102 protein-coding genes and 1 tRNA gene (1 of these 103 cut by a window edge) are annotated in these 115343 nt (G+C 72.6%); 47 read left to right on the top strand and 56 right to left on the bottom strand.

All coding sequences use genetic code 11. From position 1 onward, the window contains the following. Window positions 1-31 carry the 3' portion of a prevent-host-death protein gene (locus OG871_RS20835; RefSeq protein ID WP_371498480.1) on the top strand. 386 nt of this gene lie to the left of the window's left edge, so the window shows 31 of its 417 coding nt (coding positions 387-417); its start codon lies beyond the left edge, outside the window; its stop codon occupies window positions 29-31. After that, complete coding sequence (locus OG871_RS20830) at window positions 28-453, top strand: cytotoxic translational repressor of toxin-antitoxin stability system (RefSeq protein WP_371498479.1); 426 nt, start codon at window positions 28-30, stop codon at window positions 451-453. Before OG871_RS20835 ends, OG871_RS20830 begins: the two co-directional genes overlap by 4 nt. Before the next feature lie 73 nt (window positions 454-526). Here the strand turns inward: OG871_RS20830 and OG871_RS20825 are convergent, their stop codons facing one another. Then, window positions 527-1660, bottom strand: coding sequence for a hypothetical protein (locus tag OG871_RS20825; RefSeq protein WP_371498478.1), 1134 nt, complete (start codon window positions 1658-1660; stop codon window positions 527-529). Between the two features lie 73 nt (window positions 1661-1733). Here OG871_RS20825 and OG871_RS20820 point away from each other — a divergent pair, with 73 nt between their 5' ends. The 4 genes from OG871_RS20820 to OG871_RS20805 all read left to right on the top strand — a co-directional run bounded on the left by OG871_RS20820 (window position 1734) and on the right by OG871_RS20805 (window position 5204). Then, window positions 1734-2972, top strand: a complete 1239-nt coding sequence (locus tag OG871_RS20820) for a plasmid pRiA4b ORF-3 family protein (RefSeq protein ID WP_371498477.1) — start codon at window positions 1734-1736, stop codon at window positions 2970-2972. Between the two features lie 299 nt (window positions 2973-3271). Beyond that, on the top strand, window positions 3272-3817 hold the full coding sequence (locus OG871_RS20815; RefSeq protein ID WP_371498476.1) for a Uma2 family endonuclease: 546 nt from the start codon (window positions 3272-3274) through the stop codon (window positions 3815-3817). 271 nt (window positions 3818-4088) lie between these two features. Beyond that, window positions 4089-4376 (top strand): hypothetical protein, encoded by a 288-nt coding sequence (locus tag OG871_RS20810; RefSeq protein WP_371498475.1) that lies wholly within the window; start codon window positions 4089-4091, stop codon window positions 4374-4376. A gap of 156 nt (window positions 4377-4532) precedes the next feature. Further along, a complete protein-coding gene (locus tag OG871_RS20805; protein WP_371498474.1) occupies window positions 4533-5204 on the top strand; it encodes a hypothetical protein in 672 nt (223 codons plus the stop codon). Between the two features lie 89 nt (window positions 5205-5293). Here OG871_RS20805 and OG871_RS20800 read toward each other — a convergent pair whose 3' ends face one another. The 4 genes from OG871_RS20800 to OG871_RS20785 all read right to left on the bottom strand — a co-directional run bounded on the left by OG871_RS20800 (window position 5294) and on the right by OG871_RS20785 (window position 8778). Then, entirely contained in the window at window positions 5294-6355 is a 1062-nt protein-coding gene (locus tag OG871_RS20800; protein ID WP_371498473.1) for a hypothetical protein, read from the bottom strand. A 92-nt stretch (window positions 6356-6447) separates the two neighbouring features. Then, the gene (locus tag OG871_RS20795) at window positions 6448-6804 is read right to left on the bottom strand and encodes a WXG100 family type VII secretion target (RefSeq protein WP_371498472.1); all 357 of its coding nucleotides are present in this window, start codon (window positions 6802-6804) and stop codon (window positions 6448-6450) included. Window positions 6805-6944: 140 nt separating this feature from the next. Continuing rightward, window positions 6945-8297 (bottom strand): FAD-binding oxidoreductase, encoded by a 1353-nt coding sequence (locus OG871_RS20790; protein WP_371498471.1) that lies wholly within the window; start codon window positions 8295-8297, stop codon window positions 6945-6947. 100 nt (window positions 8298-8397) lie between these two features. Continuing rightward, entirely contained in the window at window positions 8398-8778 is a 381-nt protein-coding gene (locus OG871_RS20785) for a VOC family protein (RefSeq protein WP_371498470.1), read from the bottom strand. A 136-nt stretch (window positions 8779-8914) separates the two neighbouring features. Here OG871_RS20785 and OG871_RS20780 point away from each other — a divergent pair, with 136 nt between their 5' ends. From OG871_RS20780 to OG871_RS20745, 8 genes are all read left to right on the top strand, one after another. Next, complete coding sequence (locus OG871_RS20780) at window positions 8915-9577, top strand: TetR/AcrR family transcriptional regulator (protein ID WP_371498469.1); 663 nt, start codon at window positions 8915-8917, stop codon at window positions 9575-9577. A gap of 13 nt (window positions 9578-9590) precedes the next feature. Next, window positions 9591-10028 carry a GNAT family N-acetyltransferase gene (locus OG871_RS20775; protein WP_371498468.1) on the top strand — a complete coding sequence of 146 codons (438 nt, stop codon included), beginning with the start codon at window positions 9591-9593 and terminating at the stop codon, window positions 10026-10028. A 120-nt stretch (window positions 10029-10148) separates the two neighbouring features. Further along, a complete protein-coding gene (locus tag OG871_RS20770; protein ID WP_371498467.1) occupies window positions 10149-10694 on the top strand; it encodes an SRPBCC family protein in 546 nt (181 codons plus the stop codon). A 33-nt stretch (window positions 10695-10727) separates the two neighbouring features. Next, the gene (locus OG871_RS20765; protein ID WP_371498466.1) at window positions 10728-12302 is read left to right on the top strand and encodes an AMP-binding protein; all 1575 of its coding nucleotides are present in this window, start codon (window positions 10728-10730) and stop codon (window positions 12300-12302) included. Window positions 12303-12319: 17 nt separating this feature from the next. Continuing rightward, window positions 12320-13513, top strand: coding sequence for an FAD-dependent oxidoreductase (locus OG871_RS20760; protein ID WP_371498465.1), 1194 nt, complete (start codon window positions 12320-12322; stop codon window positions 13511-13513). Beyond that, on the top strand, window positions 13510-15480 hold the full coding sequence (locus OG871_RS20755; RefSeq protein ID WP_371498464.1) for an FAD/NAD(P)-binding protein: 1971 nt from the start codon (window positions 13510-13512) through the stop codon (window positions 15478-15480). Before OG871_RS20760 ends, OG871_RS20755 begins: the two co-directional genes overlap by 4 nt. Continuing rightward, window positions 15477-16886: a 3-carboxy-cis,cis-muconate cycloisomerase gene (gene pcaB, locus OG871_RS20750; protein ID WP_371498463.1), complete on the top strand. Its 1410-nt coding sequence runs from the start codon at window positions 15477-15479 to the stop codon at window positions 16884-16886. Before OG871_RS20755 ends, pcaB begins: the two co-directional genes overlap by 4 nt. Before the next feature lie 200 nt (window positions 16887-17086). Then, the gene (locus tag OG871_RS20745; RefSeq protein WP_371498462.1) at window positions 17087-18037 is read left to right on the top strand and encodes a hypothetical protein; all 951 of its coding nucleotides are present in this window, start codon (window positions 17087-17089) and stop codon (window positions 18035-18037) included. 99 nt (window positions 18038-18136) lie between these two features. Here the strand turns inward: OG871_RS20745 and OG871_RS20740 are convergent, their stop codons facing one another. The 11 genes from OG871_RS20740 to OG871_RS20690 form a co-directional block, all read right to left on the bottom strand. Further along, entirely contained in the window at window positions 18137-19522 is a 1386-nt protein-coding gene (locus OG871_RS20740) for an aldehyde dehydrogenase family protein (protein WP_371498461.1), read from the bottom strand. After that, on the bottom strand, window positions 19523-20623 hold the full coding sequence (locus tag OG871_RS20735; RefSeq protein WP_371498460.1) for a phenazine antibiotic biosynthesis protein: 1101 nt from the start codon (window positions 20621-20623) through the stop codon (window positions 19523-19525). A 48-nt stretch (window positions 20624-20671) separates the two neighbouring features. Then, a complete protein-coding gene (locus OG871_RS20730) occupies window positions 20672-21064 on the bottom strand; it encodes a DUF4440 domain-containing protein (protein WP_371498459.1) in 393 nt (130 codons plus the stop codon). A 6-nt stretch (window positions 21065-21070) separates the two neighbouring features. Next, window positions 21071-21874: an arylamine N-acetyltransferase gene (locus tag OG871_RS20725; protein ID WP_371498458.1), complete on the bottom strand. Its 804-nt coding sequence runs from the start codon at window positions 21872-21874 to the stop codon at window positions 21071-21073. 75 nt (window positions 21875-21949) lie between these two features. Then, window positions 21950-22966, bottom strand: a complete 1017-nt coding sequence (locus OG871_RS20720; protein WP_371498457.1) for a 3-oxoacyl-ACP synthase III family protein — start codon at window positions 22964-22966, stop codon at window positions 21950-21952. A 171-nt stretch (window positions 22967-23137) separates the two neighbouring features. Continuing rightward, entirely contained in the window at window positions 23138-23467 is a 330-nt protein-coding gene (locus OG871_RS20715; RefSeq protein WP_371498456.1) for a hypothetical protein, read from the bottom strand. After that, window positions 23464-25344 carry an anthranilate synthase family protein gene (locus OG871_RS20710; RefSeq protein WP_371498455.1) on the bottom strand — a complete coding sequence of 627 codons (1881 nt, stop codon included), beginning with the start codon at window positions 25342-25344 and terminating at the stop codon, window positions 23464-23466. Before OG871_RS20710 ends, OG871_RS20715 begins: the two co-directional genes overlap by 4 nt. Further along, window positions 25341-25934, bottom strand: coding sequence for an isochorismatase family protein (locus OG871_RS20705; protein WP_371503368.1), 594 nt, complete (start codon window positions 25932-25934; stop codon window positions 25341-25343). The genes OG871_RS20710 and OG871_RS20705 overlap by 4 nt, the downstream gene beginning before the upstream one ends. 64 nt (window positions 25935-25998) lie before the next feature. Continuing rightward, window positions 25999-26769: a 2,3-dihydro-2,3-dihydroxybenzoate dehydrogenase gene (locus tag OG871_RS20700; protein WP_371498454.1), complete on the bottom strand. Its 771-nt coding sequence runs from the start codon at window positions 26767-26769 to the stop codon at window positions 25999-26001. 74 nt (window positions 26770-26843) lie between these two features. After that, entirely contained in the window at window positions 26844-28067 is a 1224-nt protein-coding gene (locus tag OG871_RS20695; RefSeq protein WP_371498453.1) for a 3-deoxy-7-phosphoheptulonate synthase, read from the bottom strand. 116 nt (window positions 28068-28183) lie between these two features. Next, window positions 28184-28801, bottom strand: a complete 618-nt coding sequence (locus tag OG871_RS20690) for a flavodoxin family protein (protein ID WP_371498452.1) — start codon at window positions 28799-28801, stop codon at window positions 28184-28186. A 266-nt stretch (window positions 28802-29067) separates the two neighbouring features. Here OG871_RS20690 and tal point away from each other — a divergent pair, with 266 nt between their 5' ends. Beyond that, a complete protein-coding gene (gene tal, locus OG871_RS20685; RefSeq protein WP_371498451.1) occupies window positions 29068-30267 on the top strand; it encodes a transaldolase in 1200 nt (399 codons plus the stop codon). Here tal and pabB read toward each other — a convergent pair. Then, window positions 30194-32341 (bottom strand): aminodeoxychorismate synthase component I, encoded by a 2148-nt coding sequence (pabB, locus tag OG871_RS20680; protein ID WP_371498450.1) that lies wholly within the window; start codon window positions 32339-32341, stop codon window positions 30194-30196. The genes tal and pabB overlap by 74 nt on opposite strands. 14 nt (window positions 32342-32355) lie before the next feature. Continuing rightward, on the bottom strand, window positions 32356-33123 hold the full coding sequence (locus OG871_RS20675) for a methyltransferase (RefSeq protein WP_371498449.1): 768 nt from the start codon (window positions 33121-33123) through the stop codon (window positions 32356-32358). Between the two features lie 264 nt (window positions 33124-33387). Between OG871_RS20675 and OG871_RS20670 the strand changes: the two genes are divergently transcribed. Then, window positions 33388-35340, top strand: coding sequence for a helix-turn-helix domain-containing protein (locus OG871_RS20670; protein ID WP_371498448.1), 1953 nt, complete (start codon window positions 33388-33390; stop codon window positions 35338-35340). 7 nt (window positions 35341-35347) lie between these two features. On the opposite strand, the gene OG871_RS20665 is transcribed toward OG871_RS20670, so the two are convergent. The 3 genes from OG871_RS20665 to OG871_RS20655 form a co-directional block, all read right to left on the bottom strand. After that, the gene (locus OG871_RS20665; RefSeq protein ID WP_371498447.1) at window positions 35348-36595 is read right to left on the bottom strand and encodes an IS701 family transposase; all 1248 of its coding nucleotides are present in this window, start codon (window positions 36593-36595) and stop codon (window positions 35348-35350) included. A 292-nt stretch (window positions 36596-36887) separates the two neighbouring features. Beyond that, the gene (locus tag OG871_RS20660; protein ID WP_371498446.1) at window positions 36888-37742 is read right to left on the bottom strand and encodes an NAD(P)H-binding protein; all 855 of its coding nucleotides are present in this window, start codon (window positions 37740-37742) and stop codon (window positions 36888-36890) included. 60 nt (window positions 37743-37802) lie between these two features. Further along, the gene (locus OG871_RS20655; protein WP_371498445.1) at window positions 37803-39002 is read right to left on the bottom strand and encodes an acyltransferase family protein; all 1200 of its coding nucleotides are present in this window, start codon (window positions 39000-39002) and stop codon (window positions 37803-37805) included. Window positions 39003-39295: 293 nt separating this feature from the next. Between OG871_RS20655 and OG871_RS20650 the strand changes: the two genes are divergently transcribed. The 5 genes from OG871_RS20650 to OG871_RS20630 all read left to right on the top strand — a co-directional run bounded on the left by OG871_RS20650 (window position 39296) and on the right by OG871_RS20630 (window position 47105). Then, a complete protein-coding gene (locus OG871_RS20650) occupies window positions 39296-40306 on the top strand; it encodes an NADPH:quinone reductase (RefSeq protein ID WP_371498444.1) in 1011 nt (336 codons plus the stop codon). Window positions 40307-40311: 5 nt separating this feature from the next. Beyond that, window positions 40312-41790, top strand: a complete 1479-nt coding sequence (locus tag OG871_RS20645; RefSeq protein ID WP_371498443.1) for an MFS transporter — start codon at window positions 40312-40314, stop codon at window positions 41788-41790. A 192-nt stretch (window positions 41791-41982) separates the two neighbouring features. Next, the gene (locus tag OG871_RS20640) at window positions 41983-42762 is read left to right on the top strand and encodes an alpha/beta fold hydrolase (RefSeq protein WP_371498442.1); all 780 of its coding nucleotides are present in this window, start codon (window positions 41983-41985) and stop codon (window positions 42760-42762) included. 194 nt (window positions 42763-42956) lie between these two features. Then, window positions 42957-46928 (top strand): ATP-dependent RNA helicase HrpA, encoded by a 3972-nt coding sequence (gene hrpA / locus OG871_RS20635; RefSeq protein WP_371498441.1) that lies wholly within the window; start codon window positions 42957-42959, stop codon window positions 46926-46928. 103 nt (window positions 46929-47031) lie between these two features. After that, window positions 47032-47105, top strand: a tRNA-Asp gene (locus OG871_RS20630). 353 nt (window positions 47106-47458) lie between these two features. On the opposite strand, the gene bldC is transcribed toward OG871_RS20630, so the two are convergent. Both bldC and OG871_RS20620 read right to left on the bottom strand, forming a co-directional pair. After that, window positions 47459-47665 carry a developmental transcriptional regulator BldC gene (gene bldC / locus OG871_RS20625; RefSeq protein WP_014137253.1) on the bottom strand — a complete coding sequence of 69 codons (207 nt, stop codon included), beginning with the start codon at window positions 47663-47665 and terminating at the stop codon, window positions 47459-47461. A gap of 535 nt (window positions 47666-48200) precedes the next feature. Further along, window positions 48201-49121 carry a hypothetical protein gene (locus OG871_RS20620; RefSeq protein ID WP_371498440.1) on the bottom strand — a complete coding sequence of 307 codons (921 nt, stop codon included), beginning with the start codon at window positions 49119-49121 and terminating at the stop codon, window positions 48201-48203. 163 nt (window positions 49122-49284) lie between these two features. Between OG871_RS20620 and OG871_RS20615 the strand changes: the two genes are divergently transcribed. Both OG871_RS20615 and OG871_RS20610 read left to right on the top strand, forming a co-directional pair. Further along, window positions 49285-50445, top strand: a complete 1161-nt coding sequence (locus OG871_RS20615) for a Glu/Leu/Phe/Val dehydrogenase dimerization domain-containing protein (RefSeq protein WP_371498439.1) — start codon at window positions 49285-49287, stop codon at window positions 50443-50445. Between the two features lie 365 nt (window positions 50446-50810). Then, the gene (locus OG871_RS20610; protein ID WP_371498438.1) at window positions 50811-51059 is read left to right on the top strand and encodes a DUF3073 domain-containing protein; all 249 of its coding nucleotides are present in this window, start codon (window positions 50811-50813) and stop codon (window positions 51057-51059) included. A 131-nt stretch (window positions 51060-51190) separates the two neighbouring features. On the opposite strand, the gene purM is transcribed toward OG871_RS20610, so the two are convergent. The 3 genes from purM to OG871_RS20595 form a co-directional block, all read right to left on the bottom strand. After that, window positions 51191-52276, bottom strand: coding sequence for a phosphoribosylformylglycinamidine cyclo-ligase (gene purM / locus OG871_RS20605; RefSeq protein ID WP_371498437.1), 1086 nt, complete (start codon window positions 52274-52276; stop codon window positions 51191-51193). Between the two features lie 152 nt (window positions 52277-52428). After that, the gene (gene purF / locus OG871_RS20600; RefSeq protein ID WP_371498436.1) at window positions 52429-54006 is read right to left on the bottom strand and encodes an amidophosphoribosyltransferase; all 1578 of its coding nucleotides are present in this window, start codon (window positions 54004-54006) and stop codon (window positions 52429-52431) included. A 219-nt stretch (window positions 54007-54225) separates the two neighbouring features. After that, window positions 54226-55047: a diacylglycerol kinase gene (locus OG871_RS20595; RefSeq protein WP_371498435.1), complete on the bottom strand. Its 822-nt coding sequence runs from the start codon at window positions 55045-55047 to the stop codon at window positions 54226-54228. A 126-nt stretch (window positions 55048-55173) separates the two neighbouring features. Here OG871_RS20595 and OG871_RS20590 point away from each other — a divergent pair, with 126 nt between their 5' ends. Beyond that, on the top strand, window positions 55174-56457 hold the full coding sequence (locus tag OG871_RS20590; protein WP_371498434.1) for an adenylosuccinate synthase: 1284 nt from the start codon (window positions 55174-55176) through the stop codon (window positions 56455-56457). 138 nt (window positions 56458-56595) lie between these two features. Continuing rightward, on the top strand, window positions 56596-57201 hold the full coding sequence (locus tag OG871_RS20585; protein WP_371498433.1) for a GNAT family N-acetyltransferase: 606 nt from the start codon (window positions 56596-56598) through the stop codon (window positions 57199-57201). A gap of 7 nt (window positions 57202-57208) precedes the next feature. On the opposite strand, the gene OG871_RS20580 is transcribed toward OG871_RS20585, so the two are convergent. Beyond that, entirely contained in the window at window positions 57209-57631 is a 423-nt protein-coding gene (locus OG871_RS20580; RefSeq protein ID WP_371498432.1) for a DUF350 domain-containing protein, read from the bottom strand. Between the two features lie 80 nt (window positions 57632-57711). Here OG871_RS20580 and OG871_RS20575 point away from each other — a divergent pair, with 80 nt between their 5' ends. Both OG871_RS20575 and OG871_RS20570 read left to right on the top strand, forming a co-directional pair. Then, complete coding sequence (locus OG871_RS20575) at window positions 57712-58023, top strand: hypothetical protein (RefSeq protein WP_371498431.1); 312 nt, start codon at window positions 57712-57714, stop codon at window positions 58021-58023. Window positions 58024-58029: 6 nt separating this feature from the next. Beyond that, window positions 58030-59253, top strand: coding sequence for a glutathionylspermidine synthase family protein (locus OG871_RS20570; RefSeq protein WP_371498430.1), 1224 nt, complete (start codon window positions 58030-58032; stop codon window positions 59251-59253). Between the two features lie 7 nt (window positions 59254-59260). Here the strand turns inward: OG871_RS20570 and OG871_RS20565 are convergent, their stop codons facing one another. Then, window positions 59261-59746 (bottom strand): LURP-one-related/scramblase family protein, encoded by a 486-nt coding sequence (locus tag OG871_RS20565; protein WP_371498429.1) that lies wholly within the window; start codon window positions 59744-59746, stop codon window positions 59261-59263. 133 nt (window positions 59747-59879) lie between these two features. Here OG871_RS20565 and OG871_RS20560 point away from each other — a divergent pair, with 133 nt between their 5' ends. Then, on the top strand, window positions 59880-61700 hold the full coding sequence (locus tag OG871_RS20560) for an NHL domain-containing thioredoxin family protein (RefSeq protein ID WP_371498428.1): 1821 nt from the start codon (window positions 59880-59882) through the stop codon (window positions 61698-61700). A 42-nt stretch (window positions 61701-61742) separates the two neighbouring features. Here OG871_RS20560 and OG871_RS20555 read toward each other — a convergent pair whose 3' ends face one another. Further along, a complete protein-coding gene (locus OG871_RS20555) occupies window positions 61743-63047 on the bottom strand; it encodes a M18 family aminopeptidase (RefSeq protein WP_371498427.1) in 1305 nt (434 codons plus the stop codon). Window positions 63048-63352: 305 nt separating this feature from the next. Next, on the bottom strand, window positions 63353-65182 hold the full coding sequence (locus OG871_RS20550) for an acyl-CoA dehydrogenase (RefSeq protein ID WP_371498426.1): 1830 nt from the start codon (window positions 65180-65182) through the stop codon (window positions 63353-63355). 214 nt (window positions 65183-65396) lie between these two features. On the opposite strand from OG871_RS20550, the gene OG871_RS20545 reads away from it, so the two are divergent. The 3 genes from OG871_RS20545 to OG871_RS20535 all read left to right on the top strand — a co-directional run bounded on the left by OG871_RS20545 (window position 65397) and on the right by OG871_RS20535 (window position 67788). Then, window positions 65397-65900 carry an SseB family protein gene (locus OG871_RS20545; protein ID WP_371498425.1) on the top strand — a complete coding sequence of 168 codons (504 nt, stop codon included), beginning with the start codon at window positions 65397-65399 and terminating at the stop codon, window positions 65898-65900. A 157-nt stretch (window positions 65901-66057) separates the two neighbouring features. Then, a complete protein-coding gene (locus OG871_RS20540) occupies window positions 66058-67008 on the top strand; it encodes a pirin family protein (protein ID WP_371498424.1) in 951 nt (316 codons plus the stop codon). A 558-nt stretch (window positions 67009-67566) separates the two neighbouring features. Then, window positions 67567-67788, top strand: coding sequence for a DUF5302 domain-containing protein (locus OG871_RS20535; protein ID WP_371498423.1), 222 nt, complete (start codon window positions 67567-67569; stop codon window positions 67786-67788). A gap of 136 nt (window positions 67789-67924) precedes the next feature. On the opposite strand, the gene OG871_RS20530 is transcribed toward OG871_RS20535, so the two are convergent. The 3 genes from OG871_RS20530 to OG871_RS20520 form a co-directional block, all read right to left on the bottom strand. Beyond that, complete coding sequence (locus tag OG871_RS20530; RefSeq protein ID WP_371498422.1) at window positions 67925-69217, bottom strand: amidase; 1293 nt, start codon at window positions 69215-69217, stop codon at window positions 67925-67927. 48 nt (window positions 69218-69265) lie between these two features. Then, a complete protein-coding gene (locus OG871_RS20525) occupies window positions 69266-69499 on the bottom strand; it encodes a hypothetical protein (protein ID WP_371498421.1) in 234 nt (77 codons plus the stop codon). Between the two features lie 68 nt (window positions 69500-69567). Continuing rightward, window positions 69568-70215, bottom strand: coding sequence for an ATP-binding protein (locus OG871_RS20520; RefSeq protein WP_371498420.1), 648 nt, complete (start codon window positions 70213-70215; stop codon window positions 69568-69570). 295 nt (window positions 70216-70510) lie between these two features. On the opposite strand from OG871_RS20520, the gene OG871_RS20515 reads away from it, so the two are divergent. From OG871_RS20515 to OG871_RS20475, 9 genes are all read left to right on the top strand, one after another. After that, the gene (locus OG871_RS20515; protein WP_371498419.1) at window positions 70511-71371 is read left to right on the top strand and encodes a hypothetical protein; all 861 of its coding nucleotides are present in this window, start codon (window positions 70511-70513) and stop codon (window positions 71369-71371) included. Window positions 71372-71535: 164 nt separating this feature from the next. Continuing rightward, complete coding sequence (locus tag OG871_RS20510) at window positions 71536-72297, top strand: YcnI family protein (protein WP_371498418.1); 762 nt, start codon at window positions 71536-71538, stop codon at window positions 72295-72297. 101 nt (window positions 72298-72398) lie between these two features. Then, a complete protein-coding gene (locus OG871_RS20505; RefSeq protein ID WP_371498417.1) occupies window positions 72399-73100 on the top strand; it encodes an SCO family protein in 702 nt (233 codons plus the stop codon). Next, window positions 73097-73621, top strand: coding sequence for a copper chaperone PCu(A)C (locus tag OG871_RS20500; RefSeq protein WP_371498416.1), 525 nt, complete (start codon window positions 73097-73099; stop codon window positions 73619-73621). Before OG871_RS20505 ends, OG871_RS20500 begins: the two co-directional genes overlap by 4 nt. A 3-nt stretch (window positions 73622-73624) precedes the next feature. Next, the gene (locus tag OG871_RS20495; protein ID WP_371498415.1) at window positions 73625-75844 is read left to right on the top strand and encodes a FixH family protein; all 2220 of its coding nucleotides are present in this window, start codon (window positions 73625-73627) and stop codon (window positions 75842-75844) included. Between the two features lie 165 nt (window positions 75845-76009). Then, on the top strand, window positions 76010-77302 hold the full coding sequence (efeB, locus tag OG871_RS20490; RefSeq protein ID WP_371498414.1) for an iron uptake transporter deferrochelatase/peroxidase subunit: 1293 nt from the start codon (window positions 76010-76012) through the stop codon (window positions 77300-77302). A gap of 203 nt (window positions 77303-77505) precedes the next feature. Continuing rightward, a complete protein-coding gene (pheA, locus tag OG871_RS20485; RefSeq protein ID WP_371498413.1) occupies window positions 77506-78441 on the top strand; it encodes a prephenate dehydratase in 936 nt (311 codons plus the stop codon). Window positions 78442-79209: 768 nt separating this feature from the next. Continuing rightward, window positions 79210-80484 (top strand): serine--tRNA ligase, encoded by a 1275-nt coding sequence (gene serS, locus OG871_RS20480; protein ID WP_371498412.1) that lies wholly within the window; start codon window positions 79210-79212, stop codon window positions 80482-80484. A gap of 59 nt (window positions 80485-80543) precedes the next feature. Further along, window positions 80544-81410 (top strand): Cof-type HAD-IIB family hydrolase, encoded by an 867-nt coding sequence (locus OG871_RS20475; protein ID WP_371498411.1) that lies wholly within the window; start codon window positions 80544-80546, stop codon window positions 81408-81410. A gap of 110 nt (window positions 81411-81520) precedes the next feature. Here the strand turns inward: OG871_RS20475 and OG871_RS20470 are convergent, their stop codons facing one another. Both OG871_RS20470 and OG871_RS20465 read right to left on the bottom strand, forming a co-directional pair. Beyond that, on the bottom strand, window positions 81521-83362 hold the full coding sequence (locus tag OG871_RS20470; protein WP_371498410.1) for an LCP family protein: 1842 nt from the start codon (window positions 83360-83362) through the stop codon (window positions 81521-81523). A 164-nt stretch (window positions 83363-83526) separates the two neighbouring features. Then, a complete protein-coding gene (locus OG871_RS20465; protein ID WP_371498409.1) occupies window positions 83527-84432 on the bottom strand; it encodes a sporulation protein in 906 nt (301 codons plus the stop codon). Window positions 84433-84906: 474 nt separating this feature from the next. Here OG871_RS20465 and OG871_RS20460 point away from each other — a divergent pair, with 474 nt between their 5' ends. Both OG871_RS20460 and OG871_RS20455 read left to right on the top strand, forming a co-directional pair. After that, window positions 84907-85638 carry a FadR/GntR family transcriptional regulator gene (locus tag OG871_RS20460; protein ID WP_371498408.1) on the top strand — a complete coding sequence of 244 codons (732 nt, stop codon included), beginning with the start codon at window positions 84907-84909 and terminating at the stop codon, window positions 85636-85638. Between the two features lie 74 nt (window positions 85639-85712). Then, entirely contained in the window at window positions 85713-86963 is a 1251-nt protein-coding gene (locus OG871_RS20455; RefSeq protein ID WP_371498407.1) for a CynX/NimT family MFS transporter, read from the top strand. Between the two features lie 30 nt (window positions 86964-86993). Here OG871_RS20455 and OG871_RS20450 read toward each other — a convergent pair whose 3' ends face one another. The 9 genes from OG871_RS20450 to OG871_RS20410 form a co-directional block, all read right to left on the bottom strand. Next, window positions 86994-87713, bottom strand: coding sequence for an ABC transporter permease (locus OG871_RS20450; RefSeq protein ID WP_371503367.1), 720 nt, complete (start codon window positions 87711-87713; stop codon window positions 86994-86996). 82 nt (window positions 87714-87795) lie between these two features. Then, complete coding sequence (locus OG871_RS20445; RefSeq protein WP_371498406.1) at window positions 87796-88713, bottom strand: ABC transporter ATP-binding protein; 918 nt, start codon at window positions 88711-88713, stop codon at window positions 87796-87798. A gap of 9 nt (window positions 88714-88722) precedes the next feature. Continuing rightward, window positions 88723-89622 (bottom strand): ABC transporter permease, encoded by a 900-nt coding sequence (locus tag OG871_RS20440; RefSeq protein ID WP_371498405.1) that lies wholly within the window; start codon window positions 89620-89622, stop codon window positions 88723-88725. Then, window positions 89606-90610 (bottom strand): ABC transporter ATP-binding protein, encoded by a 1005-nt coding sequence (locus OG871_RS20435; protein ID WP_371498404.1) that lies wholly within the window; start codon window positions 90608-90610, stop codon window positions 89606-89608. The genes OG871_RS20440 and OG871_RS20435 overlap by 17 nt, the downstream gene beginning before the upstream one ends. A gap of 148 nt (window positions 90611-90758) precedes the next feature. Beyond that, window positions 90759-91868, bottom strand: coding sequence for a hypothetical protein (locus tag OG871_RS20430; protein ID WP_371498403.1), 1110 nt, complete (start codon window positions 91866-91868; stop codon window positions 90759-90761). Further along, window positions 91865-92743: a hypothetical protein gene (locus OG871_RS20425; protein WP_371498402.1), complete on the bottom strand. Its 879-nt coding sequence runs from the start codon at window positions 92741-92743 to the stop codon at window positions 91865-91867. The genes OG871_RS20430 and OG871_RS20425 overlap by 4 nt, the downstream gene beginning before the upstream one ends. Next, complete coding sequence (locus OG871_RS20420; protein ID WP_371498401.1) at window positions 92740-93603, bottom strand: hypothetical protein; 864 nt, start codon at window positions 93601-93603, stop codon at window positions 92740-92742. Before OG871_RS20420 ends, OG871_RS20425 begins: the two co-directional genes overlap by 4 nt. A 64-nt stretch (window positions 93604-93667) precedes the next feature. Continuing rightward, window positions 93668-94591, bottom strand: coding sequence for a hypothetical protein (locus OG871_RS20415; protein WP_371498400.1), 924 nt, complete (start codon window positions 94589-94591; stop codon window positions 93668-93670). 252 nt (window positions 94592-94843) lie between these two features. Beyond that, window positions 94844-95731, bottom strand: a complete 888-nt coding sequence (locus OG871_RS20410; RefSeq protein WP_371498399.1) for an LLM class flavin-dependent oxidoreductase — start codon at window positions 95729-95731, stop codon at window positions 94844-94846. Between the two features lie 62 nt (window positions 95732-95793). Between OG871_RS20410 and OG871_RS20405 the strand changes: the two genes are divergently transcribed. Further along, window positions 95794-96042, top strand: a complete 249-nt coding sequence (locus tag OG871_RS20405) for a hypothetical protein (RefSeq protein WP_371498398.1) — start codon at window positions 95794-95796, stop codon at window positions 96040-96042. A gap of 125 nt (window positions 96043-96167) precedes the next feature. On the opposite strand, the gene OG871_RS20400 is transcribed toward OG871_RS20405, so the two are convergent. Together OG871_RS20400 and OG871_RS20395 are read right to left on the bottom strand one after the other, a co-directional pair. Beyond that, on the bottom strand, window positions 96168-96581 hold the full coding sequence (locus tag OG871_RS20400) for a VOC family protein (RefSeq protein WP_371498397.1): 414 nt from the start codon (window positions 96579-96581) through the stop codon (window positions 96168-96170). 39 nt (window positions 96582-96620) lie between these two features. After that, window positions 96621-97055: a helix-turn-helix domain-containing protein gene (locus tag OG871_RS20395; protein WP_371498396.1), complete on the bottom strand. Its 435-nt coding sequence runs from the start codon at window positions 97053-97055 to the stop codon at window positions 96621-96623. 93 nt (window positions 97056-97148) lie between these two features. On the opposite strand from OG871_RS20395, the gene OG871_RS20390 reads away from it, so the two are divergent. The 4 genes from OG871_RS20390 (at window position 97149) to OG871_RS20375 (ending at window position 100127) form a co-directional block, all read left to right on the top strand. Further along, window positions 97149-97601 (top strand): DUF6153 family protein, encoded by a 453-nt coding sequence (locus tag OG871_RS20390; protein ID WP_371498395.1) that lies wholly within the window; start codon window positions 97149-97151, stop codon window positions 97599-97601. Window positions 97602-97674: 73 nt separating this feature from the next. After that, the gene (locus tag OG871_RS20385) at window positions 97675-98517 is read left to right on the top strand and encodes a hypothetical protein (protein WP_371498394.1); all 843 of its coding nucleotides are present in this window, start codon (window positions 97675-97677) and stop codon (window positions 98515-98517) included. An 81-nt stretch (window positions 98518-98598) separates the two neighbouring features. Continuing rightward, the gene (locus tag OG871_RS20380) at window positions 98599-99411 is read left to right on the top strand and encodes an HAD family hydrolase (RefSeq protein ID WP_371498393.1); all 813 of its coding nucleotides are present in this window, start codon (window positions 98599-98601) and stop codon (window positions 99409-99411) included. Window positions 99412-99521: 110 nt separating this feature from the next. Further along, window positions 99522-100127, top strand: coding sequence for a hypothetical protein (locus tag OG871_RS20375; protein ID WP_371498392.1), 606 nt, complete (start codon window positions 99522-99524; stop codon window positions 100125-100127). Between the two features lie 48 nt (window positions 100128-100175). Here the strand turns inward: OG871_RS20375 and OG871_RS20370 are convergent, their stop codons facing one another. From OG871_RS20370 to OG871_RS20325, 10 genes are all read right to left on the bottom strand, one after another. Then, window positions 100176-102011 (bottom strand): GAF domain-containing sensor histidine kinase, encoded by a 1836-nt coding sequence (locus tag OG871_RS20370; protein ID WP_371498391.1) that lies wholly within the window; start codon window positions 102009-102011, stop codon window positions 100176-100178. A 35-nt stretch (window positions 102012-102046) separates the two neighbouring features. Then, window positions 102047-105532: a thiol reductant ABC exporter subunit CydD gene (gene cydD / locus OG871_RS20365; protein WP_371503366.1), complete on the bottom strand. Its 3486-nt coding sequence runs from the start codon at window positions 105530-105532 to the stop codon at window positions 102047-102049. A gap of 31 nt (window positions 105533-105563) precedes the next feature. Next, on the bottom strand, window positions 105564-106577 hold the full coding sequence (cydB, locus tag OG871_RS20360) for a cytochrome d ubiquinol oxidase subunit II (RefSeq protein WP_371498390.1): 1014 nt from the start codon (window positions 106575-106577) through the stop codon (window positions 105564-105566). Between the two features lie 13 nt (window positions 106578-106590). Next, window positions 106591-108132, bottom strand: a complete 1542-nt coding sequence (locus tag OG871_RS20355) for a cytochrome ubiquinol oxidase subunit I (RefSeq protein WP_371498389.1) — start codon at window positions 108130-108132, stop codon at window positions 106591-106593. Between the two features lie 376 nt (window positions 108133-108508). After that, window positions 108509-110083, bottom strand: a complete 1575-nt coding sequence (locus OG871_RS20350) for a sensor histidine kinase (protein ID WP_371498388.1) — start codon at window positions 110081-110083, stop codon at window positions 108509-108511. Between the two features lie 7 nt (window positions 110084-110090). After that, window positions 110091-110858, bottom strand: a complete 768-nt coding sequence (locus OG871_RS20345; protein WP_371498387.1) for a response regulator transcription factor — start codon at window positions 110856-110858, stop codon at window positions 110091-110093. 196 nt (window positions 110859-111054) lie between these two features. Next, complete coding sequence (locus OG871_RS20340) at window positions 111055-111687, bottom strand: hypothetical protein (protein WP_371498386.1); 633 nt, start codon at window positions 111685-111687, stop codon at window positions 111055-111057. A gap of 32 nt (window positions 111688-111719) precedes the next feature. Continuing rightward, window positions 111720-112919: an ABC transporter permease gene (locus tag OG871_RS20335; protein ID WP_371498385.1), complete on the bottom strand. Its 1200-nt coding sequence runs from the start codon at window positions 112917-112919 to the stop codon at window positions 111720-111722. Next, window positions 112919-113698: an ABC transporter ATP-binding protein gene (locus OG871_RS20330; RefSeq protein ID WP_371498384.1), complete on the bottom strand. Its 780-nt coding sequence runs from the start codon at window positions 113696-113698 to the stop codon at window positions 112919-112921. Before OG871_RS20330 ends, OG871_RS20335 begins: the two co-directional genes overlap by 1 nt. Then, window positions 113698-115128, bottom strand: a complete 1431-nt coding sequence (locus tag OG871_RS20325; RefSeq protein WP_371498383.1) for an efflux RND transporter periplasmic adaptor subunit — start codon at window positions 115126-115128, stop codon at window positions 113698-113700. The genes OG871_RS20330 and OG871_RS20325 overlap by 1 nt, the downstream gene beginning before the upstream one ends. Window positions 115129-115343 lie beyond the last annotated feature (215 nt).

Raw genomic sequence — 115343 nt, 5'->3', positions numbered from 1 at the left:
TCGCGATTGGCTGCTCGGAGTTGCGAAGTGACCTGGCCTCAGCCGACCCGCGAACGGCACGAGCAGTTCTGCAAGGTCGAAGGCTGGGACCGCGTACGTGACGCGCGCGGCCGCACCGGCACCCACCACGTCACCTATGAGCTCGGGCTCCCCGATGGGCGGATCCTGCGTACTCGGGTATCGCATCCGGTCGACCGCACCGCGTACGGCGCGAGCATGTGGGTGCACATCCTCCGCGATCAGCTGGACGTGACGGAGGATGTCTTCTGGCCGTGCGTCCTGGACGGCACGCCTCCCGATCGAGGCGCGCCTGAGCCACAACGCGAGGCGCTTCCAGTTGATCTGGTCTACATGTTGATCAACCGCGTCGGACTTACCGAGGACCAGGTCGCCGAGCTGGACAAGGCCCAGGCGATCGCGCGACTCCAGCAGTTCTGGACCGAGGGGCACTGATTCCGGCCGCTGGATCGCGGCCCGGGACCATCCGATCTCCGTAGGCGAGCCCTACGCGCGGGAAGGACAGGCGTCAGCCCCTCAGCGCCCGGTCGTCGAGACGGCGCAGCAGGCCGGGCAGGTGCCGATGCTCCTCGCGGAGCGCGGCCAGCCGCTGCCGGAACTGGAGGCCGCGTCCGACGTGGTCGCAGGCGTCACGGAGCTGGACCAGGAGTGCCACGGCGGTGTCGTAACGGGCCGCCTGCTTACGGGCGACGTGGTTCTCGACCTCGTGCCAGACCGCTTCCTCGTCGGCAGCCAGGGCGGTCAGCTTCTTCGCCCGCGCCTCGGCTCGAACCCCGTCTGCGCGCTGTCGGCGTTCGGTGGCCCGCGCATGCGCTGCGTCCAGCAGTTCTGCGGCCGAGCGCTGGCCCGGCACGGTCACCGCAGACGGCTCACCACGCAGGCGGCACAGGACTTCGGCACCCAGCTGAGGCTCATCACCCAGTGCCAGGCGCAGCAGGATCCCGTTCTTCTCGGTCTCGGGAAGCGCGGCGATCAGCGGCGCCAACTCCTTCTTCCCGGGCCGATTCCGAGAGGCGGGGGCGGGCGGGCTGGCCTGGGCGGCGACCGCCAGCAGGTCGGCGTCGACACGCAGGAAGTCCGCGAGCGCTCGCTGCGGTGCAGTGAGCCGGTCGAGCCCGGCCGGGACCGGAGGCTCGACCGCCTCCTGGTAAGCCTCCTCCTCGTCGTCCTGGAGCCCCCAAACGCCGATGGCGGACAGCCATGCGAGGTAGAGGGCACGATGATCCCCGGAGGCCAACTCGGCCCGAACCCCGGCGATGGCACCGAGCGAGTCCTCGGCGCCCTCCTCCCAGTCCCCAGCCTCGTCCTCACTGCACAGGTTCAGGACGAGGTGGGTCTCGGTCGTCCATGCCTCGACGCACTCGTCGAAGCAGTACGGCTCCAGCGCCCGCAGCGCGAGCTGCCCCTTGGGCACCCGCAGGATCACCTGGTGGGTGCCCCAGTTGGTCAAGTAGAGGTGAGCGTCGTAGTACCGCTCCACCATCCGCCTCGGATCACCGCGGAAGTTGCCCCAGTGGTACTCGTTGGTGAAACTGGTCGCCGTGATCCGGGCCCGGGTCGACAGTGATCGCAGCTGCTCCTGCTCATCGCTGGTCAGCGGCCGGTCGATCGCCAGGAACTCGTAGTACTGGTACTCACTCATCGCTGCGACCCTAGCGGGACCCCCGACCACCGATGATGGCATCGGTCATGCCCGAAGCAGACAGGAAGCGCTGATGGATCCCGAGCAGCCACGCACCGTCGAGCAGATCCGAGGTCTCGTCGGCTGGATCGGCGCGGGACGCAAGCTCACCCAGACGGGGAAGGTGGCCCTCGCGGATGGGCGGGCCCTGGTCACACTCCTGGAGACCGGCGACACCGTCGACCCGGCCATCGGTGACAGGACCTTCAAGACCAAGTCCACCCAGGAGCTCTACCACCTGAACCTGCTGGTGGAGTGGGCCAAGGCGGCCCGGCTGCTTCGGGTCGCCGGCGGGCGCCTGGTGCCCGTCAAGAAGAACGCGCGCGTGGTGGAAGACCCCGAGCGCCTCCTCGACGCACTGTTCGGGGCCCTGCCGCGCATCGGCGAGGCGGTGCTCCCCTCCGGATGGCTCGGCTCGATGCTCGCGGAGGAGTACCCGGCCGGGCTGCGGGCGGTACTGACGAGCCTCTACGCCACCGACCTTCCGGTGCCGGAGCAGAAACTGCGGGCTGCGGTGTGGGACACACTGTCCGGGTTCTTCGTCCTCGACAACCTTCCCGAGGACCGTCTTCGCCTCCTGCGCCAGAGCAACGACCGCGACGTGGACCGCCTCCTCACTGCGCTCAAGGGCCTCGGGGCCGCTCAGCAGACTGGCAAGTCCGTCACTCTCAGCTCGGTCGGCCGTCAAGCCATGGCCCGGCTTCGCGGGGAGCCGAGCCCTGGTGACCCGGTCCACGAACTCCGCATCCAGCTCTCCGACGTGGACCAGCCTTCGGTCTGGCGTCTCGTCCAGGTACCGGCAGGCATCCGCCTCGACAGGCTGCACCAGGTCATCCAGGCAGCCATGGGCTGGCGGAACTGTCACCTGCACGCCTTCAGCGCGAACGGCGTCCAGTACGGACGCCGCTCCGCCGAACTGGACTTCGTGGACGAGACCACCGCTGTCCTGGACAGCCTGGTCAAGGAGGATGGATGCCTCGATTACGACTACGATTTCGGCGACTCGTGGGAGCACCGGATCACCGTCGAACGCCGGATGACAGCCGAGGCCGGCCACCACTATCCCGCCTGCGTGGACGGCGCCGGAGCCTGCCCACCTGAGGACTGCGGCGGCCCGGGCGGGTACGAGGACCTCAAGCGGACCCTCCAGGAATCCGCCGACCCGGCGCACGAGGACCTGCTTCGCTGGCTCGGTCTCAAGACGGCAGCCGACTTCGACCCGGCCCACTTCGACCTGCGCGAGATCAACCGGCAACTGCGCACCCTCGACTGACGAGCACAGGCTGATCCCGAGGCTCCGGTTGACGCCACAGTTGACGCCGACCGCCGTGCACGATGACGTCCGAGGCCGCGCTTCTGCGGACCGCGGAAGCGCCCAAATCAGGGTGTTCCGGCGCCCCGGCTTGACCTGAAGAGCGGAAGGTCGCCGGTTCGACCCCGGCCCTGGCCACAGCTGCTGAACAGCACGAAGGCCCCACCGAGACTTCTCGGTGGGGCCTTTTGCGTGCCTCCGCATGCCCTGCGACGCAATACTTTGAGGTGCCGATCGGCGCACCTCAGGAGGCCCCGCACGTGAATCCGGAACACTTCGCACTGCTCGAGGAGGCCCGCCGGAGCCTGCCCGACGGGTTCAAGGTCGAGATCTCGGGCGACACCATCGTCATGATGGTCAGCCCCTCGGGTATCCACCAGCGGAACCTGCTGATGGTGCGCCGCCAGTTCGACGCTCACGCCCCGGCGGGGCTGCTGCCCAGCGAGAACACCGACCTCGTCTCCCCCAACGTCGGCAAGAGCCGCAACCCCGACCTGACCTACCTTCCCGACGAGGCCCTGGAGACGACCGACAACCAGGTCCCCGCCGAGGCCGCCGCCGTCGCGGTCGAGCTGGTCTCCCCGTCCAACCCGGAGAACGACTGGGTCGGGAAGGTCAGGGACTACCCGCTCATGGGGATCCCGCTGTATCTGCTGATCGACGCCGGACAGAAGACCGTCACGCTGTTCAGCCGACCCGACGGGACGAGGTACCACCGCCGCGAGGACGTCGACTTCGGCGAGCATCTGCACATCCCCGAGCCGTTCGGCTTCGACCTGGTCACGAGCGGGCTGCTGCCGTACTGACCGCCCCGGTCCGGCCGGCCCCCTGGGAGACGGGACCGGACGGGCCGGGGCGGTGTCGCCACCTTCACCCACTGTCGACCACAGGGGGTGAAGATTAATCACATCATGTGACATTAATCGATCTTTTACTCCTCCTCTCATCCGATCGGCCCTGCCCGCGACCGGGCCCGGGCCGCCCGCGCCGCCCGGGCCGGACATCCGTCGATCGGGCCGACGCCGTAGGCTGCCGACCATGAGTGCAGGGGGTGTGGACCCGTCCCGGGGGCAGAGGGTGGCTAGCATCGCGCTGGCCGCGGTACTGACGGTCGGAGTGGCCGGCCTGCTGGTGTGGCTGAGCGGACGGTTCGGCTGGCACTGGGGCTTCGGCTGGCTGGCCGCGCACGGCGTGGTCAAGGCCGCGATCGCGATCCCGGTCGGGGTGGCGGCGCTCGGCGCCTGGTGGCGGCGACGCCGGGCGGACGGTACGCCGGAGGACCTCGCGGGCGACGGCACGGACGGCGCCTCGGGCGCGGCCTCGGACGGCTCGACCGCGACTCCCCCGGCGGAGCCCGGCGCCTGACGGGGCGTCACAGCGTCACGAATCGGCCAACCGTGCCGAGGGGCACCGGCGACCGGCGTATGTTCTCGGCTCCCGGAGGGCGTCCGTCCGAGTCGCGCGCCGCGCGCTCCGCCGGCTCCGGGGCCCTGTCGGACACCACCGGAAGGCAGACCCCCGATGCCTCAGCCAAGCCGTGTCGTACTGACCAAGACCGCGCCCGCCGTCTCGCTCACCAGGCGCGGGGTGACCTCCGGACTGATCCGGGTCAATCTGAACTGGAACTCGCCACAGGCGGCCGCCCAGGCCCGGGTCAAGGCGGCGAAGGGGCTGTTCGCGACCGTCCGGGCCGGCCTGCTGGCCGGCTCCGCGAAGGACATCGACCTCGACCTCGGGTGCATGATCACGTTCGCCGACGGGCGCCGGACCGCGGTGCAGGCCCTCGGCAACTCCTTCGGCGCCGCCCACCGGTTCCCCTACGTGGAGCTGGACGCGGACGACCGGACGGGCGCCCGCGCGGCCGGCGAGAACATGACGATCAACCTGGACCACCAGGGCGAGTTCGCCACGCTGCTGCTGTTCGTCTACATCTACGAGGGGGCGGGCGACTTCCGCGGGCTGGACGCCGTGGTGACCCTCTCCTCCGACCGGGGCGACCGGTTCGAGGTGCGGCTGGACGACTGCCCGCCCCGGGCGCACGCCTGCGCCATCGCGCTGCTCCGCCGGCAGCAGGGCGAGCTGGTCGTCAACCGCGAGGTCCGCTGGTTCACGCCCGAAGACGGGGCGGGCGTCCAGGACGTGATCTCCCGGGCCTACCGGCTCGGGATGAAGTGGACGCCCGCCCACAAGTGACGCCCGGCGCCGGGCGGGACCCGGCCACCCCGGGTCGTCACCCCAGGCCGTCACCCCGGGTCGTCACCGCAGCCCGTCACTACATCCCGTCACTCCATCCCGTTGCGGCGGAACGGCAGGTACGGGGAGCCGTCACGGGCCTCCGAGCCGGCGCTGCCCGGGAAGTACGGGTACGGGATGACCTGGGAGACGGTGCCCTGCGAGCCGTTGTCCTCCAGCCCGATGTAGCGGGTGTGCGCCGCGTCCGCCCAGCCGCCGAACAGGACGGTGTGGCCGCCGGCGATCAGCGCGTCCCCGGGCTGGAGGTCGTCCTTGCCGATCCGGTGCGCCACGTTCTCCTTCATCAGGCCCCAGGTGTTCAGGCCCGGCCCGGGCAGGCCCCAGGCCGCGGACACGAAGCCGGAGCAGTCGTCGCGGTAGCCGTTGGTGAACGCGGACTGGCTGTAGCCGATCCGGTGGTTGATGCGCTCCAGGGCCCGGTCGACGGCGTCCTTGCGCTCCTTGGACAGGCCCTCGGTCTTGGGCTCGGCCTTCACCCCGGCGCCGGTGGTGGTGTGGTGCTTTCCGGGGGACCAGGCGTCCCAGTTGCCGGTGGTCTTCCAGTCGCCGGTGCCGGTGCCCTGCGGGTAGTCCTCCCGGGCACCACCGCCGCCCCCGCCCCCGCCCCGGGGGGACTTGGGCTGCTGCTGGTGGCCACCGCCACCGCCCTTGGAGCCGCCGGCGCCGTCGATACCGGTCTTCGGCCCACCGCCGCCGCCCGGGGACTTGGGCTGCCCGTGGTCGCCCTTGAGCTTCTTCTTGAGCTCTTCCTCGATCTTGTGCTCGATGTCCTGGTACTCGCCCATGACGGACTTGATCTTCTGGATGTCCTCGGCCAGCTCCTTGGTGAGCTTCTCCTTGGTCGCCTGAAGATGCTCGGCCCGGGCCTTGATGTCGCCGACGTCCCTCATCAGCTGGCCCGTCACCATGGCGAAGCCCGGGATGCCGGCGAACTGGCTCGCCGCCAGGTCGGTGGCGGCGGCCTTGGCGATGGTCGCCTTGATGTGCCCGAGCTTGCCGTTCAGCTCGGTCATCCGCTGCTGCAGCTTCTGCCAGTCCTGCTGGATCTTGGCGAGCTCGTGGATCTGGACCATGAACTGCTCGGTGCCCATACGGCAGGTACCCCCTGTACCGGTCGGAGACTGCGCTGGTCGGAGACTGTGCGTGTCTGTGAAGGAAGAAGACGGCGCTCGGTGCGCCGGGATCAGTAGATGTCGGCCAGTCGTTCGATCGACTTGCCCAGGCCGTCCAGCTCGTCGGCCACCGCCGACAGCTCCCGGACCCGGCCCTGCGCGTGCTGGACGAAGGCGTCGGCCGCCGCACCGTGCCAGGTGAGCTTGCCGAGGGCGGAGTTGACCTCCTGCCCCAGCTGGTCGACCTCCTTGCCGAGCGCCTCCAGCTCGGCGGCGATCTTCTTCAGCTCGGCGTCGGCGTCGCCGAACATCTTGCTCAGCGCCCAGTGCGCGATCTCGGCCGGCGCCATGACGATGTCCTTGCCGACTTCCAGGGCCGCGCCGCCGAGGTCCTTGACGTCGTCCCACAGCTCGCCCGCGAAGCTCACAGCCGTTCCCCCGTGGAATAAGTAGTACTGCCGGATGATCCGTCAGATGCTAGCCAAGCACCGAGCGACGACAACGGCCGCCCCCGTCCGCAGCTCGGACGGGGGCGGCCGGGGGTCCGACGGCACGGTCGGACGGCTGATCAGCGCAGCTCGGACGGGGGGATGTTGTAGTTCACCCGGAACAGGTTTCCGGGGTCGCGCTCGGCCTTCAGTGCGGCCAGCCGACGGTAGTCCCCGGGGGCGTAGCAGGCCCGGACCCGGTCGGCGCCGGTGTCGTCGATGCCGAGGAAGTTCACGAAGGAGCCGCCGGTGCCCCAGGGCGCGAGCCTGTCGTGCAGCAGTCCGTGCACCCGCCGGATCTCCTCCAGCCGCCCCGGCTCCACCAGGTAGGTGGAGAACAGCATGTAGGCCGCGTCCCGGCCGCCGGCCGCGTTCGGCACCCGGGGGGTGCGGGCGTACGCGCCGCCGTGGTGCCGGATCTCCAGGATGACCGGCGCCCCGGCCTCCGGGCCCGCCAGCGTGAGCAGGGTGTCGACGGCCGCGGCGTCCAGCTCCCGCAGGGCGGTGTTGCGGTCGTAGGCCGCCACCGGCATCGGCGGCTCGTGGTGGATCGAGCCGCACTCCGGGTACGGCAGCTCGCGCAGGCTGTCGACCAGGGCCGGGCCGAGCTCGCGCAGCGGCGCGACCAGGCGCTCACCCTCGGCGCGCCCGCCGCACCAGGCGATCCGCACATGCGCCACGAAGCGGCCCCGCAGCGGTTCGGGCAGCACGGGCAGGTCGGGGTAGTGGATCAGCTGGATCGAGGAGGACATCTCCTCGGGGACGGTCCTGGTCCACGCCGCCCAGCCGTGCAGCACCTGCGCCGCCGACTCGCCGGGGAAGTACAGCCCGCCGCCGAACAGCCGCTCCACCGGCACCAGGTCGATCTCCATCGAGACCACCACGCCGAAGTTGTCCTTGCCGCCGCGCAGCGCCCAGAACAGCTCCGGCTCGCTCTCGGCGGTGACCTCCAGCAGCCGGCCGTCGGCGGTGACCAGCTCGAACCGGCGGACGTGGTCGGCCGCGTAGCCGTACCGGCGGCCGAGCAGGCCGATGCCCCCGCCCAGGGTGTAGCCGACGGCGCCGACGTCCGGGTTGGATCCGCTGAGCGGGGCCAGTCCGTGCGGGGCGGCCGCGGCGATCACCTGGTGCCAGCGGGCGCCGGCCCCGACCTGCGCGGTGCGGGCCACCGGGTCGACCCGGACGCCGTCCATCCGGGCGGTGCTGACGACCAGCTGCCCGTCGGTCGGCACCGAGACGCCGTGGCCGGTGGCCTGGACGGCGACGCCCAGGCCGGCCTCGGCCGCGTGGCGGACGGCGGCGGCCACGTCCGCGGCGTCCACCGCCCCGACCACCAGCGCGGGGCGGTGGTCCAGCGCGAGGTTGTAGCCCCGCCGCTCGGCGTCGTAACCCTCGTCACCCGGCCGGAACACCGGCCCCGATATCCCGATCATGCCGTCGACGCTAGCCGCCGGGCGGTCCCACCGCGCCGCACCGCCGGACGGTGTGTCAGGTCGGCGGGCACCGCGGGGCGGCCGGGCCCTAGGGTCTGGCTCAACCGATCTCGTACGGCCTGGTCAGCACCTCCAGGCTGTGGCCGCTCGGATCCCGGAAGTAGACGCCGCGGCCACCGTGCCAGTGGTTGATCCGGCCGGGCTCCCGGTAGAAGGGGTCGGCGAAGATGGGCAGTCCGCGCTCCTGGACCCTGGCGAAGATCTCGTCGAACTCCTCCTCGGAGACCAGGAAGGCGTAGTGCTGCGCGGTGAACTCGCCGTCCTGGTGGAGCACGTCGAGGGAGACCTCGTTGCTCATCTGCACGACCAGGAAGGGCCCGTAGGGCCGCGGCTCGGGGAGTCCGAAGACGCCGGTCAGGAGCTCCGCCGTCGCGCGGGGGTCGTGCGCCAGCACGATGGTGTGGTTCAGCTGGATGGCCATGATGCCTCTTCCCTTTCGGTTGAACCGATCGTCCGAGCTTCCTGACCGACGGTAGAACTTCCACTCGGCTTTAAGTCAAGTGTGAAGTAAACTACACGATGCAGTGCAACCCGTCGGGATCGTGGAGAGGGACAGGATGGCCGCCGACAACAAGCCGATGGAGGCACCCGCGCGCCGGGGGCTGCCGGAGAAGCGCCAGGCCATCGTCCGGGCGGCCCGGACGGTCTTCGGCCGGGAGGGCTTCACCCGGACCAGTGTGGATGTGATCGCCGCCGAGGCCGGCGTCTCCAAGCGGACCATCTACAACCACTTCACCGACAAGGAGCAGCTGTTCCAGGAGGTGATCCTGGCCGGGGCCAGCGAGGTGACGACCGCCCAGGTCGAGATCGCCGACCGGCACCTGCGCAAGATCGTCGGCCTGGAGCAGGACCTGGTCGACTTCGCGCTCGACCGGGTGGCCTCGCTGACCGCCTTCGCCGACCACTGGGCGCTGGTCCGCACGATCGAGGCCGAGGCGCCCCGGATCCGGCCCGCCGTCCTGGAGGCCTGGCAGGAGGCCGGCCCGCGCGAGACGCACCGCGAACTGACCCGGCGCTTCGCCTCCTTCGCCGAGCGCGGGCTGCTCGACGTGGACGACCCGCACCAGGCCGCCGACCACTTCAACCTGCTCACCTTCATCAGCGTGACCCAGCCGTCGTTCTACGGCGCGATCCCGCTGCCGCCGACCCGGGTCACCGAGATCGTCACCCACGGCGTACGGACCTTCCTGCGCCTCTACCGACCGGCCGCGGCCGGCTGATCGGAGTCCCGCGATGGCACTGACGACGGTGGACGTCGGGCCCGGCGAGCGCGCCCTGGCGACCGACGTGGCGCCGCTGATCAGGGCGCTGCGGCCGGGCCTCGACGCGGCGGCCTTCGACGCCTTCGTCCACGAGGCGTCCCGGCAGGGCCTGGTGTTCACCGCGGCCTACGACGACGCGGGCCGGTGCCTGGCGGTGGCCGGGCACCGGGTGCTGGCCACCAGCCGGGGGCGGCTGCTGTTCGTCGAGGACCTCGTCACCGCCCCCGAGGCCCGTTCCACCGGTGTGGGCGGGCACCTGCTGGCCGTCCTGCGGGAGCGCGCGACGGCCGCCGGGTGCGTGCGGATCGAGCTCGACTCCGGGGTCGCCAACCACGGCGCGCACCGCTTCTACCACGCCCAGCGGATGGCGGTGAGCGCGTTCCACTTCGCGCTGGAGCTGCCCGCCTGAGCTCCTCCGGCCGGCCCGTCCGGCCGCCCCCGCGGGACTGTGTCAGTTCGGTTGTTCGACTTGACGGACCGTCCGGACCGCCTTTGACCCCCCTCCGCGGCGCTGGCCAGTATTCCGGCCATGGGCGAAAACACCAGCGGCATTGCGCCGCTTTTCCAGGTCCGGGCGGAGATTTCGGTGTCCGCGGAGCCGGCCGACGTCTATTCCGTGGTCAGTGATCTCGCTCGCAGTGGCGAGTGGAGCCCCGAATGCCTCGGCGGCGAATGGGTCGTCGGCGCTCCCGCCGAGGTGGGCTCGGTGTTCCGCGGCGAGAACCTCCGTTCCGAGGAGGTCGTCTCCTGGGCCCCGGTGGTCCGCGGCAAGTGGCACACCCACTCCGAGGTGGTCGCCGCCGAGCCCGGCCGCACCTTCCGCTGGGCGATGCACGACGGCGCCGGCAGCAAGCAGGACAGCGTATGGGCCTTCGACATCGAGGCCGCCGAGCCGGGCCGCAGCCTGCTCGTGCACCACTTCCGGATGGGCACCGCCACCGAGGGAATCCGCGGGATCACCGCCGAGATGGACCGCGACGAGAAGCGGAAGTTCTTCGCCGACTGGGCCGAGAAGCTGGAGCAGGACCTCGCGGAGACGCTCGGCCGGATCAAGCTCGTCATCGAAAAGAACTGATCGATCCATTCCTGTGGATGAGAGGGCGGAAAGGTGTTTCTGCAGCGCATAGGAAACCAGGGAATCCGGCTGGGGACGCTATTCGAGCGAGCGGCCTCCAAGCACGGTTCGAACGTCCTGATCCTGGACCACGACCTCGACATCGCGCCCGGGCTGGGCCGTCGGGCGACGGTGGCCGAGGTCGCCGACCTGATCGACGACTTCGCCGCCCGGCTGTGGGCCGCCAAGGTCCGCCCCGGACAGCGCGTGGTGGTCTACAAGTCGGACGGGTTCGACATCACCCTGCTCGCCTGCGCCGCGGTCCGGATCGGCGCCGTCCCGGTGCTGCTCTCGCCGAAGCTCGACGGCGAGACGGTCGCCGAGCTGGTGCGCCGGACCGACGAGCCGTTCCTGCTCACCGACCAGGCCAAGCTGGAGAACGAACTCCCCTCCTCGGTCTTCGAGTTCGCCGACAGGGTGCTGCTGACCTCGGGCAGCCACCGGGGTGCCACCGAGCTCGCCGCGCTGGCCGGCTCCCCCCGGGTCGCCCCGGTGACCATGCCCGCCGACCACCCGACGCTGATCACGCACACCTCCGGCACCACCGGCACCCCGAAGCTCGCGGTGCACACCGGCCGCACCCTGCAGGCCCGCTACCGCCCGCAGGCGACCGTGATGAGGCCGCTGGTCCCGGGCCGCGAGACCATCGCGATGCACGTCTCGTTCGTCCACTCCCGGCTGATCACCGCGCTGGCGATCTCGCTGTTCCGCGGCTTCCCGATCGTGGTGCTCCGCGAGTCGGACCCGAAGCACGTCGCCGACCTGTTCGCCCAGCTGCGCCCCGGGATCCTGGAGGCGCACCCCAACTCCTTCATGGAGTGGGAGGAGCTCGCGGACGACCCGCGCCGCCCGCTGGCCAACGTCCGGCTGTTCAGCAGCACCTTCGACGCGATCCACCCGCGCACCGTGCAGCGGATGCTGGGCGCCTCGGAGCGCCGGGCCCCGGTCTTCGGCCAGCTCTACGGGCAGAGCGAGATCGGCCCGGCCGTGGTGCGCTCGTTCTCCAGGCGGCGCGGCCAGGACGCCGACGGCCGCTGCGTGGGTGTGCCGTTCCCCGGCTTCACCGAGGTCCGGGTGGTCAGCCGGGACGGCAAGGAACCCTCCGAGACCAACCCCGGGTACATCGAGGTGCGCAGCGACGGCCGGATCGTCACCTACCTGGGTGAGCAGGCCCGTTACGACGCCCAGGTCAACGACGGCTGGTGGCGGATGGGTGACGTCGGCTACCGCACCAAGTGGGGCTGCGTGCACCTGCTGGACCGCGAGGTCGACCTGATCGAGGGCTTCGGCTCGACGCTGGCCGCCGAGGACACCCTGTTCGCCCGGCTGGAGCAGCTCGCCGAGGTCGTGATCATCCCGGGCGAGGACGGCCGGGCCGTCCCGGTGGTGTGCACCAAGGACGACGTACCGCTCGACCTGGCGGCCTGGAAGGCCGCCGCCGCCGCGCTGCCGCCGATGGCGGACCCGGTGCAGTGGCGCATCGGCGATCTGCCGCAGACCGCGACCACCAAGATCAAGCGCCTCGAACTGGCCCGGCTGCTCGCCTCCGGCAGCACCGTGGCCGGCTGACGGGCCGGGGAGAGACGATGTCCAAGGTAGTCATAGTCGGCGGCGGGATCGGCGGCCTCGCCGCCGCCCTGGCCGTCGCCCGGCGCGGTCACCGGGTCACGGTGCTGGAGCGCGCCCCCGAGTTCGCCGAGATCGGCGCCGGCATCCAGATCGCGCCCAACGGGATCCACGCCCTGGAGCAGCTGGGCCTCGGCGACGCCGTCCGCGAGTCGGCCGTGCACATGGCCGAGCTGCGCTTCATGGACGGTGTCACCGGCGAGCACGTGGTGAGCCTGCCGCTCACCGAGGAGTACCGGCGACGGTTCGGCAACCCGTACGTCGTCGTCCACCGGGCCGAGCTGCACAGCCTGCTGCTGGCCGCCTGCCTGGCCACCGACGGCATCGAGCTGCGCAGCAGTGCCACCGCCGTCGGCTACGAGCAGGACGGCCGCAGCGCCACCCTGCTCCTCGCGGACGGGCAGCGGGTGAGCGGGGACGCGCTGATCGGCGCCGACGGCATCAACTCGGCGATCCGGCGGCAGCTGGTCGGCGACGGCGGCCCCCGGATCTCCGGGATCACCGTCTACCGGGCGATCATCCCGATGGAGCAGGTGCCCGAGGAGCTCGGCGGCCGCACCTCGGTGACCTGGTGGACCGGCCCCGGCTGCCACTTCGTCCACTACCCGATCGCCGGCGGCAAGTACCTCAACCTGGCGGCCAGCAGCGACAACGGCGCCACCGAGGAACTGGCCGGCGTCCCGGTGGAGAAGGACTTCGTGCGGCAGCGGTTCGCGCCGCTCGGCGAGGCCGCGCACCGGCTGCTGGAGCTCGGCGAGGGCTGGAAGTCCTGGGTCCTGGTGGACCGCGACCCGGTGGCGAACTGGTGCGACGGACGGGTCACCCTGCTCGGCGACGCCGCCCACCCGATGCTGCACTACGCGGCGCAGGGCGCCTGCCAGGCCCTGGAGGACGCCGTGCTGCTGGGCGACCTGCTGGACTGCTCGGCGGACGAACTCCCGCAGCGCTTCGAGAAGTACAACGCCGACCGGCGCGAGCGGACCGCCAGGGTCCAGCTCACCTCCCGGGAGAGCATCCGGCTGTGGCACCCGGCCGGCGAGGCCGCCCGGGCCCGCAACGCCATGCTGCGCTCGCTCTCCCCCACCCAGCTGCACGACCAGGTCGCCTGGATGCACGGCGCCCGGAGCTTCGGCCAGAACGGAGAGCAGAAGTGACTGCCAGCCAGACCGAGATCTGCATCATCGGAGCCGGCCCGCGCGGCCTGTCCGTGCTGGAGCGGATCTGCGCCAACGAGCGCCGCACGCGCTCGCGCCGATCGGTGACGGTGCACGTGGTGGACCCGTCCGCGCCCGGCGCCGGGCAGGTCTGGCGCACCGACCAGTCCCGCCACCTGCTGATGAACACGGTGGCCTCGCAGATCACCGTCTACACCGACGACAGCGTGAACGTCGACGGCCCGATCGAGCCCGGACCGACCCTGTTCGAGTGGGCGAAGTCGCTGACCGCGGCCGGCGGCCACGACGCCGGCACCCTCGCCGAGGCCCGCGAGCTGGGCCCGAACACCTACCCGACCAGGGCGTTCTACGGCGCCTACCTGCACGACAGCTTCCAGCGCGTGGTGCGCGGCGCGCCCGGCCACGTCACCGTCGAGGTGCACACCTCGCGGGCCGTCGCGATGGCCGACACCCACGGGATCACCGGCGGCCCGCAGGGCGTCCGGCTGGAGGACGGCACCCGGCTGAACCGGCTGGACGCCATCGTGATGGCCCAGGGCCACGTGCCGGCCCGGCTCACCCCGCGCGAGGCCAAGACCGCCAGCCTGGCGCGGATCCACCACCTCACGTACGTCACCCCGGCCAACCCCGCGGACATCGACGCCGGTGTGGTCGCGCCGGGGCAGAACGTGCTGCTTCGCGGGCTCGGCCTCAACTTCTTCGACCACATGGCGCTGTTCACCCTCGGCCGCGGCGGCGAGTTCGTCCAGGACGGCGAGCGGCTGGTCTACCGGCCGTCCGGCCAGGAGCCCAAGCTGTACGCGAGTTCGCGGCGCGGCATCCCGTACCACGCCCGCGGCGAGAACGAGAAGGGCGCCCACGGCCGGTACTTCCCCCGGCTGCTCACCGCCGAGCTGATCACGGACCTGCGGCGGCGCTCCGAGGACGGGCAGCGGGTGCACTTCGGCACCGACCTGTGGCCGCTGATCGCCCGCGAGGTGGAGAGCGTCTACTACGGCACCCTGCTGGACTCGCTGGGCCGCGGCGCCGAGCGGGAGGCGTTCACCACCCGCTACCTGGCGGCCGAGCGCGGCGAGGACCGGGCCGAGGTGCTGGACGGCTTCGACCTGCCCGCCGCCGACCGCTGGGACTGGGAGCAGCTCTCGCGGCCGTACCAGGACCGGGAGTTCGCCGACCGCGCCGACTTCCACCGGTGGCTGCTGGCCCACCTCGCGCAGGACGTCCGGGACGCCAGGGCCGGCAACGTCAGCGGCCCGCTCAAGGCCGCCCTCGACGTGCTCCGCGACCTGCGCAACGAGATCCGGCTCGCGGTCGACCACGGCGGCCTGGAGGGCAACTCGCACCGCGACGACCTGGAGGGCTGGTACACCCCGCTCAACGCCTTCCTGTCGATCGGCCCGCCGGCCTCCCGGATCGAGCAGATGATCGCGCTGATCGAGGCCGGGGTGCTGGTGCTCACCGGGCCGGCCACCGAGATCCGGATCGACACCGAGCAGCCCGCCTACGTGGCGCACTCCCCGGTCGTCCCGGGCGAACCGGTCCGGGCCTCGGTCCTGATCGAGGCCCGGCTGCCCGAGCCCGACCTGCGCCGCACCGACGACCCGCTGCTGCGTCACCTGCTGGACACCGAGCAGTGCACCACCTACCGCATCTCCGGCTCCTGCGGGTCGAGTTACGAGACGGGCGGGCTGGCCGTCACCGAGCGGCCGTACCGGCTGCTGGACGCCCGCGGCCGCGCGCACCCCCGCCGGTTCGCCTACGGCATCCCGACCGAGTCGGTGCACTGGGTGACGGCGGCCGGCATCCGCCCGGGCGTGGACTCGGTGACCCTCGGCGACTCGGACGCCATCGCGCGGGCCGTCCTCGCCCTGCCCGAGACCGCCAGCGTGCCGGACGCCGTCCGCCCCACGCCGGCCGAGACCGACCTGCTGGGCATCCTGGTATGACCCCGGCGGACACCGACGCCGGCCTGCTCTCCCCCGTGCGGGCCGGCACCCCGGTCGAGGCGGCCGTCGGCGACCGGGCCTGGCTGCAGGCCATGCTGGACGCCGAGGCCGCCCTCGCCCGGGCCCAGGCCGCCCTCGGCACCCTGCCGAAGGCCGCCGCCGACCTCGTCACCGCGACCGCCCGGGCCGAGCGCTTCGACCTGCGGGCCCTGGCGCTCGCCTCCCGGGAGACCGCCAACCCGGTGGTCGGCCTGGTGGCCGCGCTCACCCGCGCCGTCGCCGGCACCGACCCGGCCGCCGCCGAGTACGTCCACCGCGGCTCCACCAGCCAGGACATCCTCGACACCGGCGCGATGCTGGTCGCGGCCCGGGCCCTGCGCCTGATCCGGGCCGACCTGGCCCGCACCGCCCGGGCCCTGGCCGCCCTGGCGGCCGAACACCGGGACACCCCGATGGCCGGCCGCACCCTGGCCCTGCAGGCGGTGCCGACCACCTTCGGCCTCAAGGCGGCCGGCTGGCGGCAGCTGGTGCTGGACGCCGACCGCCGGCTGGCCGACCTGCTGGACCACGGCCTGCCGGTCTCGCTCGGCGGCGCCGCCGGCACCCTGGCCGGCTACCTGGAGTACGCCAGGCTGGACGGGGCCGACGCCTCGTCCGAGGTCGCCGACTACCCCGAGCGGTTGGTGGCGGCCTACGCCGAGGAGACCGGCCTCGCCCGGCCGGCCCTGCCCTGGCACGCACTGCGCACCCCGCTCGCGGACCTGGCGGCCGCGCTGGCACTCACCACCGGCGCACTCGGCAAGATCGCGGTGGACGTGCAGTCCCTGACCCGGACGGAGGTCGGCGAGGTCACCGAGCCGACCGCCGCCGGGCGGGGCGGCTCCTCCGCCATGCCGCACAAGCGCAACCCGGTGCTGGCCACCCTGATCCGCTCGGCCGCCCTGCAGGTCCCGGCGATGGCCGGGGCGCTGACCCAGTGCCTGCTGTCCGAGGACGAACGCTCCGGCGGCGCCTGGCACGCCGAGTGGCTGCTGCTGCGCGAGTGCCTGCGGCTGGCCGGCGGCGCCGCGTACACCGCGGCGGAACTCGCCGAGGGCCTGCGGGTGCACCCGGAGCGGATGCGCGCCAACCTCGGGCTGACGGGCAGCCAGGTGGTGTCCGAGCGGATCGCCGCCGTCCTGGCCCCCCGGCTCGGCAAGGCGGCGGCGAAGGACCTGCTCAGCGACGCCTCCGACACCGCGCGGCGCAGCGGCCGCCCGCTCGCCGAGGTGCTGGCCGCCGCGCCGCAGCTCACCGGGCTGCTCGGGCCCGGGGAGCTCGCCGGGCTCTGCGACCCGACCGGGTACACCGGCGCCGCGGGCACACTGGTCGACGGCGCGCTGCTCGACGACCCGCCGGCCGGCTGAGCCGGCCCTCCGAACACCACGCCGATCCCCCGCGGCACCCGGTGCCCCCGGCCCTCCCCGGCCGGGGGCACGGTCGCGTTCCCGGCCGCCCGGCGCGCCGCCGCGTACGGCCGTCCTCGTGAAGCGGTGTGCCGGTACCGTCCGAGGGTGGGAGCGTGGTGCGACAACGCGCGCGCGGCGACAGGAACGGTGGGGAGCCCGTGGACGAGTGGGCACAGGCGATGCGGCGGCTGGTCCCCGGCTCGGAGTTGAGCACGCCGGACCGCCGGGCCTTCGAGGCACTGGACTCCGCCGCCGGTCGTCCGGCGGCCCCCGCGGGCCCGGTCCGCGGCCGGGCGGTCGACCAGGCCCGGCTGCCCCCGCTCGGGGCGAACCTGGACGAGCTGTCGCCGGCCGACCTGGGCATCGTCCCCGAGGTGGTCGACCGGGTCCGGCTGATCGCCCGGCTCTGCGGCCTGCCGTTCGCGCGGGTGGCGCGCGATCCGGGCCTGTCGCTGATGCCGGAGTTCGGGCTGCCCGGCACCGTGGCGTTCTCCTTCCACCCCTCGCGCCGGCTGGACGACGTCACGGGCAGCCTGGAGGGCGAGCTCGGTCCGGCGATGCCGCTGTGGGAGGCACTGATCGGCGGAATGGGCCTGCGGCTGCTCCCCGCCGTGCTGCGGGCCGGCGGCCTGGACGTACGGCCCGGCGGGCCCGGCGGCGAGGAGCTGATCTGGGGCGTGGCCCGGCCACTGGCGATCACCGTGCCGCCGTCGGGAGCGGTCCCCGCGCCGGTCACCGCCCGGCCCGGTGCCGAGCCGGGCGTCGACCCGCAGGTACTCGCCCGGGTGCGCCAGCTCGCCCGGCTGTGCACCCTGCCGTTCGCGCACACGGCCGGCGGTACGGGCCTGCGGCTCACCGCGGAGCCGGACCGGCAGGGCCGGCGTACCGGCCGCACCGTGGTCGGCTACCAGCCCCCGCAGCCGCTCGGCGACGCCGCGGCGCAGGACCCGGACGGGCCGGCGGGCCGGCTGCTGGGCGCGCTGGCCCAGACCACCGACGATCTGCTGCTGGCGCTGCTCCCGGCGGCCGGGCTGGACACCCGCCGTGACCCGAGGACGCTGCTGCTGGTGGTGCACGGCATCGTCGGCCCCCCGCCGCTGCGGCTGTGACCCGACGGGCGCCCGGGCAGCCGCAGGCCCCCGGCGCGGGGGCTGCGCCGGGGGCCTGCTGGGCCTGGGGCCTGGAGGGCCTGGGGGATCAGTCGCGGATCAGTCGCGGATCACCGTCTTGGTCCGCATCAGGAACTCGCCGAGGTAGCTGTCGTGCGGCACCCCCGGGCGGATCCAGTACGTCGGATGGTCGCCGCGGTAGACGTTGCTGATGCTCGGCTCGTCCAGCAGCCGGTCGACCAGACCGTCGTCCCCGCTGAGCACGGTGACCACCAGGCTGTCGCGCAGCGGGGCCGTGCCGGCCTCCGGCGTCCAGGGCCCCACCCACACGCAGGGGAAAGGCAGTTCGATGCCGGCCTGGGGCGCGTCCGGGCGGTCCAGCTGGTGCACCGCGGGGCGCAGGACGGCGCTGCCGTCGCCCAGTTCCCCCACCACGCCGTCGCCGCCGAGCCAGGCCCTGGTCCCCTTGGCGCGGGCGAGCAGGAAGCTCTCGATGCCGCGGGCGGCGGCCACCGGCTGGACGGCCAGCACGGCCTTCTCGTCCTCGGGCGGCAGGCTCGGGATGGTCTCCAGCCGCTCGGCGATCGCCTCGGCCAGCGGCCCGGGGTCGCCCTCGACCAGGACGGTGGTGGCGTTGATGCAGGCCACGCCGCCCTGGTGGCTGATCGAGTCGACGATGGTGTCGAGGTGCTCGCGCCAGTCGGTGTCGGCGGTGATCAGGATCTTCGAGCGGCCGGGGCCCTGCGGCAGCACGTTGCTGCCGGCGTACTTGCGCACCACCTCGTCGCCGCCGTAGACCAGCCCCAGGTCGGCGCCGCGCAGCACCTCGTCGGCCGCCGCGTGGTCGGTCGGCAGCAGCACCACCTGGTCGGGGCCGAAGCCGGCCAGCCGCAGCGCGGTGACCAGGCGGTGCGGGGTGAACGGCTCGCGGCGCGACGGCCGGACGGCGACCCGGTAGCCGAGCGCGAGGGCCTCCAGCCAGAGCGAGTGCGGGCCGGGGTGGTTGCCCGCCGCGTGCACCGCGAACACCTGCCCGCGGCGGGCCCAGACGGCGCTGCCGCGCAGCGTGGCGTCGGAGCGCCATTCGCTGACGGCCCCGGCGGGCTGGGCCTGGTAGGCGGCGAAGCCGGCCTGCTCGGCGGCGTCCACGATGGCCGCGGTGGCGTCCCGGACGACCGAGATCGGTACCCCGGAGACCCGGCTGACGGTGTACTCGTAGGTGGCGAAGTCCAGTCCGTCGATGGCCTCCTCGGCGAAGATCCGTCCGGCCCGGGCCAGCGCGGCGATCCGCTCCTCGGCCGGCAGGCTGGTCGCCCGGTGCAGGGCGGCCATCGTCCGGGTCACGAACAGCGCCGGGACCAGCCCGAGTTCGGCCACCGGCCGGCCGGTGACGTCCGGTACCACGATCCGGTTGCGGGCCCGGAAGGGCCCGTTCGGGCCGAGCGCGTCCAGCGCGATCAGGCCCTCGTTCTCCTGCCGGGCCATCTAGTAGACCCCCTCGATCACGGTCTCGTTGTCGAACTCCTGGACGGGCGCGATGTCGGCGACCGAGTCGCCGATCAGCCCGGGCAGCGGCTCGATCCGGATGCCGGTGTCGCGCTCCAGGTTGTTGGGCATCAGCAGGCTCTTGCTGAGGTGGTGCATGACCACCTGGCCGCGCTCGCCGTAACCGACCGTCCCACCGGTCGCCGGGTCGATCACACCGAAGCTCATGTACGGCGAGTACGGGTCGTAGATGCACGGGTCGTCGTCGGTCAGGCCGTGCCGCTCGCTGGCGTTGCCGAGGATCATGGTGCTGCCGTAGCCGCTGTACAGGACGGCGTTGGGGAACACCTCGGTGCGGTAGAGGTGGCGGGTGTCCGGGTCCATCTGGGTGCCGACCCAGTTGATCGCCTTCACCTTCTCGTCGACCAGCTTGGCCAGGTCGGGGCGGCGGGCGATCCGCTCCAGCACCGGCGGGGTGCACATCAGCACGCCGATGTCCTGGGTCTGGAGCAGGTAGCCGACCTGGTCGACGATGTGCTCGGCGTACGCGCCGGCCTCGGCGCCCTTGCCCTCGGAGATCAGCTTCTTGACCCAGCGCGGGTCGAGGTCGACCGTGAAGGACAGGCCGCCGCGGACGGCGGTCTGCTGCTTGATCACGTCACCGACCATGTGCGGGCCGTTGGGCGCGACGGTCAGCCAGTTGACGCCCTGCGGCACGCCGTGGCCGTCCAGTTGGGCGCTGCTCCAGGCGAGCAGCTTGTCCAGCCAGTCGCGCAGCAGCACGATCCGCTTGGGGGCGCCGGTGGTGCCGCCGCTCTCGTAGACGCCGACCACGTCGGGGCGGTCGCCGTAGCCGCGCGGGATGAGGTCCTCGGCACGGACGTGGCGCAGTTCGTTGGCGAGGTTGGGGAAGCGCGTCAGGTCCTGGTGGGTACGGATGTCGGTGAGCGGGTCGAAGCCCAGGTCCCCCGCCCGCTCCAGCCAGAACGGCGAGCCGGTCTCGGGCGAGAAGTGCCAGCGCATGGCGGCGCGGAGGAACTCCTCCGGGTCGGGCTGGGCGTCGAAGGGCAGGTCCAGCACCGGGTCAGCAGCGGGCGACACAACGGTTCCTTCCAACGGGGTCGAGGAGTGCGGGGCGGGGGCGGGGCGTCAGCGGTCGGTGCCCGCGGGGTTGTCGATGGCGTACCGCCAGATGCCGTCCGGGCCGCGGCGGGCCACGTCGGTGGCGGTGCCCCGGTCGTGCACCGGGGTGCCGTCGGGGGCGGTGCCCTCGATCAGGTAGTCGCCGATCAGCAGGGCGAGGTCGCCGTTGACGTAGGCGTGCCGCAGGGTGAGCCGGATCGGGACGCCGAGGGCGAGGAACTCGGCGTTGGCGGCCCGGCGTTCGTCGCCGGCGACGGTCCGCCCGGGGGTGGTGACGAAGAGCGCCCCCGGTTCGAAGAGCCGGTCGACGGCGGCGAGGTCGCCGGAGTTGAAGGCCGCCTGGAAGGCGTACGGCAGGTCGGCGGCCTCGGTCGGCAGCGGGTGGAGGACGGTGGTCACGGCCGCTCAGCCCGTCTGCACGCCGGCCGTGGCGCCGGCGGTCTGCGGCGGGCTCGGCAGCCGGTCGAGGCTGAAGCCGAAGTGCGTCTTGTAGGCGGCCAGCACGGCCGCGTCGTCGGGGAGTTCCTCGTTGGAGCGTTCGCGGCCGGCCGCGAAGGAGAGCTGGTTGCCCTTGAGGGTGATCCGGCCGTCCTCGGTCCGCAGCGAGCAGAACACGTCCTGCAGGAAGGGTGACTCGGGCGAGGTGCGCCACCACCACAGGGTGGGGGCGAAGTCGTCGAGGCGGGTCGGGCGGTCGTCGAGGCGGTACAGCGGCTTGCCGTTCAGGTGGATGTCGACGCCGCCGCCGGGGGCGTCGTGCAGCTGGTACGCGCCGTCCGGGTCCTGCTGGACCTCACGGGAGTCGAGCAGCAGCGGGTGGCGGCTGTTGCGGCCGAAGCCGACGTCCACCAGCCAGTCCACGCCGTCGAGTTCGACCTTGAGGGCGAGGTGGCAGAGCGCGGGCCCGTACACCCCGCCCGGGCGGAAGACCCGGCCGGGGAGGATCTCGACCCGGTAGCCGAGCGCCTCCAGCAGGAAGGAGAAGGCCGGGTTGACCTCGTAGCAGCCGCCGCCGCGGTGCTGGCGGACGATCTTGTCGAGCACCCGCTCGTCCATGTGGATCTGCTCGTCGAGGTGGTAGCCGAGGTTCTCGAACGGGACCGACAGGACGTGCCGCTCCTGCAGGTGCCGCAAGCCGTCGAGGTCGGGCCGCTCGGGCCGCCGGGCGCCGATCCGGCGCAGGTAGTCGTCCACCAGGGTGTCGTCCATCACCGTCTCCTTGGGTCAGTGGGGGTCTTCGGGGTGCCGGGCAGCCTGCCGCGGGCGTGGCGCCCGCGGCGGCCGCTACCAGCGGAGCAGCGCCAGTCCCATCGCCATCCCGCCGCCGAATCCGGCCAGCAGGACGAGGTCGCCGGGGGCGAGCTCGCCGGCCCGGGCGGCCTGGTCGAGGGTGATCGGGACGGACGCCGAACCGGTGTTGCCGAATTCCTCGAATGTGGTGCAGGTCCGCTCGGAGGGGATGCCCAGTTCGGCCGAGAGGCTTTCCAGCATCCGGCCGTTGGCCTGGTGCGGGACGAAACGGGCCAGGGCTGCGGGCGTGGTCCCGGCGTCGGCGAGGAATTCGCGGACCGCGCCCGGGACGTTGTCGGCCACGAAGTCGCGGACGCCGCGGCCGTTCATGGTGAAGTAGTGCAGACCCCGCTCGACGGTCTCGTGCGAGGCCGGCAGGCGGCTGCCGCCGGCCGGCACCTCGATCAGTTCGCGGTCGGCGCCGAAACTGGCGAGCCGGGTGGCCGCCACCTCACCGCCGCGGGACGGACCGAGCACGACCGCGCCGGCGCCGTCGCCGAACAGGATCGCGGTCCGCCGGTCGGCCGGGTCGAGGATCCGGGAGTACACGTCCGCGCCGATCACCAGGGCGTACCGGCCGTCGGAGCCGCTCAGGATCCGCTCGGCCGTGGTCAGGGCGAAGACGAAGCCGCTGCACACCGCGTTGACGTCGAAGGCCGCGGTGCCGGGCAGGGCGCCCAGTTCGTCGGCGACCACACAGGCGGTGGGCGGCTGCGGGGAGTCGGGGGTCGAGGTGGCGACCACGATCAACGAGATGTCGGCGGCCCGCAGTCCGGCGCTCTCCAGCGCCGCGCGGGCGGCGATGACGGCGAGGTCCGACGTGGCCTCGTCCGGTTTGGCCCGGCGCCGGTTGCGAATTCCGGTCTTTCCGTGAATCCATTCACCGGTGACGCCGGCGGGTTCTCCGACCTCGTCATTGGTGATCACATGAGCCGGAAGGTACGAGCCGGTGCCCAGGACGGCGATCGCGGAAGATGACCGGTCCGGCGGGATTGTGCCCGTCGTGATCATTGTTCTTTTCCCCTCGTTTTCCTCGGGCTCATCCGTATCTGATCGTCCCGCGCGGGGAACTCCCGGAGCAAAGCCCTCGATCCGACCTTGTCAGGTAAATCGGCGGTGTCGTCCTCGGTGTCCGGAATTCGGTGCGCCGGCCCCCGCCGGCGGCGGAGGGCCGACGCACCGTCAGGCCAGGGCGAGCCCGAGCCCGGCCAGGGCGGCCACGCCGTTCGGCCCCGAAGTGGTGGCCTCCAGGTCGAAGACCAGCCGCTCGGTGGGCGGGTACCCGATCAGCTCGGCGGCCCGGGTGGACAGCGGCTGCCGCAAGGCGTCCTCGGACTCCCACAGCTGGACGGCGCCCCACCGGTCGTTCGCCCGGTCGGCGACCCACGCCTTCAGCAGCAGCCCCTCGAAACCCGCCCAGCGGTCCACCGCCTCGTCCCGCAGGAAGGCCCGCAGCGAGTCGATGCTCTGCCCGGAGCCGGCCAGGTCCCACCACGCGACGACGACCTTCACCGGGCCGCCACCGCGCCCGCCCCGAGCACGTCGGCGATCATCGCGCCGACGATCCGCACGCCGTCCTGGGTGAGCACCGACTCCGCGTGGAACTGCATGGTGGCGAAGTGCGGGCCGCGCAGCGCGTGCACCTCGCCGGTCTCCCGGTCCCGGCTGACCTCCACGGTGCCGACGCCGGGGGCGTCGAAGCGGTCGGCCGGGCTGAGGGCGGAGAAGGTGTTGTAGTAGCCCACCCGCTCGCGGGCGCCGAACAGGTCGATCTCCCGCTGCACGCCCTGGTTGGGCACCTCCCGGCGGCGCAGCCGGAGCCCGAGCGTCAGGCTGAGCACCTGGTGGCTGAGGCAGACCGCGAGGAACGGGCGGCGTTCGGCCAGCAGCCGCCGCACGGCGGCGTGCAGGTGGGCCACCTTGGGGTGGTCCAGATCGCCCGGGTCGCCCGGCCCCGGGCCCATCAGCACCAGGTCGTAGCCGTCGAAGTCGTACGGCTCGTCGAAGCGGCGCACCGTGACGTCCAGGCCGAGCGAGCGCAGCTGGTGGTCGCTCATGGAGGTGAAGGTGTCCTCGGCGTCGACCACCAGGACGCGGCGCCCGGCCAGTTCCGGGTGCGGGCGCTCGCGCTCCGCGTCGTCGGCCAGCCAGAAGCCGGCGATGGTGCCGTTGCGCTCCTTCAGGGCCGCCCGGACGCTGGGGTGGGAGCCGAACCGGGCCGGTCCGTCGGCCTCCAGGGCGGCGAGCAGTCCGGCGGCCTTCGCCCGGGTCTCGGCGACCTCGGAGAGCGGGTCGGAGTGGCGTACCAGGGTGGCCCCGACCCCGATCCGCACCCGTCCGCCGGCGTCGATGTCGGCGGTCCGGATCAGGATCGCGGAGTCCAGACTGCGCCCGCCCCGCTCGTCGCGGCCGATCAGCGCGGCGATGCCGCTGTAGTAGCCGCGGCCCTCGGGCTCGTACTTGTTGATCACCCGGGCGGCGCTCTCCAGCGGGCTGCCGGTCACCGTGGGGGCGAACAGCGTCTCGCGCAGGATCTCGCGCGGGTCGCGGTCGGTGCGGCCCTCGATGAAGTACTCGGTGTGGGCGAGCCGGGCCATCTCCTTGAGGTACGGGCCGACCACCCGGCCGCCGGTGTCGCAGATCCGGGCCATCATCTTGAGCTCTTCGTCGACCACCATGTAGAGCTCGTCGGCCTCCTTGCGGTCGGCCAGGAAGTCCATCACCTCCGGCAGGCTGGGGCCGGCCGGCGGGTACCGGTAGGTGCCGCTGATCGGGTTCATGACGGCGGTGCCGCCCTGCACGCTGATGTGCCGCTCGGGGCCGGCGCCGACCAGGGTCCGGTCGCCGGTGTGGACCAGGAAGGTCCAGTAGGCACCGGACTCGCGCTGCATCAACCGGCGGAAGAAGGCCAGCGCGGCGCCGGTGCCGTAGTCGGTGATGTCGGCGACGAAGTCGCGCTTGATGACGAAGTTGGCGCCCGCGCCCTGGCCGATCTCCTCGGCGATCACCCGGCGCACGGTCTCGGCGTACTCCTCGTCGCCGATGTCGAAGTGACCGCCGGTGAGCTGGATCCGGACGTCCGGGATCCGGGCCAGCGCCTCGGCGACGGGCACGGTCTCCTGTTCGGTGACGGACATCGCGATCAGCGGCGCCCCGTCGTCGGCGGCCTCGAACCGGCGCTCGGCGAGCTGCCGGTACGGGACCAGCACCAGCACCTCGTGCCGGCCGGCCGGCCCGTCCTCGGCGAGCGGGATGTCGGCCAGGGTCGGCGGCAGCGAGACCTCGCCGGTCAGCACGTCGATCGCGCCGGCCGTACCGGTCTCCGGCCGGTGCAGCAGGGCGAACGCGGGCGGCAGCTCCGCCAGCACCCGGCCCAGCAGGTCTCTCATGGCAGGATCTCCTTCGCGGTGAGGACGACGGCGCAGCGCTGGGCGGCGTACTCCAGCGCCATCCGGTGGTGCGCCTGGGAGAAGTCGGCGACGGCGTCGGCGACCAGGAAGGGCTGGATGTCGTTGGTGAAGGCCTCCACCGCCGTCATCAGCACGCCGACGTGTGCGTAGACACCGCAGATGACCAGCTGGTCACGGCCCTCGCGGCGCATCCGCTCCAGCAGGTCGGAGCGGAAGAACGCGCTGTAGCGCCACTTGGTGAGCACCCAGTCGTCGGGCCGGGGTGCCAGTGGGTCGACGATCAGCCGGTCGGCCGGGTCGACCCGCATGCCCGGGCCCCAGAAGTCGGCGAGCAGGCCGCGCTCCTCGGGTGACATGCCGCCGGGCTGCGCGGTGTAGGCGACGGGTACGCCGAGCGCGGCGAGGCGCTCGCGGACCAGGGTCGCGTTGCGGACCAGTTCGTCGCCCGGTCCCTCGGCCGGCAGCGGCTGGAGGAAGTACCGCTGCATGTCGTGCACCAGCAGGACCGCGCGGTCGGGGTCGACCGTCCAGTCGGCGATGTTGGCGGGCAGTTCGCCCGCGGTCGGCATCGGGTACGGCGTGACGGCGGGGATGCCCGCCCTCGGCCGCTCGGTCGTCGGGGTGAGAGTGCTGCTAGGCACCGAGACTCGCGCCTCCGTCCACGGTCAGGTCGTGCAGGGTGATGTGGCCCGCCTCGTCCGAGAGCAGGAAGACGACGGCGTTGGCGACGTCCGCGGGCGCGGCCAGCTTGCGCAGCGGGATTCCGACCCGGTACGCGTCGGGCCGGCCCTCGATGGTGTTGGTGCGCCCGGTGTCGTCCTGCCACATCGAGCTGAGCATCGGGGTGTCGGTCGATCCGGGGGCGACCAGGTTGCAGCGGATGCCGTGCCGGGCGACCTCCAGGCCGAGGCTCTTGGTGAAGAGCGTGGCCGCGGCCTTGGAGGCCGCGTAGGCGGCCATCTCGCTGCGGGGGGTGACGGCGGCGTTGGAGGCGACCGTGACGATCGCTCCCCGCCCCCGCGGCACCATCCGGTTGACCACGGCGCGGGAGGTGTGGAAGACCCCGTTCGCGTTGACCGCGAAGGTGGTCCGCCAGTCCTCGTCGCTGAAGGTGCGCACCTCGCCGAGGCGCAGCACACCGGCCGCGTTGACCAGGTACTCGATCGGGCCGAGCCGCTGTTCGATCTGCTCGACCACCGCCTCGACCGAGGCGGAGTCGGTGACGTCGGCGGGGCAGGCCTCGGCGTGGATGCCGTCGGCGGCCAGCTTCTCGACGAGCTCGGCGAGCCGGTCGGCGTCCCGGTCCACGGCGGCCACCAGGACGCCGCGTCGGCCCAGGGCCCGGGCGACGGCGGCGCCTATGCCGCCGGCCGCCCCGGTCACCAGGGCTACCTTGTTCTCCATGGGTCGGACCTCCCTACGTGCCGGTCCCGTCTCGCGGGCCGGCTGGTGTGGTTGGGGATGTCCGCGATCCGTCGTCAGCCCTGCCAGGCCAGGACCACGGACATGGCCTGGACCGGATTGAGCCGCGGGTCGCAGAAACTCGTGTACCTCTCGCCGACCCCGCCGACCGCGCCGGCGTCGGCGACGCACTCGGTGACGTCGTCCGGGGTGGTCTCCAGGTGCAGACCGCCGGCGATGCCGCCGCCGGCGAGGACGGACTGCTGGAAGCCCTCGACCTCGCGGACCACGGTCTCCAGCAGGCGGGTCTTCAGACCGCCGGGCGCGGTGACGGTGTTGCCGTGCATCGGGTCGGTGAGCCAGATGACCGGGTGTCCGGCCGCCCGGACGGCGCGGACCAGGGCGGGCAGGCGGTCGGTGACGGCCTGCGCGCCCATCCGGGCGATCAGGGTGAGCCGGCCGGGCTCCCGGTCGGGGTCGAGGATCTGGCACAGGGTCAGCAGCTCGTCGGCGGACATGCCCGGGCCGACCTTGCAGGCGACCGGGTTGACCACCCGGGCGAGCAGGGCGACGTGCGCCCCGTCCACCTGACGGGTGCGCTCGCCGATCCACGGGAAGTGTGTGGAGGCGAGCAGCAGGCTGCCGTTCTCGTCGCGCCGGACCATCGGCAGCTCGTAGTCGAGCAGCAGGGCCTCGTGGCTGGTCCACACCGGCGGGCAGATGGTGGAGCGCTGGGCGGGGTCGAGCCAGCCGAGGTGGCCCATGGCGCGGGCGGCGGCCCGGTAGCCGGCCAGCAGGCGCTTCGGGTCGGGCCTGCGGGCGCCCGGCACGGGCTCCGGCCCGTTGACCATGTGCCCGCGGTAGACCGGGAGTTCGAGACCGTCGACCAGCTCGGTGTGACTGGAGCGGGGCTTGCCGAACTGGCCGGCCATCCGGCCGACCCGGACCACCGGCTTGTAGGTGGCCATCTTGAGCACCCCGGCCAGGGTGTCCAGCAGCCCGGCCTTGCGGGCGACGTAGTCCTCGCCGCACTCCGCCGGGTCCTCGGCGCAGTCGCCGGCCTGCACCAGGTGTGCCTCGCCGTCGGCCACCTGTGCGAGCAGCGAGCGCAGTCTGCGGACGTCGTCGGCCTTGACCAGGGGCGGGCCGGCGGCCAGCGCCTGCTTCACCCGGTCGAGTTCGTCGCGGTCCTCCCAGAGCGGCTGCTGGAGTGCGGTACGGGCGGCGGTGAGTTCGTGCAGGTCGTCGTCCAACTCCCGCAGTGCGGGGTGTGAACCGATGTCGAGCAGTGCGTTGTCCACTGGTATCTCCATGGTGAGGTCGCAGGCACGGCGGATCCGCGCCGCCGGCCCGGGTGGTACCGGAACAGAACGGAGTGCGGGGCGTGGGGGGTCGAGGTGGTCGGCGCCCGCGGCGGTCAGGCGGTCTTGAGACCGCGGACGACGCCCGCGACCTCGGTGACCCGGCGCGCCTGGTAGGCGATCGCGGCGAGGTTCTCCTCGTGCACCTGGCCCGGCTTGTTGCGCGAGACCGCGCTGCTGCCGTACGGGTTGCCGTTGTTGGGCTGGAACAGCACCGGGTCGGTCGAACCGTTGGCGACGATCAGCGAACCCCAGTGGCAGAAGGCGTTGTGCAGCGCGAGGATGGTCGTCTCGTGGCCGCCGTGCGGGGCCGAGCCCGACGTGAACGCGGACACCGCCTTGTTGGCGAGACGGCCGGGGATGGACAGCGGCGCGGTGGTGTCGATGAACCTGATCACCGCGGGCGCCGGCAGCCCGAACCGGACCGGGGACCCGAACAGGATCCCGTCGGCCCAGTCGAGGTCGTCCAGGGTGGCCTCCGGGATGTCGCCGGTCGCCTCCCGCAGGCCGGCCGCGGCCTCCTCGGTGCCGGGCACGAATGTCTCCTCGGCGGGCCGGGGGATCCTCCGCAGACGTACCTCGGCGCCGGCCGCCTCGGCCGCCTCGGCGGCGGCCCGGGCCAGCCGGTGGACATTTCCGGTGGACGAGTAATAGATGACAGCGACGTTTGTCATGACCGGTGTACTCCCTGACGCGGGTGGCTGCTCGTTTTGCCGATCCTGTTCCGGCCCGGCGGAAGCGGCCAACGCCGTACGGGTCACTTCGTCAGGTGACCGATACTCCATCAGGTCGAACTGGAACTATCGGCCCCGGTTAGAACATGACAAGGAATTCCGAAGCCCACCAAGGGACGGCAAATGGCCGCTTATCCTCGACCCGGGAGTACCGCATTACGGGACTGCGGGACCGGACTGGGAGCAGTGATCCAGCCTTGAAAGAATTGCCGCTGGCACCAGCGAATCACGGCCATCTGAGGCAGCTGGTCGCGGAGGGCGTCTCGCCCTGGCTGGACGGCATCCACCGCGGGCTGCTGGCCTCCGGCGCCCTGACCCGGCTGGTCGACGAGACCGGAGTCCGCGGCGCGACCTCGGACCCGGCGGCGCTGGCCGACGCCCTCGTCCACGGCACCGCCTACCGGGACCAGCTGCTGCGGCTCGCCCACCACCGGGTCTCCGTGGACGGCGCACTGTGGGCCGCCTCGGTCCAGGACCTCCGGCTGGCCTGCGAGGAGCTGCGCGAGGTCTTCGAGTCGACGCACGGCTACGACGGGCTGGTGTCGATGGACCTCGACCCGCGGCTGGCCCACGACGCGGCGGCCACCGTCACCGAGGCCGCCGAGCTCGCCCGGGCCGTCGGCCGTCCGAACGCCCTGGTGAAGATCCCGGCCACCGCGGCCGGGCTCGCCGCCATCCGCGACTGCATCGGCCTGGGGATCGGCGTGCACGCCACCGAGATCTACTCGGTGGCCCGCTACACCCAGGTGGTGGACGCCTACTTCGACGGCCTGGAGATCGCCCACGCGGCCGACCGCCGGCTGGCCGTCATCGCCTCGGTGGCCTCGCTCCCGGTCGGCCGGGTCGACCACGAGGTGGACGGCCTGCTCGGCGAGCTCGGCAGCGAGGACGCCCGCTCCCTGCTCGGACAGGCCGCCCTCGCCGCGGCCCGGCTGCTGTACCGGGTCTACGAGGAGCACCTGGGCGGCGAGCGCTGGCGCACCCTGCGCGCCGCCGGGGCCCGCCCGCAGCGGCTGATGTGGACCGACACCACCGCGGCCGCCGGCCGGGTCGGCCCCGGCACCGGCTACGTGGAGTCCCTGGTCTCCTGGGGCACCGTGAACGCGATGTCCCCGAGCACCCTGGACCAGGCCGCCCGGCACAGCCGGCTGCGCGGCGACACCCTGATGGGCCAGCACGAGGCGGCCCAGAAGGTCCTGGACCGCCTCGGCCGGCTCGGCATCTCCTACGACGCGGTGGTCCGCAGGCTGGAGACCGAGAGCGTCCCCCGCCTGGTCGACTCCTGGCTGCTGCTGCGCACCTCGATCGCCGAGCAGCTGCGGATGGTCTCGGTCAGTGCACCGGCTCCACGGCTGTGTCCCGGCGCTCCACCCGGGACGGGCTCCGCTGCGCACCGCGATCGGTGAACTGACGTCCGGTCGGGAACTCCGTCCCGGCCAGCGCGACCATCGGGACCGCCTTCACCGCGGTCTCCAGGAACTCCCCCTCGGGGTCGGACAGCGCGATGACCGCCCCGCCGACGCCGTACCGGACCCGGCCCGGGGTGGCCACCACCGTGCGGATCACCACGCTCAGGTCGGCCGCGCCGTTCAGCGAGAAGTAGCCGATCGCCCCGGAGTAGACGCCGCGAGGGCCCTGCTCCAGCCGGTCGATGATCTGCATGGTCCGCCGCTTGGGCGCACCGGTCATCGAACCGGGCGGGAACGCGGCCCGCACACAGCTCACCGCACTCTCCCGCGGCCGCAGTTGCGCCTGCACCACGCTGACCAGCTGGTGCGCCTTGGCGTAGGACTCGACCGTGAACAGCTCGGTGGCCCGGACGGACCCGATCTCGGCGCACCGGCCGAGGTCGTTGCGGACCAGGTCCACGATCATCAGGTTCTCGGCCCGGTCCTTCTCGCTGCTCAGCAGCTCGGCGACCAGCTCCCGGTCCTCCCGGTGGGTGGCGCCCCGCGGCCTGGTCCCCTTGATCGGGCGGGACTCGGCCAGGCCGTCCCGGTCCACCCGCAGGAAGCGCTCCGGCGAGGTGGACAGCACGGCGAGGTCCCCGAAGGAGAGCAGCGCGGCGTACGGCGCCGGGCTGATCCGGCGCAGGTAGCGGTAGCCCTCCCAGGGGTCCAGCGGCCCGGCCGCCTCCAGCATGTTGGTCAGGCAGACCTCGTAGCTCTCGCCGGCGTCGATCTCCCGCAGGCAGGCGTCGACCAGGCCGAGGTAGGCCGGCCGGTCGTGGCGCGCCCGCAGCGGCCCGAAGGGCAGCGGCGGGCCGGCCAGGTGCAGCCGGCGACCCTCGGTGAGGGCCAGCCGTTCGCCGGCCAGGTCGAGCCAGGCCTGCGCCCGCGCCTCGTCGCCCTCCTCGGCGAGGGCCAGCAGGTGGCTGGTGCCGGTGGCGTGGTCGAGCACCAGGGCCCGGCCGCTGAAGGCGAGCACGGCGTCGGGGGTGTCCGAGCGGTGCGCCCGGTCGCCGCCGCACTCGGCCTTGAGCTCGTAGCCGAGGTAGCCGACCCAGCCCAGGGCGAACTCGCAGGGGAGGTCCGGCAGTTCGGTCCGCAGGCTGCGCAGGTCGCGGTCCAGCCAGTCCAGGAAGGGGCCGGCGACCACCTCGGTGCCGGTCGGCGAGTGGACGGTGACGGTGCCGTGCTCGACGTCGGCCACGGCCACCCGGCCCAGCGGCCCGGAGGCGTCGCCCATCACGGAGAAGCGGCCCGCGCCCTCGTCCGGCCTGCTGCTGTCCAGCCAGTAGGCGTAGGGGCCGCCGCGGAACAGGCGGTCGAAGGCCACCTCGTCGTCCCAGCGGGTGGGCAGGGTGCGGCTGAGCACCTTCAGCGCGCGGCGCGGCAGGAAGCGGTCGTCCGGGACGGGCAGTTCGCGCTCGGCCGGGCGCGGCGCCCGGCCGTGCCGGCGGTTGTGGTCGGCGGCCATCCGCAGGAAGTTGGCGAGCAGGCGGCGGCCGTCGTCGCCGCCGATCGACTCGGGGTGGAACTGCACGCCCCAGAGCGGCAGGTCACGGTGGCGCAGGCCCATCAGCACGCCGTCCGCGGTCCAGGCGGTGGCCTCCAGCAGCGGGGACAGTTGGTCCACGGTCAAGGAGTGGTAGCGGACGGCGTCCAGCGGTGAGGGCAGGCCCTCGAACAGGCCGGTGCCGTCGTGGGTGACCGGCGAGACCCGGCCGTGGAAGGGCTCCGGGGCGCGTTCGACCCGGCCGCCGTGCAGGGCGGCGATCCCCTGGTGGCCGAGGCAGACCCCGAGGGTGGGCAGTTCCCCCTTGGCCAGGATCTCCGCGCAGATCCCGAAGTCGGCCTCCCGCTCGGGGCTGCCGGGGCCGGGGGAGATGACCACGGCGTCGAAGCCGTCGAGCTGCTCGTAGCGCCAGGTCGGGTCGTCGTTGACCACCACGACGGGCTCCTGGCCGTTCACCTCGGCCAGGTAATGAAAGAGGTTGAATGTGAAGGAATCGTAATTGTCTATCAGCAGAGTGCGCACGCTCTTCCCAGACTTCACAGCCGCTCACGCTCCCGCTCGGCCGAGCGCGGACGCGGCACGACGATCTCGCGCTGCGGCGGGGCGGTGACCTCCAGCAGCATGTGCTCGACCTCGCACGCGCCCTCCTGGATCGTCATCGTGCGCACCATCCGCAGACCACGGCCCGACTGGCCGGCGAGTCTCAGCAGGCTGAGCACGTCGCCTCTGGTGCTGAAGTGCAGCAGGACCCGGCCGCCCGGGCGCAGCCGGTTCGGCGCCTCGGCCAGGAACCGGCGGTGCGCGGCGTAGCCGGGGTCGACGTAGGCCCGCTCGTGCATGTGCTCGTAGCGGTAACCCTCCGGAGCCATGACGTAGTTGGAGCTCCAGAAGATGGTGTCGAAGCGTTCCTCCGGGTCGAGCGCCTCGAACAGGTCGCTGTGCACCGCGCGGACCCGGCCGGCCATGTCGTGCCGGGCGGCGTTCAGTTCGGTGTTGCGCACCGCCGCCGGGTTGATGTCGGAGGCGACCACGCGCTCGCAGCCCGCCAGCGCCGCGGCCACCGCGATCACGCCGGCGCCGCAGCCGATCTCCAGCAGGGAGTCGATCCGGCCGCCGGGCAGCCCGCAGGACAGGCCGAGGAGATCCAGGGCGATCCCGGTGGACGGCGAGTCGGCCGGGGCGAACACCCCTTCCAGCAGGTCCCACTCGCGCTGGTGGAGCAGGAACGTCGAGCGCCCGTCCTGTCGCATCCGCGACATCCGGCTCCGCTCCAACGAGCGCCTGTAGTCCGTGACCTCCAGCATCAGCTTCCCCTCATAAGCTCACCGGCCGATTCCCGCCCCACTGCTCTCGGGCGACTCAAGCCTCACTCAAGGGGCACTGACAGCGAAAGGTGATCCGGCAACACACCGGGTGACGAATGGCGGTGGCCGGGGCACCAGTGGGCGCGCCACATACCCCCTCCCAACTTGACCCACGGTTGACGAAGAGCTCGGCCTGCACATACCTTCCGGTATGCGGGCCGTCACACTGAATGACCGCAATTGGGGGAGAGGTGGGGAGGATCGGTGTTGCAGGGGCGTACCGAGGCGGCCGCATTCAGCGTCCTCGAATACCTGGCCAGCGAGGCGCCGGCCCAGCAGTTCGAGGACCTGGTGGAGGAGGCCCGGCTACGGGGCACCACCGGTGAGGAGCTGGAGCGGCTCGAACGGCTGAAACAGCTGGGTCTGAGCATACGTTCCCAGTCCAGACGCCGTCAGCAGCGCGAGGCGGGCCTGTCCGCCCTGGTCGACACGGCCCGGGACCTCGCCATGCCCTACGACCTGGACACCCTGCTGAAGGTGATCACCCGTCGGGCCCGGCTGCTGCTCGGTGTCGACATGTCGTACATCAGCTTTCCCGACGCCCAGCAGGGCTACATCTACGTCCGCACCTCCGACGGCCACACCTCGACGCTCAGCGTGGGCCTGCGCCTGCCCGACGGCGCCGGCCTCGGCAGCAGCGTGCTGGCCAACCCCGCACCGTTCTGGACTCCTGACTACCTGTCGGACGAGCGGATCGCCCACAACCAGGCGATCGACGAGACCGTCCGCGCCGAGGGCCTGCACGCCATCATGGGTGTGCCGCTGAGCCACCGCAACCACCCGTTCGGGGTGCTCTACGTCGCCGACCGCAACGTGCGCCACTTCACCACCGACGAGATCGCCCTGATGAGCTCGCTCGGCGACCTGGCCGGCGTGGCGATCGAGAAGGCCCAGCTGCTCGACCAGACCAGCGCGACCGTCACCGACCTCGAACAGCACAGCACCGAGGCCGAGGTCGGACTCCGGCTGGCCACCGAACTGAGCGAGCTGCACACCCGGCTGATCGACCTGGCACTGAGCGGCGGCGATCCGCACTCGCTGACCCGCGAGGTCTGCAAGCGCCTCGGCGGCGCGATCCGGGTCTACGCGGCCGACGGCACCGTGCTCACCTCCGCCTCCGACATGCCGGAGCGCGACGAGAACTCCGTGGTCCTGGCCGCGATGGACGCGCACGCCTCGCGCGGACCGGTCAGGCTCGCCGACGGTACCTGGGCGGCACCGGTCAGCGCCGGCACCGTCGGCCTCGGCACCCTCTTCCTGCGCACCGACTCGCCGCTGGCCGACCGCGGCGAAGAGCTCACCCGGGTGGTGGCCCAGGCCGTCGCGATACCGCTGCTGCTGGAGAACAGCCGCACGGCGATCGCCGTGGGCCACGTCCGTGACGAGCTGCTGGACGAGCTGCTCGCCAACCCCCAGCGCCCGCCGCAGCAGCTGATGCTGCGCGCCCGCCGGCTGGGCATCGACCTGGGCAAGCCGCACGTCGTGGTGGTGGCCCGGCCGGAGGGCGAGGCGCAGGGCAAGGTCGCCACCTGGGCCTCGCTGTACGCCCACCGGATGAGCGGACTCAAGCGCGTCCAGGACGGTCTGGCCGTCCTGCTGCTGCCGGGCACCGACCCGAGCGCCGCCGCCCGCGCGGTGACGGAGGAGCTCACGCCGCTGCTCGGCCACCCGGTGACGGTGAGCGCGGCCGGCCCGGCCCTGGACCCGACCTCGGTCTTCCACGGCCACCAGGAGGCGCTGCGCTGCCTGGACGCGATGACCGCGCTCGGCGCCACCGGCCGTTCCGCCTCGGCCCGCGAGCTCGGCTTCTTCGGCGTGCTGCTGGCCGACAACCACGACGTCGACGGCTTCGTCGACTCCACCATCGGGCCCGTGCTGGACTACGACCAGCAGCGGTTCACCGAGCTCGCCCGGACCCTCAACGCGTACTTCGAGACCGGCAACAGCCCGACCTACGCCGCCCAGAGGCTGCACGTCCACACCAACACGGTGGCCCGCCGGCTGGAGCGGATCAGCGAGCTGCTCGGCCCCGACTGGCAGAAGCCGGAGCGGGCCTTCGAGATCCAGCTGGCCCTTCGGCTGTCCCGGATCCGGCAGGTCCTGCTGGACCGCCGCGAGGCCCCGGACGACACCGCGCCGGGGGAGCACCGGGCCTGAGCCCGGGTCAGGACGCATACCGCAGACCGCCCTCGCCCGCGCCGCGGCCCAGCATGGCCACCGCGTGCGCGGTCGAGGCGAGGGTCACGTGCCGGTGCCAGCCGCCGAACGAGCGGCCCGCGAAGTCCCGGACACCGACCTGGTCGGCGACCTCGTTGAAGTCCCGGTCCACCCGGTCGAGCAGTCGGCCGAGCCGCAGCAGCGCGGCCGGCTGGGCCTCCACCAGGTCGGTGAGCCACAGCTCGGTCGGCCAGCGGCGGCCGGGAGCGCTCACGCCGAGCAGCAGCAGCTCGTCGCCGCGGATCCCGCGCACCGGCATGGCGGGCCGCACCGGCGGTCCGGGCAGCCGGACCTTGACCCCTGCGACCAGGCTGGTCCTGGGCGCTCCCTGGGCGGTGTGGTCGGACCACACCACCGGCCGGCGCAGATCCCGGGCGGCGCCCATCAGCTGCTGGGCGGGCCGGAGTTCGACCGTCCGGCCGGGCAGCGCGGCGCCGGCCGGGGCCAGCGGCAGGTTGCCGTTGATCCGCACCAGCAGCGGGGTGGGCAGCGCCCGCAGCCGCCGGACGATCCGGCCGGCGTCCGCGTCGCCCGCGTCCACCACCACCGGGCGCATCGGCAGACCCCAGCGGGAGGTCATCCCGCGGAACGCCTCGACCGCGCAGTCGCCCAGGCTCTCCGCGTCCACGCCGTCCGGGATGGACGCCTGGCTGCGCCGGGGGCCGTCCTCCAGCCAGGCCTGCGACAGGTGCAGCCGCCAGTTCACCGGGTAGCTGGACTCCGCCGACGCGGCCCAGACCCCGATCGCCTGCTGGGCGTTGAGCACCTGGCCGAGCGAGGGGATGAATCTGCGGTCCACGCCGACCGAGTGCTCGCCGGCCTTCGGGATGACCGTCGGCCGCAGCACCCAGGCCTGCGGCGGCGCGATCCGGGCCAGGTGCTGGGCGAGCGCCTGGCGGACCGGACCCCAGTCCCAGGTGGAGCTGGCGATGAAGTGGTGCAGGCTCTGCTCGGCCGCCGCTCCGCCCACCACCGTGGCGATGTTGCGGATCGACTTGCGCCCCTCGGCGCCCAGCAGGCCGCGCACGTACTGCACGCCCTTGCGCCGCTGGTCGCTTCTGGGCAGCGAGGCGAGGACCACGGAGCAGAGCTCCTGGAGCATCACATCGTGGTGCGGATCGAAGGCCGCGGACGGCGCGGGCTTCGACGCGCCGGACGACTTGGGCGTACCGGGGTACAGGGCAAGGCTGCTCATGGGATCCCCCTCAGCTGGACGATTGGCTGGACCGCGCCGCTTCTCAACGCTAGGTCGGCAGCCCGGTCCGGCTAAGGTGCGCTCGTCACCCGGTTCGCCGCCCGGATGGTGGCCGCACCACCACCCCGGCCGTCCGCCCTCCCGCGATCCCGGCTCTCCCGCCGGGGCCGGTGTGGTGCGCCCACCACACACGGCAGGGCCCCCGCGGGGAGGGCGGACCTGTGTCCGCGCTCCCCTCGGGGGCCCTGCCGTCCCTTCCCGTCCCTTCCCGTCCCTTCCCCGTCCCCTCCCGTCAGCCGGTGAACTCCGCTGCGTGGTCCGCCGCCCACTCGGCGAAGGTGCGGGCCGGGCGGCCGGTGATCCGCTCCACGGTGTCGCTCAGGTGGCTGGGCACACCGTCCGAGTGCTCCCAGTAGCCGACCACCGCGTCCATCACCCAGATCGGCACGATCGGCTCCAGCGCGCGGCGGGCCTCGGCGTCGGTCAGCTCCTCGAAGACCAGCTCCCGGCCGATCACCTCGCCGATGATCTCCAGCTGCCGGCGCTGGGTGACCGACTCCGGGCCGCTCAGGAAGTACGCCTGGCCCTCGTGTCCCGGCTCGGTGAGCGCCTTGACCGCCACCGCCGCGATGTCCTTCTCGTGGATCGCGTCGCTGTGCGACCCGGGGTACGGGAAGCGCACCCGGCCCTCGGTCCGGATCGACTCCGGCCAGCCCCACATCAGGATGTTGGTGGCGAAGTTGTGCGGCCGCAGGAAGGTGTACGCGATGCCGGAGCCGGCGATCGCCTCCTCCACGGCCCGGTGCATCTCGGTGATCGGCTTCTGCTCCGGGAAGGCGTCCACGACGGTCTGCGAGGAGAGCAGGACGATCTGCTCGACCCCGGCGGCCCGGGCCGCGTCCAGGAAGTCGGCGATCCCCTGCGGCAGGGCGTAGAGGAACACCTTGCGCACCCCGGCCAGCGCGGCCGGCAGCGTCTCGGGGCTGAGCACGTCCGCCCGGACCACCTCGACCCCGGCCGGTACCGACAGCTTCTCGGGGTTGCGGGCACTGGCCCGGACCTTGGCTCCCGCCGCGACCAGCTGCTCCACCACGGAAGCACCCACCTGGCCGCCGGCTCCGATGACGAGGATCGGCTCGGTGTTCATAACAGTCTCTCCTGGTTTCAGATCTGAAAGTCGGTCAGATGTCCTGCGAGCGGGCGCTGTTCAGCCGATCTGTGGCACGCTGCGCTTGCGGGGCTTGGAGAACCGCTTGGTGATGGGCCGCTCGACCAGGGCGTACAGGGCCCAGGAGAGCAGGACGGCCACGCCGGCCTCGGCCACCAGGACGGCGGCACCGACGGGGGCGGAGAACATCCGGTCGCCCAGCAGGGTCCGACCGTAGGTCAGGACCACGAAGTGCAGCAGGTAGAAGGCGAACGAGATCTCGCCGAGCCACAGCATCGTCCGGTTGCGGAAGATGGTGAAGCGGTTCTCGGCGTCTGCGACGGCGGCGGCAGCGATCAGCAGGACGATCGGGATAATACAGGCCGCGCGCTGGCCGTACAGGTAGGGCACGTAGTACGTCAGGACGTAGCCGGCGACCAGGAGCACGCTCGACCAGATCATCCCGATGTTGCGCCAGCGGCCGTTCATCACCGCGTGGGCGACCAGCATGCCGAGCGCGAAGTCGAGCAGCCGCACCGGCGGCAGGACGTAGCTGAACCAGTACTGCGAGACGGAGCTGAGCTCACCGCCGGGGATGCCGGGGCCGGAGGGCAGCAGCGCGTAGGCGAGGGCGGGGGTGGCGATGATGCCGGCGACCGCGCCGCCGATCCAGTACTTCAGGTGCTGCGGGCGGATGCGCAGGAAGAGGCGGTGCAGCAGCGGGAACGAGGCGTAGAAGACGGCCTCCGCGCCGAGCGACCAACTCGGCGGGTCGACGCTGAAGTTGAGGTTGAAGTCGGGCGCCCAGACCTGAAGCATGAACAGGTTGGCGACGGCGTCGCGGATCGGTGTGTAGGCGCTGGCGAACAGCGCCATCGCCAGGCCCCAGGCCACCAGGTAGTTCGGGTAGATCTTCACGAACCGCCGCCGCCAGAAGGCCTTGGCGGTGTCCTGCTTTCTCGCCGACCAGGTCAGCACGAAGCCGCTGAGCACGAAGAAGAACGAGACGCCGAGGCCGCCCATCTGCCCGACGACCTTGTACAGGTCGAACTCGGCGGCGTCGTCGGCCAGCACCCGCATCGACGGGATCGGCAGCCCGGCGTGGTAGGCGAACACCAGCAGCGCGGCGGGGAACCGCAGGCCGGTCAGCGAGGGCAGCCGGGTGGTGAACGAGCGGCGGGACTCCGGCGCCCCGGTGGCGGGCGCCGCGGTCGCGGCCTCCTTGCCGGGGCTCGTGACGACGAGCTGGTCGATGGCCATGGGTAACCGTCCTTGGGTGCGGGCCGCCGGGGCCGTCGAGGGCCGGGGCGGCGGGGCAGCGGGCGAAGCGGTCGCGAGAAGGGAGTTCGCGGGCTTTCCTGGTTCTTCCGGGACCGCCGGGGCGGCCCTGCCCCTCAATTGCACTACACGGTGTAGGTGAAGCTCTGCCCTGCACCGTGTAGTGTGTCAGGTGTTTCGGTGAACCCCCGCTGACCTGCCCCTTTCAAACGGAGTTGACGAACGATCCGCTCGGCACGGGCCTGATCGGCGCCCCGCTGCCAGGATCAGGGACCATGCGCGCAGCCTTTATCGAGCAGTTGGGTCCGCCGCAGAACATCCACTACGGCGAGGTGCCGGCCCCGGTCGCGGGCCCGACGGACGTCCTGGTCGACGTCCTGGCGGTCTCGGTCAACCCGGTGGACACCTTCGTGAGATCGGGTGTGTTCCGGACCCCCGTCCCCTTCCCCTTCGTGATCGGCCGCGACCTGGTCGGCCGGGTCGCCTCGGCCGGACCGGGCGCCGCCGGCTTCGCCGAGGGCGACCTGGTCTGGTGCAACAGCCTCGGCCACGGCGGCCGGCAGGGCGCCGCGGCCGAACAGGCCGTGGTCCCGGCCGACCGGCTCTACCACCTCCCCGCCGGGGTGGACCCGGTCGAGGCCGTCGCCGTGGTGCACCCGGCCGGTACCGCCCACCTGGGCCTGTTCACCCACGGACAGCTCCGGGCCGGCGAGACAGTCCTGGTGGGCGGCGCCGCGGGCAACGTCGGAAGTGCCCTGCTGGTGCTGGCCGCCGAGGCCGGCGCCCGGGTCGTCGCCACCGCGGCGGCCCGGGACGCCGAGTACTGCCGATCGCTCGGCGCCGCCGAGGTGTTCGACTACCGCGACCCCGAGCTCACCCGCCTGGTGCACGCCACCTGCCCGCAGGGCATCGACGTCCACCTGGACACCTCCGGTGCCAACGAGCTCGCCGGCACCGTCGAACTGCTCGCCCCGCGCGGCCGGGTCGTGCTGCTCGCCGGCGCCTCCTCCAGACCCGAACTCCCGGTCGGTCCGCTCTACATGAAGGACTGCTCGATCAGAGGCTTCGTCATCTCCCACGCCTCGACCGCCGAGCTGGCCGAGGCGGCCGTCACCGTCAACCGGCTGCTGGCCGCCGGACGGCTGAGCCCCCGCTCCGTCCGGCGACTGCCGCTCAGCGCCGCCGCCGAGGTCCACCACCGCCTCGAACAGGGCGAGCTGAACGGCAGACGCGTCGTCCTCGTCCCCGAAACCCCGCCCCTGAACCCGTCCACCACCGAAAGGTAGAAGCCATGTCCTCCGCAGCAGCCGACCTGGCCGCCAGGCAGCGCCGCTCGGGCCTCACCCTGGCCCTGCTGGCGTTCGCCCAGCTCATCGTCTCCATCGACTACAACATCGTCTACGTGGCGCTCCCCGAGATCGGCAGCGGCCTCGGCTTCTCCGCCCAGACCCTGCAGTGGGTGGTCAGCGCCTACGCGGTGGCCTTCGGCGGCTTCCTGCTCTTCGGCGGCCGCGCCTCCGACCTGTTCGGCCGCCGCCGGATGTTCGTCCTCGGCCTCTCGCTGTACGCCGTCTCCTCGCTGATCGGCGGCCTGGCGAACACCCCCGCCCTGCTGGTCGGCGCCCGCGCCGTCCAGGGCCTCGGCGGCGCCTTCCTGTTCCCCGCCACCCTCGCCCTCGTGGTCACCAGCTTCAGCGAGGGCAAGGAGCGCAACCGGGCGCTCTCGGTGTGGGCCGCGGCCGGCGCCAGCGGCATGGTGATCGGCTCACTGCTCGGCGGCGTCCTCACCCAGGCGTTCGGCTGGCAGGCCGTGTTCTACGTCAACGTGCCACTGGCCGGCGGCGCGGCGCTGCTCGCCCTCTCCCTGATCACCCCGGACGGCGCCCGCGAGAAGGGCCGCCGCTTCGACCTGCCGGGCGCGCTGACCGCCACCGTCGGCGCCACCCTGGTCGTCTTCACCCTGGTCCAGGCCCCCGAGTCCGGCTGGACCTCCCCGCTGATCCTCACCAGCGCCGTGGTCGGCCTGGCCCTGGTCGCCGCCTTCATCGCCATCGAGGCCCGCAGCTCGGACCCGCTGATGCCGCTGCGGCTGTTCCGCAACCCCAACCTCAGCACCGGCGTCGCCACCACCTTCCTGTTCATGGCGACCTTCGGCACCCTGCTGTACTTCCTGACCGTCTACTTCCAGACCGTGCACGGCTACAGCGCGCTGGAGACCGGCATCGCCTTCCTGATCCCGATGGTGGCCGGCTTCCTCGGCTCCATGCTCGGCGGCAGGCTGGCCACCCGCTTCGGCATCCGGCCCACCCTGATCGCCAGCTTCGTGATCGGCGGCGCCGGCACCCTGGCCATGGGCCTGGCGATGTCCCCCGACGGCTCCTACCTCGCGCTGCTGCCCGGCCTGGTCGTGCTCAGCGTCTGCCAGGGCGTCATCTTCACCACCATGTTCGCCGCCTCCTCCACCGGCGTGCACCCGTACGAGCAGGGCATCGCCTCCGGCATCGTCTCCACCGGCCAGCAGGTCGGCAGCGCGGTCGGCCTGGCCGTCCTGGTCGCCATCGCCAACTCCGGCACCGAGGGGCTGACCGGCGAGGCGCTGCGCACCGCCTCCAACGACGGCCTGCGCACCGCGGTGTTCGTCGCCACCGTGGGCATCGTCCTGCTGGTCCTGGTCGCGCTGAACTTCAAGCGGGCCCCGCAGGCCGGCGCGGAGCCGGACGCCGACCGGCAGGCGGCGTCGGCGCCGGTCGCCGAGGCCGTCGCCTCCTGAATCCGGCCGGCCGCTCACGGACCTGACACTCTGTCGGTCGTCCGCATGCGAGGCAACCCGGCGCCGGACTTGAATGGACCCCGGACACCACGCCGCAGCCGACTGCCCTACACGGAGTAGATCAACAGCAACACCCGGCGGTACCTCCGTCGTCCGTGTTGTCCCACCGACACCATGAGGAGAGAAACCACCATGCCTTCCGTCTCCGCAGGCACCGCCCAGGTCAGCTACCGGGCCGAGGGCTCCGGCCCGGGCCTGGTCCTCATCCACGGCACCGGCTTCGGCGCCGAGGGCACCTGGGGCCACCTGGTCGAGCACTTCCGCGACCGCCGCACCGTGATCCTGCCGGACTTCTCCGGCTGCGGTGAGACCACGGACGACGGCGGCGAGCTGACCGTCGAGATCCTCGCCGAGCAGATCATCGCCGTCATCGAGGAGGCCGGCGACGGCCCGGTCGACATCGCCGGCTTCTCGCTCGGCTCGGTGGTCGGCGCGGCCGTCGCGGCGACCCGCCCGGACCTGGTCCGCCGGCTGGTCCTCACCGCCGGCTGGACCCACCCCGGCGACGAGTACCTGCGCAACATGATGTCCGCCTGGCGCGCCATGGCCGGCAACGCCGAGGCCTTCGGCCGGTTCGGCACGCTGACCGCGTTCAGCCCGGGCTTCCTCAACATCCTGGGCAGGGAGACGATCGAGAACATCGTCGCCGGCAACCAGGCCACCGAGGGCGCCCTGCGCCACATCGATCTCAACCTGCGGCTCGACATCCGCGACCTGCTCCCGAAGATCGAGGCCGAGACCCTGGTGATCGGCTGCACCCAGGACATCACCGTCCCGGTCGCCCTCACCCGCGACCTGCACGCCCAGCTCCCGGGCAGCACCTACGCCGAGCTCGACAGCGGCCACGTCGCCGTCCTGGAGAAGTCCGCCGAGCTGGTCAAGCTCATCCAGGACTTCATCCACCAGGGCTGAGCCCCCTCGCAGGACCGGTCCCGGCGCCCCTCGGACACCTCCCGAGGGGCGCTCCGGGCGTCCGGGCCGCCCCCGCACGCCCCGCCGGACGATCCGCCAAGGCCGCCTCACCTCTCCCTCCGGTTGTTCTGTGACACTTGAAGGGTTGAAAAACCGAGGTGCGCCCTGCCCGTGCCTCCCTGCAACCTAGAGGGATGCCCCCAGTGAGTTCTCCCGTAGTCCAGCCCGCCGATGCAGCCACCATCGGAGCGCTGGCCGCCCGGCTGCCCGAGCTGATGCTCCGCGACCAGCAGCGGATCGGCCGACGGCTGGACGGCACCCGCCGGGTCCGCAGCCCCGAGGCCCGGCAGAAGATCGCCGACGAGCTGGCCGCCGACATCGCCAAGGCCGAGCTCCGGATGGAGCAGCGCCGCGCGGCCGTCCCCGCGATCAGCTATCCGCAAGAGCTTCCGGTCAGCCAGAAGAAGGACGACATCCTGGCCGCGATCCGCGACCACCAGGTGGTGATCGTCGCGGGTGAGACCGGCTCCGGCAAGACCACCCAGATCCCGAAGATCTGTCTGGAGCTGGGCCGCGGCGTCAAGGGCCTGATCGGCCACACCCAGCCCCGCCGGATCGCCGCCCGCACGGTCGCCGACCGGGTCGCCGAGGAGCTGGCCACCCCGCTCGGCGAGGCCGTGGGCTGGAAGGTCCGCTTCACCGACCAGGTCGGCCAGGACACCCTGGTCAAGCTGATGACCGACGGCATCCTGCTCGCCGAGATCCAGACCGACCGCGAGCTGCGCCAGTACGACACCCTGATCATCGACGAGGCCCACGAGCGCAGCCTCAACATCGACTTCCTGCTCGGCTACCTGAAACAGCTGCTCCCCCGCCGCCCCGACCTCAAGGTCGTGATCACCTCGGCGACCATCGACCCCGAGCGCTTCGCCGAGCACTTCGGCGACGCCCCCATCGTCGAGGTCTCCGGCCGCACCTACCCGGTCGAGGTCCGCTACCGCCCGCTCGTCGAGGAGGGCACGGACGAGGACGAGGCGGACCGCGACCGCGACCGCGACCAGGTCCAGGCGATCTGCGACGCGGTGGAGGAGCTCCAGGCCGAGGGCCAGGGCGACATCCTGGTCTTCCTGTCCGGCGAACGCGAGATCCGCGACACCGCGGACGCCCTCACCAAGCTGAGGCTGAAGTTCACCGAGATCCTCCCGCTCTACGCCCGGCTCTCCTCCGCCGAGCAGCACCGGGTCTTCCAGCGCTCCAACAGCCGCCGCGTGGTGCTCGCCACCAACGTCGCCGAGACCTCGCTGACCGTCCCGGGCATCAAGTACGTGATCGACCCCGGCACCGCCCGGATCTCCCGCTACAGCCACCGCACCAAGGTGCAGCGGCTGCCGATCGAGGCGGTCAGCCAGGCCAGCGCCAACCAGCGCAAGGGCCGCTGCGGCCGTACCTCGGACGGCATCTGCATCCGGCTCTACTCGGAGGAGGACTTCCTCTCCCGCCCCGAGTTCACCGACGCCGAGATCCTGCGCACCAACCTCGCCTCGGTCATCCTCCAGATGACGGCGGCCGGCCTGGGCGACATCGCCGCCTTCCCGTTCCTCGACCCGCCGGACTCGCGCAACATCAAGGACGGCATCAGCCTCCTGCACGAGCTCGGCGCCCTCGATCCGGAGGAGAAGGACCACCGCAAGCGCCTCACCCCGCTCGGCCGCAAGCTCGCCCAGCTGCCGGTGGACCCCCGGATGGCCCGGATGGTGCTGGCGGCCGACGAGCTCGGCTGCGTCCGCGACGTGATGGTGATCGCCGCCGCGCTCTCCATCCAGGACCCGCGCGAGCGCCCGGCCGAGAAGCGCCAGGCCGCCGACGACCGGCACCGCCGGTTCACCTCCGAGACCTCCGACTTCCTCTCCTACCTCGCCATGTGGCGTTACGTCAGGGAGCAGCAGCAGGAGCTCTCCTCCTCGGCCTTCCGCCGGATGTGCAAGACGGAGTTCCTGAACTACCTGCGGATACGCGAGTGGCAGGACGTCTACACCCAGCTGCGCACGGTCGCCAAGCAGCTCGGCGTCACGATCGACGAGCCGCACCCCGACGCCGAGCCGGACGCCGACCGGATCCACCAGGCGCTGCTGTCCGGCCTGCTCTCCCACATCGGCCTGTTCGACGTGGAGAAGCGCGAGTACGGCGGCGCCCGCGGCTCGCGCTTCGCGGTCTTCCCCGGTTCCGGCCTGTTCAAGAAGCCGCCGCGCTGGGTGATGTCCGCCGAGCTGGTGGAGACCTCCCGGCTGTGGGCCCGGGTCAACGCGAAGATCGAGCCGGAGTGGGTCGAGCCGCTGGCCGGCCATCTGATCAAGCGGACGTACAGCGAGCCGCACTGGGAGAAGAAGGCCGGTGCCGTCCTGGCCTTCGAGAAGGTGACGCTGTACGGCGTGCCGATCGTCGCCCAGCGCAAGGTCAACTACGGCCGGATCGACCAGGAGCTCTGCCGCGAGCTGTTCATCCGCAACGCGCTGGTCGAGGGCGACTGGGAGACGCACCACCGGTTCTTCGCGGAGAACCGCACACTGCTCTCCGAGGTCGAGGAACTGGAGAACCGGGCCCGCCGCCGCGACATCATGGTGGACGACCAGACCCTGTTCGACTTCTACGACGCCCGGCTGCCGGAGGAGATCGTCTCCACCCGGCACTTCGACTCCTGGTGGAAGAAGGCCCGGCACGAGCAGCCGGACCTGCTGAACTTCGAGAAGTCGATGCTGATGAACGAGTCGGCCGACGGGGTCACCGAGGCCGACTACCCGGACTACTGGCAGCAGGGCAAGCTCCGCTTCAAGCTGACCTACCAGTTCGAGCCGGGCAGCGATGCGGACGGCGTGACGGTGCACATCCCGCTGCCGGTGCTGAACCAGGTCACCTCCGAGGGCTTCGACTGGCAGATCCCGGGCCTGCGGGCCGAACTGGTCACCGCGTACATCCGGGCCCTGCCGAAGGCGATCCGGCGCAACTTCGTACCGGCCCCGGACTTCGCGGCCGCCGCGCTGCGCCAGGTACCAGGCCGTCAGGAGCCACTGCTGCCGACCCTGGAGCGGGTCCTGCAGCGGATGTCCGGGATCGTGATCCCGCCGGAGGCCTGGGACGACTCCCGGGTGCCGGACCACCTTCGGGTGACCTTCCGGGTGGTGGACGGCAAGCGGAAGCTGGCCGAGTCCAAGGACCTGGAGGACCTGCGGCTGAAGCTCAAGCCCAAGCTGAGCGAGACGCTCTCCTCCGCCGCCTCGGGCAAGGGCATCGAACAGCGCGGTCTGAGCGCCTGGCCGGACGGGCTGCCGACCCTGCAGCGCACCTTCGAGCAGCGCTCGCGCGGCCATTCGCTGCGGGCCTACCCGGCGCTGGTGGACGAGAGCGACTCGGTGGCGATCAAGCTCTACGACACCCCCGAGGACCAGCGGCAGGCGATGTGGGCGGGCACCCGGCGGCTGCTGATGCTCCGGATCAACTCCCCCGCCAAGTCGATCCAGGGCCGCCTGGGCAACCAGGCCAAGCTCGCCCTCTCGCACAACCCGCACGGCTCGGTGCCCGCGCTGTTCGAGGACATCGTGGCCGCCGCCACCGACCGGCTGATGGCCCTGCACGGCGGCCCGGCCTGGGACGAGGCGGCCTTCACCAAGCTGTACGACAAGGTGCGGGCCGACCTGTACGAACTGTCCGCGGACACCACGCTCAAGACGGCGACCGCGCTGATCGCCTTCCAGAAGGCCTCGAACCGGTTGAAGTCGGTGAGCAGCCCGGTCCTGCTGACCGCGGTCAACGACGTCCGGCTGCACCTGGCCTCCCTGGTGCACGCCGGCTTCGTCACCGAGACCGGCTGGCAGCGGCTGCCCGACCTGAAGCGCTATCTGATCGCGGTCGACCGCCGCCTGGAGGCGCTGCCGAACCACCCGCAGCGGGACCTGCAGCACCTGCAGAAGGTCCAGGACGTCCAGCGGGCCTACGGCGAGCTGCTGGCCCGGGTACCGGCCGGCCGGCAGCCGTCGGCGGAGATCCGGCAGATCCGCTGGATGATCGAGGAGCTCCGGGTGAGCTTCTTCGCGCAGGGCCTGGGCACCCCGACCCCGGTCTCCGAGAAGCGCATCCTCAAGGCGATGGAGGCCGCCGCGGGCACGCTCTGAGCTGCGGCGGGGGCCTCCGGCGGCCGGTTCGACCTGGGGGCCCCACATGCAGTACGATCTGTCTTGTTCGCAGCGAGAGCAGGCGGACAAGGATCAGATCTCTGGTCCCGTGGAGCAGTTGGTTAGCTCGCCACCCTGTCAAGGTGGAGGTCGCGGGTTCAAGTCCCGTCGGGATCGCAGTTGCGAGAGGCCCGGAACCGTAAGGTTCCGGGCCTCTCCGTTTTTCCCGACGCACCGTCAGGCCCGCCTACCGCAGCCTAGGTCTAGACCACAAGGTAACGGCTGCGTGACGGTCGTCACTTATCTTTTCCTGAGATCCGACATGACGCACCCCTCTCGGGGTCGCCATAATTTAATATATAAAATTGCACAGGTATTCACTGAATTCCCCCCACCCCCACCAGCCCCAATAGGAATGCCCGATTCCGGGCGCCTCCCGAGGGGATTTCCGGACATGCCGAAGGGGCCGCATCCCGGACCCGGCGGAGTCCAGGGATACAGCCCCTTCGGAAATGACGTCAGCGAGGCCCTCAGGCCTCGGTACGCTGCGCCGGAATCCCGGCCAGCAGAGCGCGCACCTCCGCCTCACGGTACCGGCGGTGGCCGCCGAGAGTGCGAATAGACGTGAGCTTGCCGGCCTTGGCCCAACGGGTAACCGTCTTGGGGTCAACGCGGAACATCGTGGCTACCTCTGCCGGCGTCAGCAGCGGCTCAGCGTCAGGGGTACGAGCGGTCATGAGCGGCCTCCTCGGGAGAACCGAACCAGGGCGGTTCTATCCTTCAAATTCTGCACCTTGGCCCGCGATGCCCGAAATGGCACAGACGGGCCGAGTCGGTTATAGGACGAACGGCTTGTCCTGGTGTCTACAACTACACCATCCGTCCAGCCCCATCGACCAAACCGCCAAAATTGACCCCTCACGGGCTCAAGAGCGACGGATGGCCATGGACCCTCCCATAGCGGACAGTCACCCCGCGGTGACGTCCGGTTACGGTAGGACCAGACCCGCTGTTTCTCCGCAAAGGACACACTGCCGTCAGATCCACCCAAAAGTGGACACACCTGAGTGAACTTGGGCTGGTTGTCCCATTTTTGCACATAGGGGTAAGTTCGCGTCAACGGTGAGTAGTGTCACGTTCGAGAGGTATTGACCCGAACCGGGACCATAGTCACGCACTCCGGGCCGAAGGTCCGTACCTTCCTCACCACATCCTCACCCGCCCCACTGACATCGGGCCAGAGCCCCCCACCACCCCCGGGGTGAGCGGACGTCAGCTGGTCTGCCGCAGCGCCAGCACCCGCCGCCAGCGCGCCGTCACCGACTCGTACGCCCGGGCCGCCGCCGCGCCGTCCCCGGCCCGCAGCGCGCCCAGCCCCGCCTCGATCTCCCCGACCGAGTGCTCCTCGGCCAGCCAGCCGGGCCCGAGCAGGTGCACCAGCCCCCCGTAGTCCAGCTCCACCAGGGAGCGCGGGTGGAACTCCTCCAGCCAGCGGCCGACCTGCTCCACCTCCTTCACCAGCCCGCGCGGCCGCCCCGCCTCCGCGGGGGTGCGCAGCCGCAGCGCCCGGTACCCCCGGGCCACCCGGCGGCGGGCCTGCACCATCGAGGTCAGGTAGAACAGCGCGGCCGGCTCCCCGCCGCCCTGCGCACCCCGGTCCGGCACCGCCGGCAGGTACCGCCGGTCCTCCTCCCCGAACGGCACGAACCAGCGCAGCGGCACCTCCCACCGGCTGGTCTGGATCCACGGCCGGGCGTCCGGGTGCGCCAGCCGCCAGCGCTCGCGGTCGGCCAGCGCGGCGGCCCGGACGGCCGGCGGCAGCACGGTGTCCAGCAGGGCCGTCGGCAGCGCCCCGGACAGCTCGTCCAGCGCCTGCCAGCTGCGCAGCCGGGTGGTCCACGGGCAGATGTAGGTGACCCCGTCCACCAGCCGCACGTAGGCCCGCCCGTCCTCGCGCTCGGGCAGCGGCCGCGGGGTGCGGGCCGCCAGCTCGGCCAGCGCCGCGCGCTGCTCGGCCAGCGCCGCCCCGGCCACCGGGCGGTGCGGGCCGGCCGCCTGCGGCCCGTGCGCGGCCGCCCAGGCCTGCCAGCGGGCCCGCTCCGGCTCCGGGTAGGCGGCGAGCGGCTCGTACACCCGCAGGTGCGCGGCGTACGGCGGCAGAACCGAGGTGTGCACAGCGGTCACAGAACGCATCGTCGCACGTACCCCGGGCCACCGGGGAGGGTGCCGACCGGGCGGTCGGCTCGTTATGTCTCAGGGACCGTCAGGGGGCAGCTCAGGGCCCACCTCCGGGGCTAGGCTTCGATACAGACGCCCGCACCACAGCCGCGGGCCCGCAAATACTGGAGTCACCACAGTGACCGACGTACACACCGCATCCGCCCCGCACACCGCACCGGGCGTGCTCGGCAGGATCTTCGGTACCGCTCAGGACGGCGCTCCCGGCGACGGCCACGAGCAGGTCGTCCTCTGCCACGACCGGTCCTCCGGTCTCAAGGCGATCATCGCCATCCACTCCACCGCGCTCGGCCCCGCCCTCGGCGGCACCCGCTTCCACCGGTACGACACCGAGGAGGAGGCGCTGGAGGACGCGCTGCGGCTGTCCCGCGGCATGAGCTACAAGAACGCGCTGGCCGGCCTCGACCTCGGCGGCGGCAAGGCCGTCATCATCGGCGACCCGAACGAGGTGAAGACCGAGGCGCTGCTGCGCGCCTACGGCCGCTTCGTGCAGTCCCTGCGCGGCCGCTACATCACCGCCTGCGACGTGGGCACCTACGTCCAGGACATGGACGTGGTGGCCCGGGAGACCGAGTTCGTCACCGGCCGCTCCCCGGAGAACGGCGGCGCCGGCGACTCCTCCATCCTCACCGCCTTCGGCGTCTTCCAGGGCATGCGCGCCTCCGCGCAGGCCCGCTGGGGCCAGCCCACCCTGCGCGGCAAGCGGGTCGGTGTGGCGGGCGTCGGCAAGGTCGGCCACTACCTGGTCGGCCACCTGGTCGCGGACGGCGCCGCCGTGGTCGTCACGGACGTCTCCGAGGCCGCCGTGAACCGGGTCCGGGCCGCCCACCCGGAGGTCGAGGTGGTCGCCGACACCGCCGCCCTGCTCCAGGCCAAGCTGGACGTCTACGCCCCCTGCGCGCTCGGCGGCGCGCTGGACGACCTCACGGTGGCTGCGCTGGGCGCGGAGGGCACCGCGGTGGTCTGCGGCGCGGCCAACAACCAGCTGGCCCACCCCGGCGTCGAGAAGGACCTGGCCGACCGCGGCATCCTCTACGCGCCGGACTACCTGGTGAACTCCGGCGGCGTGATCCAGGTCGCGGACGAGATCGAGGGCTTCAACTTCGAGCGCGCGAAGAACAAGGCCACCAAGATCTTCGACACCACCCTGGAGATCTTCACCCGGGCCTCGCTGGACGGCGTCCCGCCGGCGGTCGCCGCCGACCGCCTGGCCGAGAAGCGGATGCGTGAGATCAGCGCGCTGCGCTCGGTCCTGCTGCCCGGTGCACGCAGGGCCTGACCCTGAGTGAGGGGGGCGGATCCGATCCGCCCCCCTCGCATCACAATGTGGAACCGGATTCTCAGTTCGTAGCCCGATCGGGGGATCCTCAGGGCCCTGTCAGGGGATAATCTCTGCGGGTACGACGGGTCCGGCCAAGCTCCGGGCAGCCTGTAAAAGCCCTGAAACCCTCCTGTGACCTGGATCGACCCGGTCTCGGGGGGCGAGGGTGCGCGCCACGTCACACGCGTGACGTACCGTACGGCGGCGGAAACAGGTACCGTTAATGCTCCAAGGGACGGCTTTCCCACTTCGGGCAGGCCGGCCTGATGATCCACACGTGTCAGACTCGGGGCCGTGAGCCCCATCGTTGAGGGGGTCGACCCATGGGGCGCGGCCGGGCCAAGGCCAAGCAGACGAAGGTCGCCCGCGAGCTGAAGTACAACAGCGGCGGGTTCGATGCCAACCGTCTGTCCAGCGAGCTGGGCGTATCGCCCTCTACCGCTTCGATCGAGCCTGAGCCGATCGAGGACGAGGACGAGGACGATCCCTACGCGGCGTACGCGGATTACTACGCCGACGATGAGGACGACGACGCGGAGGCCGACAGCGGCCAGTCCCGCCGCCGGGCGTAACAGCTGACTCCGGGCCGGTCCAGGCGCTCACCGAGCGCCGGGCCGGTCTTCGGCGTACCCGCGTACGGCAGCGGCCGGACACGGCGGAGGGGCCCCCGATCCCGGGGGCCCCTCCGGTGTGCCGGCCGGACTCAGGCGAGCTCGAAGCCGTCGTACGCGTTGTAGAGCGCCGCGCCGCCGTCGTGCTCGGCGCCGCGGTCCACGATGTCGCCGAGCAGCCAGGCCTCGACCCCGCGGTCCTCCAGGATCGACAGCACCACGTCCACCGACTCCGGCGGGACGACGGCGACCATGCCGACGCCCATGTTCAGGGTCTTCTCGATCTCCAGGGCGGTCATCCGGCCGACCTGGGCGACGGTCTGGAACACCGGCAGCGGCGACCAGGTGCCGCGGTCCAGGCGGGCGTGCAGACCGTCCGGGATGACCCGGGCCAGGTTGGCGGCGAGGCCGCCGCCGGTGACGTGCGAGAAGGCGTGGATCTCGGTGGCCCGGGTGAGCGCGAGGCAGTCCAGCGAGTAGATCCGGGTCGGCTCCAGCAGCTCCTCGCCGAGGGTGCGGCCGAACTCCTCGACCTGGCGGTCGAGCTTCCAGCCGGCCTGGTTCAGCAGCACGTGGCGCACCAGCGAGTAGCCGTTGGAGTGCAGGCCGGAGGCGGCCATCGCGATCACCACGTCGCCCGCGCGGACCCGCTCTGCGCCCAGCAGCGCGTCGGCCTCGACCACACCGGTGCCGGCCCCGGCCACGTCGTAGTCGTCCGGGCCGAGCAGACCGGGGTGCTCGGCGGTCTCGCCGCCGATCAGCGAGCAGCCGGCCAGGGTGCAGCCCTCCGCGATGCCCTTGACGATGGCGGCGACCCGCTCGGGGTGCACCTTGCCGACGCAGATGTAGTCGGTCATGAAGAGCGGCTCGGCGCCGCAGACCACCAGATCGTCGACGACCATGCCGACCAGGTCGTGGCCGATGGTGTCGTGCTTGTCCATGGCCTGGGCGATGGCCACCTTGGTGCCCACGCCGTCGGTGGCGGAGGCCAGCAGCGGACGCTCGTAGCGCTTGAAGGCGGAGGCGTCGAAGAGGCCCGCGAAGCCGCCGAGGCCGCCGACCACCTCGGGGCGGTTGGTCTTGCGCACCCACTGCTTCATGAGCTCGACGGCGCGGTCGCCGGCCTCGATGTCGACGCCTGCGGCGGCGTAGGTGGCGCCGCTCTGGTTGCTGGTCACTGCGGTGGCCCTTTCGGGTCAGTGGGGGGTGGAAATCAGGGGGTGGTCAACCACAGGGGCGCGGGAGTCCGCGCGGCCGTGGCACGGGGTACGTGCGGGTGCGGCCGCGCGGTTCCCCGCGCCCCTGCTGTGGTTGCCCATCTGGACACGTTCTACGGTCGCCGCAGCGCGTCCGCCGCGCCGGCACCGCCGAGCAGCGACTGCACGCCGTCCAGGTCGCTGGTGGGCTTGCCGCGGACGGCGGGGGTCTTCTGGCCCCCGGCGATCTCGGCCTCCAGCAGCAGCTTGCCGAGCAGCGCCGGGTCCGGCAGCTCCATCGGGTACTCGCCGTCGAAGCAGGCCCGGCAGAGGTTGTCCTTGGGCTGCGCGGTGGCCTCGATCATGCCCTCGATCGAGATGTAGGCGAGCGAGTCCGCGCCGAGCGTGCGGCCGATCTCCTCGATGGTCATGCCGTTGGCGATCAGCTCCGCACGGGTGGCGAAGTCGATGCCGAAGAAGCACGGCCACTTGACCGGCGGCGAGGAGATCCGGATGTGCACCTCGGCGGCGCCCGCCTCGCGGAGCATCTTCACCAGCGCGCGCTGGGTGTTGCCGCGGACGATCGAGTCGTCGACGACCACCAGGCGCTTGCCCCGGATGACTTCCTTGAGCGGGTTGAGCTTGAGCCGGATGCCGAGCTGGCGGATGGTCTGGCTGGGCTGGATGAAGGTGCGGCCCACGTAGGCGTTCTTCACCAGGCCGGAGCCGTACGGGATGCCGCTGGCCTCGGCGTACCCGATCGCGGCGGGGGTGCCGGACTCGGGTGTCGCTATCACCAGGTCGGCCTCGACCGGGGCCTCCTTGGCCAGCTTGCGGCCCATCTCCACCCGGGAGAGGTGCACGTTGCGGCCGGCGATGGAGGTGTCGGGGCGGGCCAGGTAGACGTACTCGAAGACGCAGCCCTTGGGCTTGGCCTCGGCGAAGCGGGACGTCCGCATGCCGTTCTCGTCGATGGCGATCAGCTCGCCGGGCTCCACCTCGCGGATGAAGGAGGCGCCGCAGATGTCGAGCGCCGCCGTCTCGGAGGCGACCACCCAGCCGCGCTCCAGCCGGCCGAGCACCAGCGGGCGGATGCCCTGCGGGTCGCGGGCGGCGTAGAGGGTGTGCTCGTCCATGAAGACCAGCGAGAACGCGCCCTTGACCTTGGGCAGGATCTGCTTGGCGGTCTCCTCGATGGAGAGGTCCGGGTAGCCGGCCAGCAGGGCCGTCACCAGGTCGGTGTCGTTGGTCGCCGCGGACCGGCCGGAGCGGGAGACGTGCTCCTCGCCCGGCAGTTCGGCGACCATCGCCGCCAGTTCGGCGGTGTTCACCAGGTTTCCGTTGTGCCCGAGGGCAAGCGAACCGTGAACGGTCGCCCGGAAGGTCGGCTGGGCGTTCTCCCAGACCGAGGACCCGGTGGTCGAGTATCGGGCATGTCCGACGGCGATATGCCCGTGCAGGGATCCCAGCGAGGTCTCGTCGAAGACCTGGGAGACAAGCCCCATGTCCTTGAAGACCAGAATCTGGGAGCCGTTGCTCACTGCGATGCCCGCGGATTCCTGTCCGCGGTGCTGCAGGGCATAGAGGCCGAAGTACGTGAGCTTCGCGACCTCCTCACCGGGGGCCCAGACTCCGAAGACGCCGCAAGCGTCCTGGGGGCCTTTCTCGCCGGGAAGAAGATCGTGATTGAGTCGTCCGTCACCACGTGGCACGCCTTCGAGTCTAGGGCAGTTCCGTACGCCTTCCCGAACAGGGGAGCCCCCGGTTATTGGCCGATCGAATGGCGACGCGCGTAGACAAAACCCCTTACACGCCGGCGCATTTCTCGACTGACAATTCGTTGAAGCGGCGCACGCCCTTGTCACACGCGCCCGGCGCGCGGATCGGAAAGCTGACGCGCCGTCGTGTCGCACCCCCTGACGTGATGCTGCTCACCCGGCGGGAAGCATCAGTTCCCACGCCCCGGCGTGCACCGTCCAGGTGCGCGCTCGGACCGGCCCGACCCGTGCGCCGTCCGCCTCGTAGCCGAAATGCCGGCCCGCCACCCGCAACGCGGCCACCCGGTGCCGCTGCACGGCGCCCCCCAGGTCGAGGGTCAGCTCCAGGACCCCGTCCACCGGCACCACCCGGAGCAGCCGGACCGGCTGGTGGAGGTCGGCCAGCAGCCGGCCGTCCGCCTCGACCCTCAGTTCGGCCCCCGGCGCCTTCGCCTGCTCGGCCGCAGCGAATTTCGCCCATAGCGAACGCAGGCCGCGCGGCCGGCCCAGCGAGTCCCCCAGGTGCGGTGGCGCGATCCGCACCTCGGCGAGCACCACCCCGCCACCGTCGTCCACCACCAGGTCCAGTTTGCGCGGGGTGCCGCCCAGCACCACCCGGGCCGCCGCGACCGGCTCCACCGGGACGCCCAGCGCCCGCAGCGCCCCGGTGGCCGCAGGCCGGCCCACCGGGACCGCCCCGATCGGGTCGGCACCCAACTCGCGCTGGCGGTGCAGGGCCTGCAGCACCCGCTGGAGCGCCAGATCGGATCCGATCACGACCGGTCGACGGCGGCCCCGGTGCGACAGCACCCGGTCAAGTTCGGACGGGCTCTCGGGCAGCGCCACCTTGACGTCCGCGCCGCCGCACAGCACGTCCTTGGCGATCCGAACCGACTCGCCGTCGGTCTGCCTGGCCGCCGGGTCGAGGAGGACCAGCAGCGGGCCGGGGCCGCCGCGGTCCGCGGGGTGGGATGCGGGCGTGGACAGGGACGACACGACCGGTCCTTCCTCAGGTAATCTCTCGGTGCAAGAGCCCCTTGCGCTATTGCGCCAGGGGCTTCGTCTATCTCGGGTCAGACTGCGGCCTACGCAGGATGCCCCAACCGGAAGGGGTGTACGCCTGTGCCGGCACTCGTGCTCGTTGGCGCCCAGTGGGGGGACGAGGGCAAGGGGAAGGCGACCGACCTCCTCGGTGGCTCCGTCGACTACGTCGTTCGTTACCAGGGCGGCAACAACGCCGGCCACACGGTGGTCATCGGCGACCAGAAGTATGCACTGCACCTGCTGCCTTCCGGCATCCTCAGCTCGAATGTGGTCCCGGTGATCGGCAACGGCGTCGTCATCGACCCGGGCGTGCTGCTCTCGGAGCTCAGCGGGCTGAACGAGCGGGGCATCGACACCTCGAAGCTGCTGATCTCGGGCAACGCCCACCTGATCACCCCGTACCACCGCACCCTGGACAAGGTCACCGAGCGCTTCCTCGGCAAGCGCCGGATCGGCACCACCGGCCGCGGCATCGGCCCGACCTACGCGGACAAGATCAACCGCGTCGGCATCCGGGTCCAGGACCTCTTCGACGAATCGATCCTTCGCCAGAAGGTCGAGGCGGCGCTGCACGACAAGAACCAGCTGCTGGTCAAGCTCTACAACCGCCGCGCCATCCCGGCCGAGCTGGTGGTCGAGGAGTACCTCGGCTACGCCGACAAGATCCGCCCCTTCCTCGCCGACACCACGCTGGTGCTGGACGAGGCGCTGAAGGCGAACAAGGTCGTCCTGCTGGAGGGCGGCCAGGGCACCCTGCTGGACGTCGACCACGGCACGTACCCCTTCGTGACCTCGTCCAACCCGACTGCCGGCGGCGCCTGCACCGGCGCGGGCATCGGCCCGACCAAGATCGACCGGGTCATCGGCATCCTCAAGGCGTACACCACCCGCGTCGGCTCGGGCCCGTTCCCGACCGAGCTGCTGGACGCCGACGGCGACGCGCTGCGCCGGATCGGCGGCGAGCGCGGTGTCACCACCGGCCGCGACCGCCGCTGCGGCTGGTTCGACGCCGTGATCGCCCGCTACGCGACCCGGGTCAACGGCCTGACCGACTTCTTCCTCACCAAGCTCGACGTCCTCACCGGCTGGGAGCAGATCCCGGTCTGCGTCGCGTACGAGATCGACGGAAAGCGCGTCGAGGAGCTGCCGTACAACCAGTCCGACTTCCACCACGCCAAGCCGGTCTACGAGACGCTGCCGGGCTGGACCGAGGACATCAGCAAGGCCCAGACCTTCGCGGACCTGCCGAAGAACGCGCAGGCCTACGTGAAGGCGCTGGAGGAGATGTCGGGCGCCCCGATCTCCGCGATCGGCGTCGGCCCCGGCCGGACCGAGACGATCCAGATCAACTCGTTCATCTGACCGGCGACGCCCGCGCGTCCACCGGCCACTCGAAGGCCCCGCACTCCGGTGCGGGGCCTTCGGGCTTTCCCGCCGCCGCAATTGCACTAGTTCATAACTATATTGCATCTAGTTCAAAGTCGGGCTAGCTTCTGGCACATGACCGCGAAGACGCCCGTTCCCATCACCCTCACCGGCGCCCACGTCCGGCTGGAGCCGCTCACCCCCGCCCACGCGCCCGACCTGTTCGCGGCGGCCGGCGGCGACGAGGAGGTCTGGCGGTGGATTCCCGTGCCGGTCCCGCGGACCGAGCAGGAGCTGCGCCGGGTCAACGACGACCGGATCGCCGACCCGAACTGCCTGCCGTTCGCGGTGATCCAGCTCGCCACCGGCCGCGCGGTCGGCGTGACCTGCTACTTCGACTTCAGCGCGGAGGACGAGCTGCTGGAGATCGGCGGCACCTGGTACGGCCGCTCGGTGTGGCGCAGCGCGGTCAACACCGAGTCCAAGCTGCTGCTGCTCCGGCACGCGTTCGAGGAGCTCGGCGTGGGCCGGGTCTGCTGGAAGACCGACCACCTCAACGAGCGCTCGCAGAACGCCATCCGGCGGCTCGGCGCCAGCTACGAGGGCACCTTCCGGCGGGCCAGGCGGCGACCGGACGGGAGCTGGCGGGACAGCGTCTGGTTCTCGATGCTGAGCGACGAGTGGCCCGCCGCCAGGGCCCGGCTGAGCGGGCGTCTGGCAGCGGGCCACACGGCCGGCTGAACCGGGGTCAGGCGATCGAGGCGGCGACGATCGCGGCGACCGAGATGTTGCACGCGGCGGTGACCCACACCGCCGGGTGCGGCTCCGGGTCGACCAGGATCGCGCCCAGCTTGCCGGGGGTGAGCAGGTCGACCAGCCAGAACGCGACGGCCATCAGCACCAGCCCGAGCAGGCCGAACAGCGCGGTCGAGGCCAGGCCCTTCCCGAACTCGTCGTAGGTGTAGAGGATCGCGGTGAAGACGATGCCGCCGATCCCGAGCAGCGCCGAGCTGAGCACCAGGGCCGCGTTGCGGTTGCGCTCCTGCCAGATCTGCCGGCCGAGCTTGCCCGGGGTCAGCAGGTCGACCAGGCCGACGCCGAGCAGCAGCAGGCCGATGCCGACCGCGCCGAACACGGCGGCGTGTCTCAGGCCGTTGACGATGTCGTTCATGGCAGGTCCCCCATCGAGTCAAGGATCGGCAAAAGATATCCCATGGCAGCCGCCCGGAGGCCGCCGAGTACCATCCCCGCATGACCCAGCACCCCACCGAACCGGCCTCCCGCCGCCGCTCCGGCGCCGTGGCCCTGGGCATGGTCGGCACCCTCGCACTGGCCCTGACCGGCTGCGCGGGCGGCGACAGCCCGCCGCGCCGCTGGGTCGACCCCGGGACCCTCAAGGTGCTGGACGACCACTCCTGCGGCGACAGCCGCTCGGCCGGCCGCTGGTACTACTGCGGTTCCGGCTCGCTGACCGCAGCCGGCGGCACCTTCGAACAGGCCGCCACCAGGCGCGGCGGCTCCGGCTGCCCGAGCGGCGGCAGCTCCGGCTCGGGCGGGGGCTGAGCGGCGGTGCGCCGGCACACCGTCGAACCGCGCCCCGGCTGGCAGGCCACCGTCGAGGGCCAGGGCCTGATCTACGCGGTCTGCGAGGACCCCTGCAACCAGGGCGGACCGCACGCCTACTGGGACGAGAGCGCGTACTACGAGTTCTCCCTGCCCGAGGTCGAGGCGCTGGAGGAGGTGGTCGAGGAGCTGCACGAGCTGAGCCTGGCCGCCGCCGACCACGTGGTGCGCACCGGGCGCTTCGCCGACTACGGGATCACCGACCCGCGACTGGCGGAGGTGGTCGCGGAGTCCTGGCGGCGCAGGGCGGAGCAGCCCGCGGTCTACGGGCGGTTCGACCTCGCGTACGACGGTGTCGGGCCGGCCAAGCTGTTCGAGTACAACGCGGACACCCCGACCTCGCTGATCGAGGCGGCGAGCCCGCAGTGGTTCTGGATGGAGGAGCGCTTCCCCGGCGCCGACCAGTGGAACTCGCTGCACGAGCGGCTGGTCGCCTCCTGGGCCCGGCAGAGGCACCTGCTGCCGCCCGGCCCGGTGCACTTCGCGCACTCGCGCGGCGACACCGAGGGCGAGGACTGGATGACCACCCTCTACCTGCAGGAGACCGCCGAGCAGGCCGGGCTGGCGACGGCGTCGATCGCCATGGAGGACATCGGCTGGGACGGGCTGACCGGCCGCTTCGTCGACCTGGAGCAGCGTTTCATCCGCTCGGTCTTCAAGCTCTACCCGTGGGAGTGGCTGGTCGAGGACGAGTTCGGCCGGCAGCTGCTGGACGGGGTCGACCTCGGCGGCGCCACCGGCTCGACCCTGTGGATCGAGCCGGCCTGGAAGATGCTGCTCTCCAACAAGGCCCTGCTGGCCGTCCTGTGGGAACTCAACCCGGGCCATCCCAACCTGCTTCCCGCGTACCTGGACGGGCCGCGCGAGCTGGCCGGCACCACCGGGTACGCGGCCAAGCCGCTGCTCGGCCGGGAGGGAGCGGGCGTCCGGATCGTCGGGCCCGACGGATCGCAGACCCGCCTGGCGGACTGGGCCGGCGACCCGGACCGGTACGGCGCCGAGGGGCACTGCTACCAGCAGCTGCACCCGCTGCCCGACTTCGACGGCAACCGCCCGGTGCTCGGCACCTGGGTGGTCGACGGCGAGGCCGCCGGGCTCGGCATCCGCGAGACGGACGACAGCCCGATCACCCACCAGGGTGCCCGCTTCCTCCCGCACGTCATCCGCTGAACGCGGCTCAGTCGTTGTGCGAGACCAGCTGGTCGACGCAGACCGCCACCGCCAGCACCAGGCCGGCGTCGGCGCCGTCCGCGACGCTGACCCCGTAGGTGTCGCGGATCCGGAACCACTTGCGGGACACCTCGGCGATCTCGTCGCCGTCCTGCTCGACCCGGAAGTCCTTGTCGATGAGGTCGCCGTGGATCTCCCACTCGCGGCCGTCCTCGAACTCCACGTGGTACTTGTCGCGGAAGGGGGTGAAGAGCTTCTTGCGGACGGTGGCGACCACGTCCCCGTCGGCGTTCTCGATCTTCATGGCGTCCCGGACCGTGATCACCTTCTCCTTGATCACGGCGACCACCTGCCCAGCCGCGTCCTTCAGCTCGAAGGTGTCCCGCAGCCGCAGCACCTTGCCGTCGACCAGGAACGCCTTCTCGCCGTCCTCGCTCTCGATCCAGTAGTCGTCGCCCACCGCGAACAGCCGTTCCCTGACCACGTACTTCATCCCGCAACCCGCCTGTCGTCGCCGTCACTGCCCGGTCCGACCGCCCGGACACCCCGGCGGCCGCCGCCAGCGTAGACCCGCGGCCCGGCCACCGTCCGGAATGCCGGTGCCCGCGGTGGGGTTTGATTGGGGCATGGCTTATCGAGCACGCGTACGCGCCCCCGAGCTGGTGGGCAAGGGCGGATGGCTGAACACCGGCGGCAAGGACCTGTCGCTGGCGGACTTCCGCGGCAAGATCGTCGTACTGGACTTCTGGACGTTCTGCTGCATCAACTGCCTGCACGTCCTGGACGAACTCCGGGAGCTGGAGGAGAAGCACCGCGACACCGTGGTGATCGTCGGTGTCCACTCGCCCAAGTTCGTCCACGAGGCGGACCACCAGGCCGTCGTCGACGCCACCGCCCGGTACGAGGTGCACCACCCGGTGCTGGACGATCCGGAGCTGGTCACCTGGAAGCAGTACGCCGTGCGGGCCTGGCCGACCCTGGTGGTGATCGACCCCGAGGGGTACGTGGTCGCCCAGCACGCCGGTGAGGGGCACGCGCACGCGATCGCCCGGCTGGTCGAGGAGCTGGAGGCGGAGCACGCGGCCAAGGGCACCCTGCGCCGCGGCGACAGCCCCTACGTCCCGGCCGAGCCCGAGGCGGGCGACCTGCGCTTTCCGGGCAAGGCCGTCCGGCTGCCCGACGGCCACTACCTGGTGGCCGACTCCGGCCACCACTCGCTGGTCGAGCTGGCCGAGGACGGCGAGAGCGTGCTGCGCCGGATCGGCGACGGGGAGCGCGGGCTGGTGGACGGCGACGCGCCGCGGTTCAGCGAGCCGCAGGGCCTGGCGCTGGTGCCGGCCGGCCTCGACCTCGGCTACGACGTCGTGGTCGCCGACACCGTCAACCACGCGCTGCGCGGTGTCCGGCTGGCCGACGGCTCGGTGACCACCCTGGCCGGCACCGGCCGGCAGTGGTGGCAGGGCTCCGCCACCGAGGGCCCGGCCCGCGAGGTGGACCTCTCCTCGCCGTGGGACGTCGCCTGGTTCGACGGCCGGGTGTGGATCGCGATGGCCGGCGTGCACCAGCTCTGGGCCTTCGACCCGGCCGGCGGCACCATCGGCGTCACCGCCGGCACCACCAACGAGGGCCTGGTGGACGGCCCCGCGGGCGAGGCCTGGTTCGCCCAGCCGTCCGGACTGGCCGTCTCGCCGGACGGCGAGCGGCTCTGGGTCGCCGACTCCGAGACCTCCGCGGTGCGCTGGGTTTCACGTGAAACGCTCACGGTGCACACCGCCGTCGGCACCGGCCTGTTCGACTTCGGCCACCGCGACGGCGCGGCCGAGCAGGCGCTGCTGCAGCACCCGCTGGGCGTCACGGTGCTCCCCGACGGTTCGGTGGCGATCTCGGACACCTACAACCACGCGCTGCGCCGCTTCGACCCCGTGACCGGCGAGGTGACCACCCTGGCCACCGACCTGCGCGAGCCCTCCGGCGCGGTGGTGGTGGACGGCGACATCGTGGTGGTGGAGTCCGCTCGGCACCGGCTGACCAGGCTGCGGCTGCCCGAGGAGGCCGTGCGGGTCGAGTCGGTGGCGCACCGCACCCGGCGGGCGGCCACCGAGGTCGCCCCGGGCCGGCTGCTGCTGGACGTGGTGTTCTCCGCCCCGAGCGGCCAGAAGCTGGACGAGCGCTACGGGCCGTCGACCCGGCTGCTGGTCAGCTCCACCCCGCCCGAACTGCTGGTCTCCGGCGCGGGGGCGGACAGTGCGCTCTCCCGTGAGCTGGAGCTCTCCGCCGAGGTCACCGAGGGGGTGCTGCACGTCTCGGCGATGGCGGCGTCCTGCGACGACGACCCGGCGATCGAGTACCCGGCCTGCCATGTGCACCAGCAGGACTGGGGCGTACCGGTGAAGTTGACGCCGGGTGGGGCCGACCGGCTGCCGCTGGTGCTGGCCGGAATGGAGTGACGCCGCGTCGGTCGGGGCCCCGCCCGGGGCCCCGACGGGCCGTCAGCCCTCCAGGAACGCCTTGATCGCGCCGGCCAGCAGGTACGGGTCGTTCGCCCCGCACAGCTCGCGGGCGGAGTGCATGGACAGCGCGGCGATGCCGCAGTCCACCGTGGTGATGCCGAGTCGGGCCGCCGTGATCGGGCCGATCGTGGTGCCGCAGGGCATGGCGTTGTTGGAGACGAAGGTCTGCCACGGCACGCCGGCCTTCTCGCAGGCGGCGGCGAAGACCGCGCGGCCGATGCCGTCGGTGGCGTAGCGGTTGTTGACGTTGACCTTGAGGATCGGGCCGCCGTTCGGCATCGGGTGGTGGCCCGGCTCGTGGCGCTCGCTGTAGTTGGGGTGCACCGCGTGGCCCATGTCCGAGGAGAGGCAGATGGTGCCGGCCAGGGCGCGGGCCCGGTCCTCGGAGGTGCCTCCGCGCGCGTGGACCGTACGCTCCAGGACGTTGCCCAGGAGCGGGCCCTGCGCTCCGGTGTCGGACTCGCTGCCGGTCTCCTCGTGGTCGAAGGCGGCGATCACCGGGATGTAGGGCAGCTTGCCGCCGCCGTCGGCCACCACCGCGGCCAGCGCGGCGGTGGAGGCGTGCACGGAGAGCAGGTTGTCCAGCCGCGGCCCGGCCAGCATCTCGCGGTTGCGCCCGAGGTAGGAGGGCGGCTGGACGTCGTGCGTCATCAGGTCCCACCCGGCGATGTCGCCGGCCGGCACCCCCGCCCGCTCCGCGACGAACTCCATCAGCAGCCCCTCGGTCACGTCGCCGATTCCCCAGATCGGCGTGAGGTGACGCTGCTTGTCGAGCTTGAGCCCGTCGTTGACCTGGCGGTCGAGGTGGATGGCGAGCTGCGGGACGCGCAGCAGCGGCTCGTCGATCTGCACCAGCCGGGTGGTGCCGTCGCGCAGCGCCAGCCGGCCGGAGAGGCCGAGGTCGCGGTCGAGCCAGGTGTTCAGCGGCACGCCGCCGTAGATCTCCACGGCCACCTGCCGCCAGCCTGCCGACCCGGTGTCCGGCACCGGCTTGACCCGCAGGTTGGGCGAGTCGGTGTGCGAACCGACGACCCGGAACGGTGTCTGCGGGCCGACCCCCTCGGGGATGTACCAGGCGATCAGCGCGCCGCCGCGGATCACGTACCGGCCCCCGGTCGCCCCGTCCCACGCGTCGGTCTCGGAGATCCGCCGGAACCCGACCTTCTCCAGCCGCTCCGCGGCGCTCGCCACCGCGTGGAAGGGGGAGGGCGAGGTGGCGAGGTAGGCGATCAGGTCGTCGGTGTGCGTCCGGTCGAAGTAGGCCGGGCGGGCAGCGGTCGACATGTTGCTCCTGAGTTGAGGGAGTTCGGACGCCGGATGGGGGACCGGCTCCGCACCTGAGCATATGCCCGTACACGGACATGACACCGTGAACTCAAGAACGGTGACACAACGGTGAGCATTGATGCCCAGCTGCGACATCGGCCTCGGCCCCGACACCCGCGGATCGGCTTCCGGCGGGCCCTTCGGGGCGGCCTCGGCGACCCCGGGCGCCCCCGACGGCGACCGGCGGACGGAACACCGCGGGGCCCGGTGGTGTACCGGGCCCCGCGGTGTGAGGGTGGGTCAGGCGGTCGGAACGGCGAGGCCTAGAAGGCCTCCTCCGCGAGGTCCATGATCTCGTTGTCGACACCCTCGGCGATCAGGCGCTGCGGGGTGATGGTGGGCAGGATGTTGCGGGCGAAGAAGCGCGCCGCGGCGACCTTGCCCTGGTAGAACGGGACGTCCTTCTCGGAGGCGCCCGCCGCCAGCTTCGCCAGCGCCACGGAGGCCTGACGCAGCAGCAGCCAGCCGACCACGACGTCGCCGGAGACCATCAGCAGGCGGGTGGTGTTGAGGCCGACCTTGTACATGTTCTTGACGTCCTGCTCGACCGAGGAGAGGTCGGCCAGCAGCTTGCCGACGATCGCCTCCAGGTCGCCGGCGGCCTTGGCGAGCAGCTCGCGCTCGGTGGCCAGGGCGTCGCCGCCCTCGGCCGCGCCGAGGAACTTCTGGATCTGCTCGGAGACCGCGGTCAGCGCCTGGCCGCCGTCCTTGACGATCTTGCGGAAGAAGAAGTCCAGGCCCTGGATCGCGGTGGTGCCCTCGTAGAGGGTGTCGATCTTGGCGTCCCGGATGTACTGCTCGATCGGGTACTCCTGCAGGTACCCGGAGCCACCGAAGGTCTGCAGGGACTGGGCGAGCTGCTCGTAGGACTTCTCCGAGCCGTAGCCCTTGACGATCGGCAGCAGCAGGTCGTTCAGGCGCTCGGCGGCCTCGTCCTGCTCGCCGCGCAGGCGGGCGGCGAGGACGTCGTCCTGGGTGGAGGCGGTGAACAGGACCAGCGCGCGCATGCCCTCGGCGTACGCCTTCTGGGTCATCAGCGAGCGGCGGACGTCCGGGTGGTTGGTGATGGTGACCCGGGGGGCGGCCTTGTCCAGGAAGTTGGAGATGTCGGCGCCCTGCACGCGCTCCTTGGCGTACTCCAGCGCGTTCAGGTAGCCGGTGGAGAGGGTGGCGATGGCCTTCGTGCCGACCATCATCCGGGCGAACTCGATGATCTTGAACATCTGGCGGATGCCGTCGACGGTCTCACCGAGCAGCCAGCCCTTGGCCGGGTGCTTGGCGCCGAAGGTCAGCTCGCAGGTGTTGGAGGCCTTGAGACCCATCTTGTGCTCGACGTTGGTGGCGTAGACGCCGTTGCGCTCGCCGAGCTCACCGGTCTGCCAGTCGAAGTCGAACTTCGGCACGATGTAGAGGCCGAGGCCCTTGGTGCCGAGCTTGCCGCCCTCGGGGCGGGCCAGCACCAGGTGGATGATGTTCTCGGACATGTCGTGCTCGCCCGAGGTGATGAAGCGCTTCACACCCTCGATGTGCCAGGAGCCGTCCTCCTGCTTGATCGCCTTGGTGCGGCCGGCGCCCACGTCGGAGCCCGCGTCCGGCTCGGTCAGCACCATGGTGGAGCCCCACTGGCGCTCGACCATGCGCAGCGCGACCTGCTGCTGCTCCTCGGTGCCCTCCTCGCTGACGACGCCGGCGAAGGCCGGACCGGAGGAGTACATCCAGATCGCCGGGTTCGAGCCGAGGATCTGCTCGGCGAACGCCCAGACCAGCGAGGACGGGGTGACCTGGCCGCCGATGGCCTCCGGGATGCCCAGGCGCCACCACTCGGCGTCCATGAAGGTCTGGTAGCTCTTCTTGAAGGAGGCCGGCACCGGCGCGGTGCTGGTCTCCGGGTCGAAGACCGGCGGGTTGCGGTCGGCGTCGACGAAGGACGCGGCGAGGTCGTTCTCGGCGAGGCGCGAGATCTCGCTGAGGATGTTCTTCGCGGTGTCGACGTCCATGTCGGCGAACGGACCGGTGCCGTACACCTGGTCGCGGCCGAACACCTCGAAGAGGTTGAACTCCACGTCCCGCAGGTTGGACTTGTAGTGACCCATGGCCGTTTTCTCCGGTTCGTCGCTTCCGGGGGTCCGCCGCTACGAGCGCCCCACTTACCCACCAGTAGGCACCATGATGCTACCCGTTGGTAACTTGTTCAAGCCCTCGGACGTGAAAGCACTATGAACGTGGTCACGTCCCACAACCCGAGACCCCTGCGCATTGTCCGGATCAGCCGCCGCACACGGACCCCGGGCCCGATAGCCTGTCCCTGTGTACGGCTATGAGCAGACCGCATACCAGGGCGACCCCTACCAGCAGCAGACCATGCAGCAGGGGATGAACGGCATGCCCGGCTCCGGTGCGTACGGCGACCCCCAGCAGGCCGCCCCCCAGCAGTCTCTCTACCCGGAGCCCTCACCGCCATCCCTCGCGGACGCCGTCCGGGCCTTCACCACGGGCTCGATGCCGGTCGAGGACTTCCAGGCCATCTTCATCACCTCCAAGGTGTTCTGCCCCCGCGGCGACCGGCCGGGCTTCCTCGCCCTGCACAACACCCCGACGCCGGTGATCCCGATGTTCAGCTCGGTCAAGGAGCTGCGCCGGTACGCCGGCAAGGAGTCCAAGCACTTCAGCGTCAGCGGCGCCGAGGTGCTCGACCTGCTGCCCACCGGCTACGGCTTCGCGCTGGACATGGAGGGCGAGCACCGGATGGTGTTCGACGCCAAGGCGGTCGAGCAGATGGTCGACTTCACCATGCGCCGGATGTACGGCTGAGCCCTCCGGCCGCACCGCAGACCTTCACGCCCCAGCCCGACCCAGCCCTCGTCCCGGGCATTGACCCCGACGCATGGTTGAAACTTCAACCTTGCGGTTGGTTGAGAGTTGAACTACTCTTGCGGATGTAGGCCACAGACCCCCGAAGGAGGCCGACATGCCCGCCGTGACCGTCGACAACCCGCTGACCCTCCCGCGCGTCGCCACCCCCGACCCGACCCTCGCGGTGCCCCGGCCGGTCCTCTCGGTGGTCACCGCCCCCGAGGGCTTCGAGGGCGAGGGCTTCCCGGTCCGCCGGGCGTTCGCCAAGGTCAACCAGAAGTTCCTCGACCCGTTCATCATGATGGACCAGATGGGCGAGGTGGAGTACGCCGCGGGCGAGCCCAAGGGCACCCCGTGGCACCCGCACCGCGGCTTCGAGACCGTCACCTACCTGATCGACGGCGAGTTCATCCACCAGGACTCGCACGGCGGCGGCGGCCACCTCGGCGGCGGCGACACCCAGTGGATGACGGCCGGCTCCGGCATCCTGCACATCGAGACCCCGCCCGAGTCGCTGGTGGCGTCCGGCGGCCTGTTCCACGGCATCCAGCTCTGGGTCAACCTCCCGGCCAGCGACAAGATGACCGGCCCGCGCTACCAGGACATCCACGGCGGGCACGTGACGCTGCTCTCCACCCCGGACGGCGGCGCGGTGCTCCGGCTGATCGCCGGCGAGCTGGACGGCCACCGGGGCCCGGGGGCCACCCACACCCCGATCACCCTGATGCACGCCACCGTCACCCCCGGCGCGCAGCTCACCATCCCCTGGCGGCCGGACTTCAACGCCCTGGTCTACGTGCTCAACGGCGACGGGAAGGTCGGCGCGGAGGGCCGCCCGGTGCACACCGGCCAGGCCGCGGTCTTCGGCGCCGGTGACACCGTCACCGTCTCGGCCGACGCCAAGCAGGACGCCCGACACCCCAGCCTGGACGTGATCATCCTGGGCGGGCAGCCGATCCGGGAGCCGGTCGCCTGGTACGGACCGTTCGTGATGAACAGCCACCGCGAGCTGCAGCAGGCGATGGAGGACTTCCAGTCCGGCGCCTTCGGGCACCCGATCCCCTGACCGCACGCCCTTCGCAGGAACACCCGCCGGCGGGCCGGCCCCTCCCCGGGGTCGGCCCGCCGACCCGTTCGGACCCGGGCGTCGAGGGCGGAGGCGTCGTCGTGGGCCTCGCCCCGGGGCCACCGTCCGCCGCGGACGTCGGTCCGCTCGGCCACCCGGACCGGCCCCGATCCCTCCGCGGGGTGCGCGGCACCCCCGGTGGCACCCGCCCGAACCGGGACATAACGTCACACTGTAGGCCGTTCGCGCGAGGAGTCGGCGCGCTGGGAGTCTGGAGCAATGTGATGGTCTGGCAGTTCTTCGTCCTCCTGATCGCCTCGATCGGCTTCCCCGTCCTGGCCCTGCTCTACATGATCGGCGGGCCCTACTTCCCCGACGAGCACCACGACGGGCAGCACTAGGCAGGACCTGGTCCGGTCTCCGGTCGGGAACAGGCCGGGGCCGGGCCGGTACGCCCCGGGCCGGCGGATCGCCCGCCCGCGCCGCGATGGCAGCGGGACGGGGCCGGGACGTGGCAGTCTGTGCCTGCACATCAGCTCCCGTCCAGGAGGTCCCCGCATGAGCAGCGAAACAGCCGAACCCGAGCAGCAGCCGACCCCGGAGCCCGAGGCCGCCGCGGCGGCGGACGACGTCAAGGCGAAGTTCCTCGCCGCGCTGGAGCGCAAGCACGGCGGCAAGGCGGGCAGCGGCGCCGGCGGCGCAGGCGGCGAGTCGAAGATCCACGGCGCGCACAGCGCCGCGGGCGGCAAGCGCACCTTCCGCCGCAAGAGCGGCGGCTGACGGTCGGTCGGAGCAGGGGCGGGTCGCCGGGCGGCCCGCCCTTCCTCGTCCGCGACCGGGGCTGGACGGTGTTCGAGGACGCACTCGTCCGCCAGAGCCCGGACCTCTTCGCCCCTGACCGCCCCGGGCCGGACCTCTAGGACGCCAGGCGCCGCTCGATCAGGGCCGCGAAGGCCAGCAGGCGCTCGTCGCCGCCGACCGGTCCCACGCACTGGAGCCCCAGGGGAAGGCCGTCCAGCCGCCCGGCCGGGAGGGTCACCGCGGGCGCGCCAGCGAAGCTCCAGGGCAGGGACATCACCGCGTCGCCGGTGCTGTCCAGGCCGCGTGGGGCGGGGCCGGTGGCCGCCGGGGCGAGCCACAGGTCGATCCCCTCGGCCGCCGTCCGTTCGGCCAGCCGTCGCCGGAAGGCGTCCCTGGCGTGCAGGGCCGCCGCGTGGTCGGCCGCGTCGATCTCGTGGCCGCGCCGGATCTCGGCGGCCGTCTCCGGCCGGTAGAGGCCGCCGAACCGGGCGAACAGGTCACGGTGCACCTGGGCCAGTTCGTAGCGGTCCACCAGCTGCAGGTGCCGGACCAGGTCCTCGAAGTCCGCCAGCACCTCGATCCGGCGGATCTCCAGCCCGTCGGCCCGCAGCCGGCGGAGCGTGCCGTCGAACGCCGCGCGGGCGGCCGGCTGCACCCGGTCCAGGTAGGCGCCGGCCGGCACCCCGCACACCGGTGGACGCCCGGGATCCTGCGGGGCCCAGCCGTCGCACAGCACGGCGGCGGCGAGCCGGGTCCCCGCCAGATCGGAGGTGAAGACGCCCACCGTGTCCAGGCTCGGGGAGTGCGCGATCACCCCGTCCACCGGGATCCGTCCGTACGTCGGGCGAAAGCCCACCACCCCGCAGTAGGCCGCCGGGCGGATCACCGAGCCGACCGTCTGGGTGCCGATCGCCAGCGGTACCAGGCCCGCGGCGACGGCCGCGGCCGAACCGCTGCTGGATCCGCCGGGCGTGTGCGCCGGATCGTGCGGGTTGCGGGTCGCGCCGGGCGCGCGGACGGCGAACTCGGCGGTCACCGTCTTGCCCGCGATCAGCGCACCGGCCGCCCCCAGGCGGCCGACCAGGGAGGCCTGCGGGCCGCCGAGCACGCCGGGTGGCAGGGCCGAGCCCGCGTGCGTGGGCAGTCCGTCGACGTGCACGACGTCCTTGATCCCGACCGCTACGCCGTACAGCGGCGGGCGGTTCGCGGCGCCGGCCGCCCCGGACGCCTCCAGCAGCCGGGCCGCCCCGGCCAGCCGGTGGTACCGCCCGGGCTCGGGCACGAACGCCCGGACCACCGGGTCCAGCCGGTCGATCCGGGTGCACAGCCGCTCCACGTGCGCGGCCGGCGAAGTCTCCCCCGCGCGCAGCGCGGCGGCCTCCGGCACCAGCGGGACCATCGGCTCCATGCCGTCAGGCCGCCCGCCCGGCGTCGGCCCGAGCGGCCGGGGGCGGCGTCACCCGTGCTCGGTCGGCAGGTACGGGGCCTCGCGCAGGTACAGCGCCCCGCAGCTGTGGCAGTGCAGGTCCGGGTGCTCGACCCAGTGCTTGGCGTCACGGATCTCGGCGCCCGGGTCCAGCTCCCGGCCGCACATCGCCACGGTCGTGTCCCCCCGCACGATGTGCCAGGTCTTCACCTCGCCCGACGCAACACCCGCCGGACCGTACTCGGCACGCATCTGATGAATCATGGGATCCATGCTCCGAGGGCTCCGGCGGGCGGGCAACTCCTGGGCTCGGGAGCGGCCCGGGACGGGGCTCACGAGGCGCGCAGCAGCGCGTCGTCCTGCCACTTGAGGACCTTGTCGAAGCTGACGATCGCCCCGCGCAGCGGATGGTTGCGCAGCTGCACGTGGTCGGTGAGGGCGTGGATGAGGAACAGGCCGCGGCCGCTCTCCGCGGCGAGATCGGGCAGGGCGTCGAGATCCGGGGTGCGCACCAGGGCCGGGCGGCCGGCCGGCAGGACGTGGGTGTCGTACGGGGCGGGGCGGTCGGCCGGGCGGGAGCGGCGGCCGGCCAGGATCCGGGCGGGCAGCGAGGCCCGGCCGCGCCGGGTGCGGCACCGGCCGCCGGGGCGGACCGCGGCGAGCGTGCTCGCGGGGCGGCGCAACGGCGGGACGGCGGGCAGCACGGGCGCGGCGATCGGCGGCAGGCCCGGGCCGGAGTCGACCACCTCGATGCGCAGGCGGTCCCCGGTGATGGAGGCGGTGACCTGGAAACCCTCGTCGGGTCGGCCGGTCACGGCGTGCTCGACCGCGTTGGCGCAGGCCTCGGTGAGCGCGACCCCGAGGTCGTAGGCGATCTGGGGGTCCACGCCCGCGGTGTCCATCGCGCCGAGCAGGATGCGCCGGGCCAGCGGCACACTCGCCGGGTCGCGCTTGAGGTGCAGAGTCCACCAGATGTCCACGGGAGGTCCCTCCTGGCTGCGGCTCCACATACAACTAGGTATCTCCGACCGATCCGGCACCGAACCGTCCGCCGGGGGCGGGACCACCCGTCCGGCGGATGGACTGATGTAGGACTCTGTGCCGAGCGGCGCATTGGACGGCGCGCGCGCCGGGCCCGAACGGGGCAATCGGATGACATTCCGATCCCCGGGTCCGACCGCCGCAGGCCCCGACCCTGGGTCCCGGCTGGGGGTTTCCGGGGATCCGCGACCCTCCCTCGGGCCGCGTGGCAGGCGGTGAGATGATGGCCCGGCCATGACCGAGAGCCACGCCGCGCCGCGCCGAGGAGCCGCCGGACACCCGACCGGGGTGCCGGCTGCCGCCTGGGATCTGCGGCTGGCCCGCGCGGTGCCGTTCGCGCTGGTGTGCACGCTGATCGCCGCGGCCGGGCACGCCCTGGTCGGCGGCGGCGAGGTGGTCCTGCCCGCGCTGGTGCTCGGCTTCGCCGCGGTCCTCGCGGTGGCCGTCCTGCTCGGTGGCCGCGAACGGTCGATGACCGCGATCGCCGGGGCACTCGGGGTGGGCCAGCTCGGCCTGCACCTGCTCTTCCACGCGGCCGGTTCCGTGGCCGGGGTGAGCGCGGCGGTCGGTTCGATGGCCTCGATGCCGGGCATGCCGCCGTACGGTCCCCCGGTCACCCTGCCGGAGCTGGCCGGCCGGCTGCTCTGCGACGACCGGCCCGGCAACGGGCTCTCGGCCGTCCCGCCCGGCCGGACCGCCGAGCAGGTGGTCAGCGCCGCCGGTCTCGACCCGCGGGCGTACGCCCTCGCGGGCTCGCACGCGGACGGCTCGCACGCGGCCGGAGTCCTCGGGATCAGTCCGGCGATGCTGGTCGGGCACCTGGCCGCGGCCCTGGTGGCCGGCTGGTGGCTGCGGCGCGGCGAGGAAGCCCTGTGGCGGCTGGTCCGGGTCACGGCGAGCGCCGCACAGGAGTGGGCGCACCCGTTGCGCAGCGCGTTCGCGCTGGTCGCGGCGGTGCTGCTGGGCCTGCCGGCGGGCGAGGGGAAGAACCGTCGGCCCGGTGGGCCGGCGGAGGACTGGCGGCTGCCCGGGGTCGCGGCGCTGCGGCACAGCGTGCACCGGCGGGGCCCGCCGGCGGCGGCCTTCGCGCGCTGACCCGCGAGCCCGCTCGGCGTCCTCGGACGCGGCGGGCCGGGCGCGCCCACGCACAGCCGTACCCGAGCGCGGTACGGCAGTCGTCCACCGCCACAGCCCCAGTGCCCACGTACCGCCGCCGGGTGCGGCCGCACGTGCGCCCGTCTCCCCCAAGGAGCAACCAGATGCGTTCCCTTCCTGCCCGCCGGATCGCCGCCGTCGCCGCCGTCGCGGCCTCGACCGTCATCGCCATGGCCGGTCCCGCCTTCGCGCACGTGACCGTGCAGCCGGGCAACGCCCAGCAGGGCGGCTACTCCGCCGTCGCCTTCCGGGTGCCGAACGAGAACGACAACGCCGCCACGGTGAAGCTCGAGGTCAGCCTGCCGATGGACCACCCGATGGCCTCCGTCCGCACCGAGCCCGTCCCGGGCTGGACCGCGACCCTCGAGAAGAGCAAGCTCGACAAGCCGCTCAAGTCGCACGGGCAGGACATCAACGAGGCCGTCTCGAAGATCACCTGGACCGCCAACGAGGGCACCAAGATCGGGCCCGGCCAGTTCCAGGACTTCAAGGTCTCGCTCGGCGCGCTGCCGACCGACACCGAGAAGCTGACCTTCAAGGCGCTGCAGACCTACGACAACGGCGACGTGGTGCGCTGGATCGAGGAGCCCAAGGAGGGCCAGCCCGAGCCCGCCAAGCCCGCCCCGAGCCTGACCCTGACCGCCGCCCCCGCCAAGGCCGCGGCTGGCTCCAGCGCCTCCCCCGCCGCCGGCGACCACCACGGCGGTGACGCGGCCAAGGGCGGCGAGTCCGCCGCGCAGGCGAGTTCCTCCTCGGACGACTCCACCGCCCGGACGCTCGGCGTGGTCGGCATCGTCGTCGGCGTGATCGGCGCGGCCCTGGGCGTGGCCGGTCTGCGCCGCAAGAACAGCAGCTCCGCCTCCTGACCCTGGCCGGCGGGGGCCGTACCGCCGCTCGGCCCGGGCACCCGTCCCGGGCCGTGGTGCGGCCCCCGCCGGCGACACTCCCGCACGATCGGATCATCCCCATGGCACGTACGACGTCAATCGCGAAGCCCCGCCCGTCGAAGAGGTCACGGCTGCTCGGCGCCGCCGCGGTCGCGCTGGCGGGCACGCTCGCGCTCACCGCCTGCGGCTCCTCGTCCCCGAGCGGTGCCGGCGCCGGCGCCGCCAGGATCAACAAGGAGAGCGGCAACTCCCCCTACCAGGGCAGCGTGCTCAAGAAGCACTTCGACAAGCCCGACCTGACCCTCAGTGACACCGCCGGACAGCCGTTCGACCTGCGGACACAGACCGCGGGCCGGGCCACCCTGCTGTTCTTCGGCTACACCAGCTGCCCGGACGTCTGCCCGACCACCATGGGCGACATCGGCGTGGCGATGTCGAAGCTCTCCGCCGAGGACCGCAAGAAGATCAACGTGGTCTTCGTCTCCACGGATCCCGCCCGGGACAACCCCACGGTGCTGCGCACCTGGCTCGACTCGATGGGCAAGGACTTCATCGGCCTGACCGGTGACCTGGACAAGGTCAAGGCCGCCGCCAAGACGCTCGGGGTACTGGTCGAGGACCCGATCGTCAACGCGGACGGCTCGGTCACCTCCTCGCACGGCGCCCAGGTGCTCGCCTTCCTGCCGAGCGACGACAAGGCCCACCTGCTCTACATGAGCAACACCCCGCTCGACACCTACGCGCACGACCTCGCGCTGCTGGCCAAGGGCGTCGCCGCGTGAGCCGGGTCTTCCGCCACAGCGCGCTGGCCGGCGCGGGGCTCTCCCTCGTCCTGGCGGCCGGCGCGATCGTGGTCGCCTGCGGCTCCGGGGACACGGCCGGCGCGGCCGCCGGGGGCGGCGCGGGCGGCGCCGACGCGAGGGGCGGCCCCGGGGCGAAGCTGGTCGTCTCCGACCCGTACATCCCGGTGCCCGCCGTCGCCGGCGGGATGGGGGCCGGGTACCTGACCGTCCGCAACGACGGCGGGGACGCCGACCAGCTGCTCAGCGTGTCCAGCCCCGCCGCCGACTCCGTCACCCTGCACCGGTCCTCCGAGACCACCATGCAGGAGGTCGGCAGTCTCCCGGTGCCCGCCCACGGCACGCTCCTGCTCGCCCGGGGCGGCACCCACCTGATGATCATGGGCTGGCAGCGGCCGCCCACGGTCGGCGACGAACTCGAACTCGACCTCACCTTCGCCAAGAGCGGCACGATCTCGGTCAAGGTGCCGGTCAAGCCGCTGACCTACCGCCCGGGGAGCTAGCGGATGCTGCTGATGCTGTTGCGGAAGAGGATCGCGGCGCGGTCACTGGTGGCCGTCCTCGGCGCGGTCGCGGCCCTGCTGATCGGCGGGGCCGGGACGGCGTCCGCGCACGCCACGCTGGTCGGCACGGACCCGGCGCAGAACGCCGTCGTGCCGACCGCGCCGACCGCCGTCACCCTCACCTTCAGCGAAGGCGTCTCGCTCTCCGCCGACTCGGTGCGGGTCCTCGACCCGGCCGGCAAGGCCGTCGACTCCGGGGACCCGGCGCACGTCGGCGGCAAGGCCGACAGCGCCCGGGTCGGCCTCAGGTCCGGCCTGGCCGACGGCACCTACACGGTCGCCTGGCGAGCGGTCTCGGAGGACTCGCACCCGGTCGGCGGCGCGTTCACCTTCTCGATCGGCGCCCCCTCCGACACCTCGGTCTCGGCCTCCGCCGTCCAGGGGGCGAAGGCGGACACCGCGGTCGCCGCCGCCTACGGCACCGCTAGGACCGTCGCGTACGCGGCCTTCGCCCTGCTGGCCGGCACCGCCGCGTTCGTCCTGCTGTGCTGGCCCGGCGGCGCCGCCGTACGGCAGGTGCAGCGGCTGCTGATGACGGGCTGGATCGCCCTGCTGGTCTCCACCGTGGCGGTGCTGCTGCTGCGCGGCCCGTACGAGCGGGGGACCGGGCTCTCCCAGGCCTTCGACCTCACCCTGGTCCGCAGCACCCTCGACGAGCGGATCGGCACCGCGCTGGCGGCCCGGCTGCTGCTGCTGGCGGCGGGTGGGGTGTTCCTGTCGCTGCTGGTGGGGCAGCTGGGACAGCCCCACCAGGCCGGGCAGCCGGATGGTGTGCGCCGGGACGCGGGAGCGGGCTCCGGGAACGGCGGTGCGGGCTCCGGGGACGAGGGGGGCGCGAACGGCGCCGGCGGCGCCGACCCCGAGGAGGCCGAGTTGCGGCGGCTGGAGCTGCGCGCGGCCGAACGGCCGCAGCGGGACGCCCGGCTCGGGCTCGGGCTCGCCGGCCTGGTGCTCGCCGTCGCGCTCTGTGCGACCTGGGTCGGCGCGGACCACTCCGCGGTCGGGATCCAGGTCTGGCTCGCGCTCCCGACGGCCGCCGCGCACCTGCTGGCGATGGCGTTCTGGCTCGGCGGACTGGCCACCCTGCTGGTCGGGCTGCGCCACGGCCTGCGGCTCGCCGCCGTCGAACTGTTCTCCAAGGTGGCCCTCGCCTGCGTCACGGTGCTCGCCCTGACCGGGCTGTACCAGTCCTGGCGCGGGCTGGGCAGTTGGTCGGCGCTGGTCGACACCGAGTACGGGCGACTGCTGCTGATCAAGATCGGATGCGTTGCCGCGATGGTCGGCGTCGCCTGGATCTCGCGCTCGTGGATCGCCCGGCTTCGGGTCGCCGTGCCGGCGACGGCCGAGGCCGCGGAGACGGGCCAGACGGGCGAGGCGGTCAAGGCGGGCGGGAGGGCCGATGCGGTCGAGGCCGTCGAGGCCGTACAGGTCGCCAACGGCAACGCGACGGTGGCCGGCTCGGCGGCTGACGCCGGCAACGGCGACGCCGTCAATGACGGCGACGCGAACGGTGACGGCGACGACAGCAGCAACGGAAACGCGGGCAGCGACGACGATGCGGTGCGCCGGGCCCAGCTGGCGCGACAGCGGGCGGCGCGAGCTGCCGCGACCACCAGGCGGGCCAAGGACGGCACGCCCGCCCGGGCCGGGTTGCGGCGGTCGGTGCTGGTGGAGTCGGTGGTCGCGGTGGCAGTCCTGGTGGTGACCACGATGCTGACCAACTCCCCGCCCGGACGGGTCGCCTCGGCCATCGCCGCGAACGAGCGGTCCCAGGGGGCGACGCAGACGCCGGCGCCCGGAGCGAGTGCCGTACCCGGGCGGACGGTCGAGCTCAAGCTGCCGTACGACACCGGCGGGCGCACGGCGGGCGCGAAGGGCACGGCGACGGTGAGCATCAACCCCGCGGCCACCGGGAGCAACGCCGTCCAGCTCAGGCTCGACGACTCCACCGGCCGGCCGGCCGAGGTGCCGGAGCTGGAACTGGCCTTCACCCTGCCGGACCGCGATCTCGGGCCACTGCCGGTGACGCTGAAGGCCGAGGGCACCGGCCGCTGGTCGGGTACCGCACAGCTGCCGCTGACCGGGAACTGGGTGGTCTCGGTGACCGTACGGTCCTCGGACATCGACCAGGTGACCTCGGTCCAGCAACTGAAGATCGGCTAGCCGGGAGCCGGCCGAGGCGCGCTTGCGATCGGGTGAGCATTCACGGCCACGTGAATGCTCACCCGCACATGAGCGGTCGCGGATCGGTGAACGTTGACCCGGGCGCAGACATCGACCACCCGATGAACAGTCACCCATCAGTGAATGCTTGCGATTTGGTGAACAGTGGACGAGACGAACGAGACGAACGAGACGGCGACCACGCCGACGGCGACCACCACGGCGACCACCACAACCGCCACAACCGCCACGGGCATCTCCCGCCGCACCCTGCTGGGCAGCGCCGGCGCGGGCCTCGCCCTCGGCGCGGCCGGCGGGACGCTCGCGGCGAACGCCGCGACCACCCGCCGCACCGACGCGTCCGCCGCACCCGCCCTCGGCGCGACGGCGATCCCCTTCCACGGCCCGCACCAGGCCGGCATCCTCCAGCCCCAGCAGGCCCGGGTCCAGCTCGCCGCCTTCGACCTGGCCGACGGCACCGGCCGGGACGGCCTGCGCACGCTGATGCGGACCTGGTCCGCCACCGCCGCGCTGCTGGCCGAGGGCAGGCCCGCCGGCGAGCACGAGAACCAGATCGCCCTCGACGCCGGCCCGTGCTCCCTCACCGTCACCTTCGGCTTCGGCCCGTCCCTGTTCGACCGCACCGGCCTCACCGACCGCCGCCCCGCCGCCCTCACCCCGCTGCCGGACTTCCCCGGCGACGCCCTGGACCGCGCACGCGGCGACGGCGACCTCTGGGTGCAGATCGGTGCCGACGACGCGCTGGTCGCCTTCCACGCCCTGCGCGTGCTCCAGCGGCAGGCCACCGGACTGGCCTCGCTGCGCTGGCAGATGTCCGGCTTCCACCGCACGCCGGGCGCCACCGCCCGGCCGATGACCGGCCGCAACCTGATGGGCCAGGTCGACGGGACCAACAACCCGAAACCGGCCGATCCGGACTTCGCCGCCCGGGTGTTCGCCGACGGCCCCGACTGGCTGGCCGGCGGCTCGTACACGGTGGTCCGCCGGATCCGGATGCTGCTGGACAACTGGGAGAGCCTCCCGACGGATCGTCAGGAGCGGGTGATAGGAAGGCGAAAGTCGGACGGCGCCCCCCTGTCCGGCGGGGGCGAGTCCACCCCGGTCGCCCTGGACGCCGTCAACCCCGACGGGACGCTCGCCATCCCCGCCGACGCCCACGTCCGGGTCGCCGCACCGGCCGCCAACGGCGGGGCCGCGATGCTGCGCCGCGGCTTCTCGTACCACGACGGCCTGCTGCCCGACGGTTCGCTGGACGCCGGGCTGCTGTTCGTCGCCTTCCAGTCGGACCCGGCCCGCGGATTCGTGCCCGTGCAGCGCAAGCTCTCCCGGGGTGACGGTCTGTCGCGTTTCCTGCGGCACGAGGCGAGCGGCCTGTACGCGGTGCCGCCCGGGGCGCCGGACGGCGGGTACGTGGGGCAGGCCCTGCTGGAGGGCTGACCGCGGGCGCCCCTCCCCCCAGAACGGGCGCGGCCGGACGGCAACGGGCGCGAAGAGCCGCGAACCACCACGGCGACGAACCCGGCCCGCCCCGCCCGGCCGCTCTGCCCACGGACCGGAACGCGGCCGTACCCGGGCGCCCGAGTGACTAAGGTGGCAAGTCGAGTACTGCTCTGCATCACCCCGCGCGTACGGAGGCAGCAATGTCCGCGACCCGCTACACCTATCTCGGGCCCGCGGGCACGTTCACCGAGGCCGCGCTGCGCACTCTGCCCGAGGCGGCCACCCGCGAGCTGGTCCCGGTCGCCTCGGTGCCCGCGGCCCTGGACGCGGTCCGCGCGGGCGAGGCCGCCGGCGCCTTCGTCCCGGTGGAGAACTCGGTCGAGGGCGCGGTCACCGCGACCAGCGACGAACTCGCCTCGGGCAAGCAGCTGATGATCTACCGCGAGGTGCTGCTGCCGATCGCCTTCGCCCTGCTGGTCCGCCCCGGCACGGCACTGACGGACGTGAAGACCGTCACCAGCCACCCGGTCGCACAGCCGCAGGTACGACGGTGGCTCGCCACCCATCTGCCGGACGCCCAGTGGGAGTCGGCCGCCTCGAACGCCGACGGCGCGCGGCTGGTCCAGGAGGGCCGCTTCGACGGCGCCTTCGCGGGTGAGTTCGCGGCACCGCTGTACGGGCTCGACGTGCTGGTCAACGACATCCACGACGCCGCGAACGCGACCACCCGGTTCGTCCTGGTGGGCCGGCCCGGGCGGGTCTCCTCGCCCACCGGGGCCGACAAGACCTCGATGGTGGTCTGGCTGCCCGACGACCACCCGGGCGCGCTGCTCGAACTGCTCCAGGAGTTCGCCGTCCGCGGGATCAACCTGATGCGGATCGAGTCCAGGCCCACCGGCGAGGGCATGGGCAACTACTGCTTCCTGATCGACTGCGAGGGGCACCTCAGCGAGCGCCGGGTGAGCGAGGCGCTGATGGGCCTGAAGCGGATCTGCCCGCAGGTACGGTTCCTCGGCTCCTATCCGCGGGCGGACAAGGGCAGCCCCCGTGAGCTCAGGCCGGGTACCTCGGACGCCGACTTCGCCACGGCGGCCGACTGGCTGTCCCGCTGCCTGGACGGCCGCGGCGAGGTCTGAGCCGCGGGCCCGGTCCGATCGGGCACGTGCCCGCCGGGCCTACCGCGCTGACCGGGCTGACCGGGCTGACCGGGCTGACCGGATAAGACACCAATCCGTCGTTTTCTGTTCAGATCTGCCAGTTTTCGACACGCGGGCAAGTTCACCTACGTGGTGCAGTGCGCCCGGAAGGCAGTTCCACGCCCGGGATCCGGGCGGCCCGGCGGTCCGCTCCCGTCGTCCACAGGCCCGGGGTTCCGTCCACAGGGCGCCCCGAACCGAAGTTATCCACAACCTTGGGGACGAGTCGACAAAACGGCATAGCCACAGTCGCATCCGCTCAGATCATCAGCTAGCGACATAGGGGTGACTAATCGGGCCAGAGTCACCCTTTGACCAATAAATCACCCGTCCGAGCGAGCGAATTACCTCAGTCCAGAAGGATGATTGAGGTTTAGAGCCTGAATTCCCTGGCCGCGTCGGCCCGGATCCGCCACCTCTCCACAATCCACAGGCTACGGGGCGGGCCTGTGGAAAACCTCCGCCCGCCAGGTTCCCGGCAGCGGTTATCCACAGGATGGGGCGAGTTATCCCCAGGCCGGCCGCCGTTCTCCGCCGTCCACCCCGGAGCCGGGCGCCCGGCTCGGCGCAGGATGACAGAAGAGCGCACCGAGCGCGACCGCTCCGGTACGGGGTGACAAGCTCCGGCGCCGGCCGACCCGGCCCCCCACGATCGCGATCGCGCAAACCGTTTCCTGATGGGCAGCCTCTCCCCGGTAGGCTTGGCCCGTGATTGACCTTCGCCTGCTCCGTGAGGACCCAGACCGAGTGCGCGCCTCGCAGCGCGCCCGTGGCGAGGACGTCGAGCTCGTCGACGCCCTCCTCTCCGCCGACGAACGGCGCCGGTCCTCGGGCAGTCGCTTCGACGAGCTCCGCAACGAGCAGAAGACGCTCGGCAAGCAGATCCCCAAGGCCCAGGGCGACGAGAAGGCCGCCCTGCTCCAGCGCACCAAGGTGCTGGCCGACGAGGTGAAGGCCGCCGACGCCGAGCAGTCCGAGGCCAAGGAGGAGGCCGAGCGCCTGCTCCGCTCGCTCGCCAACCTGATCGACCCGGCCGCGCCGGTGGGCGGCGAGGAGGACTTCGTCACCCTGGAGGAGATCGGCACCCCGCGCGACTTCGCGGCCGAGGGCTTCGAGCCCAAGGACCACGTCGAGCTGGGCCAGCTCCTGCGTGCGATCGACACCGAGCGCGGCGCCAAGGTCGCCGGCGCCCGCTCCTACTACCTGACCGGCATCGGCGCGCTGCTGGAGCTCGCCCTGGTCAACATGGCGATGGCGCAGGCCGACGCGGCCGGCTTCACTCCGATGATCACCCCGGCCCTGGTCCGCCCGGCGGCCATGGACGGCACCGGCTTCCTCGGCCAGGCCGCCGAGAACGTCTACCACCTCGCCGAGGACGACCGGTACCTGGTCGGCACCAGCGAGGTCCCGCTCGCGGCGTACCACATGGACGAGATCCTGGACGCGGACAAGCTGCCGCTGCGCTACGCGGGCTTCTCCTCCTGCTTCCGCCGCGAGGCCGGGACGTACGGCAAGGACACCCGCGGCATCATCCGGGTGCACCAGTTCGAGAAGGTGGAGATGTTCGTCTTCACCACGCCCGAGGACGCCGAGGCGGAGCACCGCCGTCTGCTCCAGTGGGAGAAGGACTTCCTCAACGCGCTGGAGCTGCCGTTCCGGGTGATCGACGTCGCCTCCGGCGACCTCGGCGCCTCGGCCGCCCGGAAGTTCGACATCGAGGCCTGGATCCCGACCCAGGGCAAGTACCGCGAGGTCACCTCGACCTCCAACACCACCGAGTACCAGGCCCGCAGGCTGTCGATCCGGATGCGCGAGGACGGCAAGGTCCGCCCGCTCGCCACCCTGAACGGCACCCTGGTCGCCGTCCCCCGGGTGATCGTCGCGCTGCTGGAGAACCACCAGCAGGCCGACGGCTCGGTGGTGGTGCCCCAGGCACTGCGGCCGTTCCTCGGCGGACGCGCCGTCATCGAGCCGGCCAAGTAACCGCACCGCGGCGGCGCACCGCCGCCGCGACACCGCAACTCCATGGAGATGTACGGAAGATGAGCACGCCCGGCCACCGCCCCGACTCCTCTTCCGACACCCCTGCGGACATCCTCGGTGGCGACCTGCCGTACCGGCTGGTCGCCACCGACCTGGACGGCACCCTGCTGAACACCGCTGAGACGGTGTCCGCGCGCAACCTCGCCGCGCTGGCCGCCGTCACGGCAGCGGGTGCCCGGCACATCATCGTCACCGGCCGCTCGGCGGGCTGGGCCCGCCCGGTCTTCGACGAGATCGGCTACACCGGCCTCGCCGTCTGCGGGCAGGGCGCCCAGGTGTACGACGCGGGCGCGCACAAGCTGCTGACCTCGCTGACCCTGGACCGACAGCTGGCCGCCGTGGCGCTCGCCAAGATCGAGGCCGAGATCGGCCCGCTCGTGGTGGCCGCCAACCAGGACGGCCTGGACGGCGAGGTGCTGGCGGGCCCCGGCTACCGGCTGAAGATCGGTTCGGACCTGCCGGTGACCCAGGTGGCCGCGGACCGGCTGTTCGACGCCCCGATCAGCAAGCTCTACATCCAGCACCCGGAGCTCGACGACGACGCCCTCGCCGAGACCGCCCACCGGGTCGCCGGCGCCCTGGTCGGGGTCACCCTGGCCGGCCCGGGGATCGTCGAGATACTGCCGCTCGGGCTGACCAAGGCCACCGGCCTGGCCATCGCCGCACGCCGGCTCGGCGCGCGGGCCGCGCAGACCATCGCCTTCGGTGACATGCCCAACGACATCCCGATGCTCAACTGGGCCGGGTACGGCGTCGCCATGGCCAACGCACACGAGAACCTGCGCGCCGTGGCGGACGAGATCACCGTGAGCAACGACGAGGACGGCGTGGCCGTCGTGCTGGAGCGGGTCTTCGGCCTCGGCTGACGCCGCCTCCGGGCCGGATCCCGGACCAGGGCGAGAACCCCGGGCGCCGCACTCCGTGGAGTGCGGCGCCCGGTGCTGTTCGCGACGGTCCGACGGCCGGGCGGCCGGCGTCAGCCGAAGGAGACGTTCGAGCAGGGATCGTCGTCGGCCGACCGGGCCTCCTGCGCGACCGAGCTGGGCAGCGGGCCGGGCGCCGCCGAACCAGCGGCGGCGGAACCGCCGTTGGCGGCGGCGAAGTCCTGGCCGAGCACCAGACTGATACCCGCCTTGCTGCCCGCCTCCAGGGTGGCGCCGGGGAACAGCGAGGCCACCGTCTGGGCGTTGGCCTTCTCCCCCGGGCCGTACTGGACCACGGTGGTCGCGTGGTTCTGCTGGGCGGCGTTGGCCGTCGCGGTGACGGTGAACTTCGACGCCTTGAGGGTGGTCGCCGCCTTGGTGGTGAGGCCGGACGTGGTGGTGCCGTTGAAGACGCCGACCTTGATGCCGGCGCCCTTGACGATGGCCGGCGCGGCCGTGGCCGGTTCGGCGCTCGGGGCGGGCGACGCACTCTCGGCCGGGGCGGGGGTGCCGCCGCTGGCGTCCTGGCCGTCGAGGGTGCGGTCGGCCTTGAGCGCCGTCCAGAGCTGGGTGACGTCCGGGTAGACCAGCGCGACCCGTTCCTTGTCGAACTTCCAGGGAGTGGTGAGGAACTTGATGTTGTGCAGGTCTATGTCCTTCATCGTCATCGCGAAGGACAGCAGCTTGGCCGCGGTGTTCAGCCCCTCGTCCACCAGCAGCGACTTGGTGGCCGCGTCGGCGAGCGGGAGGAGGGTGCCCGGGTTCATGCCGGCACCCTTGACCTGCTTGATCAGCGAGGACATGAAGGCCTGCTGACGCTTCATCCGGCCGATGTCCGAGCCGTCGCCGATGCCGTGTCGCAGCCGGACGTAGTCCAGTGCGGCCTGGCCCTCGACCTTCTGCACGCCCTTGGGGTAGAGCTGCTTGCCCTTGTGCCCGAGGTTGGGGTTGAGGTCGCCCTCGTAGATCGCGTTCGGCAGGCAGACATCGACGCCGCCGACGGCGCTGGTCATCGACGCGAAGCCGTTGAAGTTGACCACGATGGTGTGGTCGACCCGGATCCCGGTCAGCTTCTCGACGGTGTTCTGGGTGCAGGCCGGGTTGCCCTGGTCGGTGTTGCCGACCGAGAAGGCGCTGTTGAACATCACGCCGGACTGCTGCTTGGTCCACTTGCCGTTGGGCAGCTTGCACGACGGGATGTCGACCAGCGCGTCGCGGGGGAACGAGACCCCGACGGCGTGCTTGTGGTCGGCGTAGACGTGCAGCAGCATCGTGGTGTCCGAGCGGGCGCCGCCGTCCTCACCGCCGCCGAGGTCGCGGTTGGCACCGTCGCGGGAGTCCGAGCCGATCAGCAGGACGTTGATCGGCACCCGGCCCTGGGCGTCCGGCGCGGCCGCGGCCGGGCGGTCCGAGCTGAGCGCGTCGTCGCCGAAGAACTGGATGTTGCCGTTGAGCTTGAGGTAGACCGCGCCGCCGGCCGCCGTCACCAGCGCGATGGCGCCGACCGCCGTCCAGATGACGATCTTCTTCTTGCTGCGCGGCTTCTTCTTCCGCCCGCGGGCGGCGGCCCGGCCACCGGCGGCCGGACCGCCGGTCCCGTTGCCACCGGTCCCGTTGGCACCCGCACCGCTGCCACCCGGACCGTTCCCGGCGCCGCCGCGGCCACCGCGGCCCTGCTGGGCCCGGCGGGCCTCGGCCCGGCCGCCCGGCCGGGGCTGTTCGGCCGCTGCCTGCTCAGGTCTGCGCCGCCGCTGTCCGACCACCGACGGACCGCCGGCGGGCCGGGCGTCATCGCGGTGCGGCGCGTCGTCGCGGTAACCGCCGCCCTGGTCCGAGGCGTCGTCGCGCCACCAGTCGGCGTCCTGGCCGGACGCCCCCGCCCTCTGGCCTGCCATGCGTACACCCTTCACCGACGGCAGCAACACGAAGCCTCAGCAACGCACCGAGTGCAGTACCGACGCGTAGAGCTCTGCGGAGCATATAAAGGCATCATTCAGGAGTCACGAGCCGGGCCACCGATGACCCGTTCGGCCACATCCCGGCGCGGCCCCAAGGGCCGTCAGCCCTCGAAGAAGTCCTCGAAGACCTCGTCCGCGACCTCGCCCAGCACCAGGCCTCCGACCAGCCCCGCGGCCGCGCCGGCCGCCGCCGCACCGAAGCCGCCGTGACCACCATGACCGCCATGACCGCCGTGTCCGTGGCCGCCGTGCCCGTAGCCGGAGGCCACCTGCTGGAGCCAGCCGTCCACCACGGAGGTCAGGTCCTGCTCCGCCGCGGTGTGCTCCAGGCGGTGCTGGTGGATCACGTCCCCCGCGCGCTTGTCGAACTCCAGCACCACCTCCGTCCCGGACTCGGAGGCGACGAAGGTCAGCTCGACCGCGTGGCACAGGTGCGCGTACTGCGGCGCCGCCGCGAACTCGATCTCCTGGTAGAACGGCAGCCGCTGCGCGCTGCCCCGGATGTGCCCGGCCTCCAGGTCCGCGCTGCGCAGCCGGAACCCGAGCGCGGTGAACGCGTCCAGGACGCGCTGCTGCACCGGCAGCGGGGCCACCCCGAGCGGGTCGGCGTCGCCCTTGTCCCGGGCGCCGCTGATCTCGACCTCGGTCCGCACCCCGACCGCCATGCCCGGCAGCTGCCAGCCGGCGAAGCCGGTGATCGGGGTCTCGTGCGGCGCCGTGACGCTGAACGGGACGGAGCGCTGCTCGCCCACCGCCAGCCGGAACGGCGCGCTGACCGCGAAGCGGGCGAACGGGGACAGGCCCGTGCTCTCCCCCTCCTCGTGCTCGATCTCGACCCGGGCGACCAGGGTCAGCGTGATCCCGGTGATCTCCGCGTCCTGGGTGCCGCCGACCAGGTTCACCTGGCCCTGGATCAGCCCGCCGGGCTGGACGACCGGCGTGGACAGGACGGTGTCGACGGTGGGGCCGCCGACCCCGAGCGCACCGAGCAGCTTCTTGAACACCATGAGGGCGGACTCCAGGAGAGAACGAAAAGCGGTGGACACAGGCGATCGGAGAAACGCAGCCCGCACCGGGGCGGTTCCCGGCCGCGCCGACGCTACGGACCGGGGAGGACTCTACGTTCGGGCCGCACGCCCGCCCGAGCGGGCCGCCTGCCCCCGTCCCGGGTTCCCGTCGCGGTGGGCGCGGACCGCGCCACCGGGCCACGCGTTCCGGCGCGCGAACGTCAAGGGGGCACCCGGACCGGACCCGGACGGGCGATCCACGGTCACCGGTTGACGCCGCCACCCGGGCCTCCACCCGGCCCTCCACCCGGACCGCCACCTGGGCCTCCACCGTGCCGCCACCGCGCGCCGTCACCCGATCGCCCGAGCCGCCGTGACACCACCCCACCCCACTTGTAGGATGACCGGACAAGCAGTTGTAGGATGACTTCCGATCGACCCTCCCGCCCCCGTGCACCCAGGAAGGAACCCCCGGTGACCGGTGCCAACGACGGACTGCAGGCCGCCGGCCGACGCTCCCTGGTCGACGTCACGATCGAGCAGCTCCGCGAGCAGCTCGCCACGGGGACCTGGCCGGTCGGCTCGAAGATCCCCAGCGAACACGAGCTGGCCGAGCGCCTGCAGGTCGGGCGCAACACCGTCCGCGAGGCGATCCGGGTGCTCGCGCACGCCGGGATGCTGGTCTCCCGGCAGGGCGAGGGCACCTTCGTACGGAGCACCAGCGACCCGGCCGCCGTGCTGCGCGGTGTGCAGCGCTCGGGCGTGCGGGACGTGCTGGAGGTCCGGGCCGCGCTGGAGGCCGAGGCGGCCAGGCTGGCCGCCGTGCGGCACACCCCCGAGGACATCGCCCGGATGCGGGCCGCGCTGGCCCGCGAGGCCGAGGTGCTCGCCGCCCATCCCGAGCGGGCCGGCCGCGAGGCGACGGTCGAGCACGACCTGGAGTTCCACACCGCCGTGGTCGACGCCGCGCACAACCCGGCGCTCGGCGAGATCTACCGGTACTTCGGCGCCTCGGTGCGGGAGTCCATGCGGACGGCGTTCGGCGACCACGAGATGCCCGAGGTGGTCATCGCCACCCACGCGGCGCTGGTCGACGCGATCGAGAGCGGCGACCCGGACCGGGCCGAGACCGCCTGTCGCGAGCTGCTCGCGGAGCCGACGGCCGCCGTGGAGCAGCTGCTCGCCGCCATCGCGGCCCGGAAGTGACGCGGGGGCCGCACCGGCCCTCTCCTTCCGCCGCCCACCGCAGTCCCGCCCCGTTCCAGAGAGAGCACCACCTCATGTCGGTCACCCGCGCCCAGCAGCCGGTTGCCATTCCCACGGTCCGTACCCGCACCAGGCTCGCGCACCCCGCGCTGTTCCTGGCCGGCATCGTGCTGGTCGCGCTGAACATGCGGGCCTGCCTGGCGGCGGTCGCCCCGGTCCTGGGGGAGATCCAGCGGACCTTCCACCTGTCCCCGACGGCCAGCGGGCTGATCACCACCGTGCCGGCGCTGTTCCAGGGTGTGGGCGCACCGCTGACACCTCGGCTGACCAGGCGGTTCGGCACCGAGCGGGTGGTGCTGGGAGCGGTGCTCACGCTGGGCGCCGGTGTGCTGGTGCGGGTGCTGCCCTCGGCGCTCGCGCTGTACCTCGGGTGCGTGGTGATCGGGGTGGCGATCGCCGTCCTGAACGTCTCGATGCCGGGCCTGGTGAAGCGCGAGTTCCCGGACCGCGCCGCCGCCGCCACCGGCCTGTACTCGACGGCGACGCTGGTGGGCGCCACCCTGGCGGCCGCCTCCTCGGTGCCGCTGGAGAAGGCGCTCGGCGGCGGCTGGCAGGCCTCGCTCGGGGCCTGGTCGCTGCTCGCGGTGGTGGCCGCCCTGGCGTGGCTGCCGCAGGTGCTGAGGTCCCGGCAGGCGGCCGGCGCCGCGCGGACCGGTGGCACGGGCGGCCCGGCCGCACCGGCCGGCCGGCCGATCGAGGGGATCTGGCGCTCGTCGCTGGCCTGGCAGATCAGCGGCTTCATGGGTGTCTCGTCGCTGCTGGTCTACGTCCTGGTGGCGTGGCTGCCGACGATCCTGGCCGACCACGGCATGGACCGCGGTGAGGCCGGCCTGGTCTTCGCGTTCAGCAACCTGCTCCAGGTGGCCGGTGCGTTCCTGGTGCCGCTGCTGGCCGGCCGGATGACCCGGCAGAGCGGGCTGGCCGTGGCGATGGCCGCGATGAACGCGGCCGGCATCGCGTTGCTGCTGCTCGCGCCGGTCTCCGGGGCCTGGGCCGCCGCCGCGGTGCTCGGCGTCGCGCAGGGCGGTTCGTTCGGCCTGGCGCTGGCGTTCATCGTGCTGCGCACGAACACCCCGGCGGGCGCCGCCCGGCTGGGCGGGATGAGCCAGGCCGTCGGGTACCTGGTGGCGGCGTCCGGGCCGGTCGGTGCGGGTGCGCTGCACCAGCTGACGGGCGGTTGGACCGTCCCCCTGGTGCTGATGCTGGGTCTGGCCGCGGCGGCGGCCGTGGCGGGCTGGGGAGCCGGGCGCAACCGCACGCTGTGACGGCGGCGCCGGTGCCCCGGCCCGCCCGGGTCACTCCTCCGAGGCGAGGGTCAGACCGGCCAGCTTGACCGATGCGAGCACCGTGGCGGCCACGGCGACGCCGAGCAGCAGCGGGACGGCGGTGCCGAGGGCGACCTCGGAGCTGATCGCGCCGTCCGTGGCGACCGACTCAGCGACCGCGAGGCCCCACTGCTGGACGCTCAGGGTGCGGGCGCCCTCGACGTAGTTGCCGATCAGGCTCTCCCAGACCAGCGCGTAGGCGAGGCCGGCCACGACGGCGTGCCGGGTGACGACGCCGAGCAGCAGGAAGAGCGCGCTGTAGGCGGCGCCGGAGGCCAGCGCACCGACCGCGTAGCCGACCGCCATGCCCTCCTGGGGCCCGTAGATGATCAGGCCGGCGAGCAGGGTGGGGACGGCGGCGAAGGCCCAGGTCGTGGCGATCGCCACGGCCAGCTTGGTGGTGATGATCTGCCACCGGGGAATCGGCTTGGAGAGCAGGTAGACGATCGAGCCGTCGTCGATCTCGGTCGAGATCACGCCCGTCCCGATCACCAGGCCGAGGATCGGCACCAGGGTGCCGAGCGAGAGCTGGCCGAGGATGCTGACGGTGAGGTCGTGCTTGTCCTGGTCGGCTCCGCGGGCGAACAGGGAGATCACCAGCAGCACGGCGGGGACCACCAGCAGCAGGACGCCGCGGCGGCGGCCGAGCAGGCCGCGCACGGTCAGCCTGGCGACGGTCGGGTTCACGATGGGTTCCAGCCCTTCTGGCGGCGTTCTGGCGATCTCACGAGCAGGAGACGGCCGGGGGGTCGGCTCACGGCGAGCCGAGGGCTCAGGACGAGACGAGGTAGGAGAAGACGCTCTCCAGCGACTCGTCCGCCGGGGAGACGGTGTACAGCCGGATGCCGGCTTCCTGGGCGACCCTGGGCAGCAGGGTGGTGAAGCCCTGGAAGTTGACCGCCTGGATGCGCAGGGCCTTCTCCTGCTGGTCGAGCTCGATGCCGGCGGTGGAACCGTCGGCGATCAGGGCCGCGGCCAGCCTGCGGTCGTCGCTGGAGCGGACCAGGTAGCGGTGCGGGCGGTCCGTCATCAGGCGGCGGATCTTGCGGAAGTCGCCGGAGGCGGCGTGGCGGCCGGCCACCACGACCTCGATGTGGCGGGCGAGCTGCTCGACCTCCTCCAGGATGTGCGAGGAGAACAGCACCGTGCGGCCGTCCGCGCCGAACCGGCGCAGCAGCTCCATCAGCTGGAGCCGCTGGCGCGGGTCCATGCCGTTGAAGGGTTCGTCGAGCAGCAGCACGGCCGGGTCGTGGACCAGGGCGGAGGCCATCTTGACGCGCTGCTTCATGCCCTTGGAGTAGGTGCCGGTCCTGCGGTCCTGGGCGTACTCCATCTCGACCAGGGCGAGGGCGCGGCGGGCGGCCTCACCGGGGTCGGGCAGGCCGTGCAGTTCGGCGTTGGCGAGGACGAACTCCCAGCCGGTCAGGTAGTCGTACATCGACTCGCGCTCGGGGACCAGGCCGATCTGCCGGTAGACCTGCTGGTTGCGCCAGATCGGTGCGCCGTCCAGGGTGACCTCGCCGGCGGAGGGGCCGAGGAAGCCGCTCATCATGTGGATGAGGGTGGACTTCCCGGCGCCGTTCGGCCCGAGCAGGCCGGTGACGCCGGGGCCGATCCGCATGCTGATGTCGTTGACGGCGACCACGTTGCCGAACCAGCGGGAGACCTTGTCGATCGCGATGACAGCCATGACGACCTCTCAGATCTTCCGGTAGCGGCGGAGCGTGGACAGGTACGAGAGGACCACCACGGCGAGGAGCTCGATCGCGAAGACCACGGCCGCGAGGGTGCTCGGGGCGTGGATCCCCCGGCCGTCGGTCGCCAGGCCGAAGAGCTCGTTGACGACGCTCTCCACGAGCATCTCCGGGGAGATCACGGCGACCCAGTTGGCGGACTCCGTGCCCTCGAAGCCGCCGTTGATGCCGTAGGCGATGGTGGCCAGGATGTTGCTGACGACCAGCACGCCCATGATGGCCGCCACGCCGAAGCCGCGCCGCGGGGTGGCGGCGGCGATCAGCAGCGCGATCGCGGAGTAGACCACCGCGTAGAGCACGGCGGCGCCCAGGCCGTAGAGGAAGTGCTCGGTGTTGTCGCCGAAGGACAGCTTGCCGAGCACGGCCCCGATGTAGAGCACCAGCAGCGGCACCACCATCAGGATCAGCATGGCGGCGGTCATCGCGGCGAACTTGGCGCGGACGTAGTCGCCGCGGGTGATCGGCCGGGAGAAGTACAGCGGCACGGTGTTGTGCCGCAGGTCCCGGGACATCAGCACGGGCGCCTGGGCGGCCAGGAAGATGGTGACCAGCAGGCCGAAGTTGCTGAGGAAGGCGGTGTAGTCCGTCATCAGCTTCTGCTGCTTCGTCATGATCGTCGCGGTGACGATCACTAGGGCGATCGCGGAGAGCGCGCCGAGGATCAGCATCGGCAGCACCTTGGACTTGCCGGAGCGGCCCAGTCCGTAGGCACCGCGCAGGCTCTGCACGAACAGCGAGCGGGTGGCGTACGAGCGGCCGAGCCGGGGGCCCCGGTAGCCGCGGTAGCCGATGTTGTGGATGACGCCGCTGTCGGGCGCGGTCCTGGGCTCAGGAGGCAACGACATCGGGAGCACCTCCTGCCTGCTGGTCGGCGCTCGCCACGGGCGCGTCCGACGGCGCCTCGGACGAGTCGGTGGTGAAGATCTCGGCGACCCGGTGGCGGCGCTGCTCCAGCCGGACCAGGCCGAGGCCGAGGCCGGCGACGGTGTCCCGGATGGTGTCGTAGGTGTCCTCGCCCGCCATCTCGACCAGCAGCACCCGGGAGCCGTCCGGGCGGACGGTGAGCCCGGCGGCGGCGAGCCGGTCGCGGACCGCGAGGTCGGCGTCCAGGGACAGGTCGTCGGGGTGGTCGGTGACCTCCACCGCGAGCAGCTGGGTGGCCTCGGTGAAGGAGGCGGTCGAGGAGGAGCGCAGCAGCCGGCCGCCGTCGATCACCACCAGGTGGTCACAGGTGCGTTCGAGCTCGCCGAGCAGGTGGGTGGTGACCAGGACCGAGATGCCGAAGTCGCTGTGGACCCGGCGGATCAGGGCCAGCATGTCGTCGCGGCCGACCGGGTCGAGCCCGTTGGTCGGCTCGTCGAGCAGCACCAGCTGCGGGTCGTGGACGAGCGCCTGGGCCAGTTTCACGCGCTGCTTCATGCCCGTGGAGTAGCCGCCCATCGGGCGGTACCGCTCCTCGTAGAGGCCGACATGGCGCAGCGTGTCGGCCGTCCGTTCCCGGGCGGCGGCGGCCGGCAGGCCGGCCATCCGCGCCATGTGGACGACGAACTCCGTCGCCGAGACGTCGGGCGGCAGGCAGTCGTGCTCCGGCATGTAGCCGACGCGCTCGCGGATCGCCGGGCCCTCGGTGGCGATGTCCAGGCCGAGGACCTGGCCGGTGCCGGAGGTGGCCGGGGCGAGCCCGAGCAGGATCTTGATGAGTGTGGACTTGCCCGCCCCGTTCGAACCGACCAGGCCAACCACTCCGGGCTGCACCTCCACGGTGAGCTGATCGAGAGCGGTGACCCGGGGGAACCTCTTGGTGAGGCCGTCCGTCTTGATGACAGTGGACACGTTCACCAAGGTAGTGGGCGGCTCGTGTGCCGGGCATGAGCTGGGATGCTGAGCCCGGGATCGTCCTCCGGGATGACGCGGCAGGGCCGGCCCCTAGGGGCTCTGCACCGCAGAACCCTGACGGGCCGGCCCTGCCGTTGACCGCCGCTCAGGCCAGCAGGTCCGCCTGGAGCACGGCCACCTGCCGGAAGGCCTGCTCCGGTACGCCCTGCGGGTTGGTCATCACGATCCGGGCCACCACGTCTCCGGCCGCGATGTCGGCGGCCTGCGCGACGGGCCGGCCGTCGGTCTTCTGACCGGTGGCCCGGGCCTGGGCCGCGACGCTCGGCATGGCGGAGAAGACCAGGTCGGAGCGGTGGAGCGCGGCGGTGTCCTTCGGCTCCGACTTGGTGGCGGTGCGCTCGTAGAAGCGGTTGGCCTCGGTGTTGGAGCCGAACTGCAGCAGCCAGATCTCGGTGCGGGTGCCGTCCGGACCGGTCCAGACCCGCTTGGTGGCGGCCCGGCAGGCGCTCTCCAGCAGGGCTGCGGTGGTCTTCTCCGGGTTCTTGTCGCCGGCCGCGAAGCCGTTGCAGTCGGCCCAGATCCCGGCGGGGAGCGCGCCGGCGGTCGGGCTCGCGCCGCTGCCGGTGCTCGGGCTTCCGGTCGGGCTGGTGCCCGGGCTCGGGCTGATGGCCGGGCTCGGGCCGGCGCTCGGGGTCGCGCCCGCGGAGGCGCTCGTGGAGGCGTCCGGGGCCGGCTGTTCGAGCGTCGCTCCGGCCGGCGCGGGCAGCAGCAGCTGCCGCAGGTCCGCGAAGTGCCGGTGCAGGTCGGCCTTGCCCGGTGCCTCCTTGCCCGCGGGCAGCGGCGGCAGCGACAGCGGCGGGAAGGCGTAGCGGCCGTCGTTGGGGGTCCGCAGACCGGGGAGGCTGGTGCGCTCGGGTGCGGTGACGGCGACGGCGGTGGCCGTGCCGGTCAGCACCAGGATCAGCGCGGCGCCGCCCCACCGCAGCAGCGCCGCCCGGCGGGGCCGGCGGGCCTGCTCGGCGAGGGCCGCCTCCATCGGCAGCGCCCAGACCTCGTCGACCGTCGCACCGGTGGCCGGCGCGGCCCACGGCTGGGCCGGCGGCGGTACGGGCGCCGGTGCGGACGGCGGTGCGGCCTGCGGTGCGGCCTGCGGTGCGACAGCCGGCTGAGCCGGCTGCTGAGCGGGCGGCTGGACCGGCGGCGCCGTCGGCGGGCGGCCGGGCTCCTCGGGCAGGGGCTCGGTGGTGTCGGTCATACGGACGCTCCTGGACGGGCCAGCCGGTCGAGCTGCTGGGTGAAGAGGGTGACGACCTTGTCCTTGGGCAGCGGCGCGACGCCTTCGACCCGGACCACCACGCGGAGGTCGCCCTCGGCCGCGGAGCAGGACAGGTAGTCCACCAGGGAGCCCGGTGGCAGGTGCGGCAGGTAGCAGTGCGCCTCGGCGTGCCCGGGGATCTCCGGGCCGATCCGGAACAGGCCGGAGTCGGAACCCAGCGCCTCGGCCCAGGCGTTGTCCGCCTTCACGGCCTCCTGGTGGTACTGCAGCAGCCAGACCGTCACCACCATGCCGGCGTCGCCGCTGACCATGGTGCGGACGCCGCCGCCCTTGAGCGGGGTCTCCTGCCAGACCTTGCGGACGAGATCCTGGAGCTTCGGCGGCAGGGCCCGGACGTCGTCCTCGACCCACGCCTTGCGCTGCTCCTCCGTCAGCTCGGTGTCGTTGCCGTACGCGCCGGAGTCCGGGCCGAGCGAGTAGCCCGTCGGCACCGGCAGCAGCAGGTCGCGCATCGAGCCGAAGTGGCTGCCGTTGGACTTGGCACCGAACGCGGGGGACGGCGAGGCGGTCGCGCTCGGGGCGGGGGCGGGCAGGGCCTGGGCGGCGGGCCGGTCGTCGTACCCGACCTTGATGATGCCGAGGCCGAGGCCGACCCCGACCAGGGCGGCGGCCACCACGGCGGCGCCGGCCCGTACGGCGAAGCCGGCCCGCGGGGCGGATCCCGAAACCGGGGCCGGGCCCGAGGCCGGGGCCGCCGTGACGGGCTCAGGAGTCGGGACGGGCGACGGCTCGACCGGAGCCGGAGCCGGGGCCGGGGCCGGGGCCGGGGCCGGGTTCACTGCGGACTCACTCATACCAGCCGCTCCCACTGCAGCTTGGCGAGGGCCTTGAGCTCGTCGCCGTTGACCTGGCTCGGGGAGTAGACCGTGATCAGCATCGCGACGTTGCCGCGCCGTGCCACCGCCTCCCCGTAGTAGTACTTCTCCGTGCTCTCGCTGTACGTGTACTGCTTGTCGGAGGCCTTGTACGAGCCGTTGATCGTCCCGCCGTCCAGCGGCTGGCCGCCCGTCAGCTCGTTGACCAGCGCGACCGCCGACTGGCTGGACTTGGCGTCGTACTGGATGAGCTCGACCAGGTAGCGGGTCTCGCCCTTCTTCCAGGCCAGGTAGGCGTCCCGCTGGAAGCCCTCCCGGACCAGCGAGCGGAACTCGCGGTCCGCGCCGCCGTACGACAGCGCCTTCTCACCGATCGTCATCCAGCCGGAGTCGTCGCCGTAGCCGTAGTTGTCCCAGGCCTCGGTGCCCTCCGGCCTGCTGATCAGCAGCTTGCGCAGGTCGCCGTCGACGGCTGGCGGCCTGGGCAGGGCCGCCGCGGCGGCCTGCTCGTCCAGAGTGGCGGCCGGGTAGTGCGGCGTGCCGACCTGCAGGGACGGCAGCGGCGTCGGGGGCCGGCTCGCCTGGATGGCGTAGCCGCCCACCGCACCGAGCAGCGGGCCGAGCAGCGCGGCGGCGATCAGCAGCCGGGCGGTGCCGATCCTGCGTGTGCCGGGCCGGGCCTCGGCGTCGGCCACGGCACCGGGCTCGGCACCGGGCTCGGCCGGCGTCCCGGGTACGGCTTCGGCCTCGGCCGGCGTCCCGGGCTCGGGCGGGGCGGGAGGTGCCGGGGGTACGGCGGGAGCCTCGGGAACCGGTGGTTCCGGGGTCTCGGTGGTCACGGGGTGCTCCTGAGCAGGTGGGGTCGCGTCGGGGACGGAGGCCGGCAGCTCGGCCGGCTGCGGCTCAGCCACCGGAGCCCAGACGCTCACGCTGACGCCGCATCGCGTCCGCCAGCAGGGCCTTGTCCGGGGTGCCCTTCACATAGACGGAGACCTGGTACTCGACATCGCCCACGGAGGAGACCCCGACCAGCTTCCCGGTCCAGGCCTCCTGCTCGGGCTTCATCAGCACGCCCTTGGCTCCGCTGTCGCCGTCGATGTCGAAGGAGTCGCCGGAGTCGAAGCTCATCCCCTTGGCGAACTCGCGCGCCATGTCGCTGTTCCTGAAGCGCAGCATCCGCACGGACACCTCCTGCTTGCCGTCGGCGGTGCGGTAGCGGCGCTCGGCGGCGTCGTCCTGGTAGCCGTAGGACTTCAGGATGCGCGGGATCTCGTCCGAGTTGCCGAACTCGGCGGACAGGTCGTCCGTGCTCAGCTTCGTTCCGTCCGAGGAGCCGTAGGACTCGGCGCCGTCCGGCATCGGGACCAGGAAGAAGCGCAGGTCACCGCCGTGCCGGTCGCCGCTGACGGTGCCGTGCAGGGTGCTGCTCGGCTTGGGCGCGGGCGGCGGCGGGGTGCTCGGGACGACGGTCGGCGAGGGGCTAGGCGACGGGGTGGCCGACGCGGTCGCGCTCGGCGTCGCCGCGGGGGCGGCCGCCACGGCCCGGGGCCGGTCCTCGGGTCTGCCGACGGCGACGGTGACCGCGGTGCTGGTGGCGGTGACGGCCAGCAGACCGGCGACCGCGAGGGCCACCCGGGCGGGCCGGGCCGGGCCGCGCTTCGGCTGCGACTCCGGCAGCGCCCCCGGCTGTGACTCCCGCTCCGGCTCCGGCTGCGGGTCGAGCTGCGGCTGCGGCTGCGACTCCGGAAGGGACGGGAGGGCCGGAGCCGCTGACAGGCTCTCAGGGACAGCCGAGTCGGCGTCAGGGCTGTCTTCGGGCACGGTCAAGGGACTCCCCCCAGGTGGAACGGACTGTGCCGCGCGCGGGCCCGAGCCTCGCGAGCCTCCCCCTGCTGCCCGGATGAAGCCGACCGACACGCGTGTCAGCTGGAATTATGAGAGCGGACCCTCCGGACCAACAACCGCAATCCCTACGAAAGTCGGCTCATTGAGCCATCAATCGGACACGTCGTGATCGAACCGCAATCGGGTGGCCACACCGTGGCCACCCGACTGCGTCCGGGACCGCCCCCGGGAGGCTCAACCCAGCTGTGCGAGGCCCTCGGTGGCGATCCGCTCGAAGACCGCGAGGTCGTTCTCGAAGATCGAGTCCGGGACCGGCCAGTGGATCACCAGCTCGGTGATGCCCAGCTCCCGGTACCTGCCGGCCCAGTCGACGAACGCGTCCAACGAGGCCAGCGGCCGCTCCGCCGTCGACCCCTGCAGCAGTACCTTCTCCAGCTCCGCCACGTCCCGGCCACGCTCCTCGCAGGCGGCGGTGAGCTTGGCCAGCTGGGCGGCGATCACGGCCGGCGCCTGCTCGACCGGCACATCCGCCGGCCCGCGCGGGTCGCCGTACGTCACCCAGCCCTGGCCGTACTCCGCCGCCAGCCGCAGCGCGCGCGGGCCGGCGGCGGCGACGTAGAACGGCACCCGGGGCCGCTGGACGCAGCCGGGGATGTTGCGCGCCTCGACGGCCGAGTAGTAGCGGCCCTCGCTGGTGGTCGCGTCGCTGGTGAGCAGTTCGTCCAGCAGCGGCAGGAACTCGGCGAACCGGTCCGCCCGCTCCTTCGGCGACCACGCCTCCTGCCCGGTCGCCGTGGCGTCGAACCCGACCCCGCCGGCCCCGATCCCGACGGTGAGCCGCCCGTCGGAGACGTCGTCGACCGTCAGCAACTCCTTGGCCAGGGTGACCGGGTGCCGAAAGTTCGGCGAGGTGACGAGCGTCCCCAGCCGGATCCGCTCGGTGGCCGTCGCGGCGGCGGTCAGGGTGGGAATCGCGCCGTACCAGGGCGCGTCCCGGAACGACCGCCACGATAGGTGGTCATAGGTGTACGCGGCATGGAACCCGAGGTCCTCGGCCCGCCGCCAGATCTTCTGTCCCTCGCCCCACCGGTGGATGGGGAGGATCACGGTACTCAGTCGCATGCCCTCGACCCTATGTCCCGAAGAGCCCGCCACTCAGGCGCATACCGCAGCACGCTCTCCTCATGGCAGCAACCACTCGCATCACCGTCACCCTCCCGACGGAACAGGTGGACGAGCTGAGAAAGCTCACCGACAACGTCTCCGGGTATGTCGCGGAGGCGGTCGCCCGCCAGATTCGGCACCAGCTGCTCGCGGACGACCTTCGCCGCTACCAGGATGAGCAGGGCGCGTTCACCGACGAGGAGATGTCCGAGGCGCACGCCAGGATCTTCGGCTCCGCCGGGTCGGCGGGTCCGGCGAGCGCCGCGTGACCGAACGCTTCGAGACGGTCGTGTTGGACCTGGCGTGTCCCGAAACCCGATGGCGCGCCAGAGCGGACGGGGAGTGGCCCGGCGGCGGGGGAGTCCCGCCGCGGACGGCCGCCCGCCCGGCCCGGTCACAGGACCTGGGTGAGCCGGATGTTGTTGCCGGACGGGTCACGGAAGCCGGAGTCGATGCCGTAGGGGCGCTGCTCGGGCTTCTCCGTGAACTCGACTCCGCGGGAGGTCATCTCCTCGTAGGACGCCTGGCAGTCGTCGGTCCTGAGGAAGACCGTGCCGGCGAAGCCCTTGGCCGTCAGGTCGCGGACCTGTTCGGCGGTGGCGGGGTCCATCACGGGCGGGCCGGGGATGGCCATCAGCACGATGGCGATGTCCTGCTGTCCGGGCGGCCCGACGGTCAGCCAGCGGAAGTCGCCCAGCTCGGGGAAGCTGACGTCGTCCCGCACCTCCAGGCCGACCTTCTCGGTGTAGAAGGCGAGTGCCTCCTCCTGGTCGTGCACCCATACCTGCGCGTTGGCGATCGAGATCACGGGGTCCTCCTCGGTCGGGCGGATCGATCGCTGACCACGCTAGTTCGGGCCGCTGCCACCGTCTTCTCGAAATGTGCGGTGTTGCGGGCGCCCGTAGGCGCGCAGGACACAGCCCGGGATCAGGGCGTGTGCGGAGGCCGGCGGGTACAGCTCGCGGTGGGCCGTCGGCGACATGCCGTACATGCGGGTGAAGCTGGTGGTGAAGGAGCCCACGCCCTGCAGGCCGACCAGGAAGCAGATGTCGGCGACCGAGCGGTCCGTGCTGCGCAGCAGTGTGGCGGCCCGTTCCAGGCGGCGGGTCAGCAGGTAGGCGTGCGGTGACTCGCCGAAGGCCCGGCGGAACGCGCGGCTGAAGTGGGCGCGGGACAGGCCGGCCGCGCGGGCCAGGTCGTCGACGGTCAGTGGCTCGGCGTACCGGGCGTCGGCGAGGTCCTTGGCGCGGACCAGGTGACGGGCGAGGGGGACGGACGCCATGTCTACGGAGCATAGTGCGGTGCCCCGGGCCCCGGGCCCGGTCGGCGCCCACCCCGGGTTTCGGCGGCCGCGCCCATACCTGGTGGGGGTATCTTGGCGGCACGGGTCGACTGGGCGGAGGGCGTGGGAGTGGCGGTGCGCGGTGGGGCGGTGCCCCGGTTCGGGGTGCTGTGTGCGCTGCTGCTCGGGCTGTTCCTGATGCACGGCAGCCCGGCCGCCGCCGTCGGCTGCCATCGGGCCGCGGCGGTCGACGCGCACCGGCCCGACGTATCCCGACCCGACGTACACCGCCTCGACCCGCACCGGCACCCGGCCGGCACGCCGGCGAACGCGCTGACGGTCCAGCGGGCGGACGGGCTGTGCGTGGCCGCCCGCGGCCGGGCCGAGGGGGCCTCGCTGCCGCAGCCGGGCCCGGCGCCGCTGGGTACCGTCGCGACGCCACCGGCGGGGGGCGCGGCACCGCCGGCAGTGGCCGCGTCCGGCTGCCGGGCCCCGCCGGACCGGGGCCGTGAGGTGCTGCTCCAGGTGTGCGTCTCACGGACCTGACGGGCCCGCCCGGGCTTCCCCGCGGGAGTCCGGACGACCAGCCCTGCCCGTACCGAACCCTGGAGAACACCCCGTGAAGCACACCTCCTCCCGCGCCCTGGCCGCCGTGGCCGCCGCGGGCCTGCTCGCCGTCGCGCTGACGGCCTGCGCCTCCTCGCCGAGCCCCAAGCACCACGGGCACGACATGTCCGGGATGGACCACCACGCCATGTCCACCGGGACCGGCCTGAGCGCCGAGCAGAACGGCTACCGGCTGGACGGCGAGCTCGCCGCGCCGACCGCACCCGCCGACTACCGGTTCCGGATCACCGGACCGGACGGCAAGGTGGTCACCGCCTTCGTGCCGGAGCAGACCAAGCAGCTGCACTTCTACGCGATCCGGTCCGACCTGACCGGGTTTCAGCACCTGCACCCGGCGCTCGCCCCGGACGGCACCTGGACGGCGCCGCTGACCCCGCTGGAGCCGGGTGACTGGCGGCTCTACACCTCGTTCACCCCTGACAGCGGGCCGGGCAAGGGAGCCGCCCTGGTGCTCAGCCGGGCCGTCACGGTGCCCGGCGGGACGACCGCCGCCGCACTGCCGGCCGCCGCCACCAGCACCACCGTCGACGGGTACACCGTCGCGGTGCAGCACACCCCGAAGACCGGCGCGCTGAAGCTCACGGTGACCAGGGACGGCCGGCCGGTGACCGATCTCGAGCCGTACCTGGAGAGTTTCGGCCACCTGACCGCGTTCCACGCCGGCGATCAGGCCTTCGCCCACCTGCACCCGGAGGGCGGTGTCGCGACCGGCCACGGCGGCCCCGACCTGAGGTTCCACGCCGAGCTGCCCGCGGCCGGTGACTGGCGGCTGTTCGTCCAGTTCCAGACCGGCGGCACGCTGCACACCGCCGCACTCACCATCAGCACGGGCTGATCCGGGCCGCAGGGCCGTACGCCGGGGCCGGGGAGGGTACGCCTCCCCCGGGCCCCGGCGCAGGTGCGCGAAGATGGGACGGTGACCACCTTCCCACGCCCCCGCCTGATCGCCACCGACCTGGACGGCACGCTGCTCTGCGCCAGTGGCTCCGTCTCCGAGCGGACCGCCGCCGCCCTGGCGCAGGCCGAGCGGGCGGGCATCCAGGTGGTCTTCGTGACCGGCCGCCCGCCGCGCTGGATGACGCAGCTGAGCGCACACATCGGGGGCCACGGGGTGGCGATCTGCTCGAACGGTGGGGCCGTGGTGGACGTCCGGCGCGGCGAGCTGGTGGAGAGCTTCCCGCTGGCCGTGGCGGACGCGACGGCGGTGGTGGCGGCGCTGCGCGCCGAGCTGCCGGGGACGGCGTTCGCCTTCGAGTTCCCGGGCGGCTTCGCCCGGGAACCGGAGTACGAACTGCGGATGTGGGGGTCGGACGAGGACCACCCGGTCGCCACCGCCGAGCAGTTGCTGGGCGACGGACGGGTCGGCGGTCTGTTCAAGCTGCTCGCCAAGCACCCCGAGCTGGACCCGGACGTGTTCCTGGCCCGGGCGAGGGTGGTGGCCGGAGGGCTGGCCGAGATCACCCGGTCCAGCCCGGTCGCGCTGCTGGAGATCAGCGCGCGCGGGGTCACCAAGGCGAGCACGCTGGCCCGCTGGTGCGGTGAGCAGGGCATCGACCGGTCCGAGGTGGTGGCCTTCGGCGACATGCCGAACGACCTGGAGATGCTCGCCTGGGCGGGCCGGTCCTACGCCGTGGCCAACGCGCACCCCGAGGTGCTGGCGGCGGTGGCGCAGCACACGGTGGGCAACGACGAGGACGGGGTGGCGGCCGTGATCGAGACCCTGCTGTGAGCGGTTCCTGACCCGGCGTCGGTGGCGCGGCGGAGGCGGGTCGGCGGCCGACGGTAGTCTGTCCGACCGTCAGTTCGATCGACGACGCCTTCCTTGGGGGATGAACCGCCTTGTCCGTCCGCAGCGTTCTGAGCACCGCGACCACCGCCGCCACCGCCGCTCTGGTGGCCCTCACCCTGACCGCCTGCGACCCCGCCGGCGACACGTCGACCGGCGCCGGGGACGCCAGGGCCGCGGGCACGACCGCGGCGGGCACCCCGGCCGCCACCGGCTCGCCGCAGGCCCCGGCGAAGTCCTCCGCGAAGCCCTCCGGGGCCGCGTCGCAGGGCGGGGACCCGGCCGAGCCGGGCATGGACTGCGGTGCGGCGCCGAAGCTCGCCGCCGGGCACCGGATGCTCAACGTCTCCAAGGCCTCGACCGCCACGGCGTTCCACGCCAAGGAGACCACGTTCGAGTGCGACCCCAATGACGGGCACTGGGCGGACGCGGGCGCCGAGAAGACGTACTCCTTCGCCGCCGGCGCGGTGGTCGAGCTGACCGATCTCTCGTTCCAGACCAAGAAGGTCACCCTCGCCCAGCTGGCCGAGCACACCGCCAAGTGCCTGGACCACACCGAGGACCCGGAGAAGCGCCCCTGCTTCTCCAACCTCACCTACGAGGTCGTGCTGGACGCCTCCGGGAAGATCACCAAGGCCACCGAGAAGTTCCACTCCTGACGGACCGCCGCGCCAGGGCGCCCGTACCCGGCTCCGGGTACCCGGCTCTCAGTACCGGGCCGTCCAGCGGACCCGGGTGCCCTTGCCGTGCGGGCCCGGCTCGTGCCAGGCGTCTCCGCCGAGCGCCTCGGCCCGGCGGGCGAGATTGCGCAGACCGCTGCGCCGGCCGCCGTCCGGGATGCCGACGCCGTCGTCGGTGACGGTGAGCAGCACGCCGGGCTTGCCCGCCCGGTCCAGGGCCTCCGGGTCGCCGGGGACGGGGCGGCCCTGGTCGTCCAGGTGAACGGTGGCGGCGACCTCGACGGCGACCCGGGAGGCCCGGGCGTGGCGGGCCGTGTTGGAGAGCATCTCCCGGAGCGCGGCGAGGAGTTGGAGGGAGGTCTTCTCGCCGACCAGGCTCTCCACCGGGCCGGTGAAGGTGATGGTGGGCTTGAAGCCCAGGGCCGCGGCGGCCTGACTGCCCTCGCGCAGCACCCTGGTCCGCAGGGTGTCCGGCTGGTCGTCGGTGTCACCGTGCTGGAGGGCGTAGATGGTGGTGCGGACCTCCTGGATGGTGGCGTCCAGCTCGTCCACCGCTCTGCCGATGCCCGAGCGCACCTCCGGAACCACCGCGCGGCGGGCGGCGCTCTCCAGCATCATGCCGGTCGCGAACAGCCGCTGGATGACCAGGTCGTGCAGGTCGCGGGCGATCCGGTCACGGTCCTGGAAGACGGCGAGACGCTGCTTGTCGCGCTGTCCCTCGGCCAGCCGCAGCGCGAGTGCGGCCTGGGAGGCGAAGGTCTGGGCGAGTTGCTTCTCGTCGTCGGTGAACGGCGCTGAGCCGCGCTCGCGCCACACGCACAGGCCGCCGAGCACCCGGCCGGACGAGACCATCGGGACGGCCATCGAGGGCCCGAACCGGCGGGCGAGCCGGAGCACCACCGCGGGGTCCGAGGACATGTCGTCGAGGTGGACGCTCTCCCCCGCCATCAGGTGGGTGGCGAAACTCCCCGGCGGCATGAGCTCGCCGTTGAGGTACTCGGCGACCTCGCCGGAGGCGTGCGCGACCCGCATCTGCCCGTCGACGGTGGGCAGCAGGATCATGCCGACCGCGGCGTCCGCCAGCTCCCGGACCTGCTCGGCCGCGACGGTGAGGGCGAGTTTCGCCTCGTCGGTGGAGAGCAGCGCGGTGGTGACCGCCGAGGCGCCGGCGATCCAGCGCTCCCGGCGGCGCACGTTCTCGTACAGGCGGGAGTTCTCGATCGCGACCCCGGCCGCGGCGGCCAGTGCGTGCACCACCTGCTCGTCCTCGGGGGTGAAGCCGCCGCCGCCCTTCTTCTCGGTGAGGTAGAGGTTGCCGAAGATCTCGGCCCGGACCCGGATCGGCTCGCCCAGGAAGGACGTCATCGGCGGGTGGCGCGGCGGGAAGCCGGAGGAGCGCGGATCCTCGCCGAGGTCGGCCAGGCGCAGCGGCTCGGGGTTGTCGATCAGGGCGCCGAGGATGCCCCGGCCGGCGGGCAGCTCGCCGATGACCTCGGCGGTGGTGTCGTCGATGCCGACGTGGATGAAGTCCGAGAGCCCGGTGCCGTGCGGGGAGATCACGCCGAGCGCGGCGTACTCGGCGTCGACCAGCTCGGCCGCGCCGGTGGCGATCCGGTGCAGCGTGGCGTGCAGGTCGAGCCCGGCGCCGACCGAGACCACGGCCTCCAGCAGCCGCTGCATCCGGTCGGTGACGGCGGCGGCGGACTGGAGCCGCTCGGAGACCTCGGTGACCAGGGTGTCCAGGTCGAGTGAGGAGATCTCGGGCACCCGGTGCGGCGCGGGCTCCGGCTGCGCGGGCGGCTCGGGCTCGGGCGGCTCGGGCTCGGGCGGCTGCGCGGTCGGGGCCTGCGGCGGGGTCTCCATGTTTCGAGCGTAATTTGTACGGTTTGCGTCGAACGTCAGACCGCCGCCATCAGCGTGTCGGCCCGCTGCTCCCGCTCGCGCATGGCGTTCAGGCGGCTGCCCGGGCGGGCTTCCAGCTCGGACCACCGGCCGCGCTCGACGACGCGGCCCCGGTCGAGCACCAGCACCTCGTCGACGCTGTCGTCGTCCAGGCCGGCCAGCCGGTGGGTGATCAGCAGGGTGGTCCGGCCGGCGGTGGCCGCCAGCAGGTCGGCGGTGAGGGCGTCGGCGGTGGGCAGGTCGAGGTGCTCGGCGGGCTCGTCCAGGATCAGCACCGGGAAGTCGGCGAGCAGCGCCCGGGCCAGCGCGAGCCGCTGGCGCTGGCCGCCGGAGATCCGGGCGCCGTGCTCGCCGACCATGGTGTCCAGGCCCTCAGGGAGGGTGTCCACCCAGTCCAGCAACCGGGCCGAGGCCAGGGCGGCCCGCAGCTCGGGCTCGGTGGCGGCGGGGCGGGCGAGCCGGAGGTTCTCCCGCAGTGAGCTGTCGAAGACGTGGGCGTCCTGGGCGCACAGGCCGACGACGCGGCGGACCTCGTCGGCGGCGGCCGAGCGGCTGTCCACAGCCTGTGGACGGCCGGCGCCGAGGGTGACACTGCCGTCCCGCTGGTCGAGGAAGCGCAGCAGCACCTGGGCGAGCGTGGTCTTGCCGGACCCGGACGGGCCGACCACGGCGATCCGGCGGCCCGCCGCGAGGTCCAGGTCGAGGTCGCGCAGCGCGTCCTCGGCCTGCCCGGGCCAGCGGGCGGTGAGGCCGCGGACGGCGATCGGCAGGGGCCGGCCGGGGACCGGCTGCGGCTCGGCGGGGTCGGCCACCGGTTCGGCCGCGGTCAGCAGCTCGTCCAGCCGGGCCCGGGCGGCGCGGCTGCGCTCGCGGAACCGCACCGCGGTGGGCATGCCCGCGACGGCCTCGAAGGCGGCCAGCGGGGTGAGCACCACCAGCGCCAGGCACACTCCGGGCAGCGCCCCGGTGCTCACGGCGTGCACCCCGACGGCCGCGCTCGCGGCCACCGTCAGCCCGGTGACCAGGGCGGTCAGGCCGGCCGAGAGTCCGGCGCCGGCCGCGGACCGGGCGGCCAGCGCGGTCAGCCGCCGGTCGGCGGCCCGGGCGGTGGCGAGCCGGGCGGGCAGCGCGCCGGCCACCGTCAGCTCGGCGGTGCCGGTCAGGGTGTCGACCACCGCGACCGCCAACGCGCCCCGGGCGGGCGACTGCTGACGTTCCGCCCGGCCGGAGAGCAGCGTGGCCAGGGCCGGGGCGGCGGCGCCGGCCAGCAGCAGGCCGAGGGCGAGCAGCGCGCCGGCGGCCGGCACGAACGCGGCCAGGGCGGCGGAGGCGGCCAGCGAGACCAGGACGGCGACGGCCGCGGGCAGCCGCCAGCGCAGGTAGTGGTCCTGCACCGCGTCGACGTCGGAGACCAGCCGGGCCAGCAGGTCGCCCCGGCGGAAGGCGGGCAGGCCGGCGGGGGCGAGCCGCTCCAGCCGGCCGTACACCGCGGCCCGGACCCCGCCGAGGGCCTTGAGCACCGCGTCGTGCGCCACCAGCCGCTCGGCGTAGCGGAAGACGCTGCGGCCGATGCCGAAGGCCCGGACGGCGGTCACGGCCATCATCAGGTACAGCACCGGAGGCATCTCGGAGGCCCGGGAGATCAGCCAGCCGGAGGTGGCCATCAGCGCGATCGCGCAGCCGAGCGCGAGGGAGCCGAGCAGCACGGCGGGGGCGAGCCGGGGGCGGGTCGGCGGCTCGACCGGGGCCCGCTCGTCCACCACCCCGTCCACCGCCCCGTCCACCGCTTCGGGTACCGGTTCGTCCGCTGCGGCCTGGTCCGGGGCCGGGGTGCCGGCGGGTGCCCGGCCGGCCGGCGGCGCCGCCGGGCCGGGCAGGTGCACCCGGTGGTCGGCGACCGCGAGCAGGGCGGGGCGGTGGGCGACCAGCAGCACGGTACGGCCGGCGCCCAGCGCGCGGACGGCGTCGACCACCGCGGCCTCGCTGCCGCCGTCCAGGTGGGCGGTCGGCTCGTCGAGCAGCACCAGCGGCCGGTCGGCGAGCAGGGCCCGGGCGATGGCGATCCGCTGCCGCTGCCCGGCCGAGAGCCCGGCGCCGCCCTCCCCGAGGAGGGTGTCCAACTCGGCGAACTCCTGCGCGTGGGCGGCGGCGAGCGCCTCCCCTACCTGCCGGTCGGTGGCGTCCGGCCGGGCGAGCCGGACGTTCTCGGCGACGGTGCCGGCGAACAGCTGCGGATGCTGCGGCACCCAGGCGATCTGCCGGCGCCACTCGGCCGGGTCGAGTTCGGCGAGGTCGTGGCCGCCGATCCGGACGGTTCCGGCGGTGGGCCGGGTGAAACCCAGCAGGACGGAGACCAGGGTGGACTTTCCGGCGCCGCTCGGGCCGGTGAGCGCGGTGGTGATGCCGGGTTCGAGGGTGAACGAGACCCCGTCGAGGGCGGGGGCACCGCGGCCCGGGAAGTCCACGGTGACGCCGCTGAGCGTGATCGCCGCGCCGGCGAGCGGCGGGACCGGGCGGCGGCCCGCGGCCGGCAGCGGGGTCTGCAGCACCTCGAAGATCCGGCCTGCGGCGGTGAGCCCCTCGACGCTGGAGTGGTAGAGCGCGCCGACCTGACGGATCGGCAGGTGGACCTCGGGGGCCAGGACCAGCACCAGCAGGCCGGTCTCCAGGTCGAGGGTGCCGTCGACCAGCCGGAAGCCGACCGAGACGGCGACCAGCGCGACCGAGAGGGTGGCGAGCAGTTCCAGCGCGAACGAGGAGATGAAGGCGATCCGCAGGGTCCGCAGGGTGGCCCGCCGGTACTCGTCGGTGATCCGGGCGATGGTGCGGGCCTGGGCCTTGGCCCGGCCGAAGACCTTGAGGGTGGGCAGCCCGGCGACCACGTCCAGGAAGTGGTGCGAGAGCCGGGCCAGGCCGTCCCACTGCCGGTCCATCCGGGTCTGGGTGGCCAGGCCGATCAGCACCATGAAGAGCGGGATCAGCGGCAGGGTGGCGGCGATGACCGCGGCTGAGCGCCAGTCTGCGCCCAGGATCCGGGCCAGCACCACGGCCGGGACGACCACGGCCAGGGCGAGCTGCGGGAGGTAGCGGGCGAAGTAGTCGTCCAGGGCGTCGATGCCGCGGGTGGCGAGCGCGGTGAGCTCGCCGGTGCGCCGGCCCGCCAGGTAGTCCGGGCCGAGCGCGGTGGCGTGGTCGAGCAGCCGGCGCCGCAGGGTGGACTTCACCCGGGCCACCGAGCGGTGTGCGGTCAGCTCGGTCAGCCAGGCGACGGCGGCCCGGCCGGCGGCGACGGCGGCGAGCCCGAGCAGCGGGGCGGTGAGGTCCCGGTCGTGGGACTGGAAGGCCCGCACCACGATCTCGGCGATCAGGCTGGCCTGGGCGACCACCAGGACCGCGCCCACCCCGCCGAGCAGGACGGATCCGGCGAGGAAGGCCCGGGTGGTGCGGGCGTACCGGAGCAGCCGCGGGTCGACCGGGCGCATGCGCTGCTGGGGCTCCATCGGTTCCGCCTTCTCAGTGCTCGGCGGGGACGGCGGCCGGGATGTGCTGGACGCCGATCCGCTTGCGGAACACCCAGTACGTCCAGCCCTGGTAGAGCAGCACGATCGGGGTGAAGACGGCCGCCACGACGGTCATCACCTTGAGGGTGTACGGCGAGGAGGAGGCGTTGGAGACGGTCAGCGACCAGTCCGGGTCGAGCGTGGAGGGCATCACGTCCGGGAAGAGCGCCAGGAAGAGCATCCCGACGGCGGCCACCACGGTCAGTCCGGAGAGGACGAACGCCCAGCCCTCGCGGCCGATCTGGTTGGCCGCCAGCGCGCCGACCAGGGCGGCGGCCGCGACGACCAGCGCCGCGAGGCTCCAGCCGTTGCCCCGGTCGGCCTGGGTCCAGATCAGGAAGACCAGGGCGAGGACGGCGGCGGCCAGTCCGAGGCCGAGGGCCTGGGAGCGGGCGCGTTCGCGGATCTCGCCGACGGTCTTCAGGGCGGCGAAGACCGCACCGTGGAAGGTGAACAGCACCAGGGTGACCAGGCCGCCGAGGATCGCGTACGGGTTGAGCAGGTCGCCGAGGGTGCCGACGTAGTTCTTGTCCTGGTCGATGTCGACGCCGTGCACGATGTTGGCGAAGGCGACGCCCCACAGGAAGGCCGGGATCAGCGAGGTCCAGAAGATCGCCAGTTCCCAGTTGCGCTGCCAGCGCTCCTCGGTGCGCTTGGCCCGGTACTCGAAGGCGACCCCGCGGACGATCAGGCAGACCAGGATGGCCAGCAGCGGGAGGTAGAAACCGCTGAACAGGGTGGCGTACCAGTCCGGGAAGGCGGCGAAGGTGGCGCCGCCGGCGGTGAGCAGCCAGACCTCGTTGCCGTCCCAGACCGGGCCGATGGTGTTGATCAGCACCCGGCGTTCGGTGGTGTCGCGGGCGAGCGTCCTGGTGAGGATGCCGATCCCGAAGTCGAAGCCCTCCAGGAAGAAGTAGCCGATCCACAGGACGGCGATGAGGACGAACCAGAAGTCGTTGAGGTGCATGCTCGTTCCGTCCTCAGTACGCGAAGGCGAGGGGCTTGTCGGCGTCCTCGTCCGAGGACGGGCCGCGCAGGGTCGGGTCCTTCGCCGGCGGCCGCTCGGAGGTGACCGGCCCGGCCTTGGCGTACTTGACCAGCAGCCGGACCTCGATCACCGCGAGGACCGCGTAGAGCAGGGTGAAGGTGGTGAGGGCGCCGATCTGCAGGCCGACGGAGACGTTGGGGGAGACCGCGTCGGAGGTGCGCATCAGGCCGAAGACCACCCAGGGCTGACGGCCCATCTCGGTGAAGATCCAGCCGAAGCTGTTGGCGATCAGCGGGAAGCCCATGGTGAGGATGCCGATCCGCCAGCTCCACCTGGTCAGGAACGGGCTGAACTCGCGGTTCCTGGTGAGCATCAGCTTCGGCGGCTCGTCCTCGCCGGTGCGGTGTTCGGGCGCCAGCCAGAACTTCCGCCGGGTGGTCCACAGGCCGATCAGGGCGGCCGTGAAGGAGGTCATCCCGAAACCGATCATGAGGCGGAAGCCCCAGTAGGTGACGAAGATGTTCGGGATGTAGTCGCTGGGCTGCCCGCCGTACCGGGCGGCCTCCGCGGCGGCGGTGTCGTTGATGCCGGGGACGGGAGAGCTGAAGTCGCTGTTGGCCAGGAAGGACAGTATCCCGGGGATCTCCAGCTCGACCGAGTTGTGGCCCTCGTTGACGTTCCCGACCGCGAAGATCGAGAACGGCGCCGGGTCCCGGGTGTCCCAGAGCGCCTCGGCGGCGGCCATCTTCATCGGCTGCTGCTCGAACATGACCTTGGCCAGGGAGTCGCCGCTGACCGCCGTCCCCAGACCGCCCAGCACCGCGATCACCAGGGCGACCCGCAGCGAGGTGCGCATGGCGGCGGTCCTGCGACGGTCGGTCTCCTTCCCGCGCTTGGCCCTCCACAGGTGGTACGAGGAGATGCCGACCATGAACGCGGCGCCGGTCAGGAAGGCCGCGGTGAGGGTGTGGAAGACCTGGACCAGGGTGGTGTTCTGGAACAGCACCCGGCCGATGTCGGTGAGCTGGGCCTTGCCGGTGGCCTGGTCGATCCGGTACCCGACCGGGTGCTGCATCCAGGAGTTGGCGGCCAGGATGAAGTAGCCGGACAGGACGGTGCCGATCGCGACCATCCAGATGCAGGCGCAGTGGATCTTCTTCGGCAGCCGCTCCCAGCCGAAGATCCACAGGCCGATGAAGGTGGACTCGAAGAAGAAGGCGATCAGCGCCTCCATCGCGAGCGGCGCACCGAAGACGTCACCGACGAAGCGCGAGTAGTCGGACCAGTTCATGCCGAACTGGAACTCCTGCACGATGCCGGTGACCACGCCCATCGCGATGTTGATCAGGAAGAGCTTGCCCCAGAACTTGGTGGCGTGGAAGTACTTCTCCTTGCCCGTCCGCACCCAGGCGGTCTGCAGCCCGGCCACGATCGCGGACAGGCTGATCGTCAGCGGGACGAAGAGGAAGTGATAGACGGTGGTGATTCCGAACTGCCATCGCGCGATGGTTTCGTGAGCGATTGCTAGCTCCACTGCGCCCTCTCTCTGCTCGGCCTGCCCTGATCTGCCACAAACCGGACGAAAGGCATGACTAGCACGTAACCACTACGAGCCATGCCAAGCTTGCCCGCTTGTGAAAGTGAACACGTTCACAAGCTCAGTATCCAACATGCTTATCCGCGCTCGAACAGGGGGGTGGGTATTCGACGACCGCACCGGTCAAGCAGATGATCCGACCAAGCCGGGGGCCCGGCAACCGGCCGCGGACGGGACACGGGTCGGCGCCCTCTGCCGTTCTGCACCTTGACAGCGCCCGCGCCGCGCCTCCGCGCCGAGCGCCCCGGCCACCGGCGGCAGGTGCCGGGTGGCCGACCGCCGGCGACCGGCGCGGGCGCCCGGTGGTATGTCGTCAGCGCTGGTGCGGGAGCTGCACGCGGAAGGACGCGCCCCGGCCGGGCGCCGAGTCGAGGGTGAGGGCGCCGCCGTGCGCGTGCACCAGGGCCGAGGCGATGGCGAGGCCGAGCCCGGCACCGCCGCCCTCGTGGCGGCTGCGGGAGGCGTCGACCCGGTAGAACCGTTCGAACACCTGCGCCGCCTGACCCTCCGTCAGCCCCGGTCCCTGGTCGGCGACCTCCAGCAGGCACCGGCCGTCGGCGGTCCCGACACCGATCCGCACGGCGGTGCCGGGCGGGGTGTGCCGCACCGCGTTGCCGACCAGGTTGGTGACCACCTGGCGGAGCCTGGCCTCGTCGCCGAGCACCGGTGCGGGCTGCGGGGCGCCGGCGCCGTCCGGGCCGGTGAGCGCGACCGGGCGGCTCGGATCGAGCGCCGTCAGGTCGTGCAGCGCGTCGGCGGCCAGGGTCCGCAGGTCCATCGGCGCGAGGTCGAGCGGCCGTTCCTCGTCGAGGCGGGCCAGCGTGAGCAGGTCCTCGACCAGGCCGCCCAGCCGGATCGCCTCGCTCTCGATCCGGTCCATCGCCCGGTCCACGTCCTGGAGGGCGCCCATCCGGTGCAGTTCGGCGAAGCCCCGGATGCCGGCCAACGGGGTCCGCAGCTCGTGCGAGGCGTCCGCCACGAAGCGCCGCATCCGGGACTCGGAGGCGGCCTGCGCGGAGAACGCGGCCTCGATCTGGCTGAGCATGCCGTTCAGCGCGGCCGACAGCCGCCCGACCTCGGTCCGCTGCCCGAGGTCGGGCATCCGGTGCGAGAGTTCGCCGGCGGCGATCCGCTGGGCGCCGCGCTCGATCTGCCGCAACGGCCGCAGCCCGGCCCGGACGGCGAACGCGCCGAGCCCGGCGATCCCCAGCAGGACCGCGCCGCCGATGGTCAGGAAGGTGGCCCGCAGACGGGCCAGCACCGCGTCCACGTCGTCCAGCGAGACGGCGACCAGCAGATAGCCGGGGGCGGCGAGCTCGGCGCTGTCGGCCACGGCGCCGCCACCCGCCGCACTGCTCCCGCCGGCCGTGGCACGCTGCAGCGGCAGGACCAGCACCCGCCAGCTGCCCGCGCCCTGCGCCCCCGGCACCGTGAAGCTCTCGCCCCCGTGGGCCGAGATCGCCGCCGGGGTCAGCCGGGCGACCTTCGGGAGCGGGTCGGAGTCGTCGATCGGCTGCCGGAAGACCTCCTGCACCGCGCCGTCCGCGCCGAGGTACTGGACCACGTACTGGCTCGGCAGGAACGGCCCCGGGCGCCGGCCGCCGGCCCCGGAACCGTCGCCCTGCCCGAGCCTGGGCCCGGACCGGGGGCCCGTCGGCGAACCGAGCGGACCGCTCAGGGGTCCGCTCAGCGGGCCGTTCGCCCGGCCCAGGGACCGGCGGGTGAGCGGCTGGGCGAACCGTTCCAGCTGCTGGTCGGCCCGGTCCACCAACTGGACCTTGACCGCCCCGAGGACCAGGGTGTCGCTCACCACCAGCCCGGTGGTGACCAGCAGCAGGGCCAGCACCAGCAGCCGGGCGCGGAGCGAGAGCCGGGCGACGACGCGCACGCCGCCGTCAGCCCTGGGGCGGGCGGCGCAGGGCGTAGCCGATGCCGCGCACGGTGTGGATCAGCTTGGGCCCGTGCGCGGCGGTGCCGGAGTCGAGCTTGCGGCGCAGGTAGGAGATGTACGACTCGACGATGGAGAGGTCGCCGCCGAAGTCGTACGCCCAGACGTGGTCGAGGATCTGCGCCTTGGAGACCACCCGGCCGACGTTGGCCATCAGGTAGTGCAGCAGCTTGAACTCGGTCGGGGAGAGCGAGACCGGCACGCCGGCCCTGGTCACCTCGTGCGCCAGCGGGTCGAGGGTGAGGTCGGAGACCACCAGCCGGCCGTCCTCGGCCGGGCCGCCGGCCCGGCGCAGGATCGCCCGGATCCGGGCGATCAGCTCCTCCAGGCTGAACGGCTTGGTGACGTAGTCGTCCGCGCCGACCGCCAGGCCCTGCACCTTGTCGCCGGTGCCGTCCTTGGCCGTCAGGAACAGCACCGGGACGTGCTCGCCGCCCTGCGGCCACTGGGTCTGCTCCCGCAGCCGCTGGACGACCGCGAAGCCGTCCAGGTCGGGCAGCATCACGTCGAGCACCACCAGATCGGGGCGCTCGGCGGCGACGGCGGCGATCGCCTCCTCACCGGTGGCGGCGGAGGCGACCCGGAATCCGGAGAACCGCAGCGAGGCCGAGAGCAGCTCCCGGATGTTCGGCTCGTCGTCCACGACCAGCAGAAACGCCTCGCCCGAGGTACTGCCCGCGACCGGGCCGCCGGCCGGCTGTGCTGTCCCTGACACGGTGATCCGCCTCCCGGTCTGTCGATGGTTGCTCATCGGACGATAGCCCGGGGAGGCTATGCGCGGTTGATGAAGGTTGGATTAAACCTCCGCGGGAACCGTTCTGGCCAACTTCGCGGCGCGGCTCGCGGCGGCGCAGCAGGCCCGGGAGCGGCCGGGAGCGCCCGGGAGCACCATCCGGCGCCGCGCCTCGGGCTCAGTTGCCGTTGCCCGCCCCGGCCCCCGTGCCGGTGCCGGTGCCGCCGCGGCCGCCGAAGCCGCCCGGGAAGCCGCCGGCCGCGCCCTCGGTGAGCTGGGTGGCGGTGAAGCCGCCGTCGGCCGCCCTGCTGCCGACCACGGTGACGGTCTGGCCGGGCTGGAGGTCCGCGACCTTGCCCTCCTTGTTGACCGTGACCTTGGTGGTGTCGCCGGTGGTGACCTTGACGGTGTTGCCGGCCGTGTCGGTCAGGTAGACCGTGGTGCCGTCCACCTGCTTGACGGTGCCCCGGGTGAAGCCCGCGCCCTGGCCGTTCTGACCACCCTGACCGTTCTGGCCGCCCTGACCCGGGTTCTGGCCGTTCTGGCCCTGACCGCCGCCGCGACGGCCGCCGTACTGGCCGTTCTGCCCCTGCCCGCCGGCGGCCGCGCGCTGGCCGGAGCCGACCGGGCCGTTGTCCTTCTGGTACCAGACGCCGCCGGCGAAGGACAGCGTGGCTATCACGCAGCCGGCCAGGGCCAGGGTCGGCCAGGGCAGCTTGCGACGGGGCGGAGCGGCCAGCTCGGCGGTGACGTCGCGGGCGTCCGGCGCGGTGGCCAGCAGCTCGGTCGGGGTTTCGTTCTCACTGGACATGCTGGGTCAACTCTCCTGATCCGTCTGGTGGTTCACTCGTGACGCAGGGCGTCGATCGGCCGCAGCCGGGCCGCCCGGTTGGCCGGGTAGCTGCCGAAGAACAGACCGATCGCCACGGCGATCGCGAAGGCGCCGAGCACCGACTCGGGGATCACCACCGGCCTGATGCCGACGATGCTGAAGTGCGAGCCGACCAGTCCGGCCAGCACCCCGAGGCCGGCGCCGAGCACCGACAGCAGTGTCGACTCCATCAGGAACTGGCCGAGGACGACCGCCCGGGGTGCGCCGAGCGCCTTGCGGATGCCGATCTCCTTGGTCCGCTCGGTGACCGTCACCAGCATGATGTTGGTGATCCCGATCCCGCCGACCAGCAGCGAGATCGCGGCCACCGCGCCGAGCAGCACGGTGAAGGTCTGGGTGGTGCTCTCCCGGGCGGTCAGCAGCGAGGCCTGGCTGCTGATCCGGAAGTCTGCCTTGGCGGGGTCGGCGATCGCGTGGGCGGCGAGCAGGATCCGGCTGACGTCGTTCTGCGCCTCGGTGGTCTGCTCGGCCGAGGCGGCCTGCACCAGGATCTGGTTGACCGCGCCGAAGCCGGTGAAGGCGTTCTGTACGGTCGGCAGCGGGGCGATCACCACGTCGTCCGGGTCGTTGAAGCCGGTGCTGCCCTTGGCCTGCAGCACCCCGACCACGGTGAACGGGGTGGAGCCGACGGTGATCCGCTTGCCCACCGGGTCCTCGGTGTCGAACAGCTGCTTGGCCGTGGCCGAGCCGATCACGGCCACCTTGCGGGAGCCGAGCACGTCGTCGTTGGAGAAGTAGTCGCCGTGCGCGACCTTCTGGTTGGCGGTCTCGAAGTACGCCGGGTAGGTGCCGACGATCGAGCCCGGCTGGTACGAGATGTTGCCGTACAGCGCGGTGGCGGAGGCCGTGACCACCGGGGCGACCGACTTGATCGCCGGTGCGTCGGTGGCCGTGGCGAGCGCCTTGGCGTCCGCCACGGTGAGCTTCCTGGCCACCGTGGCGGCGCCCCGGGCACCGCTGGCGGACACCGTCAGGGAGTTGGTGCCGAGCGCGGTGATGGAGTCCTTGACGGCGACCGAGGAACCGTTGCCGACCGCCAGCAGGATGATCACCGACGCGACGCCGATCAGCACCCCGAGCATGGTGAGCGCCGAGCGCACCTTGTTGGCCGCCAGGCCGCCGAGCGCGAACCGGAGCATCTGCCAGAGCATCACGCGCCCACCCCCACGCCGAGCGCCGGCGGCGGGCCGGCCACCTTCGCCTGCCGGACGTCGCTGACGATCGCACCGTCCACCAGCCGGATCACCCGCTTGGCGTGCCGGGCGACCTCGTCCTCGTGGGTGATCAGCACCACCGTGCGGCCGTCGGCGTTCAGGCCGTCGATGATCGACAGCACCTCCTCGGTGGAGTGGCTGTCCAGGTTGCCGGTGGGCTCGTCGGCCAGCAGCATGGCGGGCGCGGTGACCAGCGCACGGGCCACCGCCACGCGCTGCTGCTGGCCGCCGGAGAGCTGGTTGGGCTTGTGCCCGGCCCGGTCGGCCAGACCGACCAGGGACAGCGCGGCGAGCGCCCGGCGCCGGCGCTCGGCAGCGCGCACGCCCGCGTAGGCGAGCGGCAGCTCCACCTGTGCGAGCGCCGTGGTCCGCGGCACCAGATTGAAGGACTGGAAGACGAATCCGATCTTCCGGTTACGGACCAGCGACAGCTGGCCCTCGTCCAGGTGGCCGACGTCGATACCGTCCAGCAGGTAGCGGCCCGAGGTCGGCACGTCGAGGCAGCCGAGGATGTTCATCAGGGTCGACTTGCCCGAGCCCGAACTGCCCATCACCGCGACGAAGTCGCCCTCCTCGATGTCGAGGCTGACGCCCAGCGGCTCCCCGCCGCCGCCCGGCGCGGACGGGCCGCGCAGGGCGTGCACGACGGCGTCGCCGTGGCCGTACGACTTGATCACCCGGCGGATCTGGATCACCGGGGGCTGCTGCTCGGTCATCAGCCGCGGCCCCCGCCGCCGGTCCGGGCACCGCCGCCGGCTCCCGCACCACCGGCCGCCGCACCGCCGCCGCCGAGGCCGCCGGTGCCCACCGCACCGGTGCCCACCCCGCCGGCGCCGCCGGCGCCGGGGAAGCGGCCGCTCGGGAACCCGTTGCCGGTGCCGGCCGTGGTGCTGGTCAGCTCGACCTGGTCACCCTCGGCGAGGCCGTCCACCACCTGCACGGTGGAGTCGCCCTCGACGCCGACGGTCACCGTGACCCGCTCGGTGCCGCCGTCCTGGTGCACCACGGTCGCCGTCCGGCTGGTACCGGTGCCGGCCAGCGCGGCCGTCGGCACCGAGAGCGCGTTGTCCGCCTCGCCGGTGACCACCGAGATCGTCGCGCTCAGACCGGTACGCAGCTTGCTGGTGTCGCCGCTGATCTGCAGGGTCGCGCCGTACTGGACCGCGCCGGACGAGCCGCTGGACGCGTTCGGCAGTGAACTCACCGACAGGACAGTCGCGTTGAGCTTGGTGTCGGACTGGGCGTTCAGCGTGACGGTGGCCGCCTGACCCTTCTTCAGCTTCAGCGAGTCCAACTCGGAGAAGGCCGCGGTGACCTGCATCCCGGTCGGGTTGGTGAGCACGATGAAACCGCTCGGGGTGGTGCCGGTGCTTCCGGTCGACTTGGTGGAACCGCCGGTGGAGCTGCCGGTGGACCCGCCCGTGCCGCCCGAGCCGCCGGTCGCGCCGGTACCGGAGACGGTGTCGCCGACCTTGGCGCCGATCGAGGCCACCGTGCCGTCGCCGGCCGCGGTCAGCGTGGTGCCGGCCAGGGCCGCCTTGGCGTTGCTCAGGGTGGTCCCGGCGGCGTCGACCTGCTGCTGGGCCTGGGCCACCTGGGCCTGGTCGACCTTGGTGGTGGTCACCGTGGTGGTCTGCGGCGCGGGGGTCGCGCCCCCGCCGGCACCGCCGGACTGGCCCTGGCCGGTGCTGCCGCCTGCACGTCCCGACCCCGAGGAGCCCGCGGACGGCAACTCCTTGGTGGTCGTCACGGTCTCGCCGGCCTCGGCCTTGGTCAGGTTGGCCTGGGCGGTGGTGAGCGCCGAGGTGGCGGCGTTCACCTGCTGCTGGGCGGCCGTGGTGTCGACGGTGGCGAGCACCTCGCCCGCCTTCACCGTGTCACCCACGGCCACCTTGATCGACGTCACCTTGCCGCCGGTGGTGAAGTCGAGGCCGGCGTCGGAGGGCGAGGCCAGGGTGCCGGAACCGGACACGGTGGCCAGGACGGTGCCCTTGGCCACCGTCGCGGTGCGCGCCCCGGCCTTGCCCGCGGCCGAACTGGTGCCGCTGTCCAGGGTGGTGTACGCCAGCGCGACCCCACCCAACAGGGCCACCGCAAGCGCGGAGTTGAGGAGGACGGCACCACGCCGTCGCGGGAGGACCTTCATGCCGCACAGCTTCGCGCCGCGCCCTTTCGGGATCCTGGGCCCGGGCTGGGAGCTTCCTGACCACGGGAAGCCGGGCAAGCCGCCAGATATGCGGCCCGCCGGGGCTGCGCCCTACCGGAAGCTGACCGAAGGTTGGTCCAGCTCCCAGCCAACTCCCAGCGATTCCCGGTCGGGTCCTCACATCGTGGGGGCGGGCGGGGCGGGCGGGGCGCTGA

The sequence above is a fragment of the Kitasatospora sp. NBC_00374 genome (genome assembly GCF_041434935.1).
GTDB lineage: Bacteria > Actinomycetota > Actinomycetes > Streptomycetales > Streptomycetaceae > Kitasatospora.
This window is presented reverse-complemented; position numbering and strand designations above follow the sequence as displayed.

What these genes read in the sequence shown, in the direction of transcription:
- OG871_RS20555 (WP_371498427.1), bottom strand. Translation starts at nt 63,047, where the DNA reads ATGTCGACCGCTGCCCGCCCGGCCTACTTCGACCGGACGCACACCGAC.
- OG871_RS20475 (WP_371498411.1), top strand. Translation starts at nt 80,544, where the DNA reads ATGAGCACGCCCGGCCACCGCCCCGACTCCTCTTCCGACACCCCTGCG.
- OG871_RS20650 (WP_371498444.1), top strand. Translation starts at nt 39,296, where the DNA reads ATGCGCGCAGCCTTTATCGAGCAGTTGGGTCCGCCGCAGAACATCCAC.
- OG871_RS20565 (WP_371498429.1), bottom strand. Translation starts at nt 59,746, where the DNA reads ATGAAGTACGTGGTCAGGGAACGGCTGTTCGCGGTGGGCGACGACTAC.
- OG871_RS20425 (WP_371498402.1), bottom strand. Translation starts at nt 92,743, where the DNA reads ATGAGTGAGTCCGCAGTGAACCCGGCCCCGGCCCCGGCCCCGGCCCCG.
- OG871_RS20785 (WP_371498470.1), bottom strand. Translation starts at nt 8,778, where the DNA reads ATGGCCATCCAGCTGAACCACACCATCGTGCTGGCGCACGACCCCCGC.
- OG871_RS20515 (WP_371498419.1), top strand. Translation starts at nt 70,511, where the DNA reads ATGACCGAGAGCCACGCCGCGCCGCGCCGAGGAGCCGCCGGACACCCG.
- OG871_RS20655 (WP_371498445.1), bottom strand. Translation starts at nt 39,002, where the DNA reads ATGGCCATCGACCAGCTCGTCGTCACGAGCCCCGGCAAGGAGGCCGCG.
- OG871_RS20370 (WP_371498391.1), bottom strand. Translation starts at nt 102,011, where the DNA reads ATGGAGACCCCGCCGCAGGCCCCGACCGCGCAGCCGCCCGAGCCCGAG.
- OG871_RS20445 (WP_371498406.1), bottom strand. Translation starts at nt 88,713, where the DNA reads ATGGCTGTCATCGCGATCGACAAGGTCTCCCGCTGGTTCGGCAACGTG.
- pheA (WP_371498413.1), top strand. Translation starts at nt 77,506, where the DNA reads ATGTCCGCGACCCGCTACACCTATCTCGGGCCCGCGGGCACGTTCACC.
- OG871_RS20700 (WP_371498454.1), bottom strand. Translation starts at nt 26,769, where the DNA reads ATGGAGAACAAGGTAGCCCTGGTGACCGGGGCGGCCGGCGGCATAGGC.
- OG871_RS20805 (WP_371498474.1), top strand. Translation starts at nt 4,533, where the DNA reads ATGCCTCAGCCAAGCCGTGTCGTACTGACCAAGACCGCGCCCGCCGTC.
- OG871_RS20340 (WP_371498386.1), bottom strand. Translation starts at nt 111,687, where the DNA reads ATGTCCAGTGAGAACGAAACCCCGACCGAGCTGCTGGCCACCGCGCCG.
- OG871_RS20580 (WP_371498432.1), bottom strand. Translation starts at nt 57,631, where the DNA reads ATGAACGACATCGTCAACGGCCTGAGACACGCCGCCGTGTTCGGCGCG.
- OG871_RS20550 (WP_371498426.1), bottom strand. Translation starts at nt 65,182, where the DNA reads ATGGGTCACTACAAGTCCAACCTGCGGGACGTGGAGTTCAACCTCTTC.
- OG871_RS20645 (WP_371498443.1), top strand. Translation starts at nt 40,312, where the DNA reads ATGTCCTCCGCAGCAGCCGACCTGGCCGCCAGGCAGCGCCGCTCGGGC.
- OG871_RS20505 (WP_371498417.1), top strand. Translation starts at nt 72,399, where the DNA reads ATGGCACGTACGACGTCAATCGCGAAGCCCCGCCCGTCGAAGAGGTCA.
- OG871_RS20675 (WP_371498449.1), bottom strand. Translation starts at nt 33,123, where the DNA reads ATGCTGGAGGTCACGGACTACAGGCGCTCGTTGGAGCGGAGCCGGATG.
- OG871_RS20705 (WP_371503368.1), bottom strand. Translation starts at nt 25,934, where the DNA reads ATGCCGACCGCGGGCGAACTGCCCGCCAACATCGCCGACTGGACGGTC.
- OG871_RS20760 (WP_371498465.1), top strand. Translation starts at nt 12,320, where the DNA reads ATGTCCAAGGTAGTCATAGTCGGCGGCGGGATCGGCGGCCTCGCCGCC.
- OG871_RS20560 (WP_371498428.1), top strand. Translation starts at nt 59,880, where the DNA reads ATGGCTTATCGAGCACGCGTACGCGCCCCCGAGCTGGTGGGCAAGGGC.
- OG871_RS20530 (WP_371498422.1), bottom strand. Translation starts at nt 69,217, where the DNA reads ATGGAGCCGATGGTCCCGCTGGTGCCGGAGGCCGCCGCGCTGCGCGCG.
- OG871_RS20775 (WP_371498468.1), top strand. Translation starts at nt 9,591, where the DNA reads ATGGCACTGACGACGGTGGACGTCGGGCCCGGCGAGCGCGCCCTGGCG.
- OG871_RS20330 (WP_371498384.1), bottom strand. Translation starts at nt 113,698, where the DNA reads ATGACCGAGCAGCAGCCCCCGGTGATCCAGATCCGCCGGGTGATCAAG.
- OG871_RS20455 (WP_371498407.1), top strand. Translation starts at nt 85,713, where the DNA reads ATGTCGGTCACCCGCGCCCAGCAGCCGGTTGCCATTCCCACGGTCCGT.
- OG871_RS20725 (WP_371498458.1), bottom strand. Translation starts at nt 21,874, where the DNA reads ATGGACGACACCCTGGTGGACGACTACCTGCGCCGGATCGGCGCCCGG.
- OG871_RS20690 (WP_371498452.1), bottom strand. Translation starts at nt 28,801, where the DNA reads ATGACAAACGTCGCTGTCATCTATTACTCGTCCACCGGAAATGTCCAC.
- OG871_RS20430 (WP_371498403.1), bottom strand. Translation starts at nt 91,868, where the DNA reads ATGACCGACACCACCGAGCCCCTGCCCGAGGAGCCCGGCCGCCCGCCG.
- OG871_RS20335 (WP_371498385.1), bottom strand. Translation starts at nt 112,919, where the DNA reads ATGCTCTGGCAGATGCTCCGGTTCGCGCTCGGCGGCCTGGCGGCCAAC.
- OG871_RS20660 (WP_371498446.1), bottom strand. Translation starts at nt 37,742, where the DNA reads ATGAACACCGAGCCGATCCTCGTCATCGGAGCCGGCGGCCAGGTGGGT.
- OG871_RS20790 (WP_371498471.1), bottom strand. Translation starts at nt 8,297, where the DNA reads ATGATCGGGATATCGGGGCCGGTGTTCCGGCCGGGTGACGAGGGTTAC.
- OG871_RS20465 (WP_371498409.1), bottom strand. Translation starts at nt 84,432, where the DNA reads ATGGTGTTCAAGAAGCTGCTCGGTGCGCTCGGGGTCGGCGGCCCCACC.
- OG871_RS20665 (WP_371498447.1), bottom strand. Translation starts at nt 36,595, where the DNA reads ATGAGCAGCCTTGCCCTGTACCCCGGTACGCCCAAGTCGTCCGGCGCG.
- pcaB (WP_371498463.1), top strand. Translation starts at nt 15,477, where the DNA reads ATGACCCCGGCGGACACCGACGCCGGCCTGCTCTCCCCCGTGCGGGCC.
- OG871_RS20525 (WP_371498421.1), bottom strand. Translation starts at nt 69,499, where the DNA reads ATGATTCATCAGATGCGTGCCGAGTACGGTCCGGCGGGTGTTGCGTCG.
- cydB (WP_371498390.1), bottom strand. Translation starts at nt 106,577, where the DNA reads ATGCACCTCAACGACTTCTGGTTCGTCCTCATCGCCGTCCTGTGGATC.
- cydD (WP_371503366.1), bottom strand. Translation starts at nt 105,532, where the DNA reads ATGCGCCCGGTCGACCCGCGGCTGCTCCGGTACGCCCGCACCACCCGG.
- OG871_RS20575 (WP_371498431.1), top strand. Translation starts at nt 57,712, where the DNA reads ATGACCCAGCACCCCACCGAACCGGCCTCCCGCCGCCGCTCCGGCGCC.
- OG871_RS20740 (WP_371498461.1), bottom strand. Translation starts at nt 19,522, where the DNA reads ATGGCCCGGCAGGAGAACGAGGGCCTGATCGCGCTGGACGCGCTCGGC.
- OG871_RS20535 (WP_371498423.1), top strand. Translation starts at nt 67,567, where the DNA reads ATGAGCAGCGAAACAGCCGAACCCGAGCAGCAGCCGACCCCGGAGCCC.
- bldC (WP_014137253.1), bottom strand. Translation starts at nt 47,665, where the DNA reads ATGACCGCTCGTACCCCTGACGCTGAGCCGCTGCTGACGCCGGCAGAG.
- OG871_RS20495 (WP_371498415.1), top strand. Translation starts at nt 73,625, where the DNA reads ATGCTGCTGATGCTGTTGCGGAAGAGGATCGCGGCGCGGTCACTGGTG.
- OG871_RS20405 (WP_371498398.1), top strand. Translation starts at nt 95,794, where the DNA reads ATGGCAGCAACCACTCGCATCACCGTCACCCTCCCGACGGAACAGGTG.
- OG871_RS20640 (WP_371498442.1), top strand. Translation starts at nt 41,983, where the DNA reads ATGCCTTCCGTCTCCGCAGGCACCGCCCAGGTCAGCTACCGGGCCGAG.
- OG871_RS20780 (WP_371498469.1), top strand. Translation starts at nt 8,915, where the DNA reads ATGGCCGCCGACAACAAGCCGATGGAGGCACCCGCGCGCCGGGGGCTG.
- OG871_RS20410 (WP_371498399.1), bottom strand. Translation starts at nt 95,731, where the DNA reads ATGCGACTGAGTACCGTGATCCTCCCCATCCACCGGTGGGGCGAGGGA.
- OG871_RS20720 (WP_371498457.1), bottom strand. Translation starts at nt 22,966, where the DNA reads ATGATCACGACGGGCACAATCCCGCCGGACCGGTCATCTTCCGCGATC.
- OG871_RS20510 (WP_371498418.1), top strand. Translation starts at nt 71,536, where the DNA reads ATGCGTTCCCTTCCTGCCCGCCGGATCGCCGCCGTCGCCGCCGTCGCG.
- OG871_RS20395 (WP_371498396.1), bottom strand. Translation starts at nt 97,055, where the DNA reads ATGGCGTCCGTCCCCCTCGCCCGTCACCTGGTCCGCGCCAAGGACCTC.
- OG871_RS20620 (WP_371498440.1), bottom strand. Translation starts at nt 49,121, where the DNA reads ATGCGTTCTGTGACCGCTGTGCACACCTCGGTTCTGCCGCCGTACGCC.
- OG871_RS20325 (WP_371498383.1), bottom strand. Translation starts at nt 115,128, where the DNA reads ATGAAGGTCCTCCCGCGACGGCGTGGTGCCGTCCTCCTCAACTCCGCG.
- OG871_RS20585 (WP_371498433.1), top strand. Translation starts at nt 56,596, where the DNA reads ATGACCGCGAAGACGCCCGTTCCCATCACCCTCACCGGCGCCCACGTC.
- OG871_RS20470 (WP_371498410.1), bottom strand. Translation starts at nt 83,362, where the DNA reads ATGGCAGGCCAGAGGGCGGGGGCGTCCGGCCAGGACGCCGACTGGTGG.
- OG871_RS20540 (WP_371498424.1), top strand. Translation starts at nt 66,058, where the DNA reads ATGCCCGCCGTGACCGTCGACAACCCGCTGACCCTCCCGCGCGTCGCC.
- OG871_RS20440 (WP_371498405.1), bottom strand. Translation starts at nt 89,622, where the DNA reads ATGTCGTTGCCTCCTGAGCCCAGGACCGCGCCCGACAGCGGCGTCATC.
- OG871_RS20770 (WP_371498467.1), top strand. Translation starts at nt 10,149, where the DNA reads ATGGGCGAAAACACCAGCGGCATTGCGCCGCTTTTCCAGGTCCGGGCG.
- OG871_RS20710 (WP_371498455.1), bottom strand. Translation starts at nt 25,344, where the DNA reads ATGAGAGACCTGCTGGGCCGGGTGCTGGCGGAGCTGCCGCCCGCGTTC.
- OG871_RS20800 (WP_371498473.1), bottom strand. Translation starts at nt 6,355, where the DNA reads ATGGGCACCGAGCAGTTCATGGTCCAGATCCACGAGCTCGCCAAGATC.
- OG871_RS20610 (WP_371498438.1), top strand. Translation starts at nt 50,811, where the DNA reads ATGGGGCGCGGCCGGGCCAAGGCCAAGCAGACGAAGGTCGCCCGCGAG.
- OG871_RS20820 (WP_371498477.1), top strand. Translation starts at nt 1,734, where the DNA reads ATGGATCCCGAGCAGCCACGCACCGTCGAGCAGATCCGAGGTCTCGTC.
- OG871_RS20825 (WP_371498478.1), bottom strand. Translation starts at nt 1,660, where the DNA reads ATGAGTGAGTACCAGTACTACGAGTTCCTGGCGATCGACCGGCCGCTG.
- hrpA (WP_371498441.1), top strand. Translation starts at nt 42,957, where the DNA reads ATGCCCCCAGTGAGTTCTCCCGTAGTCCAGCCCGCCGATGCAGCCACC.